General features: G+C 59.2%; 62 protein-coding genes (1 of these 62 only partly in view). 14 read left to right on the forward strand and 48 right to left on the reverse strand.

Going from position 1 to position 90,007, the window contains the following annotated elements:
• From ACFFSY_RS09340 to ACFFSY_RS09410, 15 genes are all read right to left on the reverse strand, one after another.
• Window positions 1-629, reverse strand: partial view of a metallophosphoesterase gene (locus ACFFSY_RS09340; protein WP_377493100.1) — the 5' portion only. It extends 472 nt beyond the left edge of the window; the window shows 629 of its 1,101 coding nt (coding positions 1-629); its start codon is at window positions 627-629; its stop codon lies off the left edge, out of view.
• Between the two features lie 180 nt (window positions 630-809).
• Window positions 810-1,826 (reverse strand): NADP-dependent oxidoreductase, encoded by a 1,017-nt coding sequence (locus ACFFSY_RS09345; RefSeq protein ID WP_377493102.1) that lies wholly within the window; start codon window positions 1,824-1,826, stop codon window positions 810-812.
• 81 nt (window positions 1,827-1,907) lie between these two features.
• Complete coding sequence (locus tag ACFFSY_RS09350; RefSeq protein ID WP_377493104.1) at window positions 1,908-2,201, reverse strand: ArsR/SmtB family transcription factor; 294 nt, start codon at window positions 2,199-2,201, stop codon at window positions 1,908-1,910.
• Window positions 2,202-2,337: 136 nt separating this feature from the next.
• A complete protein-coding gene (locus tag ACFFSY_RS09355) occupies window positions 2,338-3,306 on the reverse strand; it encodes a proline dehydrogenase family protein (RefSeq protein WP_377493106.1) in 969 nt (322 codons plus the stop codon).
• A 75-nt stretch (window positions 3,307-3,381) separates the two neighbouring features.
• On the reverse strand, window positions 3,382-4,188 hold the full coding sequence (locus ACFFSY_RS09360) for an AraC family transcriptional regulator (RefSeq protein WP_377493108.1): 807 nt from the start codon (window positions 4,186-4,188) through the stop codon (window positions 3,382-3,384).
• 102 nt (window positions 4,189-4,290) lie between these two features.
• A complete protein-coding gene (locus ACFFSY_RS09365; RefSeq protein WP_377493110.1) occupies window positions 4,291-5,913 on the reverse strand; it encodes an extracellular solute-binding protein in 1,623 nt (540 codons plus the stop codon).
• An 18-nt stretch (window positions 5,914-5,931) separates the two neighbouring features.
• Window positions 5,932-8,277: a helix-turn-helix domain-containing protein gene (locus tag ACFFSY_RS09370; RefSeq protein WP_377493112.1), complete on the reverse strand. Its 2,346-nt coding sequence runs from the start codon at window positions 8,275-8,277 to the stop codon at window positions 5,932-5,934.
• A 327-nt stretch (window positions 8,278-8,604) separates the two neighbouring features.
• Window positions 8,605-9,492: a carbohydrate ABC transporter permease gene (locus tag ACFFSY_RS09375; protein WP_377493114.1), complete on the reverse strand. Its 888-nt coding sequence runs from the start codon at window positions 9,490-9,492 to the stop codon at window positions 8,605-8,607.
• A gap of 10 nt (window positions 9,493-9,502) precedes the next feature.
• Complete coding sequence (locus ACFFSY_RS09380; RefSeq protein ID WP_377493116.1) at window positions 9,503-10,426, reverse strand: ABC transporter permease; 924 nt, start codon at window positions 10,424-10,426, stop codon at window positions 9,503-9,505.
• 82 nt (window positions 10,427-10,508) lie between these two features.
• Window positions 10,509-12,173 carry an extracellular solute-binding protein gene (locus ACFFSY_RS09385; protein WP_377493118.1) on the reverse strand — a complete coding sequence of 555 codons (1,665 nt, stop codon included), beginning with the start codon at window positions 12,171-12,173 and terminating at the stop codon, window positions 10,509-10,511.
• A gap of 1,177 nt (window positions 12,174-13,350) precedes the next feature.
• Window positions 13,351-16,026, reverse strand: a complete 2,676-nt coding sequence (locus ACFFSY_RS09390) for a discoidin domain-containing protein (protein ID WP_377493120.1) — start codon at window positions 16,024-16,026, stop codon at window positions 13,351-13,353.
• Window positions 16,027-16,367: 341 nt separating this feature from the next.
• Complete coding sequence (locus ACFFSY_RS09395) at window positions 16,368-17,081, reverse strand: glycosyltransferase family 2 protein (RefSeq protein ID WP_377493122.1); 714 nt, start codon at window positions 17,079-17,081, stop codon at window positions 16,368-16,370.
• A gap of 185 nt (window positions 17,082-17,266) precedes the next feature.
• Complete coding sequence (locus ACFFSY_RS09400; protein WP_377493672.1) at window positions 17,267-20,581, reverse strand: discoidin domain-containing protein; 3,315 nt, start codon at window positions 20,579-20,581, stop codon at window positions 17,267-17,269.
• 313 nt (window positions 20,582-20,894) lie between these two features.
• Window positions 20,895-21,299 carry a hypothetical protein gene (locus ACFFSY_RS09405; RefSeq protein WP_377493124.1) on the reverse strand — a complete coding sequence of 135 codons (405 nt, stop codon included), beginning with the start codon at window positions 21,297-21,299 and terminating at the stop codon, window positions 20,895-20,897.
• Window positions 21,300-21,509: 210 nt separating this feature from the next.
• Complete coding sequence (locus ACFFSY_RS09410) at window positions 21,510-22,142, reverse strand: LysE family translocator (protein ID WP_377493126.1); 633 nt, start codon at window positions 22,140-22,142, stop codon at window positions 21,510-21,512.
• A gap of 178 nt (window positions 22,143-22,320) precedes the next feature.
• Here ACFFSY_RS09410 and ACFFSY_RS09415 point away from each other — a divergent pair, with 178 nt between their 5' ends.
• Complete coding sequence (locus tag ACFFSY_RS09415; protein WP_377493128.1) at window positions 22,321-22,884, forward strand: DUF420 domain-containing protein; 564 nt, start codon at window positions 22,321-22,323, stop codon at window positions 22,882-22,884.
• A gap of 94 nt (window positions 22,885-22,978) precedes the next feature.
• On the opposite strand, the gene ACFFSY_RS09420 is transcribed toward ACFFSY_RS09415, so the two are convergent.
• The 4 genes from ACFFSY_RS09420 to ACFFSY_RS09435 form a co-directional block, all read right to left on the reverse strand.
• Window positions 22,979-29,608: an S-layer homology domain-containing protein gene (locus ACFFSY_RS09420; protein ID WP_377493130.1), complete on the reverse strand. Its 6,630-nt coding sequence runs from the start codon at window positions 29,606-29,608 to the stop codon at window positions 22,979-22,981.
• 200 nt (window positions 29,609-29,808) lie between these two features.
• Window positions 29,809-31,437 (reverse strand): extracellular solute-binding protein, encoded by a 1,629-nt coding sequence (locus ACFFSY_RS09425; protein WP_377493132.1) that lies wholly within the window; start codon window positions 31,435-31,437, stop codon window positions 29,809-29,811.
• 120 nt (window positions 31,438-31,557) lie between these two features.
• Window positions 31,558-32,469, reverse strand: coding sequence for a carbohydrate ABC transporter permease (locus tag ACFFSY_RS09430; RefSeq protein ID WP_377493134.1), 912 nt, complete (start codon window positions 32,467-32,469; stop codon window positions 31,558-31,560).
• Between the two features lie 18 nt (window positions 32,470-32,487).
• Window positions 32,488-33,396, reverse strand: a complete 909-nt coding sequence (locus tag ACFFSY_RS09435; RefSeq protein ID WP_377493674.1) for an ABC transporter permease — start codon at window positions 33,394-33,396, stop codon at window positions 32,488-32,490.
• A 364-nt stretch (window positions 33,397-33,760) separates the two neighbouring features.
• Here ACFFSY_RS09435 and ACFFSY_RS09440 point away from each other — a divergent pair, with 364 nt between their 5' ends.
• Window positions 33,761-35,509 (forward strand): sensor histidine kinase, encoded by a 1,749-nt coding sequence (locus tag ACFFSY_RS09440; RefSeq protein ID WP_377493136.1) that lies wholly within the window; start codon window positions 33,761-33,763, stop codon window positions 35,507-35,509.
• Window positions 35,510-35,511: 2 nt separating this feature from the next.
• On the forward strand, window positions 35,512-37,107 hold the full coding sequence (locus ACFFSY_RS09445) for a response regulator transcription factor (RefSeq protein ID WP_377493138.1): 1,596 nt from the start codon (window positions 35,512-35,514) through the stop codon (window positions 37,105-37,107).
• Window positions 37,108-37,213: 106 nt separating this feature from the next.
• Here the strand turns inward: ACFFSY_RS09445 and ACFFSY_RS09450 are convergent, their stop codons facing one another.
• Together ACFFSY_RS09450 and ACFFSY_RS09455 are read right to left on the reverse strand one after the other, a co-directional pair.
• Window positions 37,214-38,185 (reverse strand): LacI family DNA-binding transcriptional regulator, encoded by a 972-nt coding sequence (locus ACFFSY_RS09450; protein ID WP_377493140.1) that lies wholly within the window; start codon window positions 38,183-38,185, stop codon window positions 37,214-37,216.
• Window positions 38,186-38,282: 97 nt separating this feature from the next.
• Window positions 38,283-41,675, reverse strand: a complete 3,393-nt coding sequence (locus tag ACFFSY_RS09455) for a GH36-type glycosyl hydrolase domain-containing protein (RefSeq protein WP_377493676.1) — start codon at window positions 41,673-41,675, stop codon at window positions 38,283-38,285.
• Between the two features lie 325 nt (window positions 41,676-42,000).
• On the opposite strand from ACFFSY_RS09455, the gene ACFFSY_RS09460 reads away from it, so the two are divergent.
• The 5 genes from ACFFSY_RS09460 to ACFFSY_RS09480 all read left to right on the forward strand — a co-directional run bounded on the left by ACFFSY_RS09460 (window position 42,001) and on the right by ACFFSY_RS09480 (window position 48,026).
• Entirely contained in the window at window positions 42,001-43,236 is a 1,236-nt protein-coding gene (locus ACFFSY_RS09460; protein WP_377493142.1) for a sugar ABC transporter substrate-binding protein, read from the forward strand.
• Window positions 43,237-43,335: 99 nt separating this feature from the next.
• Entirely contained in the window at window positions 43,336-44,220 is an 885-nt protein-coding gene (locus ACFFSY_RS09465) for a carbohydrate ABC transporter permease (RefSeq protein WP_377493144.1), read from the forward strand.
• 76 nt (window positions 44,221-44,296) lie between these two features.
• Window positions 44,297-45,088 carry a carbohydrate ABC transporter permease gene (locus ACFFSY_RS09470; protein WP_377493678.1) on the forward strand — a complete coding sequence of 264 codons (792 nt, stop codon included), beginning with the start codon at window positions 44,297-44,299 and terminating at the stop codon, window positions 45,086-45,088.
• 167 nt (window positions 45,089-45,255) lie between these two features.
• Complete coding sequence (locus tag ACFFSY_RS09475) at window positions 45,256-46,113, forward strand: class II fructose-bisphosphate aldolase (protein ID WP_148928628.1); 858 nt, start codon at window positions 45,256-45,258, stop codon at window positions 46,111-46,113.
• Between the two features lie 191 nt (window positions 46,114-46,304).
• Window positions 46,305-48,026 carry a cellulase family glycosylhydrolase gene (locus ACFFSY_RS09480; protein ID WP_377493147.1) on the forward strand — a complete coding sequence of 574 codons (1,722 nt, stop codon included), beginning with the start codon at window positions 46,305-46,307 and terminating at the stop codon, window positions 48,024-48,026.
• 87 nt (window positions 48,027-48,113) lie between these two features.
• On the opposite strand, the gene ACFFSY_RS09485 is transcribed toward ACFFSY_RS09480, so the two are convergent.
• From ACFFSY_RS09485 to ACFFSY_RS09530, 10 genes are all read right to left on the reverse strand, one after another.
• Window positions 48,114-49,379, reverse strand: a complete 1,266-nt coding sequence (locus ACFFSY_RS09485) for an extracellular solute-binding protein (RefSeq protein ID WP_377493149.1) — start codon at window positions 49,377-49,379, stop codon at window positions 48,114-48,116.
• Complete coding sequence (locus tag ACFFSY_RS09490; RefSeq protein ID WP_377493151.1) at window positions 49,345-50,679, reverse strand: GGDEF domain-containing protein; 1,335 nt, start codon at window positions 50,677-50,679, stop codon at window positions 49,345-49,347. The genes ACFFSY_RS09485 and ACFFSY_RS09490 overlap by 35 nt, the downstream gene beginning before the upstream one ends.
• A 160-nt stretch (window positions 50,680-50,839) precedes the next feature.
• On the reverse strand, window positions 50,840-51,664 hold the full coding sequence (locus tag ACFFSY_RS09495; protein ID WP_377493153.1) for a carbohydrate ABC transporter permease: 825 nt from the start codon (window positions 51,662-51,664) through the stop codon (window positions 50,840-50,842).
• Window positions 51,657-52,553: a carbohydrate ABC transporter permease gene (locus ACFFSY_RS09500; protein ID WP_377493155.1), complete on the reverse strand. Its 897-nt coding sequence runs from the start codon at window positions 52,551-52,553 to the stop codon at window positions 51,657-51,659. Before ACFFSY_RS09500 ends, ACFFSY_RS09495 begins: the two co-directional genes overlap by 8 nt.
• Before the next feature lie 105 nt (window positions 52,554-52,658).
• Window positions 52,659-53,978 carry an ABC transporter substrate-binding protein gene (locus ACFFSY_RS09505; RefSeq protein WP_377493157.1) on the reverse strand — a complete coding sequence of 440 codons (1,320 nt, stop codon included), beginning with the start codon at window positions 53,976-53,978 and terminating at the stop codon, window positions 52,659-52,661.
• A gap of 153 nt (window positions 53,979-54,131) precedes the next feature.
• Entirely contained in the window at window positions 54,132-55,937 is a 1,806-nt protein-coding gene (locus ACFFSY_RS09510; RefSeq protein ID WP_377493159.1) for a cache domain-containing sensor histidine kinase, read from the reverse strand.
• 13 nt (window positions 55,938-55,950) lie between these two features.
• Window positions 55,951-57,546, reverse strand: a complete 1,596-nt coding sequence (locus ACFFSY_RS09515) for a response regulator (protein ID WP_377493161.1) — start codon at window positions 57,544-57,546, stop codon at window positions 55,951-55,953.
• Window positions 57,547-57,738: 192 nt separating this feature from the next.
• Window positions 57,739-59,079 (reverse strand): hypothetical protein, encoded by a 1,341-nt coding sequence (locus ACFFSY_RS09520; RefSeq protein WP_377493163.1) that lies wholly within the window; start codon window positions 59,077-59,079, stop codon window positions 57,739-57,741.
• Between the two features lie 155 nt (window positions 59,080-59,234).
• Window positions 59,235-59,915: a response regulator gene (locus tag ACFFSY_RS09525; RefSeq protein WP_377493165.1), complete on the reverse strand. Its 681-nt coding sequence runs from the start codon at window positions 59,913-59,915 to the stop codon at window positions 59,235-59,237.
• The gene (locus ACFFSY_RS09530; RefSeq protein WP_377493167.1) at window positions 59,912-62,050 is read right to left on the reverse strand and encodes a GAF domain-containing sensor histidine kinase; all 2,139 of its coding nucleotides are present in this window, start codon (window positions 62,048-62,050) and stop codon (window positions 59,912-59,914) included. The genes ACFFSY_RS09525 and ACFFSY_RS09530 overlap by 4 nt, the downstream gene beginning before the upstream one ends.
• 191 nt (window positions 62,051-62,241) lie before the next feature.
• On the opposite strand from ACFFSY_RS09530, the gene ACFFSY_RS09535 reads away from it, so the two are divergent.
• On the forward strand, window positions 62,242-62,811 hold the full coding sequence (locus tag ACFFSY_RS09535) for a hypothetical protein (protein ID WP_377493169.1): 570 nt from the start codon (window positions 62,242-62,244) through the stop codon (window positions 62,809-62,811).
• 940 nt (window positions 62,812-63,751) lie between these two features.
• On the opposite strand, the gene ACFFSY_RS09540 is transcribed toward ACFFSY_RS09535, so the two are convergent.
• Entirely contained in the window at window positions 63,752-65,101 is a 1,350-nt protein-coding gene (locus ACFFSY_RS09540) for an APC family permease (RefSeq protein WP_377493171.1), read from the reverse strand.
• Window positions 65,102-65,250: 149 nt separating this feature from the next.
• On the reverse strand, window positions 65,251-66,021 hold the full coding sequence (locus ACFFSY_RS09545) for an isocitrate lyase/PEP mutase family protein (protein WP_377493173.1): 771 nt from the start codon (window positions 66,019-66,021) through the stop codon (window positions 65,251-65,253).
• 136 nt (window positions 66,022-66,157) lie between these two features.
• Between ACFFSY_RS09545 and ACFFSY_RS09550 the strand changes: the two genes are divergently transcribed.
• Window positions 66,158-68,017: an ABC transporter substrate-binding protein gene (locus tag ACFFSY_RS09550; RefSeq protein ID WP_377493175.1), complete on the forward strand. Its 1,860-nt coding sequence runs from the start codon at window positions 66,158-66,160 to the stop codon at window positions 68,015-68,017.
• A gap of 78 nt (window positions 68,018-68,095) precedes the next feature.
• On the opposite strand, the gene ACFFSY_RS09555 is transcribed toward ACFFSY_RS09550, so the two are convergent.
• The 6 genes from ACFFSY_RS09555 to ACFFSY_RS09580 all read right to left on the reverse strand — a co-directional run bounded on the left by ACFFSY_RS09555 (window position 68,096) and on the right by ACFFSY_RS09580 (window position 71,813).
• The gene (locus tag ACFFSY_RS09555; protein ID WP_377493177.1) at window positions 68,096-68,470 is read right to left on the reverse strand and encodes a DUF6463 family protein; all 375 of its coding nucleotides are present in this window, start codon (window positions 68,468-68,470) and stop codon (window positions 68,096-68,098) included.
• On the reverse strand, window positions 68,467-68,793 hold the full coding sequence (locus tag ACFFSY_RS09560; protein WP_377493179.1) for a hypothetical protein: 327 nt from the start codon (window positions 68,791-68,793) through the stop codon (window positions 68,467-68,469). Before ACFFSY_RS09560 ends, ACFFSY_RS09555 begins: the two co-directional genes overlap by 4 nt.
• Window positions 68,794-68,799: 6 nt before the next feature.
• A complete protein-coding gene (locus tag ACFFSY_RS09565) occupies window positions 68,800-69,984 on the reverse strand; it encodes an ArsA family ATPase (RefSeq protein WP_377493181.1) in 1,185 nt (394 codons plus the stop codon).
• A gap of 64 nt (window positions 69,985-70,048) precedes the next feature.
• On the reverse strand, window positions 70,049-70,522 hold the full coding sequence (locus ACFFSY_RS09570; RefSeq protein ID WP_377493183.1) for a MarR family winged helix-turn-helix transcriptional regulator: 474 nt from the start codon (window positions 70,520-70,522) through the stop codon (window positions 70,049-70,051).
• Window positions 70,523-70,833: 311 nt separating this feature from the next.
• Window positions 70,834-71,127 carry a hypothetical protein gene (locus ACFFSY_RS09575; RefSeq protein ID WP_377493185.1) on the reverse strand — a complete coding sequence of 98 codons (294 nt, stop codon included), beginning with the start codon at window positions 71,125-71,127 and terminating at the stop codon, window positions 70,834-70,836.
• A gap of 152 nt (window positions 71,128-71,279) precedes the next feature.
• On the reverse strand, window positions 71,280-71,813 hold the full coding sequence (locus ACFFSY_RS09580) for a hypothetical protein (RefSeq protein ID WP_377493187.1): 534 nt from the start codon (window positions 71,811-71,813) through the stop codon (window positions 71,280-71,282).
• Window positions 71,814-72,123: 310 nt separating this feature from the next.
• Between ACFFSY_RS09580 and ACFFSY_RS09585 the strand changes: the two genes are divergently transcribed.
• From ACFFSY_RS09585 to ACFFSY_RS09595, 3 genes are all read left to right on the forward strand, one after another.
• The gene (locus ACFFSY_RS09585; RefSeq protein WP_377493189.1) at window positions 72,124-73,116 is read left to right on the forward strand and encodes an iron-hydroxamate ABC transporter substrate-binding protein; all 993 of its coding nucleotides are present in this window, start codon (window positions 72,124-72,126) and stop codon (window positions 73,114-73,116) included.
• Window positions 73,117-73,196: 80 nt separating this feature from the next.
• Window positions 73,197-74,204, forward strand: a complete 1,008-nt coding sequence (locus ACFFSY_RS09590) for a FecCD family ABC transporter permease (protein ID WP_377493191.1) — start codon at window positions 73,197-73,199, stop codon at window positions 74,202-74,204.
• Entirely contained in the window at window positions 74,201-75,220 is a 1,020-nt protein-coding gene (locus ACFFSY_RS09595; RefSeq protein WP_377493193.1) for a FecCD family ABC transporter permease, read from the forward strand. The genes ACFFSY_RS09590 and ACFFSY_RS09595 overlap by 4 nt, the downstream gene beginning before the upstream one ends.
• A gap of 58 nt (window positions 75,221-75,278) precedes the next feature.
• On the opposite strand, the gene ACFFSY_RS09600 is transcribed toward ACFFSY_RS09595, so the two are convergent.
• The 8 genes from ACFFSY_RS09600 to ACFFSY_RS09635 all read right to left on the reverse strand — a co-directional run bounded on the left by ACFFSY_RS09600 (window position 75,279) and on the right by ACFFSY_RS09635 (window position 85,676).
• The gene (locus tag ACFFSY_RS09600) at window positions 75,279-75,881 is read right to left on the reverse strand and encodes a hypothetical protein (RefSeq protein WP_377493195.1); all 603 of its coding nucleotides are present in this window, start codon (window positions 75,879-75,881) and stop codon (window positions 75,279-75,281) included.
• Between the two features lie 93 nt (window positions 75,882-75,974).
• Window positions 75,975-76,394, reverse strand: a complete 420-nt coding sequence (locus ACFFSY_RS09605) for a GNAT family N-acetyltransferase (RefSeq protein WP_377493197.1) — start codon at window positions 76,392-76,394, stop codon at window positions 75,975-75,977.
• A 264-nt stretch (window positions 76,395-76,658) separates the two neighbouring features.
• Window positions 76,659-78,419, reverse strand: a complete 1,761-nt coding sequence (locus ACFFSY_RS09610; protein WP_377493199.1) for a glycoside hydrolase family 2 protein — start codon at window positions 78,417-78,419, stop codon at window positions 76,659-76,661.
• Window positions 78,420-78,491: 72 nt separating this feature from the next.
• Window positions 78,492-80,933 (reverse strand): family 43 glycosylhydrolase, encoded by a 2,442-nt coding sequence (locus ACFFSY_RS09615; RefSeq protein ID WP_377493201.1) that lies wholly within the window; start codon window positions 80,931-80,933, stop codon window positions 78,492-78,494.
• A gap of 3 nt (window positions 80,934-80,936) precedes the next feature.
• Window positions 80,937-81,776, reverse strand: coding sequence for a carbohydrate ABC transporter permease (locus tag ACFFSY_RS09620; RefSeq protein ID WP_377493203.1), 840 nt, complete (start codon window positions 81,774-81,776; stop codon window positions 80,937-80,939).
• Window positions 81,777-81,810: 34 nt separating this feature from the next.
• Entirely contained in the window at window positions 81,811-82,704 is an 894-nt protein-coding gene (locus ACFFSY_RS09625; protein WP_377493205.1) for a carbohydrate ABC transporter permease, read from the reverse strand.
• An 87-nt stretch (window positions 82,705-82,791) separates the two neighbouring features.
• Window positions 82,792-84,222: an ABC transporter substrate-binding protein gene (locus tag ACFFSY_RS09630; protein WP_377493207.1), complete on the reverse strand. Its 1,431-nt coding sequence runs from the start codon at window positions 84,220-84,222 to the stop codon at window positions 82,792-82,794.
• 530 nt (window positions 84,223-84,752) lie between these two features.
• The gene (locus ACFFSY_RS09635) at window positions 84,753-85,676 is read right to left on the reverse strand and encodes an ArsR/SmtB family transcription factor (RefSeq protein WP_377493209.1); all 924 of its coding nucleotides are present in this window, start codon (window positions 85,674-85,676) and stop codon (window positions 84,753-84,755) included.
• A 463-nt stretch (window positions 85,677-86,139) separates the two neighbouring features.
• On the opposite strand from ACFFSY_RS09635, the gene ACFFSY_RS09640 reads away from it, so the two are divergent.
• A complete protein-coding gene (locus tag ACFFSY_RS09640; protein WP_377493211.1) occupies window positions 86,140-88,623 on the forward strand; it encodes a family 43 glycosylhydrolase in 2,484 nt (827 codons plus the stop codon).
• A 155-nt stretch (window positions 88,624-88,778) separates the two neighbouring features.
• On the opposite strand, the gene ACFFSY_RS09645 is transcribed toward ACFFSY_RS09640, so the two are convergent.
• Window positions 88,779-89,906, reverse strand: a complete 1,128-nt coding sequence (locus ACFFSY_RS09645) for a GntR family transcriptional regulator (RefSeq protein ID WP_377493213.1) — start codon at window positions 89,904-89,906, stop codon at window positions 88,779-88,781.
• Window positions 89,907-90,007: the final 101 nt, after the last annotated feature.

Raw genomic sequence — 90,007 nt, forward strand, 5'->3', positions numbered from 1 at the left:
TAAGGCGCTTTCAAGCCGGCCAGCACGTCGCCGATCTTCTGATCGATGAACGGCTGGATATCGTCGTCGAACATGTCCCCGGGAAGCAGAACGAGGTCCGGTTCGAGCGCGTTCATCTCTTCCACCAGCCGCCGCGCGTGATCCTTCCCCGACAGCAAGCCGAAATGCGTATCCGCCGCCATCGCGATATGCAGCTTCGCAAGCGTTGAAGCCCCTCTCTCCATCCGAATATCGTACGTCCGAACGACGGGACTGTAGGCGTTGAAGGAACCATAACCCAGCAAGGCCAGCATTAGCGTCAGCGTGATAAAGCCGGCCCACACCTGCGTCCCCCGCCTTGGCAGCCGGGTTAACCGCAGCACGATGACGGTCAAATGCGCAAGAGGCACGAGCAGGAGCAGCAAATAGAACACCGCCATCCAATAAGCGCCGATAATCCCCAATATGCGCGCCTCCGAAATCCGTCCCACGATAAGCGAGCTCGCGGCCAGCGCGACAACGGCGCCGTACAGCAGCTTGAATCGGCGCGTCGACGCGCCAGGGCGCATCCATCGATACCCTCGCCATCCAATATAATAGACCAGCCCGCCATAGAGCAGCATCGCGACAAGTCCGATTATGATAAACATGCGCATTCTCCTGACTTTCGAAAATCGTTTCGTTACAGACCATTCTACACGAACGGCAGGCCAAGAAGACAGGCATGCTCTGACGGTTATGTGAAATGCGCGCTGAACCGGGATGCGCAAGCCGACGGTCGTATGCGAAAAGGAGGCCTCCGCTGCTATCGGCGGCTGCCTCCCCCTTCGTTATTCCCCGATCTTCACCAGCTGCTTGCCGACGTTATCGCCTTTGAACAAGCCAAGGAATGCCCTCGGCACGTTCTCGAGACCTTCGATGACCGTCTCCTCGTACTTCAACTGGCCGGCGGCCAGCCATTTCGCCAGATCAGCCGCGCCTTCCCGCATGCGGGCAGCGTAATCGCTGAGCACGAATCCTTTCATCAGCGATCTCGTCTTAATCAGCTTCGTCTGCACGCGTGGCCCCAAGTCTCCGTCAGTGCTATTATACGAGGAGATGGCGCCGCATACCGGAATGCGCGCGTGGTCGTTCAGCAGCGTCATGACCGCGTCCGAGATGGCGCCGCCGACGTTGTCGAAGTACACATCAACCCCGTTTGGACATGCTTCCGCAAGCGCGGCCTGCAAATCCGATACCGTCTTGTAGTTAATCGCCGCGTCGAACCCGAGCTTATCCGTCAGCAGCGCCGTTTTCTCGTCCGTGCCCGCAATGCCGACGACGCGCGCGCCATGAATCTTCGCGATCTGGCCGACCATCATGCCGACCGCGCCGGCGGCGCCGGAGACGACGACCGTCTCCCCGGCCTTCGGCTGCCCGATGTCGAGCAGGCCGAAATACGCAGTCAGGCCGGTCAAGCCTAGCACGCTCAAGTAAGCGGACAACGGCGCGATCGAACCGTCGATCTTGCGCACGGCGGAAGCATCCGCGACGTTATACGTCTGCCAGCCGAGCATGCCGAGCACGTGATCGCCCGCCTTAAGCCCATCCGCCTTGGAAGCGACGACTTCGCCGACCACGCCGCCGACGATGACCTCGTGCAGGCCGTACGGCGCGATGTACGATTTGGCGTCGCTCATTCGTCCCCGCATATAAGGATCGACCGACAAGTAAATGGAACGCACGACGATTTGTCCTTCACCCGGCTCGGCGACCGGCACCTCCCGGAACGCGAAGTTCGCGTCCGTCGGCAGCCCGACCGGGCGGCTCGCCAGCAGAATTTGTTTGCTCGTCAATGGTTGCGTCATGATGAATGCAGCTCCTCGTTGTCAATTTAGATAGTTATAAAACATTCAAACTATTAAGCGATAAGAAAGGGCTCCGGTCAGCTATAGGCTGTCCAGGAACCCCGGCAGGAAGGTCTCGAACGTATCCTCCCGCAAATAAGAGTATTTGTTCTGTCCGCTTCGGCTGAGGCGAATTAAATCCGCTTCGTATAATATTTTGAGATGATACGAGACGTTGGATTTATCCATGCCCATCACGTCGCCCAGCTCGCCGCAAGTCGTGTCCCGATCATGTTGACGGAGAAATCGAATCATCTCGATGCGTTTGGTTTCCGCCAGCGCTTTGAATACCTTGACCCGTCTTTCGTCGTCGGCTTTGAATAGTTTGATTGTCATCGAACTATCATACTCTTCTTGCTCTCATGCGTCAAATGAACCGTCCACTTTTCTTATCCTGACTCGGGTCGGGAACAAGATTTCCGCGGTAAGCGCCCGGTTCGAACATGGCCGACACTCCCTCAGCGTTGGACATTCAATCATACGCCGACACCGAGTCGACAGCAGCTTCTCCAACGACATCCGCCAACGCGCGGTACAAGTTCGGCGGGAACTCCGCGATGCGGTGACACAGGTACAAATACCACTCCTCGCCGTACGTGACATAGACGCGGACCGGGTAACCGGATGCCTTCAGCTTCCCGGCCAGATCGGGGCGAATGCCGTACAGCAGCTCGAACTCGACGCCATGACTTGCCCACCCTCGCGCAATGACCGCCTCAATGAGCGCTTCGTCGTGCGTGGCGACCGATACGCGACGCCCCTGGGCAAGCGCGGCCTCGACAAGCTGCAAGTACCGCTCGTTCAACGCCTCCGAGCGGCCGATCGCAACTTCAGCCGGCTCCTGATAGGCGCCTTTGACGATGCGAATGGGTCCGCCTATCCCTTCCAATCCCGCCAAGTCGCCCGGCGTCCGGTTCAAGTGGGCCTGCAGCGTAATACCGATGCCCGAATCCGAGATCGCCGCGCGCTTATACACGTCCAGAATACGGCCTGTCTTGGCGGACTCCTCCATGCTGACGAAAGGCTCGATCCCCAACTCCCGCGCGTGCCTGGTTAACCGAAGCAGCTGCTCATACGCCAATCCGTCGTCCGCCGCCAAGCCGATATGCGACAGGTCGAACGAGACGCGCGCAGTAATGCCGAGCTCGCCCAATTCCCCGACGAGCGCTGCCATCTCCCCCGCGGCCGCTTCGCACTCCGCGGCATCCGTCGTGTTCTCGCCGATATATTCGAGCGAGACGGCATACCCTTTGGCAAGCAGCCTTCGTGCGGCTTCGATACCTTCCTCGCGGGTGGCGCCCGCGACGTAACGCGCGGCTGCGCGCCGCAGCAGCCCGTTCAACGCTGGCGTTCGCTCGACATGCGCCTTCAGATCCTGCCTTCGCGCAATAGACTTCAACGCTTCCGTTGCTTGACGTTCCCAATCGATTATCTGAATCATAGCAACCCCTCCTCTGCCTCAATACCATTCAAGGTACAGGAAGAGGGATTGCGGCGTATTGTATAAAATTGCGCTCTAACGGGAGCCCGCGTATTTCCCGGGCGTAGCGCCGACGATCCGGGCGAACGCCCGGGAGAAGTGGCTTTGGTCATGATAGCCCGCCTCGACCGCGATGTCCGCGATCGGACGCCGCTTCGCAAGCTCCGCCTTGGCGTGGTTGATCCGCAGCAAATTCTGATACGCGTGCGGCGGCAGATGACTCTCCCGCTTGAATAGCCGAATCAAGTGAAACCGGCTAACACCTGTCGCCTGCTCCAGCTGCTCCAGCGTGACACGGTCCAAGTAATGGGCCTGCAAGTAGTCTCTCACCCGCTTCGCGTGCTTGCGTTCACCGAGCAGGCGGCGGGCATGGCCGCGATCGTCGCCGCCGGGTCCGGCAAGCGTCTGAACAAGCTCGGCTAGCGCCGTCTCGGCCGCCAGCGGAGTGACGCCTTCGGCCAAGGCGTCCGTCACGGCCCGGATCAACGCCGCGCACGCTTCGTTCTTCCCGTCGCCCGGCAAGTACGGCATGTCGAGCCGCTTCGCCTCGCCGCCCTCCAGCAGCTTCAGCCATTCTGTGCGAATAAACAGCATACTGTACGACCAGTCCGTATCCGACTCGGGCTGGCAGGCATGCAGCATAAGCGGTGGAAAACTGATGACTCGCCCCTGCTCAACTTGGTGAACAGCCCCGTCGCACCAAGCGCGGGTCCGGCCCAAGTGGATCAAGCCAACCGAATACTCCTCGTGAAAATGCTTCTGGTACGCCAGATCGCTGCGGGTGCAGCGCTTGGCCTCCAGGAAAGGCAGCGCCTCGTCGCGATAAAAAGCGACCTCCGCCATGCGAGAGCCCCCTTCTTCGTAATTTGAGCGGCGCCTGCGCATAGGCAGGCAACCTTTTTTGTACCTTTTCGGCCAGCCTGCCTCGATTTCCTGCTTGCCCGCTTAATCCGGCTGCTTATAACGATCCAGCGCCTGCTGGTGAATCTCGATCGCCCGCCCGATGTTCAGCGCGCGCAGTTCCTGCGCGAATGCGTCGAACCGCGCGAGCGGCTCGATGCCGAGAATAACCTTCAGCGAGAACTCGTCCACAAGCGTAGACGCCTCCTGCATGATCTCCGCCAGCTCCGCGCTCTCCTTCTCCGTCTTCGGCGCCTGGGGAAGGGTATGCTCCGCCGCCCCGGTGTCCGCCCACACCTGGATCGCCTCCTGCTGCTCCGGCATCGCGTAATATTGCTCCATGTACCGGACGTCTTGCACGAACGGGCCGAAATAACTCGCTCGCGTGTACATCGCCAGCGCCTGGGACGGGGCCAGCCCATCGGGGTTGCGCAGAATCAGATCCGTATAGGCCGGGTATCCGTCCTTCATCTCGTACGTCAGTCCTTCGGTGCCGAAATTGAACAGCATGTGTCCCTCCGGTCCGTATCCGTAATCGAGCAGACGGACGGACGCCTCGGCGTTCTTGCTCGTCGCCGCGATCGCGACACCGCCGCTTGCGCCGACGGAAGGCGCGCGCTGGCCGAATTTCGGCCGCTCCCCCTTGCGCAGTACGGGATACGGAGCGGCCGCCAGCTTCGCGTCCGGCTCAAGCTGCCGCAGCGCCGGCAGCCAGGTGCCGATGCCCGCGCCAGCGTTCCAGATACTCGCCCCGCTGCGCCCCGTCTGCATGCTGACGTCCTGCGTCACGGAATCGACGGCCGCGATATTGCGATCGATCAGCCCTTCGGCGTACCAGTCCCGGAAGAGTGCGAGGAAGTCTTGGTACCCTGGTTCGAGCGGCCCGTATTTCACCTTGCCTTCATCGACGTAGAACCCTTTCTTGACGCCGAACGCGCCAACGAAGCCGCCGTTCTCGATGCCATTCAGCGGGTTCGGCACGCCAAGGAAGGTCAGCGGCGCTTCTACGCCCTTACGCTTCTTGAACGCCTTCAGCGTCTCGTGCCATTCGTCGATCGTCTCCGGCACCGGCAATCCCAGCTCGTCGAGCCAGTCTTTGCGGATGATCGGCCCTTGATAGGTGCGAAGACGTTCGTCGCGCTGCACGAACGGGAACGCGTAGTAGCTGCCGTCCGCCGTCCGAATCTGCTTGTCGATGTCGGGATGCTCGGCCAAATAGCGGCGCAGATTCGGCGCGTAACGCTCGATCAGATCGTTCAGCCGCATAATATGTCCGTCCCGAAGCGCCTTCTCCGGACCGCCGGGGAAGTTGATCCACTCGTATTCGATCATGTCCGGCAGCTGGCCCGAGGCGAGCAGCACGTTGATCGCTTCCTTCGATTGGTTGCCGGGCGGGCGGAGGAACGTGATCGCAGCGCCGGTCTGCTTCTGCCACTCCTGGAAGAACGGCACGTCCCGAAAGTCGGACCGGATACCGGCCGCGTTGCCGTTCATCTCCGCCCAATACGTCAGCGCGGCGCCTCTCTCGCCGCCGTCCGCGACGTCACCCGTGCTGGGCGCCGCCCCGCCGGCGCATGACGCAAGCAGAGCAAGCAGTAGACATGCCGCCAGCAGCCGCGCCGTCAGCGGCCACGCGCCAAGCGCGCCCTTGCTTCTCCTTCCTCGCATAGCAGATCGGCTCCTTCCCTAGTAGATCTCCTTGTATTTGCCCGGCGTGACGCCCTCGTATTTCTTGAACACCCGGATGAACGTCGCGGCGTCGTTGTAGCCGACCATGCGCGAAATTTCGGTAATCGACTCCCGCTTGGCGCGGATCATCGCCTTCGCCTTGGCGATCCGGGTTTTGTGAATATAGTCGAGCAGCCCTTCGCCGGTCTGGTTCTTGAACAGCCGCGAGAGGTAGCTGCCCTTCAAATCGAACACGTCCCCGATGCCATTCACGTTCAGATTCGCGTCCGTGTAATTATTCTCGATATAGCAAACCACTTGCGCCGTCAGATCGCGCAGCGTGTCGTCCCGCTCTTGCGATACGTTAGCCGCGCGCTTCGCCTCCGCGAAAGCGCATACATCTTGCAGCAGCGCTTGGAGCTCCTCGCGCATCTCCTGGATCGTATCGCACGCGAGAATCCGATCCATCCAGCGCGGATCGTCCGCCAGCGGCCCGCCTCCGGCTTCGCCCAGCTCGTTGACCGCCTTGACCATCGTGCCGACAAGATTGAACAACAGACAGCGGGCCAGCGTCAGCGACAGGTACGGCTGACCGAAGTTGCGGCTCGTAATCTCGTCCATGTAGGCGGAAGCTTGGCCCAAATCGCCGACCTTGATGAAATTGATGAGCTGCTGCTCGACCGCGAGCGGATAATAGTAGCCCGTCTGCCCGCCGCCCGCAGGGCTCACCCGGATATTCTCGTAGGCGATGATGCCTTTCTTGCCGAGCACCATCTTGTACTCCATCGCGTCGACCGCCTCCCGATAAGCCTCCGCGATGCCCGCAAGTCCGCTGTGAACGCCACCGAGCGAGATCGTCAGCTCCATCTCGTACCGCCGCAGGAAGCTCTGCGCTTCGGCCGCGATGCTGCTCAGATCCGCGCTAGCATCAACAGCGTCCGGACGGAGATTGACGAGGCAGACCAGCATTTCGTCCGCCTCCGCCATATAGCCCGCGTGGCCGAACCGTCCGGCCAGCTCCTCGACGACGTTGGCGATAATGAACGGGATGAGCCTTCTCCGCTCGCTGACGTCGATGCCCGGCAGCTTCGCGTCCAGCTCCGCCTCGTTCTCGAGCACGAACAACAGCACCGCGTAATCGTCCGACAGCACCGTCATGCGGAAGGATCGGAACGCCTCCTCGTACGGCACCGGCGTGTCCGGCCGGCCCTTGAGCAGCCGGTTGATCATGTTGGAACGCAGCGCATGCTGATGCTTCTGCAGCTGACTGGCGATCTCGTCCTTCTCGCTTCTTGCGTGCACAATCGCGCGCTGGATCATCCGCAGCTCGTTGCCGTCTTCCCGCTCCGGACCGGCGCTGCGCCCGCCTAGCAAGCGGATCAGCTCCTGGATCGGGGAATAGTTGCGGCGCATGAAGAACCAGGTCAGAATGCCTGCTCCGATGACGCTGATCAGCATGCTGACATAGGTGAACCGGCGGACATACTCGGCTTTCTCCCAATAGAGGGCGGTCGGCAGAATAAGCGCGTATTTCAAGTCCGACACATCCGATTCGATGTAGAACAGCTCGGACTCTCCCGTTCGCGGCGAAGCAAGTTTCACCTGGCTGCCGTCCATGAACGTCGCCAGCTCGGGCGCGTCCGGACGGCTCTGGAGCAGGATGTTATTATCTTCGTTCAAGATCAGCAGCAGTCCGCCGCTAAAGCCCGAGATGCTCTCGATCGCGCCGAGGAATCGCGCGGCATCCGCCATGACGACGACCGTCCCGGTTCCTCGTCCGCTTAAATCGTTCGGCAGCGGCGCAATATAGGCGATCGAGGACTGCGCGGGCTTCGCGTATAGATGAGGGAGCACGGCGAAGCGGCTTCCGCCGCGCTGGCCGACCGCCTGCGACCATTGCTCGAACGTCATCGCCCCGGTAGCGTGCACCGTCCGGAAGGCGGTCCGCATGTCCCGGATACTGCCCGGCCGCAGTACGGAAGCGCCTTCATTCCACACGACGTAAAATTCGTCGATCGTCGCGTACGACGTCTTGTAGAATCGCAGCGCCTTGGCGACCTCGTAAGCGCCGAAGGGCATCTCCTTCGCCGGCATATTCGTATACATGAGCTGACGCACCTTCTCGTTCCACGTCATCTCCATGCTCAGCCGCTTCATCAGATCCATCTGGTTGTCGATCGTGTACCGCATCTGTTTGAGCAAGGAATCGTTGGCGCGGTGAATTTCGCTCTTGAGGGCGCCGCTCGCCTGGCCGTAAATGACGAGGCTGATGAGGATCGGGACGAACAGCACCGCGCTGTACGATAGCAGCCAGGCGACGACGATGCTTTTTCGTTTGTGCCATAACGATCGGATTGTCGGCAAGCGCTCATTCCTCCCGATTGCGAAAAGTTGGTCGTCGGTCATTGACGCGCCTCGACATGTCCAGCCTCGGACGATGGACGGCCGTTAGCGCGTGAGACCTTCATTATAACGGGTTGCGTCTCGCTCCCGGAATGGCTAAAAGTCGCAAATCGATTGATCAAATCTCCACTTTTTCCGGAAACCATTCCCTTTTTGCGAACACAGCAAGCCCGAGGGAGCCGCTTGGGGCGGCCGATCGGGCTGGGGCTGGAGCGTATGGGGAGCGACGTGGAGGACTTCTCAGCAACGTGCCGAAAACCCCGCCGGGCATCTTGCCATGTGACCTGCTTACCCTTTCAGCGAGCCGACCATGACGCCCTTCACGAAGAAGCGCTGCACGAACGGGTAGACGCACAGTATCGGCACGGTGGCAACCATGATCGTCGCGTATTTGATCGTCTCGCCGATCTGGAATCGGTCGCTCGCGGTCGCGCCCGCGCCCGCCGCCATGCCGTCGGTCGAGTTGGCGATCAGAATTTCGCGCAGCACGAGCTGCAGCGGGAACAGCTCCCGGCTCTTGATGAAGATCGACGCGTAGAACCAGCCGTTCCACTTGTCCACCGCGTAATAGAGAATCATGACGGCGATGACCGGCATCGACAGCGGGATGATGATGCGGAACAAAATGGTGAAATGGTTCGCCCCGTCGATTTTGGCCGATTCCTCCAGACTGTCCGGGATGCCCATGAACGCGGTGCGCATAATGATCAGGTTGAACGTGCTGACGGCGAACGGGATGATCGTCGACCAGAGCGAGTCGAGCAGGCCGACGCCCTTCACGACGAGATACAGCGGGATGAGACCGCCGCCGAAGAACATCGTGAACACGATGAAAAACATGAAGACGTTGTTCCACATGACGTTCTTGCGGGACAGCACGTATGCGCCAAGCGACGTCATGAACAGGTTGACGAGCACGCCGGCGACCAGGATGAACAGCGTGTTGCGGTAGCCATTAGCGATGCCCGGGTTCGCGAGCACGCTCTTGTACGCCTCCAAGCTGAAGCCGAGCGGCTTCCAGAGGATGCCTTTGTTCACGATGAGCTGCCCGGCGTCGCTGAACGAGGCGAACAGCACGTAGAGCAGCGGATACAGCGTCGCCACGACGAGCAGCGTGAGCAGCGTATAAATGACGACGTCGAAGGCGCGATCAAAGAAACCTGATTGCGTATGCATCATTTCACCCCTACCATAGACTGCTTTTGCTCACCCGTCGGCTGATGGCGTTCGCGGTGACGAGCAGCATAAGATTGATTACGGAATTGAACAGGCCGACCGCGGAGCTATAGCTCCAGCCGAACTCGAGCAGCCCCTTGCGGTAGACGAAAGAGGAGATAACGTCGGCCGTCTCGTAGGTGATCGGATTGTAGAGCAGGATGATTTTCTCGAAGCCGACGTTCAGCAGGTTGCCCATCCGCAAAATAAGCATGATCGAGATCGTAGGCATGATACCCGGCAGCGTGATATAGATTATTTGCTTGAGCCGGCTCGCCCCGTCCATCCGCGCCGCCTCGTATTGCTCCTGATCGATGCTCATCAGCGCGGCGATGTAAATGATCGATTCCCAGCCGATTCGCTGCCAAATTTCCGAGAGAATATAGATCGGCCGGAATAACCCCGGCTTCTGCAGCATCGCCTGCCCGTCGTAGCCGAGCCAGACGAAGATTTGGTTGATCAGGCCGTCGGCGTTCGTAAAATCCGTAATGATGCCGCAAATGACGACGAGCGAGATGAAATAGGGCATGTACGTGATCGTCTGCACGGTGCGCTTGAATGTCCGGTTACGCACCTCGTTGATGAGCAGCGCGAGGATGATCGGCGCCGGGAATTCGAACAGCAGCGAGTACAGACTGATGAGCAGCGTGTTCTTGAGAATGCGCCAGAAGTAGTAGCTGTTGAAGAAATCGGCGAAGTGCTTCAGCCCGACCCAGTCGCTGCCGAGAATGCCTTTCATCGGCGAGTAGTTCTTGAACGCGATGACCGCCCCGTACATCGGCACGTAGTGGAATATGATGTAATAGGCGATGACCGGGAGCATCATGAGATACAAATACTTGTTCAGCAGGAAATCCCGGACGAAGCGGCGCTTGAACGAATGCGGATTTGCCATGGACTAGTGTTCACCTCGTTTCGTATCAAGGAGGGCGGCGGACCGGGCTGCTTACTGCCTGTCCGCCGCTCCTTCCGCTGCCTTACCGGCTGTTGTACCGCTCGAGCGCCGCGGTCTGGATTTCGATGGCGCGCGCCAGGTTGAGCGACTTCATCTTCTCCAGGTAGCTCTCGTAGGCGTCGACCGGCTCGGTGCCGAGGATGATTTTGAGCGTCATCTCGTCTACTAGCGTGTCGATGTCGTTCATGATGGCCGCATACTCGGAGCTTTCCTCCGGCGTCGGGGTAATCGGCGGCAGCTGGTATTTCGCCGCGTCCGTCTTCGCCCAGACGTTGATGGCGTCGCGCTGCGTCTGCAAGGCGAAGAACTGCTCAGCGTATCGTTTGTCCTGGATGAACGGGCCGTTGTAGCTGCCGCGCGCGTACGTCGAGATCATTTGCGCAGGGGCGAGGTTGTCCGGATTTTTCAGAATCATATCCGTATACGTCGGGTAGCCATCTACCATGTTGTAGCTGACGCCCTCGGTGCCGAAGTTGAAGAACAGCCGCCCTTCCTCGCTGTAGCCGTAGTCCAGCATGCGCACCGCCAGTTCGGGATCCTTCGCGGTCGACGTGATGGCGACCGTGCCCTCGGACGAATACGCCTGGTTGCGCTGGCCGAACTTCGGCGTCTCGCCCTTATTCAGCACCGGATACGGCGCGGCGATGAGCACGGCCTTCGGATCGTTCGCCGCCACTAGCGGCTGCCACTTGCCGATGCCCGCGCCCGCATTGCCGATCGTGGCGCCGGTTGCGCCGGAAGCGATGCTGCCGTCGAGCGCCTTCGTATCGACCGTGGCCGCGTTTTTGTCGATCAACCCTTCCTTGTACCAGCCTTGGAACAGGCGTAGATACTCCTTGAAGCCCGGTTCGGCCGGACCGAACTTGACCTTGCCGTCCTCTTGATAGAAACCGCGGTTGACGCCGAACGCGCCGATGAACGCCCCATTGCCGGACTCGTTGAAGAATCGCGGCTTGCTGGCGAAGGATAGCGGAGCGGCGGCGCCTTTCTTCTCCTTGAACGCCCGCAGCATCGTCGTCCAGTCGTCGATCGTCTCCGGCACCGGCAGACCGAGCTCGTCGAGCCAGTCTTTGCGGAGGATGGGCCCTTGGAAGACGCGCAAATATTCGTCCCCCCGGATGAACGGGAAGGCGTAGTAGCTGCCGCTGTCGGTCTTGACCATCTTGTCGATGTCGGGGTTGTCCTGCAAGAACTTCTTCAGGTTCGGCGCATACTTATCGATCAGGTCGTTCAACTTGATAATGTAGCCGTCGCCGATTGCCTTCTCCGGCCCGCCCGGGAACGAGAGGAAGTTGAATTCCAGCATGTCCGGCAGGTCGCCCGAGGCGAGCAGCACGTTCAGCGCTTCCTTCGCCTGCCCGGTCGGCGGCGCGGTGAAGCTGAGCTTCACGCCCGTCTTCTTCTGCCAATCCTGGAAGAACGGGACTTCGTCGTGCGTGGCTTTGAGGCCGATCAGGTTGGCGCTGATTTCGCCCCAATAGGTGAGCGTCTTGTCGGTCTGGATCGGATACTTCGTCGCTTCAGGCGCCGTCTGATTATGAACTGCGGATGCGTCGTTCGCGGGCTTGTTGGTATTATCGCTGCCGTTTGCGCCGCCGTTGTTGCCGCCGTTCCCGCCGTTCGAGCACGCCGCGAGCAGCGAGCCGGCCATCATGAGGAGGACGCCGGTTTTCAGCACGTGTTTCATCTGTATTCAACCCTCTCCGTTATAGTCTGTCGTGAGCCATTCCCCACGCCTTCAGACTAACGGCTCCGGCCGCGCTTCCGATATGCGCAAAAACGCCAATGACATGCCGATTTCGCGCGACGGGAAGTGACGAAATCGACAATCGGATTGATCGGGAGGAGAAAAGCGGGCCGTATAGTGGGGCTGGACGCCACTATTGCGGCTCGACTGGACGCTGCAGGCTCCGATAGTGAGCTGGACGTCACTATTGCGCCTCGACCGGACGCCGCGGGCTCCAATAGTGAGCCGAGCATCACTATTGCGGCTCGACCGGACGCAACGTGCTCCAATAGCGAGCTGGACGTCACTATTGCGGCTCGACCGGACGCTGCGGGCTCCGATAGTGAGCTGGACGCCACTATTGCGGCTCGACTGGACGCTGCGGACTCCGATAGTGAGCTGAGCATCACTATTGCGCCTCGGCCGGACGCTGCGGACTCCAATAGTGAGCTGGGCGTCACTATTGCGGATCGACCGGACGCAACGTGCTCCGATAGTGAGCTGAGCATCACTATTGCGCATCGACTGGACGCTGCAGGCTCCGATAGTGAGCTGAGCATCACTATTGCGCCTCGACCGGACGCTGCGGGCTCCAATAGTGAGCTGAGCATCACTATTGCGCCTCGGCCGGACGCTGCAGGCTCCGATAGTGAGCTGAGCATCACTATTGCGCATCGACCGGACGCTGCGGGCTCCAATAGTGAGCTGAGCATCACTATTGCACCTCGACCGGACGCAACGTGCTCCAATAGTGAGCTGAGCATCACTATTGCACCTCGACCGGACGCTGCGGACTCCAATAGTGAGCCGGGCGTCACTATTGCGCCTCGACCGGACGCAACGTGCTCCGATAGTGAGCTGAGCATCACTATTGCGCCTCGGCCGGACGCTGCGGACTCCAATAGTGAGCCGAGCATCACTATTGCGCCTCGATCGGCCGCTGCAGGCTCCGATAGTGAGCTGAGCATCACTATTGCGCCTCGACCGGCCGCAACGTGCTCCAATAGCGAGCTGGACGTCACTATTGCGGCTCGACCGGACGCTGCGGGCTCCGACAATCGCCCAACCGCCTCCTCTCCCGAACATAACAAAAATGCCGAGGCCAACTTAGCCCCGGCATTCCGCCACCCCCTCCCTCCTACTTCGCCTCGTGCGCCCAGATCTCCACGATGCTGTTCCACCCGTTCAGCTCGTTGCCGTAGCCGACGAACTTGATGTACTTCGCCTTCACCGGCGCGGCGAAGTCGAACCGCTCCGCCGCGTTCGGATTCGGCTTGCCGCTCGCCGCGCCAACCAGCGCCTTCACGTAATGCACGCCGTCCTCCGACACTTCCACGTCGAACGTGCTGGATCGCTGATGGCCGTTATAGAACAACAGGCTGACGCCCCCGATCGCCCGCGTCTTCTCGAGCTCGAGCAGCAGGAACTGCCCATCGCCCTCCGCCGACCATCTGGACGCCGGGTCCCGGTCAATGGCGTTCGCCGGCACGTTGCCGTCGTCCGCGCTTGCCGAGACGCCGCGAATGGCCGCCAGCTTCCCTTCCGGCTCCGGCATCGGCTCCACGACCTGCACGGTCAATTTCCCGCTCACTGTAACGCCGTTCATCTTCGCGGTCGCCGTAATCGTCGCCGTTCCCGTCCGCTTCGCCTTGAAGACGTCGCCATGCCCGATGCCGCCAAGCCGCTTGTCGTCGACCTCGAATTTCACGTGAACGCCCGACTGCGCCGGATCGACGATGTCCCCGTTGTGCAACGTGATCCGCGCCTGCAGCTTACCCTCGTTCCCAGCGCTGATCGCGTCGCTGGCCGCTCGCCAGCTCCGCTCCGACCGGTCCGGCGAGACGGACAAACTCTTCGGCAGCACGGGATTGGCGGCGACCACGAACGCGACCGTATACACCTGCGTCGCGCTGCCGTTCGTCACGCGAATCGTGCCCGTGCCGCCGGGCCCTGCCGGCTGCTCGATCTGAACGGAAGCTCCCACGGCAAGCGGCGACGCCGCGATCACCGGCGCCGTCTTCGTCCCATAGGGGAGCGTCACCGCATACGACGTCTTCAGGAACTGCATCCCATCCACCGGCTCGCCGTCCACCAGTAGCGAAGACAGCCCTAGCCGCAGCCCCTGCGCCTTCCGCGCAAATTGATCGGCGAACAGACTCGCCGGCGACAGCCGGTCGCCTTCGCCGACGCCCTCGGTCATATCGAACGGCTTTGTGTCCGCCTCCGGAATCGAACCCGCGATCTGCGTGTTGACCCCGTTCACGGGCCCTCTCGTACCGATGATGTAGCCGTTGCCGAACTGCTCGGATTCCACGATCAGACCTGGCTTGCTCTTGTGCGCCGCCAATCCGTTCGTGTTCCAGAACACGCTCTCGGTCGTGACGACGCCGTGCCGGTTCGTCGGCGAGGAACCGTAGTCCCGCGTAATTGCAGAGATGGCGTCGCCGCTGAGCGTCATGTTGTCGATGAGGTTCGCCATGCTGAGGTACATATGGAAGTCGGTCAGCAGCGACGAATTCTCGGAATAGACGTCGTGCATGACATTGCCATTGGCCGAGAAATTCGCGAACGTGAAGCTGTGCCGCGCCCCCTCCGCCCTGCTGCGCGCGATGAGATTGTCGTTGCCGATGAACTGGTACAAATATCCGTTACCGTTCGCGCCGCGGTACTGCGGATACGCCATGGAGACGTTATCGACGGTGACGTTCTTCGTCCGGTCGAGAATGATCCCTTTGGATAAAATGTGGTACGTCTCGTTCCCCGCCGGCTTGTACGTGCTCACGTTGCGAATCCAGCTGTCGGCCGCAGCGATGACGTTGATCGCTTTCGCATTGTCCGTTTCGTAGCCGGCCGTCCCTTCGACTTTGAAGTCGTCTTCGCCGAGGCCGCTCTTCGGATTTTGCGCGTTCGCGATGGAGAAGTCCTCGAGCCCCACCTCGGACACCGGGGGCTGCGCCTTCGTGATCGTAACGTTATCCCGCGTCTTCAGCGGATACCGGGTCGGAATATCGACGGTAATGGTGCGATGGGCGGGATCGACCGCGACGACCTGACGGTAGAAGATCGGCTCGACCTTGCCCAGGCGCGACGCCCACTTATTCTGCATCCCCAGCTCCGCCAGCAAGTCCGCCGTCGTCTCGAACGTGACCACCACGTAATCGCCGGCCGCGAAGCCCGCCGCGTCCTCCACCGGCAGGAGCGCCGACGGCTCCAGGACGGAGCGGCGAAGCTTCGTGCTCACCCCGGTTTTGACCCAATCGCCGCCGCCGACGCGGATCATGTCTTTCTGCTTCATGAAAGTCGCCGCGTTATAAAGGAACGTCTTGCCCACGCCGGCTCCCTTCAACACAACGCCGCTTGTCCGTATGCCCAGCGCGTACGCCTGCCCCTCCGGAGGACGTAGATGATACGTTCCTTCCGGCAAATAGACGACCCCGCCCCCGCGTGCGGCCGCCTCGTCGATCGCGCGCTGAATCGCGGCCGTCGCTTCCGTCTGTCCGCTCGGATCGGCGTTATACGGCGCCTTCGTCACATCGAGCCCAGCCGCCGGATCGACGGTCGGCAGCGCCTTCTCTCCCCGATGGTAGCCGGCATAAGAGAAATCGTGCACGAACCGTCCTTCCCCATCTTTCCAGCCCGGATACCAATCCGCCGGATAAAGCCGGCTTCTCCCGTCATCGCCAAGGGGCACATCGCCGACGGCCATGACGCTCGCCTCCTCCGCGGCATGAGCCGCCTTCTCTCCGGCAGCAGGCACCATCGCGCCGAATCCCAGACAAATCGCGGCCAACAATGGCAGCAACCTTCCCTTCATATCAGCTTCCTCCTTATATTGTGATCAGCAACTCCGAACGCCATTGGCGAGCGGTACGGTCCCCCTTTCCCATTGCAAGTGGCCGGCCCCATTAGTATGGAACGATATGGAAGCGTTTGGGTATGGGCAAAACATGCGTTGCGATTGACGGAAACGTCCGCGGATGGATCAAAATTGAAACCGGATCGACGATACGCTCAATAAAGCGCGTTGATCGGTATTTGCACCGTTCATCATCACTTCCATGCGTTCGGTCGCCACGACGCAGGCTTGTCCAGGCTTGGATAGTTCGCCGAGTCAAAAAAGAAAGCCCCCGAGCATGCTCGAACGGCTTTCTATGCCTACGCCTTGCGATTCGCAATCTTGCGGTAATCCCGCGTAACGCCGAGCACGACGCTGCCCTCGAGATAGAACTGGTCGCTCGCCCGCCACGTATGCGTCTTCTTGTCTCCACGTCGCATGTAGACGTAATTGAACGGCGACGTCGCATACGCCCGGAAGCCTCTCTTGCGGCATTGATAGAGGAAGGTGGTATCCTCGCCTACCGACTTGTCGGGAAACCTCACCTTCTCGAGAACGCGCCGCTTGAACAGAATCGTTCCGCCCTGTACGTATACGGTGCGCTTGTCTCGCTCCCTTGGCGAACGGATGAGCAGTTTGCCGCTAGCCGACAAGTGCACCAGACACGAATGTTTGCCGACGATGTCGCTGTTCGTCCGCGCCAGCGCCTTCACTTGCTCCGTCAAGTAGAAAGGGGAGTAGTAATCGTCGTCATCGAACTTTGCGATGAGGGGGAATTTCGCCTTCGTAATGCCGCAGTTCAACGCTTGGCCCAGCGAGATGCGCTCGGGCACCTGGTACACGCGAATGTCGGCATAGACGCTCGCCCGGCTCCGGTAATGAGCGAGATCCATGCTGTCCTTGTTCAGAATGATGATCAATTCTTTGTTTCGATAGCGCTGGGACAGGAAATTGCGAATCAGGTTATTGAAAAATTGCGGCCGATTCGTGCAGACGATAATCGAGACACCGGTCCCCTCCGCCCTTTTGCCCAAGCGATCACCCCTTCCTCCAGTGGTAGGTACTTTAGCATATGGGACATCTTCCATTCCGTGTCGGCGGACGCATAGCGGTGCGTGCCATGATTCGCGCGAGAAGCGGGTTCACGCGAGCCCTGTCGGTGAACAAGCAAAAGAGACGTTCCGAAGAACGCCTCTCTCGCTGACCGTTAAGCCATCTGCTATTGGATCGTCAAATTAAATCCGCTTTGAATGTAATACAGCGTCGGGTACGCGATATTGCGCGTCACCAGATTATTGAACGTGGCGGAGCCGTTGCCGGTATACGTGTAGATGGCCGCGCCTTTATGCGGTCCCGAGAACCGGGAGGTCGTCACGCCGTCGAGCCCCGTGCCGTCGATCGTGATATTGTTGAACACGATGTTCTGGAAGCCGCCGCCGTAGCCGAATTGCACCCCGTCGCGCTGCGTGTTGATCAGATCGATGTTCGTGAACGTGACGTTCTTGATCGCGTCGTTGGACGCTTCCAAATCGATCGCGCCGCGCTCGCCGTTATATAGATCCTGGCTCGTGCCGCAGGCGATGATCGTCGTGTCGGAGAACGTGATGCCCGTATTATTCTGGAAGTGGTAGCCTGGGAACACGGTGTTCATCCGGATGCCGGACCCGCCTACGCAGTCGATGATGTAGTTATGGTCCGCCTTGTGGCCGCCGCCGCCGAAGAAGGCAATGCCGCCCGCGCGCCAGTTGTTCTCGATCGTGTTGTAGGAGAAGGTGTTGTTCACGCCAGCCGGCGCGCCGTTCGTGTTGCTGGTCCAGACGGCCAGCGCGTCGTCGCCGTTATTCCGCAGGTTGCTGTTGCGAACCGTCGAGTTGCTCGTGCCTTGGGCGAAGTTGACGCCGTCGGCCAGGTTGTTGCGAATCCGGCTGTTCTCAATGACAAGACCGGTTGCGTAAATAGCAGGCGTATGCGCGTAATCCCCGACCCAGAAGCCGCACTCGAAGTGTTCGACCCAGACGTCGTGAATGACCGAGTTCGTGCCGAAGTTATCCATGAAGCCTTTGTAGATCGCCTGTTGACCATAACGGGAACGCAGGTTGGAGTTCATGTAAATGTTGCTGAAATCCAGCTTGCCCGTGATGCGCAGCGAGATGCCGCCCCCTGCCGCGTTCGGATTCGTGAACTGAATGTTCGTATGCCAGATGCCGGCGCCCGTCACGGTCAGGTTGTTGATCTTATTGCTGACGGAGCCGATCTCCCACATGCCGCCCAGGTTGAACGTGCCCGCCGGGATATAGAGCGTCTTGCCGCCGGCGACCGCCGCGTTAACCGCCGCTTTAAAAGCCGGCAGATCGTCTTGCCCATCGTTCGCGATTGCGCCGTGATCCGTCACGGACACCGCGCCGGCAGGCTTGGCGATGGCCGTTGGGACTGGCTCGATCTCGATGAAGTCGACGCCGTATTCCAGGCTGTCCCCGTTGTTCTTCTGAATGCGGATCGTATCGCCAGGTTGAAGCGGCGCGTCCAGTTTCCAGTGTACCTCATCAAAGCGGAACAACGGACGGCCCGAGCCTGACGTATCGCCCGGCATGTCGCCGGAGAAATACTGCCAGCTGTAGTAAGAAGACAGCGAGATCGTCTTCGCCTTCGTGCCATTGACGTAAACGTCCAGCGCGCCGGTGAGGCCCATGCCGTCCGCCGAGTCCGGCAGCGTGAAGCGCATCGTCACGCCCGCCCCGCCTTGGCCGGGACGAACCGTCCACTGCGCGTAAGAACCGTTCGAGGGCAGCGCGATATAGCGCTGGCCGGATGCCTCGGATGCAATCTGCGACTGATCGAACGTCGGCGCCGTCTTCAAGGCGGCCGCCCCGCCGCGCGTCGCGTCGTCGGTATCGTATCGGAAATAAGGCATGCTCGCGCCTCGCGCGGAATAGACCGTGAGCGTGGAGCTGCTCGTATTGTTCGCTTGCTTCGCCGCGATCTCGTTGGCGTCGACGGCAACCGTCGTCGTCACCGAGTAGCTGCCGTTCGCCGCCGTCCACGTGCCCGGAATCGCGACATTAACCGATGCGCCTGCCGCGAGCGCGCCGCTGTACGAGCCGGTGAGCGTCTGGAGCGTCGTGCCCGCGCCGTTCTTGAGCACGACCGTGATGCCGTGCGCGCCGCTCGCTGCCGCGACCGTGCCTTCGTTCTTCAGATTGACGTTGAAGGCGACCGCGTTGCCAGCCACCGGAGTTGCCGGGGTCCAAGAGGTCGTCGCGACCAAATCGGAGCTTGGCGTGGCGCCGACGACGAGCGAGGACGAATTCGTGAAGCTGTTGTTCGATTCGTTCTGCTCGACGACCGCGTTATTCTCGTCGACTTTGGCCACGACCGTATACGTGCCTGCCGGCTTGGCGCCAACGTTCGCCGATACGGTCGTCGTAGTGCCGGCAGCGAGCGCGCCGACCTGCGCCGAGCCCGCAAGCGTATTGTTCAGGTAGAAGTTCACGGTTGTCGCCGCCGCGCCAGCCGTGCCGTTGTTCTTCACATCCGCGCTCAGCGTAATCGCGCTGCTCTCGGACGGGGATGCCGGCGCCCAGGTCACGTTCGCGACGGTGAGGTCCGGATTCGCCGCCGCTGCGCCGTACACTTGGAACTCGGCCACTTGACCGGCCGGCGCGCCCGTGTTGCCGGTGAAGTTCAGCTGCAGACGCTTGACCGTCGCCGTCACCGGAATCGTGACCGTGTTACCGGTCGCCGGATCGAAGGCGTAAGACTTGGACGCGACGAGGCTGGTGAACGTCGTCGTGTCCTGATTATGGCCGAGCACCTGGATCGTCTGGCTGCGCGGCCCCCAGACCGAATCCGGGTTCAGCTTCAGCACGACCGACGTGATGCTGTGATTGGAGCCGAGATCCAGCGTAAGCTGGCTTGGATTGCCGGCGCCTTCCCAATAAGTCGTCGTGTTGTTATCGTTGGCATTCGCCGCGACGAACGTCCCCGTGCTGCCGGAAGCCGAGATTGCCTTGCCTACCGCAACGTTCGTGCCCTGCGGCGGATCGACGGGCGGCGTCGTGCCGCCAGCGCCGTAGATCTCGAACTCGGAGAGCTGGGCCGCCGGCCATGCCGTGTTCGCCGTGAAATTCAGGCGTACATACCGCGTGCTCACCGCCGTGAAATTGACCGTCACCGCGTTGCCGGCGACCGACGGATTGAAGACGTAGTTCGCCGAACCGACGATATTGGTGAACGTCGAGCCGTTCGTGCTGCCTTGGACGCTCAGCGTCTGCGTCCGCGTCTCCCAGCCGGCAGGGAGCTTCAGCACCACTTGATCGATGCTGGCCGATGCGCCAAGATCGACTTGAACCCATTGCGGGAAGGCGTTGTTGACGCTCTCCCAATACGTGCCCTGGTTGCCGTCCTTGACGTTATTGGCGTTATAGACGTCCGCGTAGCCGCTGGCCGTCACGGTTTTGCCGAGCGCAAGGTTCGTGCCCCCCGCCGCGAGCGACGTCGTCGGCTGCAGCAGCGGGAACACTTGGCTGATGATCATGGCGAAGAGGCACAGCCACATGCTTCTTTTCTTCATTATTCGAGTCTCCTTTATTTGAGGTTGTATCGTGTGTCTGACCGTCGGGTCGTTGTCCGCCATCAACTCCTTTCGTTCATGTAAGCGCTATTCATTGTGCGATGACAAAACCTATCGTAACAGCAAACCTCTGCTGGAAAAATGTGCGTTATTACGATCAAGAGGTGGAATTTTATGCGAAATTTCATTCTTTGCCCTAGCATAAATTTCGAAACACAAAAAGAAACCACATGGAGTAGATGCTCACATGTGGTCATAGTTCCATGCCAATCTTCAATTACTTAAACAACAAAGCGTAGAAAACAATTAAGAAGAATGGAATGGCAAAAACGAAGACTAAGTAAATCCCCAACTTCATCATTCTTTCCAATTCTGCATTCCCATTGGCCATACGATAGCCCGACAAAGAAACCATAATAATAAATATGAATAGCCCCAAAGAGGGCAACATCAACAACCAGCCACCACGCTCAACAATTCTCTGTTTCTCTAAGGTGAGAATAATTCCGAAACCAATCATGGATAACCCTAATGTTACAAAGCTGCCGACAAATAGTTTTTGAAATTTTCGCAAGAGAAAGCAGAGGACTAAAATTAGCCCACCGCAACCAAAGGTAAACAGCATGTCTTGTGAATAAGTTAAAGCGCCAAAGAAAGTAAGCAAACCGAATCGATCCCCCAAAAAACTTATCTCTTGCAAAGTCTGTAAACCATCCTACAGCGGAGAAAACACCGGCTCCTCCGATAACAATAACGCGCCTATCCACTATCAATTCAAAAACAGAGGTTTCCGCCGTAACAGAGCCAGCACCAATGCCTCTCACTGCCACACCAGCTACCCTATTCGTACCAGTACCCACCGCAGTTTCGCTCCTGTAGCGACCGCTGTCTCCTATTGCGGCGACTTTGTCCGCAGCAAGTTCAAGCCGAGCCCGATGAACATGACGCCGGTCACCTTGTTCATGAGCGCGACGGCGCGCGGGCTGCCTTTGAGCCAGCCGCTCATGTACGAGGAGCAATAGGCCACGAATAGGCACCACAATAGGCCGGTCGTGCAGAACGTCAGCCCCAGAAGCAGGAACGGAATCGGTCCGGAAGCGCCGGGTGCGATGAATTGCGGCAGGAACGCCAGGAAGAACAGCGACACCTTCGGATTCATGAGACTCGTCAGGATGCCCTGCACGAAGACGCCTCGGATATTGCCGTGCTGTCCACCTTCTTCGATCGAGGCCGGTTTCGTTCGGTCCAGCAGCATGCGGATACCCAAATAAACGAGGTAGACGACGCCCGCGATTTTGATCACGTTGAACACGAGCAACGATTTCATTAAAATGACGGACAAGCCGCACGCGACGAGCAGGGTGTGGATGACCGAGCCGCTGATGATGCCGAACACCGAATAGACGCCGGCCTTCCGGCCTTGGGAGACGCTCCTTCCCAGCACGTACATCGTATCGGCGCCTGGGATGAGATTGAGCAGGATGCACGAGACGAGGAATACTTCGTAGTTCAAAATGCCGAACATGGCGCTAGACTCCTTCCAGTTGGTGGATAATGAGCCATCATAGCGGAGCGTCCGCGTTTTTGTCAATCCGGTGACGCCACAAATCTGTTAGAACTGGCGGCCCGATCCGGTTGCGAGGCATAGACGCGATCGACTACTGTAGAGGGGTAGGACAATCTTGGAGAAGGAGTACCTGCCCATGTCTTCGAAAAAGCCATTGCATCCGAACGCCACGACCGGACGGACGCGCAATTACGCCCCGCTCATCGTCGGGCTGTCGATCGGCATCAACGTGCTGGTCGCGATTTTGTTTTTCCTTCCAGGCTACGACGGGGAAGTCGGCTTCGACATTTACCTGCTGCCGATGCTGAACGCGATCTTCAACAGCTTCACGTTCGTCTTCCTGCTTGCGGCGCTGTATTTCATTATGAAGAAAAACGTCACGCTGCATAAACGATTCATCTTCGCCGCGTTCACGTCGACCGCGCTGTTCCTGATCTCGTACGTCACCTACCACGGGCTGTCGGAATCGACGCCATATGGCGGAACGGGCATCCTGCGCGGCATCTACTTCTTCATCCTGATTACGCATATCCTGCTGGCGATTGTCATCGTGCCGCTAGCGCTCATCTCGACGGCGCGCGGCCTCAACATGCAGGTGGAGAAGCACCGCCGGATCGTCCGCTGGACGATGCCGCTCTGGCTGTACGTCTCGCTGACGGGTGTTATCGTGTACGTGATGATCTCGCCTTATTATGGATAAGTCCCCTTGGCGATGAACGACAAGAGGTCGTGGTCAACCGCTCCCCGCGGCAGACCACGACCTCTTTTTTTCACTTCACGCTTAACGGCCTCGCTTAACGTTCATTCCACAATCCCGATACAGTCAGCAGCCGATCGAGCAGAACAGCCGCTTCGCCGCGCGTAACCGTACCGGCCGGCGCGAAGGTGCCGGATGCGGTGCCTTTCATAAGCCCCGCTGCGGTCGCCTGGGCGACAGCTTCCGCTGCCCAGACATGGATCGCCGCAGCGTCGGCGTAGCCGTTCGCCGAGGCGGCCGGCTTGCGGCCGGATACGAATGCCAGCGCTTGAACGGCCATGACGGCCAGCTGCTCGCGCGACAGGCGGTCGTCCGGACCGAAATTCCCGTTCGCGTAGCCTTTGATCAGCCCCGCTCCGGCCGCAGCTTGGACCGGATCCTCATACCAGCTGCCGGATGCGACGTCCGGGAAGGTAATCGGCTTGCCGCTCTGGCGAAGTCCGAGCGCGCGGACCAGCATCGCCGCGAATTCGGCCCTCGTCACGGCACGGCCAGGTTCGAACGTCTGGATGGATACGCCGTTTAGAATGCCTTTGGAGGCCAGCAGCGCGATTTCGCGCTCCGCCCAATGACCGGCGGTGTCCGCGAACGTACGGGCAAGCTTCGCGACGGTGTAGATGCTGTTGCCCGTGCTTTTGATCGTGACAACGCTCACGCCGTCCGCGAACGTGAAGGTTGCCGGTACGAATCGGAAGCGCCCGCTTGCCGAGTCATACGTCAATACGGTTGTTTGCGCGCTATCCAGCTTGTCTTCAATCGTAAGCGTGCGCTCGATGTACTTGCCGCCGAAGCTTACGACTTCAGTCGTACGTCCGCCTGCCTGAATCGTCACGCCGAACTCAGTCGGCTTGCCGACAAGCTCTATGCCCTGCTTCGCCGCATCGCCTTGAAGCTTGACGGCCAGATCGGACGCTGCGGCATGGATCGCGAAAGTCATGACTGCCTCTTCCGCATTCGTAATCCCATGATCCCGCAGCACCTGCTCCACGAGGCTCAGCGGGAAGCGATAGCTCGCCCCTGGCGCTGTAATCACGAGCACCGCTGCCTGTTCGGCTTGCGCCGCGCTGCGCAGTGCCTTCACGCCGAATGCTGCCTGACCGCTGGAGGACGAGGAATCCAAACGGAACATGACGGATGTATGTCCGCCTTTGACCGCGCTCTCCAACGCTTGATCGTTCGTCCGATGGTCGGCCGAGACGGAAATGCCGTCGCCGCTGCCTCCGGATTGCCCCGGCGTAACGACCGAACCCGAACCATTGCCATTGCCGTTACCGTTACCATTACCATTGCCGTTATCCTCTTGAACGGATGTCACGCGCAGCGTAAACCGGCGAATGTGCGAGTCATGGATGACTTTCAGTTCCGTATCGCCCGGCTTGAGACCTTTCAACTTCCCGTCCGCATACGCGGCAACGGCGCCGTCGGCAATTGTAATTTGCGCATCTGCCGTCACCTCGGTCCCGTCGCCGGCGAAGACGCCGAGCGACGCCTCATGATCCGCCGCCAGCTCGAACGGTCCTGCTGCGGCATCGCCCAGCCGGACGCCGAATGGCTTGCGAATACTGGCGAGCCCCTCATTGCGCTCCACGAACTCGAACTGCGGATTGACGTCGTTCACGACGGCGATCCGCTCGCCGCGCACGATGATATTGTCGGCCGCGACCGATCCTTTCACATTCGGCGTGACATCGATACCATTGGTGCCGACGCCATCCAGCACGATATTCTCGAGAACCACGCCGTTCATCGCGAAATCGCCATGGACGATCAGCCCCGCGTACGTGCTGTCGAGGGCCGTGTTGTCGCGGATGCGAATATCCGCGTTCATATCCTTGTCGCTTGCGAACAGCCAGATCGCGCCCAGGTTCACCCCGTAGCCGTTATCCTTGCTGCCGGTACGGATCAGCGTATTACGCTCCACGATCGTCGTGCCGCTGAACGGCACCGGATTGAACCGGGTCGAGACCGCCAAGCCCGCGCCGTTCACGATCGTGTCTTTGGCGATATTATCCGTCATCTTGTTGTCCTTGCCGCCGAAGATGACCAGATTATCCGCCAGCCATGGCAGCGAGACGGTATTGAACCTCGCCGTGTTATTCGTGCTGGCCAGACCGCCGGTCGACCACATCGCGATGCCGTCGTCGCCCGGATAACGGATATCGCTTTGCTCGATCATGCTGTTGCTTGTGCCTACGCAGAAGTTGATGCCATCAGCCATGAGATTCCGCATCCGAAGGCCGACCATATGCAAGCCGTCCGTGAAGCCATCGCTGCCTTTCATGCGGGTCAGCCACAGCCCCGTCTTCGCATGCTCGATCCATACGTTCTGCAGGAGCGACCCCGGACCGAATTCGCCCTCGAAGCCGTGCGTGCTCGCCTCGTCGTCGCGGACGTTCAGATCGCCGTCGACGAGCAGGTCGTACACCTCGATGCGCCCGCCACGTCCGGCGAATTTGGCGCCGAGCAGCGTCGTATGCCACATGCCCGCGCCCCGGATGACGATATCGCCCAGATCGAGAAGACCGTCGCGCAGTTCGAAGGTGCCTGCCGGGAACCAGACGCCCTTGCCTTCTTCCTTGGCGGCTGCCATGGCGGCCTTGAACGCCGCCGTATCGTCGATGCCGTCGTCTGCCTTCGCGCCGAAGCCGGTGACGTCAAGGAATCCTTGCGGCATGCTCAGCGGACCGTCCGCCTGCTCCATATCGGCCAGATCGATGACGTAATAATCTGCCGTGCTGTCCGCATCCTTCTCTAGCCGGATCGTGGCGCCCTGCGGCACATCGCCGATCAGCGCGTGAATCTCGTCGAAGAAGCGGTGCGCGCTGCCCTGCTTAGGATCGTTCGACCATGGATAACTGCCGTACTCCCACGCATATTTAGAGGTCAAATGCAGCTTCTGACGGAACGTGCCGTTCACGTACAATCCGAGCGTCGCCTCGATGCCGCTGCCGTCCGCGCTGTCCGGCATGGCGTAACGGAGCACGATCGCGTTCGCCGGCTTGGCCAGCGTGAATTCCACGTATTCGCCCGTCGCATCCAGCTGCACCGCCTGCCGGCCGGAAGCTTCGGAAGCCATCTCGCGATAGACGCGCGACGGTCCGATCAGCGTCGCGTTCGTATCGGCGTGTTCAGCCTCATAGGAGACGTACGGCACGGTAGCCCCCCTGTAGGCTTTGTTGATGCTATTGCGCACGGTCAGCGCATCAAGCGCGATGGAGCCGCCCGCCCCGCGCGCCTTGCGCACGGTGACCGTATTGATGCCGGCGCGCAGATCAAGACTCAGGGTCGCGCTCCTCCAGCTGCCTGCCGCCGGAATGGCCAGCGTGCCGGCCGGCTGGCCGTTAACCGCGATGCCAAGCTCGGATGAGTCGTCCGACAGATATCGAATGGAAGCCTGGTAAGCTCCGGCTGCTCCCGCGTTGACGGTGAAGCGCACCAAATCCGACTCGCTTGCCATGCCGGCGATATATCCGGTTCCGGAGAAACCTTTCGCTTGAGAAACAACCGCCAGCGTGCTGCTGTGGAACGCCTCCTCCGCTTCGTACACAGGATCTCCGGCTACCGGCGTCAGTTCCCATGCAGCGCCTGCGGCTAGACCAGCCTCGCCGTACGCTAGCCCTGAGTCTCCGAGATATAGCGCCCCGGACTGCTTGGCATTCACGATGACGACACGCCCTAGTCGCTCCTCCAGCAGCCACTGCTCGGCATCCGTCGGACGCGCCCCGTCCTTCAGCGCAAGATCCAGCGACAGCAGCTTGCCGGACATCCGGTTGCGGATCAGCTTCCGGCCGTTATAGTCCTGGAGCAGCCATCGTGCGGACACGTCTCCCTCCGCATTCCCGTTCCATGCGACGGCGCTGCCGTTAATCTCCTTAAGCGTCCTGCCTCCCGATGTAATCACAATGTCGTTCGAATCGCTGAAGACCGGCGTGCCGGTCGCTTCGTTGCGCGCCTCGCCCATCTCCGGCGTCACGAACGCTTCCGGCGCGGCTTCGAATGTCCACTGCAGCGTACCGTACGAGGTTGGGTACAGCCCCCGTTCCGCATAGCCAGCCCCGCCCTGAGCATGGACGTACTCGTCCTCGAAGCCCGCGGCCGTGCTGCGAATGAGATAGCTCGCGCCCTGCTCCTCGATGGACCATTGCCCAGCCGCTTCGCCGCCTTGGGCAAGCTCCCGGCCCGCGATATACGAATAATCGCCGAGGACAGTCATGTAATGTCCGGTCGCGCGGTTGCGGATGCGGCTGATTCCGTTCTCCGTCTCCAGCTGCCAATGGGCGTAGCCGTTGTCTTCGCCGACTTGACCGTACAGCACGATCCCGCCCCGATTCTCGTACAGATATTGACCGTTCGCCGCATTCTTGATGCGTACCGGCGCCGTAGGCAGCGGCGTCTTCGGCGGCGTCACGCGTTCGACCGCGAATTGCCCCTCGTCGGTATCCGCCGCCAGCTTGCTGACCTTCGCATAGCCCGCATCCTCGCCGCTCGCCGTATAGACGAAGTGGCCCGCCCATGCGCTCTTGATGTTGACGTAGCCGTCGTTCGCGCTATTTTGCAAATACCATTTGGCGCTGCCCCATTGCGGATAAATCGTCTCCGCCAAGAGCTTAAAAGCCGGCGCATCCTGCTCGACGTTACCGCCGACGCCTTCCATTGAGATATAGTGGCCGGTGCGAAGATTCTTCAGCCGGACGGAACCGACGCCGTCTCCCGCATCCTCCGGAAACCAGATGGAGGACGTGTCGGACGCCGGCACAGCGGCCGATTTCACCTTACCCAGATCATCGCCGGCTTCGGTCACTTCGACCAAATATTGGCCCGTAGCCTTGCCCTTAAGCCGGATATAACCCGGCGCTTCCTTCGGAACAGGGACGAACCGCCAGCGCGGACTGCCCCAATTCGGATTGATGATGCCGTACTCCGCGAATTTCGTTAAATTCTGCAGATGCAAATATTTCTGCTGGCCTTCCTGATCATTGGCATCCAGCACGCTGTGGATGAGTCTGGAACCGCCGCCGGTATCCTCGATAACCCATACGGCCGACTTCCACCCGTCCTCCACGTCGGTCACGCCGATATGGCCGTCGGTTACCTGTTCAAGGTTGATATAGTGATTCGTCTCGCGGTTCTTGATTCGCTTGCGGCCCTGGAACACCTCGATGAGCCATTGGTCCCGTTGGTCGCCGCTCCGCGTATTGCCGTATTTGAGCAGCCCGTTCGCATCCTCGTACAAGACCATCGACTGCCACTCGTTCATGATGCGCACGTATTGCGGGGAGCCGTCGTTGACCGCTGCCGGATCGCCGAGCAGCCATTGCGCGGCATTCGCATTCGGATCGATCGCGCCCGCCTCCGCCGAGCCGGCGGCTGCTTCAATGTTCAAGTACGCGCCCGCTTGCGCGGCGCTCTGGAACGTCTTGTAGTCGTCATATACGGCGGAGGACGCCATCGACCACTGATAAGAAGCTTCCATGGCCGCGATCGGTCCAGCCTGCAGCGGGCCGGCCGATTGGCCGCCGTGGATGTAATGACCGGTGGCTAGATTGCGGATCAGCTTCTTGCCGTCGAAGTCCTCCAGCATCCACCGATAGGCATAGTTGCCGCGGTTCTCGCCCGTGATCGCCCCATACTTGACGATCCCGCCATCTTCGTAGAGATAGAGAGCTGCAGCCGGATTCTCCGCATAGTTGGAGATCCATACCGGCTCGATATCCGCCGCCAGCTCGATTCGCCATTGCGCGCTGCCCCATGCAGGCTGCGCCCAATCATTCGCCCGCACGTTGGCGTCATCCGGGAACTGCGTGTTCAGCACGTAAGTCGGCGCGCTGGCATTGGCGAATGTCACGAACCCTGCAGTTGCCGCCGCTCCCATAATCCATTCGCTCTTAATGCCGTCCATCGCCCCTGCCGCCAAGGGCATCCAGCCTTCGGCGCCCTGCGTGATGTAATGCCCGGTTGCGCGATTGCGCAGCCGCACGCTGGAGGCGTCCTCCCCCAGCTTGACCTTCTCGATGAACCAATGGGTCGTCGTATCCGTCATGCCGCGTTCGCCGCCGAATTTGACCATCCCGTCTTTATCCTCGTAGAGATATTGGCCGGCCTTGAATTGGTTGACGATGCGAACCGGCTCGCCTTCCGGATCGACCGGCTCCAGCATCCACTGCGGACTCTCGAAGGTGATGTTGATATCGCCGCTTACTTCGGCGAAGCCGAGCTGGTCCTCTTGGTGAAGGACGAGGTTCCCCGCCGGATTGGCCGCGTTCTTAATAATGACGTAGCCCGGACGGCTGGCATCCTCGATCAGCCACTGGTCCGACGCCTGGCTTTCTCCCACGGCCTTGCTATAGAGCGGGTCGCGCCGCTGCGGCGTCTGCGCCATCGTAATGTAGTGGCCGGTCGCCCGATTCTTAATCCGCTTGACGCCGCCCGATTCTTCGATCTGCCAGTGCGACGTCTGATCGCCCATCGCGGTCAGTCCGTACCGGACGATCCCATTCGACGATTCATACAAATAATTGCTCTTCCACTTATTCTTGATGCGTACATAAGAGACCGCCCCGTTGTCTCCTTCGCCCGCTGCCGCGTTATCCGATGCGTATACCGGATATGCCATGAACAGCATCAGGAACGCCAGAATGGCCGAAACCATTCGCTTGCCGCTTGCCATTGCCCACTCCTCCTCGATCGTATTCGTGCTTGGCTTACACGTTCCATCATAAAGTGTAAGGGCTTACAATAAGAGTTGGCCTATTAGGATAATGAGGTGTTTTATTATGATCTTTCTCATGCGAATATCCGGCGGCATACGAATGCCCGGCAGCACGCGGCCGCCGGGCATCAATCGCATGCAGCCCGTGCATGCGCCCTTTATTTGACGCTCATGTAGCGATCGTAAGCATCCTCGTAAATCTTGATCAGCTTCGCAAGTCCCATCTCTTCGAGCTTCTTCACGTAAGCGTCCCAATTCTCGTCGATGCCGCCCTTGGTGATCCATTCGGCGCGGGTGCTCGCGATATAACCGTCGATATCGGTCGTCAGCGTCGGCAGCTCCTGGTACTCCTCCGCCGTATACATAACGCTCGGGAACGGCTCGGTGACATCGTCCTTGCCCAGCTTGTCGAGCTGCAGCTTCAAGCCGTCGCCGGTCGTCGGATCCAGCTTGATGTTCTTCTCGAAATCCGGGCTGACGTATTTCGGTCCGAAGTCGCGGAACGAATTATCCCAATACCAGGCGTCGGCGCTGGTGCCTTCCGGCGCTTTCAGGAGGGAATACGTGCCGTCCGTGCCCTTCTCGATGGAGGTGCCGATCGCGCCCCAGAAATTCTGAATGCTCGCCTCGTTCGTATAGAATTGGTCCGCCCAGCGCGCGGCCACCTCCGGGTATTTGCTCGAGCTCGTAATGAGCAGCTGATTGCGTCTGAAGCTGAGACCGCTCGGATCGCCCTCCTGATAGCGCTTCCCATCTGGACCTGCGATCGGCGCGATCGTCTCGTACTGATCGCTCCACTTGCCGAAGACGGCGTCCGGCGTCCATTGATAGGTGAAGCCGATCAGCGGCACGTCTGGATTTTGCCGTTTGGCCGTCAGCATCGTGTTGTCCTGGGTAAAGGATTCCTTGTCGATCAAGCCTTCCTCGTACAGCTTACGGGCCCACTTGAGCCCTTCCTTATACGCCTCGGACGTCGGATAATAGACCGGCTTGCCGTCTTGAATCATCATACGGTTCGCTCGCAGATCGGTAATGCCGAAGGGCGTCAGCAGGAACATGTCGATATCGCCCGCATTACTAGACGGGATTTCGTCCGCTTTGCCGTTGCCGTTCGGGTCCTTTTCCTTGAACGCTTTCAGCACGGTGTACAGCTCGTCGATATTCGTCGGCGCCGCAAGTCCCAATTTGTCCAGCCAGGCTTTGTTGATGACCGGCTGATTCTGGGTTACCGGTCTGGACGGCAGCCGCGCCGGCAGCGAGTAGATTTTCCCGTCGGGGAACGTGCTGATCTTCCGAAGCTCCGGCGATTCTTCCATCGCGGCCTTCAAATTCGGCATATGCTTGTCGATCAATTCATCCAGCGCAAGGAAAGAGCCCGCATTGTTGACGATGTCCGAATCTCCGTAGGCAATGTCCCCCAGAATGACGTCCGGCAGCTTGCCGCTGGCCAGCATGACCGACTTCTGGTCGTTCCAATCGTTGGAGGACATGACCTGCCAATTGATCTTGACGTTCGAGTTCTTCTCCAGCTCCTGCAGCCAGGTGTTCTTGACGAAGCTATCGCCCATATTGCCCCAACGAACGGTCAGCACGTTGAGCGTGACCTGCTCCTTGACGATCGGAAGCCCTTCCGGGTTCATATTCCCGCTCCCGCTGACTGCGGTAGTATTGCCGCCATCGCTATTGTCGCTGCTGCAGCCTGCCAGCACGGCCGCACCTAGCGTCGTGACGATTGCAAGCAGAGCGAGCCTTCTGCTTATTGTCTTCTTCGCCGATCTGTTCTCCATGTCCAATCCCCCTGAACGTTCATAGTGAATGGTTCGTTGCCTTATCGCGCGATTCGTTGTCCGGTTACAACAGCGAGTGTAAGCCCATACCGGCTCTCCGGCCACTTTATCACCGGACTTCTAGGACTTCACGGCGCCGATCATCACCCCCTGATTGAAGTGCTTCTGCACGAGCGGGTAGAAGCACATGATCGGAATGGTCGACACCACGATGACGGAATACCGGAGCATATTGGCCAGACGCATCGCGATTTGGGCGGCCTCGCCGGTCCCCATGCCGGACTGCATCTGGTTCGTGATCAGAATATCCCGCAGGACGAGCTGCAGCGGATATAGATTTTTATTTTGCAAATAGATAAGCGCATTGAAATACGAGTTCCAGTGGCCGACCGCGATCCACAGCGCCAGCACGGCGACGACCGCCTTCGACAGCGGCAGGACGACCCCCACATAGTAACGGAGGTTGCCGCAGCCGTCAATTTGCGCCGCCTCCCACAAGTCCCCCGGGATGCTCGTCTGGAAGAACGTCCGCGCCACGATGATATCGAACACCCCGACGGCGAACGGCAGCACCATGACCAGGAACGTGTCGTACAGATGGAAGTCGCGGATCGTCAGGAACGTGGGGATCAGCCCCCCGTTGAAAAACATCGTGAAGATAAAGAACAGCGTCAGCACCTTCCGTCCAAACAAGTCCTTCCTCGACAGCGCATAGGCCGCGGATAGATTGACGGCCAGTCCGATCGCCGTGCCGACGACGGTGTATAGAATCGTATTCCGGTACCCGATCCAAATGTTGGCGTGCTTCAGCAGTTCCAGATACCCGTCGAACGTAAAGCCCTTCGGATACAGCCATACCTGTCCATTGCCGACCGCGGCCGGATCGCTGAAGGACGCAATGACGATAAAATAAATGGGATACAACACGACGATCAGCGTAACCGCCGCCCAAACGTAAAGCAACATCTCCGTGATCTTGTCGGACGAGCTGCCTTTCCTTGCCGGCCAGGCTTGCTTTGCCGTTGCTGCCATATTCCCTCCCTCCTCCATTTACCAAAGACTTTGCCCGCTGTATCGTCGCGACACCCAATTGACCAGAATGAGCAGGATGAAATTGATGATCGTATTGAACAGATTGATCGCCGAGGAGAAGCTGTACTGCGCGCTTAACAGCCCGATTTTGTACACGTAGGTCGAGATGACCTCGCTGCCGGATAGATTCAGGTTGTTCTGCATCAAATACGCCTTCTCGAAGCCGACGCCGAGCAGTCCGCCCACGCGCAGAATGAGCAGCGTAATCGCCGTCGGGATGAGCATCGGAATGTCGATGTAGCGGATTTTCTGCCATCGGCTCGCCCCGTCTACCGTGGCGGCCTCGTATAAGCTCGGATCCACCGCCGATAACGCCGCAATGTAGATGATGCTGTCCCAGCCGGTGTGCTGCCAGACATCCGACCACACGTATACGCTGCTGAACAAGCCCGCGGATCCCATGACATTCGGAGCTTCCGCGCCGAACAAGCCGTAGAGGTGCCCGATCAGCCCGTTGCCCGGGGAGAGCAGGATCATCATAAGTCCGACCATAACGACGGTCGAGATGAAGTGCGGCATGTACGTGACGGTCTGGAAGAGGCGCTTGAAGTAGTTCTGCCGCATCTGATTCACGAGCAGCGCGAACATGATCGGAATCGGGAATAGCACGAAGCTGTACAGACTGATGATCAGCGTATTCTTGATCGTGACCGAGAATTGATAGGAATGAAAATACTTCTCGAAGTACTTCAATCCCGCCCATGGACTCCCGGATATGCCGAGCGCGGGGCTGAAATCCTTGAAGGCGATCACGACGCCGTACATCGGCTTGTAAGTAAAACAAAGCAGCAGCACCACGGCCGGCAGCAGCAGCAGATACAAGCCCCAGTTCCGGCCGATCCGAGTCAGCGTGCGCTGCAGGCTCATATTCGGTTGGCTGGCTCTCAAAGCAATCCCCCTTCTCTATTGGCGCAGGCTCCGCCCGTTGATTACGCCCTTGCGGCGGGCGGAGCCTGTTGATAGTTCAAGTATAGAACGCCGCTTTCGCTGTTATTTGGACTTCATGCTCGCATTTTCCGGACCTTTGCGGCCGGCGCATCCAACAACAAGCCCGCAGCCGCTTCCGCGCCTGACGGAATTCGGACTTCTCCTGCCACTATCCGGACTTTTCCGGATGCGAGCGGCAATTCGCGATTTGTTTTTCGATAGGCCGGCTTTATAATAGTCCCTATCTAAATGAAACCGCTTTATTGGAAATAAGGAAGCACCGGAGAGGAGCGTTCGGCGGCATATGGCTACCCATGCGACAAACAAAGCAGGCAAAACCTACCCGATCCAGCACTACGTGAAGATCATGCTCTTCATTTCGTTCTCTGCCCTCATTCTGGATTTCGCGATCAGCTTCGCCACGATCACCATCGTCAAGCAGCAGTCCTCGCGTTATGTTCGGGACACCGCGGAGTTGTATATCAACCGGATTAACAAGGACTTCAATTATATGAATCACTTCATGGGCTGGACGCTCGCCAACGACGAGAACGTGGAGAAGATGTCGGCGCTTGCGGTAAGCGACTATGCGTTTATAAAGGCCAACCGGAATTTATACAAGCGGTTCGCCGAGCTTCAGAAGTTCTACGGGGAGGATTACAATTTCTTCCTCTACCTGAATCAACCGAATGCGCTGCTGAACAGCGCGCCCATGAACTTGTCCTATCCGCAATACCAGTCGCTCAAGCGGCAGATCGAATTGTATGTTCAGGATAAAAATCTCTACGAGAAGTTCTACTCCCGCTGGTCCACCCTCAATCTGAACGGCACGTATTACGTCCTGAATATCGTGCCTTATCATGATAGCTACATGATCTGTCTGATCGCGGCCGACGACCTGATCGAGCCGCTGCGGCAGATTAATCTAGGCGAGCACGGGCTGGCCTCGCTCGTCGGCGAGGATGGCGTCACCGTGACGAGTCCGAATCCAACTCGCGGGGACGAGGGGAGCTCCGATTCGAAGCTGTCCCTCCTGCTCGATCTCCTGCAGACCCGGACGACGGTCGACGCCCCGTTCACGAACGCCTCGTTCCACGTGAACCTGGTCATTCAATTCGGCGCTTTCGAGAAAATCATGATCGCCCAGCTGCTGGTCGTGCTGCTCGCCGTCATCATCGCCTGCAACCTTTGCTTTATCCTTCTGTACTTCAAGAAGAAGGTGCTGGCACCGATCAAGAACTTCTCCTACAACCTCACCTGCTGGACGGAAGAGGGAGAGCCGATCGATATGGAGCACAGCAAGATCATCGAGCTGGAGAAGGCCAATAAGCAGTTTCTTCATCTAGTTCGGCAGATCAAAGCGTACAAAATCGACATCTACGAGCGCGAGCTGGAGAAGCAGCGTATTGCGCTGAACTATATGAAGCTGCAGATCAAGCCGCATTTCTTCCTGAACTGCCTGACCAACATCTACAGCATGGCGCAAATGCAGATGCATGCGGAAATCGAGCAGATGGCGTTATCGACGTCCCGTTATTTCCGTTATATCTTCCAACATGAACAGGATTTCGTCCGGCTGGCCGACGAGCTCGAGCATGTCCGCATCTACCTCGATATCCAGAAGCACCGTTACCGGGATGCCTTCGTCTACCGGATCGAGCAGGACGACCTTGCAGCCGGCGCCAGAATTCCGCCGCTCGTGCTGCAGACGTTCATCGAGAATGCGATCAAGTACGCGGTATCAAGGGAGCAGGAGGTGCAAATCCGGGTACGGGTCGAACGCGGCCATGCGGAAGGCGAACCGTGCACGGTCATCCGGATTACGGATACGGGACCAGGCTTCTCGCCGGAGGTACTCGAGAGACTCAATGAAGGTCGGCCGCTCGATCAAACGCTGGGCACGCAGATCGGCATCATGAACACCGTCCACAGGCTGGAATACCTGTATCGCAAACAAGCATCCGTCCAATTCTGCAATATAGCGGGCGGCGGCGCGAGCGTCACCTTGACGATCCCCGATCCACCGCACGAAACCTACGAAAGGAGTGCCTAACCATGAATGTGCTTCTTGTCGACGACGACTACTTCGTGGTGACCGCGCTCGAGAAGAAAATCGACTGGCGGTCGCTGCAGATCGACGAGGTATACACCGCGAACAACGTCGCCCAAGCACGGGATATCATCAAACAGCATGCGGTGCACATTTTGATTTCGGATATCGAAATGCCACAGGGGAGCGGCTTGGAGCTGCTTGCGTGGATTCGGGAGGAGAAATACAGCGTGCAAACCATCTTCCTGACCAATTACGCCGATTTCAATTACGCCCAGAAGGCGATCGAGCTGCAAAGCTTCGAATATTTCCTCAAGCCGATCGAGTTCGACAAGCTGATGCTGATCATTCAGAAGGCCGTGGTCAAGGCGAGCGAGCAGCAGCATGCCGAGAAAGTGCTGCAGGAAGGTTACTTCTGGCAGCAGAATCAGGGCAAAATGGTGGAGCACTTCTGGCGCAAATTGGCCAACAGCAGTATCTCAGCCCCGGTGAAGCCGGCCGCGATCGCAAGTTCGGTTCAAGAACAGCACCTCGCCTATCGTATGACCGACACGTTCCAGCCGCTGCTGCTCACGCTGTTCCCTTACGACGGAAGCATGGGGAAGGAAGAGAAGGAGCTGTTCGATTTCGCGCTGCTCAACGTACTGGGCGAGCTGCTGCAGCATCCGTCCTTCTCTGTCGAAACGATGCTGGAGCACACGCCCCGCAACTGGATCGCCGTCTTGAAATGGACGCAGCCGCCGGATACTCTCTTGATCGAGGAGTTGTGCGCGTCCTTCATCCACAAGGCTAACCATTATCTGAAATGCGACGCCTGCTGCAGCATCGCGCCTGCCGGCGAGCTGAACGGAGTCGGCGGCGTGCTGCAGCAGCTGCTCGACATGAACGTTGCGGTCGCCAAATCCCGCAATCGAATCGTGCACGTCTCTTGCAGCGATCATGCGGACGACGCGGATTACGTTCCGCCGAATTTGACGCTATTGGATGAACTGCTGAACGAGAACCAACCTGAAGCCTTCCTGGACGAAACGAGCAGGTACATGAGCACGATGTGCCGCGATGCGACGCTGCGCACATCGGTCCTGAGCCGGTTCCGGCTGGATATCGTACAGCTCGTCTACGCCTTCCTGAAGAATAAGGGCATCGTCGCCCACCAATTGTATACCGAGAAGACGCATGATCTGCTCCACATGCAATCGCTTAACTCGCTGGAGGATATGGAGGAATACCTGCGCTATCTGGTGGACACCGCCATGCAGCATCGGAATCATGCCGCCGAGCCGACGTCCGTGGTCGAAGCCGTCAAGCAGTTCATCCAGGCTCACTATGGCCATGACCTCACCCGCAACGCGCTGGCCGAGACCGTGTACCTGCATCCGGATTATCTGGCGCGCCTGTTCAAGAAAGAGACCGGCGTGTCGCTCGGCAGCTACGTCATCCAGACACGCATATCGGCGGCCAAGCAATTGCTCGAGACGAGCAAGCACTCCGTCTACGCGATCGCAAGCAAAGTCGGGTATGACAACTATTCGTATTTCTCCAAGCTGTTCAAGCAGGAGGTCGGCTGTACGCCGAACGAGTATAAGAAGGTGAGGCAGTAACGAAGGCACCAACGAACACGCTGCCCTGACATCTCGCATGCATCGCATTCGTCCATTAGACGACAAGAGCGCATCCCCGCAATAATCCGCGGGAATGCGCTCTTCGCTATTCTATGATGTTACTCACCGACTCGCCCTCGACGAGCGAGACGTAAATACGCTCGTGCTCGACCGACTCGCCATTGATGAGCCGCAGCAGCTGCTCCGACGCCATCGCGCCCCAACGGTGCTTCGAATAATGGATCGTCGAGAGCTGCGGCTGGAGATAACGCGTCAGGTCGATGTTGTCGAACCCGACTACCGAGATTTGCTCCCCGATCCGGAAGCCCTGGGCGGTCGCATAATTATGCAGTCCGATCGCCATCTCGTCGTTCAGGCAGAAGACGCCGACCGGACCGTCGTACGCGTCGATAATGACGCGCGCCGCCGCTTCGCCGGAGCCTTTGTTGAAGTCGCCGTCCAGCACGACCGCCGTGACCTCCGGATGGCGGTCGAGCGTCTGCCGCACCGCGATCATCCGCTGGCGGGAGTCGAACGTGTCCTTCGGCCCTGTCACGATGTACAACTTCCGGTGCCCGTTCTGGATGAGGTAGTCCATCGCGAGGTTCGCGCCGGCCTTATTGTCGAGCAGCACCTCGTTGACGGCCGGGTGATTCAGCTCCCGGTCGAGGACGACGAGCTTATGCCCGCGGTCGGCGAAATCGAGCAATTCCTCATCGGAGAACGTCAGATCCAGAATAATCGCCCCGTCGATCATCCGCTCCGGCAGCAGCCGGTGCGACTGGAGACCGCTGCACACGATGAGGTCGTATCCTTTGCGGTTCAGCACTTCCTTCATCCCCTGCAGCAGATCGCCGTAGAAGGCGCCGGTGAAATCGGTCAGGAAAGCGCCGATAATGCGCGATTCCTGCTTCTTCAGCTGCCGGGCGGCGGCGTTCGGAATATAATTCAGCTCCTTGGCGATCGCCAGGATGCGCGAAGTCGTTTCGGGCGTAACTTTAGGACTGCCGTTCAGCGCGTACGAGACAGTCGAAATCGACACGCCCGCATGCTTGGCGATATCCTTGATGCTAACCACCGCGATCCCTCCTGTAGCTTGCTTGCTCCTCAACTATACCACAACTTTCCATTAATAATCTGTCATCAAACTGCCATCCTTACCTGACAATCGATCCTTAGGCTTGAATGAGCAATTCGTTGAGAAGTTCGCCTTCGCGTCGCCATAGCGGATCAAGCTGTTCAAGCGCAATGCATGCGCCAGTGTCGCGATAGGTTCCCGTCAACCGGCGCGCCTCGATTGCCGTGCCGTTGAAAGCGACGCCGGAAACGTAACTGCCGCTAAGCCGATACGTGATCCGTACGGGCCGTCCGCCGATCGCGAAGCGGACCGTCATACCATCCAGCTCGTTCGGGAGCACCGGGTCGAGCACGAGTTCGTCCGCCGTTAACCGGATGCCAAGGACGTTCGAGATCAGCTGATTCATATAGATGCCGGGACCGCTGGAGTAGATTCGCCAGCCCCCCTTCACCCCGACGCTGCCGCTGCGCAGCTCGTCGAAGCGCGCCGCCGCCTCGTACCGGTTCGCGAATCGGCCGTCCGAGCTGCTGAAATAGGCATTGCTCTGGCGGAGCTCCGCGTTCGGCACCGACTCTCGCAATCCCACCGGATTAATAACGTGGAGCGCGCGCCAAGCTTCGTCCGCCTTGCCCAGCTTGGCCATCGCTTCGATGAAGCGAATATGGGCGTGCACATATTGCAGCCCGATCTCGCGGCCGAAGTTGGCGGCCTGCTCCGCCCGTTTGAACCGCTTGCTTACGCCGCCGTCATAGGCCGCCGGCCGATCCATCAGCCTCACTCCATCCGGGAAATGCAACTCCCGCTTGATCAGCTCGTAATGCTGCTCGGCCTGCGCCGGTGTAAGCAGCTCCGCGATCATGCTCCGGGTCATGGGCAGCAGCCGGTAGCGGATGCCGGTCCCGGCATCGTCCGGGTGGAGCAGCTTCTGTGGCCGGTCCCGCTGCTCCATGTAGAGGAAGCCGGGAATGACCGCATCCGGCTCCATATAGGTGCCGAAGTCCCGGCGAATGCCGGCCGCAAGCGACTCCGCTTCTCGGCCGAACGCAGCGCGTTCGGGCGACTGTTCATCCGCCGCCAGCAGCCGGCCGAACACGCGCAGCGTCTGATACGTCAGCGCCACCGTCCAGCTGCTCGCCATATAGGCGCGAAGCGACGCGCTCGCAGGCTGCAGCGTATCGTCCCAATCGCCGTCCCCGTACGCCGACAGATGCGTATCGTGCAGGAAATGCGAGCGGATGTACGCCACCTGCTTCTTCACGTGGGCGAGCAGCGATTCGCGGCTCTCGGTAAATTCATGCGAAGCGCGGCTCGTGTAAGGCAGCGTCTCCTCCAGCATGGCCAGATCGCCGGTCGCGGCGATATAGTCGCCGAGCAGCTTGAGCGGCCAGACGATAATATCCCCGTGACTCTCCTCCTGCTGAATCCGGTGGTAGCGGTCGAACATGAACCATTGCGGCCATCCGCCGTCCTCCGCGTACTGATGCGAATAGACGATCCGGAGAATATCCCCGACGGCGTCGTAATGCTGCATCGCAAGGAAATATTCTGCCGGCCCCTGGCAGACGTCCCGCGTCCCCCAAGCCGCCCCGCCGTATTGCTCCAGCCCGTGCGGCACCGCAAAATGAACGCGCATATTGTGCGTGTACCACCATGCGAGAATGTTCAATCGTTCGATGACGCCTATGGCATGCTGACCCGGATGGGCCAGATGAAAGCCGTTCATGAGCTCGGCCATGCCAAGCCGGTATTGTTCGGCCGCCTGCTCCAAGGCAGGGATGGCTGCTGTCGCGCTCGCCAATCCTTCCAGCCGTCCTTCGATCCGCAGCTGCCATGTAGAAGACGCCTCCGTCTCCAGCACGAACAGCGGCGCGCTCCCCGGCGAGAGCGCCGGAACGAGCCGGCGCTCGTCGGCCGCCGTCGCCTCCGCCCCTTCGAGCGTCAGCCGGTAACCAAGCGCCGGGTAGACGTCCGCGGCCGGCGTTCCGGCGGCGGCCCGGAAGACGTACGACTCCCCTTGTCGTTCCGTCTTGTACGGAGTCTCATACTCTCGCTCGTACATCGTCATCTGGCTCGTCAGCACATACCGCCGCGGACGGTCCTGTTCTGAGCGAACGGCGAGCGCGGCAATCGGCGAATCGGCGGCCGTGTAGCTCGTCACTTCAACCACATCGTCGTCCAGCACGTACAGCCAGCGCGCATAGTTGAAGCCCATCTCGAAGAGCGACGGCATAGCCAGCAGCCGGAATCGACCGTCAACCTCCGCATACAGCCGCATGCCGGAGACATGGAGCACATTAAGCGCATTGCGCGCGTTGCCGATCAGCTTATTGAAGGACGTATTGCCGACGACGAGCTGCGAGTGGAAGATGCCGTACATATAAGCGGTGGAGGTCAGCATCTCCGCGCCTGCCCGGTCTGGCGCCCCGCTCATGAGAATATGGCCGTGCGGCCGCTCCGTCAGCAGCTCCTTCGCCTTGAGCACGACATGCTCGTACGTCGGCGTGAAGAAGCTGAGCAGCTCGCCATGGTCCCATTCTTCCTGGAGACGATGCGGATAACGGCGCTCGATCTCCTCCCGGGTTAGCGGCCGCGAACGCAGCGGCTCGCCGATGTCCGCCGCGCGGGCAGGCACCGGTTCGAACCGCTCGAAGACAGGCGGCGTAGACCGCACTTCCTCCCAAGCCGCGAGCAGCCGTTCCTCGAAGCCCGCCTCGCGCACCGCTTCGGGATGATCGGCTTCGAACAGACCGTAGAAGACGGCTCGGCCGCCTTCGGCCGCGTTCATCCGCCTAGATTGCAGCGCCGTATACGCGAATTCGTATTGATAGTTCTCGCTAGGCAGATCGCCGCGCGTAAGCGCCTCGGGCCGATGCGTATTCTTGAACGATAGGCCGAAAAACTGAAAACCGTCCGTCGCGTACGCCGTGGCGTAGCTTAGGCACCCCTGCTGCAAATACGGGAAGCGCCCGTCCTGCGGCTGATTTTGCCGGGTGCACACGATCCATCCCCGCTTCGCATCCTCATACGCGGAATGGTCCAGATATTGAGACAAATACGCTTCGTTGCTTCGCACGGCGCCGGGGGCGGCCAGGCCGATATCTTGGCCGTAGACGACGTCCGCCATCACGGATGCCCCGCTAGCAGCGGCAATCGACACATCCCAAAACCAGACGCCCTTATCGCTCAGCAGGAAGCTTACCGCGTAATCGATGCCGCCCGCGTTCCCCCGCCATTGCACGCCTCGCTTGCCGAGTGCGACCTCGCTGCGGGAACGTATTCCGATCAGCGGATATGCCGTGGATACGTTCCCGTCCTCGTCGTACACGCGCAAATATACATTGTTCATCGCCCCGTCGACAGGACTGGCCAGCACCTGATTCAGCATAATTCCGTCATGCGCCATCGCTTCGTGCAAATCCCCGGAGGGATGGAATGTAAACCGCAGACCGCCTGCTTCCACTGCCCAGACGGATGTTTCAATTGATGTCATGCGAACCGTCAAAACCGGTTCCTCCTCTCGATGAATCCCGTAATGTCGAGCTTTTCAACTAGGAATGCCTACGACCTGTCAACGCAATAGAAACGTTTCTACAACAGTTAAAAAGAGTATAAACATAGGTTTGGAATGAAGTCAAACGTTTCGTTCAATTCTTCATAGCCAAAAAGAAAGCGAATACAACCCGATTTAAAGCCATTAATGAAGGGAAATCCGCTCTCAAAAAACGCTTGTATGCGATTTCAAAATGATCTATAATCGAAATCGAAACGTTTCAACGATCAGTTATCCAGAACCATAAAGGGGAGGAATTACCGAAATGAGAAAAAGAAGCGTAAGCACCATCGCCGCGGTTGCAGTGCTTGGAGGGCTGCTGGCAGGCTGTTCCGGCGGGAACGATTCCGGCAATGGCGACATCACCCTGTCCGTTTGGGCGATGGGCGACAGCAGCAAGCCGATGGAGCAGATGGCCGCCGATTTTACGAAAGAGAACCCGAACATCAAGGTCAAGGTGCAGGCGATCCCTTGGGGCAGCGCCCATGATAAGCTTCTGACCGCCGTCGCCTCCAAGAAAGGGCCGGACGTACTGCAGATGGGCACGACCTGGATGCCGGAGTTCGCTTCCGCCGGCGCGATCGCCGATCTCACGAACGATATTCCGAACTACCCGGAGCTTGCGCCGGACAACTTCTTCAAGGGAACCATCACCTCCACGCAGTTCGACGGCAAGACGGTCGGCGTGCCTTGGCTTGCCGAGACGCGCATCCTCTTCTACCGCACGGACGTGCTGAAGTCCGTCGGCTACGACAAGGCGCCGGCGACGTGGGATGAGCTGCTCGACGCGTCCGCGAAGCTAACCGCGCGCGGCAAGGACCAGTATGGCATCGGACTCGATCCGAAGGAGCCGACGCTCAGCTTCATGTTCGCCCGCCAGAACGGCGCCAAGCTGATCGATGGCGGCAAGGCGCAGTTCGAAGAGCCGGCATTCGCCGAAGCGGTCTCCTATTTGGATACCTACTTCAAGAAGGGCTACGCGCCGGTCGATCTCGGCTTGGACACGTCGCAGAGCTTCGGAGGCGACGGCATGGTGCCGATGTTCATCAGCGGACCGTGGATGATCAAGACGATTAAGGACCAAATTCCGGATATCGACGGCAAATGGGCGACGGCGGTGCTGCCATCCAAGCAAAACAACATGAGCTCGCTCGGCGGCTCCAACCTGACCGTCTTCAACTACACGGAGCAGAAGGACGCGGCGCTGAAGTTCATATCCTTCCTCAGCAAGCCCGAGAAGCAGCTGGAGTGGATGAAGCTCACCGGCGAGCTGCCGGCGACGATGAAGGCGTGGGAAGATCCGCAGCTGAGCGATGACGCGAACATGGCCGTCGTCGGGGAGCAGCTCAAGAACGCCGAGCCGATGCCGCTCGTCAAGGCTTGGGACAACATCTCGCAGAACTTCCTGAAGACGTTCGAGCAAATTTATCGCGCCGACGCCGATCTGAACGAACAGTTGAAGGCGTTCAACGCGCAGTCGCAGCAGCTGCTGGACAAATAGCCGCAACGCGGGCATCCGAACGGGCGCCGGCTTTCGCCATCGCGCGAAAGCCGGCGCTGCCCGCACCACTGGCGAATGACTTGATAAGGAAGTGATGCCATGAAAGGAACATCCAAGTACGCCCCTTACGTCTTCATCGGTCCCACCCTGATTTTGTTGACCGTGTTCTCCCTGCTGCCGATCCTGGTCGCCGTCTACATTAGCTTGACCGACATGGATTTGGCCGGACTGGCCGATTATTCGAATATATCGTTCGTCGGATTCCGGAATTACGTCGACATTCTGTCCGATCCGGTTTTCCTCGTCTCCCTGCGCAATACGTTATTCTACGTGATCATCGGCGTGCCGCTGGTCATCGTCTGCTCGCTCGCCGTCGCGCTGATGATCAACTTCGGCCGCAATCGTGTGTTCAAAATTTTCCGCGTCGTCTACTATCTGCCCTCGGTGACCAACGTCGTCGCCGTCGCCGTCGTGTGGAGCTATCTCTACAATCCGGGCATCGGGCTGTTCAACTATATGCTGACGTCGCTCGGGTTCGACCGCGTTCCGTGGCTGACCGAGCCGACGATCGCCAAGCTCTCCCTCATTCTGCTCGCCCTATGGAGAGGGATCGGCCTGAACATGATCATCTTCATCGCGGCGCTGCAGGGCATCAGCCGCTCGTACTATGAAGCCGCGCAGCTGGACGGGGCCAGCAACTGGCAGCAGCTGACGCGCATCACGATTCCGATGCTCCGGTACGCGATCGTCTTCGTCTCGATCACGACGATGATCGGCTGGCTGCAGTTCTTCGAGGAACCGTTCGTCATGACCCAAGGCGGACCGCTGAACGGAACCGTCTCGGCTTCGCTATTCATCTACCAGAACGGCTTCCAATACAGCCATTTCGGCTATGCGGCCGCCGGCTCGTTCATTCTCTTCTTCATTATTATCGCGATCACGCTGCTCCAGCTGAGACTTCAGCGGAAGCAAGCCGAAGAATAGGAGGCGTTACGAAGTGACTCATTCCAAGCAGACTGCCGCGCGTACCGCTTCGTCCAGCGACCGGCTTCAACAGTGGCTGGTCGGATTGACGCTCACCGTCTTCGGCGTGGCGATGATCGTGCCGTTCGTCTGGATGATGCTGTCCTCCTTCAAGACCGAGGGCGAAATCAAGCAGATCCCGCCAACCCTCTGGCCGGAGACGTTCACCTTCGACAACTTTCACCGGTTGTTCACGGAGATGGACTTCAGCACCTATTTGATCAACACGCTGCTCATCACGCTGTTCAGCTTCGTCGGCCTGCTGCTCAACGCCATGGCCGGCTTCGGCTTCGCCAAATACCGGTTCAAGGGCCGCGACAAGCTGTTCCTGCTCGTGCTGGCCACGATGATGATCCCCGGTCAGGTGACGATGATTCCCGTCTACCTGATCTTGAACAGCGTCAGCCTTACCAATACGATGATCGGCATCGTGCTGCCGGGCTTCATCAGCGCGTTCGGCATCTTCCTGTTCCGCCAGTTCATGTCCGCGCTGCCGGACGAGATCATGGAGGCGACGCGGCTGGACGGCGCGAGCGAATACAAGCTGTTCCTGCAAATCATCCTCCCGATGTCCAAGCCGATCCTCGCCGTTCAAGCGATTCTGACGTTCATTGGCGGCTGGAACAGCTTCCTGTGGCCGCTCATCATCGCCAACGACGAGAAGCTGTACACGCTCTCGGTCGGCTTGCAGCTGTTGAAAGGCCAGCATGGCACCAACTATGCGCTCCAGATGGCCGGCGCGGCGTTCATGGTCGTGCCGATCATGATTCTCTTCGTCTTCGCGCAGAAGCATATCATCGAGAACTACAACATTTCCGGCATCAAATAAAAGCATGTCGCCGCCGAAAAGCAGCCATCCGGGCTGTTTTTTCGCTTTTTCTTAACATTCGGCCGCATTTCTCGCTAGAATGATTCGATTTTTGACAAATAAATGAGTATAATAAACTGGGATAGGACAAGAATTCGTCTTTAAGTATCTTGAGGGAGGACTAGAAAATGGCATTGGTTTCGATGAAAGACATGCTGAACAAAGGTTTGAAGGAAGGTTATGCGGTTGGCCAGTTCAACATCAATAACCTGGAATGGACGCAAGCGATCCTCGCGGCGGCCGAAGAAGAGAAGTCCCCGGTTATCCTGGGCGTCTCCGAAGGCGCTGCTCGCTATATGGGCGGCTTTACGGTTGTAACCGCAATCGTTAAATCCCTGGTCGAAGAAATGAAAATCACGGTACCGGTTGCGATCCACCTGGACCACGGTTCCAGCTTCGAGAAATGTAAAGCGGCGATCGACGCGGGCTTCACGTCCGTCATGATCGATGCTTCGCACGGTCCTTTCGAAGACAACGTCCGCATCACGAAGCAAGTCGTTGAATACGCGCACGAGCGCGGCGTTTCCGTTGAAGCCGAGCTGGGTACGGTTGGCGGCCAAGAAGACGACGTAGTCGCTGACGGCGTTATCTACGCAGATCCGAAAGAGTGCAAAGAGCTCGTCGAGCGCACGGGCATCGACTGCCTCGCGCCAGCGCTTGGCTCCGTTCACGGCCCTTACAAAGGCGAGCCGAAACTGGGCTTCAAAGAGATGGAAGAGATCTGTCAAACGATCAACCTGCCGCTCGTTCTTCACGGCGGAACAGGCATCCCGACGGAGCACATCAAACGCGCCGTATCCCTGGGTACAGCGAAAATCAACGTGAACACCGAGAACCAAATGTCCTTCACGAAAGTCGCGCGCGAAATCCTGACGAAAGACCTGGAAGTTTACGATCCGCGTAAATTCCTGGCACCAGGCCGCGATGCGATCAAAGCAACGGTTATCGGCAAAATGCGCGAGTTCGGTTCGTCCGGCAAAGCGTAAAACACATAGAAGACCCGAAGACCGGACACGCGTTGTCCGGTCTTTTTTATGTGAACGCAAGCCCACTAATTTCCTCATGAAATACGCCGTAATTGTCCGGGTGTCGTCCTTCTTGAGCGTTATGCTATAGTTTCACTTGACAACGCTTACATACCAGATGACGACATTATTTCAAGGAGGTTTATCGAAACATGACTTTGCTTCGCAGACCTAGACACATGCTCGTCCTCACCCTTCTTCTTCTTGTCGCCATGCTCACCCCGGCCGTCGCGTCCGCCTCGGACGGCGCCGAGCGGGAGAAAGAGAAAGAGCGCGCCACCAGCATTCAGTCCTACGTGAAGAAAATGCAGCCGGGCTGGAATCTCGGCAATACGTTCGACGCCACCGGCGCGGACGAGACGTCCTGGGGCAACCCGCGCGTAACCAAAGCGCAGATCAAAGCCATTGCCAAACAAGGCTTCAACAGCATCCGCATTCCGGTCACCTGGCAGCAGCACATGGGCGGCGCGCCGGATTATAAGATCGATCCCGCCTTCTTGGACCGCGTCGCCGAAGTCGTCGACTGGTCGCTCGACGAAGGGCTGTACGTCATGATCAACCTGCACCACGATTCCTGGCTGTGGGTGACGAATATGGGGACCGAGCATGACGCGGTGCTCGCCCGCTATAATGCGGCGTGGACCCAAATCGCCGACCGGTTCAAAAACTACTCGACCAAGCTGTCATTCGAGAGCATCAACGAGCCGCGCTTCAGCAGCGGCTGGGGCGAAGATGCCGACGCATTCTTCGCGCATCTCGCCGAGCTGAACACGTCCTTCCACAGCATCGTCCGCGCGTCCGGCGGTAAGAACGACGTCCGTCCGCTCGTGCTGCCGACGCTCGAGACGAACGCGAGCCAAGACCGGCTTGACCAGCTGTACGGCACGATCCAAAGCTTGAACGACCCGAATCTGATCGCGACCGTCCACTATTACGGCTTCTGGCCATTCAGCGTGAATATCGCCGGCTTTACCCGCTTCGAGGAGCAGACGCAGAAGGATATCACCGACACGTTCGACCGCGTCTACAACACGCTCGTGGCAAAAGGCGTTCCGGTCATCCTCGGCGAGTTCGGCCTGCTCGGCTTCGATAAGAACACCGGCACGATCGAACAAGGCGAGAAGCTGAAATTTTTCGAATTCCTGATCGACTACCTGAACCAGAAGAACATTACCCACATGCTGTGGGATAACGGCCAGCACTTCGACCGGTTGAACTATACGTGGAAAGATCCGCAGCTATTCGATCTGATGCAAGCAAGCTGGAAAGGCCGTTCCGCGACCGCCGCGAGCGATCTGATCTACCTGAAGCAAGGCGCGGACATCCAAGACGCGGCCGTGACGCTGAACTTGAACGGCAACAAGCTGTCCGCGATCCGCGCGGGCAAGGATAAGCTGAAGAAAGGCAAAGACTACGAGCTGTCCGGCGATACGCTGACGTTCAAGGCCGCCCTCCTGAAGAAGCTGACCGCCTCCGGCCAACTGGGCGAGAACGCCGAGCTCGTCGCCGAATTCAACAAAGGCGCGGATTGGACGTTCGACGTGATCACCTACAAGACGCCGACGCTCGCAAACGCCGAAGGCACGACCGAGAGCTTCGCGATCCCGACGGCATTTAACGGCGACAGGCTTGCCACGATGGAAGCCGTCTACGCAGCCGGCGGCAATGCCGGGCCGCAGAATTGGACCCCTTTCAAAGAATTCGGCTACGCGTTCTCGCCGGACTACGCAGCTGGCACTGTAGTCCTGCCCGCGAATTTCTTCAACGAAGTGAATGACGGAGTCGTGAACTTGAAGCTCCACTTCTGGAGCGGCGAGATCGTGAGCTATACGATTACGAAGCAGGGCGCGACCGTGACGGGAACCGCATCTTAGTCCACGCCCAACGCGCAATGCACGAATAAGGAAAGCCAGCCGACCTTGGGTAGCGCCCCTCGGGAGACTGGCTTTCTCTCGTTATGCTTAATCCAGCAAATCCTTCCAATCGGCTTCGATATTTCGCGTCCCCTCTTCGACCGATACCTTCCCTAACAGAATCGCGCTCAGATTGTGCGTGAAATCTCTGAACAGCGCGGAGCCTTCGGGAAGCGCCGGCCTGGCTTTTGCCGTATCCAGCTGCTTTTTGAAGCCCTGCACGATTTTGTCCTGCGCCAGACGCTTGTCCGCATACGCGGCGGTTTGGGTCGGCAGCGTCTTGAAGGCCAGACTTTGACGCACCTGCGTCTCGCTGTCCGTCAGATATGCGATCAGCTCCAGGCTTTCATTGGGATGCGCGCTGTATTTATTAATGACCAGACTGTGACCGCCGATCGGCGAACCTTGCCCTTTGGGTCCCTTCGGCATCGGGGCGATGCCGAGGTAGTCGTTGTTTCGAAATTGGCCGCCCGTCGACCGGATATCGCCGATCGCCCATGGACCGTTCATGATCATGGCGGATCGGCCATCTGCAAAGTCGCCGACCATCCGGTTATACCAATCCGTGAAATCGGCGTAGGGCTGGGTTACCCCCTCCTCGCGCAGACGAACCATGAAGGCCAGCGCACGCCGCGAGTCCTCGGACGCGATCTCGATCTTGCCCTCTTCCGTGATCATGCCGCCCCCGAAAGCCCAGAGGTAAGGAAGCGCATAGTACGAATCCTCGGTGACGAACATTCCGTATCGGCTGCTCCCGGTCAACTTCTTCGCCATCGCCAGCAGCTCGTCCATCGTGGCCGGCGGCGCCTGGAAGCCCGCTTCGCTCAGCATCCGCTTATTGTACAGCAAGGCGGGCACCTCCAAGACCGAGGGCAATCCGTATAACCGGTTCCGGTACCGAAGGGGTTCCATCGCGGAAGGGACGTAGCCGCCGAAGCGGGACGCGGGCGAGAGCTCATCGAGCGGATACAAAATTTCAAGCTCCGCATACTCGGGAATCCACGTGTTGTCCGCGCGAAAGACGTCTACGCTTTGATCGCCCAGCACCGCCGTCTTGAATTCGTTCGTGGCGAACGGGAATTCGTGCTGCTCGATCCGAACCTGGATCCCGGGATGGTCCTCCATGAACGCGTCGATGCGATTGCGGAAGAAGGTCGTCTCCGCCGGCGATGTAGTCGTCCAGAACGTTAATTGGACGGGTTCGCCCGACTCGCCCGCGCCTGAGCATGAAGCCAGCGGCAGCAGCGACAGCAGCCAAGCTGACAGAATAGCGTTGCGTTTAATCCTGATGGGGCTCCACTCCTTTGCCGGCAATCGCAGGATCGTAGAAGCAGATCCGGTTTCTGCCGCTTTCTTTGGCCGCATACAGCGCTTGATCGGCTTCGAGCAGCAGCCTTCGCGGATGGTCCAGTTCCCGTGCGGACGCGGACGCAATGCCGATGCTCACCGTTACATACTCGCTCACCTCGGAGCGGATATGCGGTATAGCGCGTTCCGCCAGCGCCGATTGAAACCGCGTCGCCATGCCGCTCGCATCCGACCTGTCTTGATTCGGGAGCAGCACCACGAACTCCTCCCCTCCATACCGGGCGGCCAAGTCCGCGGGTCCGACCTGCTCCTGCAAGATTGCCGCGACCAGCTTCAAACATTCGTCGCCGGCCTGATGGCCGTAGTGGTCGTTATAGCGTTTGAAATAATCGATATCGAACAAGATCAGCGAGATCGGCTTCGCCTCCTTCACGAGCCGCCGCCATTCCCGCTCCAGCGTATCGTCATAGCATCTGCGGTTCGCAATGCCGGTCAGCGCGTCCCTTCTGGAGATCTGCATCAAGAACGCGTTCGAGTCGATCACGGTGCGAAGCGAATGCGTCATCCGATTGAACGCCTCCGCCAGTTCGAACAGCTCATCGCGTCCTTTGAAGTGCAAATCGGCCACCTGCAGATCACCCTCCGCCACCTTCTGCGCAGATGATTTGAGCAGTCGGATGCGCCGAAGGAGGTGGTTCGATAGCGTGATGGCAATCAGCAGCGACAGCGCGATGCCGGAGCCGGCCATCGTATAGTTGACCCGAACAATCAGATTGCCGATGCCGCGGATCTCGTTGTTATTCCGATCCACCCGCGCCTGCTCGTTCTTGAAGAAGGCGTGAAGCGCGAACGCGATCGGGTCGAAGCTGTCTTTGGCATACGCTTCCCGCGCCTTCTCGGCTTCCCCCTGCTGCTTGAGCGCCATCGTCCTGCGTTTGTGCGTCAGATAGTCCGCCCATTTTTGCTTGAAGCGATCGATCTGGGCAAGGGCTTGCGCATCGCTTGTCATCTCCACCAAGCGCCTCATCTCCGCGTTCACGTACCGCACGTTCGAATTGAATCGCGATTCGTAGTCCGCCTCGACGTAGAGCGGCGCAAGCAGATAATGCGCGCCGTTGTCGTTGGCGGTGCGGGCGAACAAATTCAATCGCTGCAGCACCTCCATCCGTTTGCCCGAGACGCTGCTTTCGTTCGTCAGCTCCACCATCCGTTCGGATAGAAACGCCGACACGACAACCGTTATGACGAAGAGCGCGATAATGGCGCTATAGCTCAAAAACATTTTTTTGCGAAGCGTGAGTATCAACCTGCCAACCTCCGGTCGTCGATCGCACCTGTTCATCTGTAACTTTATTAGTGTGTATTCAAGTCCCTTCGCTCATTCCCAAAAGGTGGATTTTTATCGGGAGCCGGAACGCCAAGAGCCGCTTCCCGGGATGGAAAGCGGCTTGGCGCGTATGCTGGCTTTATTTGACCGATCCGATCATCCCCGCCACGAAATGCTTCTGCATCAGGAAGAACACGAGCGCCGTCGGCAAAGTCGCGATGACGATCGCGGTCATGATGACGCCGTAGTCCGGGGAGTAACCCGAGCCGAGATTGGAGATCAGGAGCGGAATCGTCTTGTTCTCCTCCGACTGCAGCACGATGAGCGGCCACAGATAGTTGTTCCAGCTCGACATGAACGTAATGATCGCCGCGGCCGCGTAGGTCGTCTTCATCGTCGGCACGTAGATGCGAAAGAAGACGCCCAGCTCGCTGAGTCCATCCATGCGCCCCGCTTCCAGCATATCCTTCGGGAACATCTTCGTGCTCTGACGAAAGAAGAAAATGAGGAACGCGGTCGTCATCGTCGGCAGCACGACGGATGCGGCCGTGTCGATCCCGATGCCCGGCGCATGCTGCGATAGCGTCGCGAACATCCGATACAGCGGCACCATGAGCGCGGCGAACGGGATCATCATCGACAGCAGCAAAATGTTAAAGACGATATCCTTCGCGCGGCTCCGATAAATCTCGAAGCCGTACCCGGCCAGCGAACCGATCAAGAGCGCCAGCGCCGTCGTCGTGATCGAGATCTTCGCCGAATTCAGCAGGGCGGGCACCAGATCGACCGTATCGAGCAGCCGCTTCACGTTGCCGGCCAGCTCCCCGCCGGGCAGCAGCCTGCCCTTCGTCACGTCGACCGACTTGTTCGTCGTGCTGACGAGCATCCACAGGAAGGGGAAAATCGAGACCACGGCGGCGATGATCAAGAACGCGTAGGCGAAAGCCCGTTTCAGCTTAGGCATGCTTATCACCTGCCGCTTTGAATTGGAGGAACGAGAAGACGACGATCAGCGCCACGATCGAATACGAGACGGTTGCCGCGTAGCCGAAGTCCGGCGTGTATTTGAACGAAAGGTTGTAAATGTACTGGGAGATCGTCGTCGTCGCGCTCCCGGGTCCGCCCTTCGTAATGTTCATGACCTCGTCGAACAGCTGCAGCGTGCCGATCGTCGACGTGATGGAGGTGAACAGAATGATCGGCTTGAGCATCGGGATCGTAATGCGGAAGAACTGGGCCATGGACGAAGCGCCGTCGATGCGGGCCGCCTCGTAGATCGCATGGTCGATATTTTGCAGCGCGGATAAGTAGAAAATCATGTTGTAGCCCGTCCAACGCCACGTAATCGCGACGATGATCGTGATTTTCGCCCAGAAGGGGTCGGTGATCCAGCCGATCGGCTCCGAGATGAGCGCAAGCTTCATCAGCATGACGTTGACGAGGCCGTCCTGGCCGAACAAATATTTGAACACGACGGAGTAAGCGACGAGCGACGTGACGCAGGGCAGGAAGATCGCCGTCCGGAAGAACCCTTTGAATTTCAGCTGCCTGTCGTTCAGCAGGACGGAGATGATCAGCGCGAGCATGATCATGACCGGAACCTGGACGATGAGATAGACGAACGTATTCTTGACCGCGGTGATGAAGGTCGAATCCTCGAACAATCGCTTGTAGTTCGCAAGTCCGGCGAAGCTCAGGTTCGTTCCCTTCCCGCTCTGGAGCGATAGCAGGAAAGCCTGGATCATCGGATAAAAGTAGAAGGCGGCGATCAGCACGACGGGCACGATAACGAACGCCCAGCCGACCGCGCTCGCCTTTCGCTGCATGCTCATGGCGGGTCTGGCAGCTCTCATTGGATCCTCTCCTCTTTCGGCCGGCGACGGCGAGCCTTGCCGGGACGTTAGCCCCGGGCGCGGCTCGCCCATGCCGGTCGTGCTAGCGGGGATGGCCGGCGCGTCTTATTGCAACTGCGCCTCCGCCTGCTGCTGCGCGTCCTTTAGCACGTCGTCGATCGCCTTGCCGCTCAAGAAATTTTGCATTTCGACGACGAGAATGTCTTCGATCGCATACGTGCTGGAGCCGTAGTTGACGCGCGGGATCGAATCGGTCCATTTCGCGAAGTCCGCGATCGTCTTCTGATCGGCGTAATAGGGATCGGCCGCCTCGTACGCCGCGCCGCTCGATGCCGGCGAATACGTGCCGATCGCGCCGATGTCGGTGACGAGCTGCTGATAGAAGTCGATGTTGGAACCGAACGTCTTGGCGAGGAAGTCGGCCGCCGTCTCCTTGCCGTCCACGTTGAGCACGTACCAGGAGCTGCCGCCGAGGTTGGACGCATTCACCGTATTCGGCTGGCCGGCTAGTCTCGGAATCGGCACGACCGCCCATTTGCCGGACTGCGACGCTTCGGCCTTGATCGAGGCGTTGATCCAGTTGCCGGTCGGCACGGACGCCACTTCGCCGCTGTTGAAATTCGCCAGGAACTGGCTCCAGTCGGAATGCGGCTTCACGATGTCGGCTTCCATGATTCGCTTGTAGACGTCGAACGCTTCCTTCAACGCCTCGTTGCCTACTAGATAAGGCACCTTCCCGTCTTTGTCCATATACCAGGAGCCCGCCGTCTGAATCATGATGCGGATAATGCCGAGGTCGTTCGGGTCCAGGCTGATCATCGGCTTGCCGGTTGCTTCCTTTACCTTCTTGCCGATCTCGATGAAATCGTCCCACGTCAGATTTTGCAGGTCGGCGACTTTGTACCCCGCTTGCTCGAGGTAGTCGGTTCGCACGAACAGCCCCGTGACGCCGGAATCGAACGGAAGACCGTAGTTTTTGCCGTCCAGGCTCGTCGGCCCGATCTTGTACTGCGCGAAATCGTCGGCCTTGAACGTACCGGTCAGCTCGTGGAACATGTCCGGGAACGCCTGCAGGAAGCTCTGCGACCGGTAATCCTCGATAAGCACGATGTTCGGCAGCCCCTTGGTCGTGCCCGAGCCGAGGCTGGTGTTCAGCTTCTGCACGATATCATCCTGCGCGTTCTCGACGATGTTCAGCTTAAAATCCGGATGGTCCTTCTTGTATAGATCGGCCGCGATGTTGAGCGCCTTGATGTTGAAGTTCTTGTCCCATGCCCAGACGGTCACCTCCGAGCCGCCCGCAGCCGCGTTCCCTCCGCCGGCCGCTTCCTCGTTCGCGCCTCCCGCGCCGTTGTTCGAATTCGATGCGCATGCGCTGAGCAGCAGCATCCCGGATAACAGCACCGTCGCCAACTTCTTCTTCATCCTTCTTCCCCCTGTCGAAAGCATAATGAAAGCGGTTACTTAATGACAACGTCATCGTACCATTCCGCTTTCGGCGACCGTTAGGAATATCTTTGAACGGAATTGGACTTTTATCGCTTCCTCGTCTGTCGCTTTTCTAATGCCGCCCTCTTATTAGGAAGATTGTTGGAAACTGGCATTATCTTCAGGTCCGCTACGGAAAGGAAGCCGAATGCGCACCTGGGTGCCCTGCCCCGGCTCGCTGGCAATGGTGATGCCGTATGGCTCGCCGTACAGCAGCTTCAGCCGGTCGTTCACGTTGTTCACGCCGATGCCGGTAAACAGCTGCCTGCTGCTGGACGGCTTCGGAAGCAGGCTTCCGTCCATGCGGTCCATACCGTCGCCATTGTCGGCGATTTCGCAGACGAGGTCGCCGCCTTCCCGGGCGATAAGCACATAGATGTACCCCTCCTGCTTCGCGTTGAACGCATGGAAGAACGAGTTCTCGATGAACGGCTGAATGATCAGCTTGGGCACGTGAGCCTCCATGCAATCCGGCGCGACGAAATAGTTCACCTTGATCCGCTCGCCGTACCGGACCTGATTGATGAAGACGTAGCTCTTCAAATTGTCCAGCTCCTGCTCGATGCTCACCGTCTCGCTGACGTTGCCGATCGCGTTCTGCAGCAGCGAGATGAGCGCGTTGATCGTCTCCGCCGCCTTCTCCCGGCTGCCCTGCTGCACCATGATTTTGATCGAGGCGAGGGTATTGTACAGGAAATGCGGGTTAATCTGGCGCTGCAGCGCCGCAAGCTCCGCATTGCGCTGCTTCTTCTGCGTCTTCATCAGCTCTTCGACGTAGACATGCAGCTCGTCGAGCATGAAATTGAACGCATGCGCCAGCTGCCGCGTCTCGAAGCTGCCGCTCACCGCGACGTAGTGATGGAAGTCGTACTTGGAGATGTTCGAGATTTGTTTGACGAGCCGCGTCAGCGACCGGGTCAGCCGGCGGAAAATAAGAAACACGATGATGAGCGCGACGCCGACGATCGCGATACAGATGAGGACGATCGACTTCGTATCGATCAGCTGCCCGAGCGCCCACTGCTTATCGATCAGATTGACGACATGCATATCGTAGAAGGACAGATAATCGGCCAGCATGATATTGTCCTTGTCCATAAACCGCGCATCCTTGTAATCGATGTTCCGCTCTTCGATGTCCAGCGCATGGCCGAGCAGTTCCGGCGCCTGCTGTCCGATCAGCTCCTCGCGGTCGCTTGAGACGATGACGCCGTCTTTGCTCAGCACGACCACATGGTTGCCCTCGCTCGTATAGCTTTCATAATAGCGCTTGAACCGGCTCTCCTTCATAACAAGGTACATGACGCCGTATAGCTTCCCGCTCGAGCGCTCCGTCAGCGCCTTCGTCGCGGCGATGACCGGCTCCCGCTCGCCGTTCTCGTTCTCCAGCCCGTCGCTGTATTGATAGAGCAGCCTCCTCGGCTGCGCTTTGGCGGCGGCCGTCATCGGCTCGCGCTTCAGCGCCTCGTCGGCGATCGGCCAGTTCTCCCGCTTCGTCGCATAGACGCGGCCGTTGGCGCCGATGATGCTGATGTCGATCTCGAACGCGTCCACGTTATAGGCGATCTGATTCATCTGCTTGTTCATGTTGTAGTAGGTTTTGGACATCGCCAGCGAACTGCCGCCCCCTTCGGTCAGAAACTGCTTCACCGTGCCGCTCTGCTGAATGTTGTTGACGGCCGTGACGACAGCGGTGTTCAGCGATTCGAAGCCGGATTTGATCTGGCCGATGACTTTCGCGTTCGTAATGCTGAATGTATTGATGAACAGCCGCTCGGAAATCCGGATCGTCGTCCACGAGACCGACACGGACACCGCAATGATGCTGACGACGAGGATGATGAACATTTTCAGGAAGAGGCCGTGGTATTTGAGCCGCGCAAGGTATCGTTTCATCCGCACCGCTCCCCTAAGACAGAAGCTCGCGTCTATAGCTGCTCGGCGACCGTCCCGTCAGTTTCTTGAATACTTTGCAGAAATAACTGTGGTCCGAATAGCCGACAAGACCGCTGATCTCGTTGATCGCAAGCTCCCCTTCGCGCAGCAGAGCCGCCGCTTTGCCGATGCGGATTTTGTTCAGGTGCCCGGCGAACCCGTCGGGATTATGGGCGCTGAAATAGCTCGACAAATACGACGCGTTGAAGTGAAAATGCTTCGCCATCTCCTTTAGCGTCAACGGCTCGGCGTAATGCGCTTCCATGTAATCGAGCAGCCGCTTCATGTTCGCGCCGCCCGTTCCGCCATCGGACGCCGCCGAGCCGGCATCCGCGCAGCGGATGGCCTCCTCTACGAACGCGAACAACCGGTCCGCCGCATCGCTCGCGCGGCGTGCTTCGTTGATCGCGTTGAACGACGCGAACTTGATGCGCTCGAGCGGCTTCACGTCGTAGCCCGCGTTGCCGAGCAGCACGATAATGTTGAAGATGATGTTGCTGAGGAACGACTTGTACTCGAACGCGTCCATCGTATAGGAGACGCTGATCGCATCGACATGTTTGCGCAGCTGGCCGAACGCGGCCTCGAATTGCCGGCGGGCCAAGTCCGCGGCGAACCGGTCCAAAGGGAACGAAGGGGCAGTCGCCATGGAAGCAGGAAGTTTGCCCGATTCGAGCAGGCGCAGCTCCGGGAAATAAAACCCGGCCTCCAGCAAGCGGCGCAGCTCGCCGCGGTATGCTTCGCCCAGGACCCGAAAATCATGGAATGGCTCCGTGAGCGCGACGAAGACTAGCGGCACGGCGGCCCGTATGGCGGCCGCGACCGAATCCGCCAAGGCCGCCGCCTCTCGCCCCGCCTGCGCGGCATCGTAGTTCAGCACGACGAGCGCGACGTTCGGTCCTGCTTGAACCGCGCACATCCGGATATTGGCCAATTCGAATGCCGAAGCTTCGGACGTGCGCGCGGCCGCCTCCGCGAACGCCTTCAGCGCCGCCTCGCTCCCGCTCTGCTGTCCGTGCGCCGGCCACTCCGCGCCGAGCAGGCGGAAGGCGCCGTGCGGGAACGCCAGGCGGATAACGTCTTGCTCCAATTCCGTCTCATACCCGGCGACCATGCGCTCGATCTCCCGCCGAATATCCGGACTGTCTTCCCGCTGCTCGGCGTCGGTCGAAGCAAGCGATCCGATTCGGCCCGCGGTCTTGCGCAGCACGCCCAGCAGCTCCTCCGTCGCAAGCTTCGGCTTGAGAATATAGTCGGCCACGCCGCTCTGGAACGTTGCCCGCACGTAATCGAAATCGCCGAAGCTGCTCAGCACGACAACCTCGATGCCGGGATACGACGCTTTGACCGCCTTCGTCAGCTCGTTGCCGTCCATGACCGGCATGACGATGTCGGTCAGCACGATATGCGGCCGCACCTGCTCGATCAGCTCCAGCGCTTCCTTGCCGTTGCCCGCCTCGCCCGCGATGCAGAAGCCCTCCTGCTCCCAATTCATATAATGCTTAATGCCTTGCCGGATCAAGATCTCGTCGTCCACGATCAATACTTTGCACAGCTCTCTCGCCGCCATCGCTATCTCCTCCGTATCGGAACCTGCCTCGTTTATCGTTTAAGGGTTGTAACCGCATACATACTGTACTACAGGCCGGCCCGGATTGGATAGCTTGGCCCATTGTTCGAGATGGCAAAAAGGGCGCTCTTAGGCGCCCAGGAAATCCGAAACCTCAATTCCTCCGAGGCGCTTCGAATCATGACTTTACCGTCATTTCAGACGCTTCAAGCGTCCTAATCCGTCAAATTCATAGGTAACCCAAGTATCGATCGCGGTTGTCTGGATCGTACGGTCGTTCGCTTCGAACAGCACGCCGTGATAGGGTGACGCGCCGAACGTCTCGTTCACGAACGCTTCGCTAAGTTTGCCCTTCTCCTCCCGGATGACGCGCATTTCCGGGACCGGCGAGCCGTAGCCGGTCACGATCTCGCTGCGGCCGTCTCCGTCGAGGTCCACTTCGAAGGCTGCGTAATCGACGGCCAGCCCGGGCCGGATCTCGCCGTCCTTCTCGACTATCGCATAGTCGCTATGCTGGCAGTTCGAACCGCATGGCCATGTGACGCGCAGATGCTCGCGGCCGAAGACTTCAACCGTTTTGGCGAAGGCCTCTTCGAGATAGACGTTGTTCTCGATCTCGCCAATTCGCGTGATCGTCGAATCGCTCTCGCCCCGGTATCCGACGAATCCGCCCTCCGTCTGTCCCTCCGCCCGGTAGAGGATAACCTCGCCGGCGTCCAACTCAGCGAGCGACCGGATCGTCTCCAGCCCTTGCGACGCCTCGACCAGCTTGTACCGCACGGCTGCCGGCTGCATCGGAGCATAGCGCAGCGGCATGCGATCCGGCAGCGTCCGTACAACGACCTCGCCGCCCTGCAGCCACCCCTCTTTGCTCGCATAATGGACGATGGTTGAACCGATTAGCTTGTTCGCCTTGTCGTGAACGGACAATTCCCCGACCAGCGTGCCGTTCTCCAACCGAAAAATCCGCCGTTTGCCAATCGCCGCATCGGCGTACCATGGTTCCTGTCCCAGCTTCGCGTCCGCGGCAACGGACGCATCCTGGATGTTGATTTCCTTCAAATCGTTCGTCCGAAAAGCCCGAATCTCATCCACCCTCTCGTCTTCCCCGATCTTGGCCGTCACGACGATCGCGAGGTCCTCTTGCTTGTCTCCGTCGAAATCTCCAAAAAACATGCGCGGCTCATAGCCGGGGGTCAATACGTTAAAGAAGGCCAGATTGGCCTTTTGGCCATCGAGCTTGAGCGCCAGCTCATTATATTGTCCGTTCTTCATATCCGCCGCGGCCTCGAGCACGGCACGGCCATCCAGCTCCGCGATCCGTTTCCGCGCGACGCCGATTTCGTCCTCCGTGGCGGCTCTCGACTCGAAGACCGCCGTTTCGCGGGCCGGTGGCGATCCCGTCTGAATGCCGTCGTTCGACGCCAAATTGTCGCCGCAGCTCGTGGTAGCCGCTAACGCGCATACCAGCAACGCTATCGGCAGCTTTCGATCCCGCATCATTGCCATCACAACCTTTTCTTCGACCTCCATGCCATCATCCTTAACGAAGCCGGACGCTAAAATGTTCCGTCCCCTTACCTACGATAGCCGGCAGCCCGATCGTTACGGCGAAAAAGGAGAAAAAGCCGCTCCGCGGCGGCTCTTTCTCCTTTTCTATTCTTTCCGTTCGTCGCTCCCGCTTGCGCTTACCCAAGCCGTCCCGGCTGCGGCATCGTTCTCGACTGCTCGACCAGCTTGCGCGCCTCGTGGCGGTCGAGCACCTGCAGCTTGTTCAAGATGTTCGAGACGTTGTTCGCGACCGTCTTGGCGCTAATGTGCAGACGGGCCGCGATCTGCGCGTTCGTCTCGCCGCCGGCGATGCACTGCAGAATATCCGCTTCGCGGCGCGTCAGCTCGGCGAACAGCGGATTGGCGGACAAGCCGCCGATCCCGGCCGGCTCCGGCGCGGACGGCGCCGCGAAATAATGCATCATCCGCTCGGCGATCTCCGTGCTGAACACGGCGCAGCCGCTGCCGACCATCCGGATCGCCTGCAGCAGCTCCTCCTCGTCGGCGTCCTTCAGCACGTAGCCTTTGGCCCCGACGCGCATCGCGGTGAAGACCGACTGGTCGTCCCGGTACATGGTCAGGATCAGAATATTGATCGACGGGAATTTCTCCTTGATCACTTGCGTCGCTTCAATCCCGTTCATCCCCGGCATCCGAATATCCATTAGGATCAGATCCGGCAGCAGCTTCTCCGCCTGCGCGACCGCCTCCTCGCCTGTGGCCGCTTCCCCGACGACCTCCATGCCATCGATCGTCGCCAGCAGGCTGCGCACCCCGTTCCGAAACATCGGGTGATCCTCCGCTATCATGATTCTCATGCCAGCTTCTCTCCTTTATCCTTGCTCTCCATATCGAGCGGCAGCAGCGCCCATACGCGCACGCCGCCCGTCTCCATGCGTTCGAAGCCGCATTCGCCGCCGATCTCGGCCGCGCGCTCCCGCATCGACATGAGCCCGATGCCGCTCGACATCCCCGACCAGACCGGATGCTGCGGGCTGCTTGCGCCGTCGTCCCGAATCTCCACGAACAGCCGGCCCCGCTCCGTGACGGCCAGCTGCACCCGGCATAACGATGCGTGGGCGTGCTTGACCGTGTTCACCATCGATTCGGTCACGATGCGATAGACGGCAACCTCTACCGCCGCGCGCAGCGCCGGCAGCGTCCCTTCCACGTCCAGCTCGAAGCGCAGCGGCTTCGCGTTCTCCTCTCCGGCCAGCAGCACGGCGGGCTTGCTCAGCTCGTCCATGCGGGTGCGGATCGCCCCGATGAGCCCTAGTTCGTCGAGCGCCGGCGGGCGCAGATCGTTGACGAGCGTGCGAATATCGCCGACTGTGGAGCGAATCGTCGACCTCAGCTCATCCAGCATCGCGATCGCCGCGGCGGGGTCTCGCTCGACGAATTTGCGGGCGGTAGCCGCGTTCAGCGCGAGCGCCGCCAGCTTGGGAGCCAGATCGTCGTGCAGATTGTTGCGAAGCTGCCGCCGCTCTTCTTCCCGGGCGAGCACCAGCTTCTCGCGCGATTCCTGCAGATCCTCGGCCAGCTTGCGCATGGCGTGAAGCATGTCGGCATTATTGACCAGCGGCCCCGCGTGGCGCAGCAGCACTTCCAGGAACAGATTGTCCTCAGCGGTGAACGATTCGCCTGGCGACCGGCTCGCGGTATAGACCGTCCCAAGCGTACGTCCGCGATGAATGACGGGGAACGCTTGGAGCTCATGCTGCCCGCGCCCTTCGCCCGCTTCCGCGATGACCGTCTCCTGCCCCTCGACGCCAATCGTGATGCCGACATACGGCAGACGCAGCGCTTCCTTGACTTTGCCCGCGATTACCGCGAGCATCGCCTCGGGCGCCAGCGGCTCCGCCATTTGGACCCCCAGCTCGAGCAGGACGGCGTATGGATCGTCGTGCCGGCCTTTGAGCATCCGGTTTACCTGCCGCTGGAGCCATTCCTTGATCGGCGCGAACACGACCGCCACGAGCGCGGTGACGATGAACGAGACGATGAGCGGATTCCAGTTATTCAGCACCTTGCCCAAGTACAGCACCGCCGCCGCATACACCAGCACGATGGTGAGCGTGAGCGCACCGTACACGATCGTCCGATTCACGAGCGGGTTGATATCCCACAGCCGCCGTCTGAGCAGCGCGAGCGTCAGCGTAATCGGCAGCGTGGCCAGCGTCATGTGCAGCGCGGCGTTCAACCAGATGAACATGGTCGCCGAGCCGTCGTTCACAGCCGGGCTGAACATGAGGCTAATGATGCCAAAGCCGATGAAGGTGACCGTAACGCCGTAAACGACCCACTTCGTCTGCTGACGCTGAGCAGGCGTGGAAACATTGCGGAACCGATGCACCTGCGAATAGATAAGCAGCGACACTGTGGACAAGAACCAGACGAATTGGAAAATGACCGGCAAACGATAGTGCTCCCACATGCTTCCGCCGGCAAAAAGGTTGATAAGGTTCTGAATCGCGATCAGCACGAACGCGTAGCGGCTCCAGCGCGGCACGAACGAGCCGTTCGGGAAGAGCAGACAGAACAACGAAATCGCCGTCCATGCGACCGTCGAGACGCTCAGGAACCATATTTTCAGCATCGGCGATCCTTCCGATCCGACGAATGTCAGCGAAGGGAACGTCGTACCGAAGGCGATGAGCGCGAGCGCGCCCAGCAGCCCCATCGGCTCGCGGCCGCCTTTCCATAGAATGATGGCCGCCGACGCGTAGAAGAGCATCGTGAAGGAGACGTCGATCACGACGAGCCCTAGCGCCGTCTGCTGGACCGACATACCGCCGGGCTCCATCTCGAGCGCGGGCACCGACAAGCCGCAGCCCGATAGAATGCATCGGTTGATTAATGCATGGTAATAATCCGGTATGCAATTGATGTAGAGCGCCGCCGTCGCGATGAAGAAGACGGTGACGAGCAGCATATAGATTCGCGTCGTTTTCATGCCTTCATTATAGCGTGCCGGGCAAAGGGTGAATATGCCAAAATCGCGTTTTCCCGGGTCATGCCCGATCTTCCCGGTTTCCGGGCGCCGCATCTTCCTGGAAAAACGAGGATGACCTACCCTGCCGTCCGTGATTGCCCCGGAGGTATGATGAGAACAGATCGAAACCATCCTTAGGAGGCAATGAACAAATGAATGTAAATCGCGTAATTCAATGGCTCGGCATGATTTGTTTGATCGCGGGGATCGCGAGAATGGGGATGACCCCGACGTCGTTAATATGGGGGACGGACAGCGTGCAGGAGCTGACGTTCGGCTTTATTGCCTGCATCCTCATGTCCGTCGGCTCGATTGCCTTGTATATGGTGCAGTCCCGCGAGACCGGCATCCTCGGCTTTATTAGCACGCTCGCCATTATTATTGGCAACGTCGCGACGACGGCGCTCGTGTTCACCGCGTTCCTGCCCGGCGTCCGCGAAATCGCCGAAGGCAGCGCCGTAGCGGGCATTACCCAAATGATCGGCATGATCGGCATGACCGGCGGCACGCTGCTGTACGCCATCGTCACTTTCCGCGCCAAAGTCTTCCCTCGTTGGGTCGCTGTTCTTCACCTGGTTATGCTGCTAAGCCTCTTCCTGCCGATTGAAGACAACAAGTACTTCGCGTTCTTCTGGGGATTGGCCTACGTCGGCGCCGGCCTGTGCATCTGGATCGGCAAGCTGTCGCCGCGTTCGGCGCAGGGCAGCACGAACGCGGGGTAACCGTCGCACTTGAAATCACAAGACCGCCTCGCCGTAATTCTCCCTCTTCATTTTCAGGTAACAGCGCAATCTCTAAGGGTCCTCTTAAAGGCAAATGGCATCGCGCCTCCTCGCTCCCTCGCTGCTTCACTCATGCATGCCGGCAGCTCCCTTAAACCTGCCGACTCCTTCAACTGCACGAAGTAATAATTCCCCACAGCCAAACCTCAAGCCTCTCAGCTGTACCAGCCCTACCACCATCCCCGTTTCATCTCCCCGTCAAAAAAAACCGCTCGCATCGTAAGGCAGCCCGTCTGCCAAGGTGCGAGCGGCTTCTCGTATAGGGACCGGGGCCATAGTCGTTGCTGCGCCACTATTGCGCCACCATGCGCTTATTCGCCCGCCAATAGTCAGGTCCACGCCACTATTGCGCCACCATACGCAAGTTCGCCCGACAATAGTGGGTTCCACGTCACTATTGCGCCACCATACGCTCATTCGCCCGCCAATAGTCGGGTCCACGCCACTATTGCGCCACCATACGCGCGTTCGCCCGCTAATAGTGGGTTCCGCACCATTATTGCGCTTCCACACGCTCATTCGCCCGCTAATAGTCGGGTCCACGTCACTATTGCGCCACCATACGCTCATTCGCCCGCCAATAGTCGGGTCCACGCCACTATTTCGCCACCATACGCGCGTTCGCCCGCCAATAGTCGGGTCCACGCCACTATTGCGCTACTTTACGCGCGTTCGCCCGCTAATAGTGAGTTCCGCACCATTATTGCGCTTCAATGCGCTCATTCGCCCACCAATAGTGGGTTCCGCGCCATTATTTCGCTTCCATGCACTCGCTCGCCAGCAGTCGGTTCCACACTACTCCTACCCTAACGGATACGCATCGCTTTCGCGGGACTTCCACTGACGAGCCTCTTTGCTAACCGCGACAATAGCCGCAGCCTCACGGCCGCGGCTCATTCTCTGTTCGATTGACGGCAATCTGCCGCCTTCCCTCCAATACTCCCCTGCTCGTTATCGCGCGTCTCTCTCGCACGCGTCCCGCGATGAGCAGCAGCGCGACGACCGCTGCCGGGTAGAGCGCCGGCCAGCCGAGGAACGGATAGATGGCCAGCGTCGCCACGCACGATATCCAGGACACCGCATAGCCGAGCCGATGCCCCCGCAGCAGTTTGACCCCCGCCAGACAACCGGCGATATACGTGGCGATGAACGTCGCATTGGGCAGCACGATCAGCCCCGCGAGCGTGATCCAACCGCTGCATAGCGCGGCCAGTCCGATCGCATTGCCAGCTGCGACGAAGGCCAGTCCGCCGACCGGCGTCCGATAGGAACGATGCAGCCGTCCGAGCCAAGCAGGCGCCGCCCCCGCCTGCGCCAAGCTGTAGGCAACCCGCGAAGCCGCGCTGGAATAGGCGTTGTGGGCCGCGAAGCAAATAAACAACGCCGCGACGGCGACCATCCAGCCGCCCGTCTTGCCCAAGCTTAGCTGCACCATCAGACTAAGCGATGCCGCCGAACCGGCCCCGCCATAACTGCGCGTGGCAACCGCCAGGAAGGCGACCGCGAAATAAAGAGCCGCAACGACCCCGGCGCTCCAGAGCACGCCGTGTACAGCGTCCCGCCGCGGATTCCGGAATTCGGACGACAGATGCGTCACCGCCTCCCACCCGATGAAGCACCAGAACATCAAGCAAGCCGCGCGAGCGACGCTGCCCCATCCATGCGGCGCGAAAGGCGTGAAGTTCGCGGCTTCGTAGTGCGGAACAGCCGCCCCGATAGCCAGCAGCAGGATGGCGAGAATGACGGCGACGACGACCGTCTGAATGCGGCCCGCCAAGCGCAGGCCGAAGACGTTCATCGCAAGCGGCACGATCAGGATGAGCGCCGCCAGCGTATACGTCTGGAGCGCTCCCCAGCCGAGCAGCACCGATACATACCGCGCGCCGGTCACTGCGAGCACCGGTCCGCCAAGCGGGACGGACAGCAGGAACAGCCAGCCGGCAATATTGCCGGCGCGGTTCCCATACGCCTCGCGCACGAAGGTCGACACGCCGCCGGCGCTCGGGTATCGGGATGCAAGCAGTCCCATGGTGAGCGCGAGCGGCACGACAAGCACGGACATCAATAGCCAGGCTACGATGGAGGCAGGCCCGGCGAGATCAGCCGCAAGCCCCGGTACCATCAAAATACCGGAGCCCACGACGGAGCCGACGTAGAGCGCAACGATATGCGGAAGAGACAGCGAAGCGGTTAGCCGCGCCTCGCGTACGGACGGTATTGGTTTGTTCATGATGCCAACCTCGATTCGGATAGAATAGCTAAAGACTCGCGAATGGCCGATTTCAGCCATGTGCGGATAGCTATACGATAAGGCTTATCTGACTTGCCGCAAACGGTCAAAATTAATATCATTCAGAAGACAGTTTAACCAATCCTTGCTTATGTCCCATACAAAATGGATGTATCTCTCAGACGTGCCAGCTCCGCCGCCTTCGTCTCCACGTAAGCCGTCGCCGCATCCGAGAACGCATTCCCGAAGCTGAACCGCTTCACGCCGAGCGCATGCAGCCGCGCCGCGTCCGTCACCCCCGGCAGCGACATCACGTTCAGCGGCAACCGGATGCTCGCAACAACTTCCACGATATCTGCCTCCTCCCGAAGGCCGGGAACGAAGAGGCCGCTGGCGCCGCTCTCGGCATAGGCTTTCCCTCTTGCGATCGTCTCTGCGAGCGGCTGCTTCATCAGGAGATACGTATCGGTACGCGCATTAATGAAGAAGCCGCCATATCCGTTGGCATCAAGAGCCGCGCGGATCGCCGCCAGCAGCGCGGCCTGCTTGCCCACCAGCTTCAGTTCCCTCGGCGACTTCGCCGAATCCTCGATATTAATGCCCGCTGCCCCGGCCTCCGCGATGCGCAGCACGTTGTCCACGACCGTCTCCACATCGGCGCCGTAACCCGATTCGATATCGGCGGATACCGGCACGCTCACCTGGCTTGCGATAGCCCGGATCAGCTCCAGATGCACCGCGAATCCGATTCGCTCGCCATCGGTGTACCCCCGCGTGCTCGCCACGCCCCAGCTGGTCGTGCCGATCGCCTGGAAACCCGCCTTCGCAAGCGCAAGCGCGGACATCACATCCCACGCGTTACCCAGAAACAACAGCTCCTCCCCATGGTGCAAATCTTGAAATTGTCGAATTCGGCTCATGCTCCTCATCCTTTGCTCCATATTCTACTGCGCGAAAAGCGCCCGTGGTCTTCAGTATGGCGTATCCGCAGAACCGCAAAAAGTGTATCATTTGCATAGAACCGTTCACCTTTTGACGAAGAGAGGATTCTCACCCATGCATAACGCGCAGCACTTCTTCGAGCTTCGGGCCCATTACCGGGAGCAGCCCGACCGCATACCATTCCCCGTTACCGTCGAGAAGCTGGCCGAAGTGTGGTACTGCACGCCGCGCTATGTCAAAAAAATCGTCCGCGACTTGACCGAGCAAGGCTGGATCGAATGGCGCGCCGGCAGAGGACGCGGACATACGTCGCAGCTGGCGTTCACGACGGACGAGAACGAACTGCTCGCCACGGCGATCATGCGCAAAATGGAGCAAGGTCAGATCAAGGAAGCGATGGACTGGATGAACCGCTTCGGCACGCCTGCCGTTCAGGAGCGGCTCATGGACTGGCTGTCCGGCGAGATGGGCTTCTCCCGCCGGCACGTCGCGGACGATGCCAAGGATACGCTGCGCTTCCCGGTCCACCGGGCGCTGGAGACGCTCGATCCGGCGCTTGCCTACTACGCGTTCGACTCGCACATCATAAGCCAGGTGTTCAATACCTTGGTCGAATATGATCCAGATACCCGCGAAATCAAGCCTTGTCTTGCCCATGCGTGGAGCTGCAGCCCGGATGCGTCGGCATGGACTTTCCATTTGGGCAAGCATATTCTATTTCATCACGGCCGTGAGCTGACCGCTGCGGACGCCGCATTCTCGCTGAACCGGATCCGGCTGAACGCAGAACGATACGCGGCAGCTTGGATGCTCCAGGATGTAGACGCGATCGACGCGGTCGATTCGCGCACCGTGCGGCTGACGCTGGCGCGTCCGAACGTCTTGCTGCCTCGCTTCCTGAGCACGGTGGCGATGAGCATCGTCCCCGAAGAGCTCGCGCGCGCCTCGGGCGACGCGTTCGCCCGCCAGCCGGTCGGCACCGGGCCGTTCCGCATCGCGCAGCTTGACGAAGGCATATGCGCGCTAGAGTCGTTTCCGCGCCATTTTCGCGGAAGCCCGCTGCTCGACCGCGTCGAAGTGTATATCCTGCCCGGCATCGAGGAAGGCCGAATCCGGCAGCCGGATTGGAACGCCGTCCTTCCCTCGGACGGCCGCTCGCTACAGCAGCCTTCGACCGCGGGTATCGATGCTTCCCAAGATTGGCACGATCTGGAGGCCAGATGCATCTGCTGCAGCGTACTCGCGTTCAACCTCCGCAAGGACGGGCCCCAGCGGCACCGATCGTTCCGGCGCGCGATGAACCGCCTGCTCGATCGGGAGCGGATGATCGCCGAGCTGGGCGATAGCCTTATTATGCCGGCAGAAGGATTCCAGCCTGCCGTGATGGCGGAACGAATGGCGGCGACGGATCGGCGACCAGCAGAGGAGGCAGGGACGATCCGACGCCTGCTTCACGAAAGCGGGTATACCGGCGAGACGCTTCGGTTATCCTCCAATGCCTACCATGAAGCGGAAGCCCGCTGGATTATCGCGCGCTGCCGCGAGCATGGCATACGGGTCGAGCTGACGATTACGAATGAAGTGCCAAGGCTGGCGGATCACGAGGCATCGGATGCAAGCTTCGATTGCCGCCTGTTCGGTTACGTGCCGATTCATCCGGAGATTACGGAACTGGGCGCCTATATGCAGCATAATTACTTCGCGTCTGCCATTGACGAGACGATGCTGCCGCACGTGCGCGATGGCGTGCGGGCGGTATGCGCCGAGCCGGATCCCCACGCCAGGGCACGGCATCTGGGCAAGCTGGAATCGCTCCTCCAAGATAACGCATCCGTGCTGTTCCTCGTGCACAAGAAGAACAATACGCAGTACCATCAAGCGGTGCGGGGCGTGCAGATCAATTCATACGGCTGGGTAGATTTTCGGCAAATTTGGTTTCCGTCCCAAGCGCTTGCCGCAAGCTTCTTGCCATAACGACGAAAGGCTGTTTCCGCGTCATCCGAAGATGACGGAAACAGCCTTCCTTCCTTGCCTGCCATGCCATTCGCGCGCTTATCTCCTTGCCAGAATCCAGGCCTGCGGCAGTCCCAGCCAAAATCCTGATACCGGCATGATGACCGCGCCGAGGAGGCATGTCGCCAGCAGCAGCCACCCAAGCGCCGCGGGAGGAGCGGCCCCGAGTTTCTTCAGCATCCAATCCACCGCATAACCGAGCAGCATGAGGACAAAGCCGAACATCATGAACCAGAAGGCGTTCTCGCGATTTAGGAGACGCGTTTCCCCGACCACCGTATCCCATAAGCCGTCTGTTACGATCGGGATCAAATCCTCCGCGAATAGGACCAAGCCGACAATCGAATGCAGCAGACCCGTCAACACGATACATAACCCGATCTGGCGCTTGATTGCGCTCATTTGGTTCGTCATCCTCTCTCGCTCCCTTTCTCCGGTTGCTCTTCTGCGATCTCGATCTTGCGCGCGCCTTTCGGCTTGTTCACGTAAGCCTTGCCAGAGGTGTCCTGCCTGAATGGCCCGCGGCCTTCCGGTGCCGCATCCGGCTCCGGCTCCGTCTGCCGCTCCTCCAAGACGTCGATCAAACTATCCAGCACCGTGCGGGATGCGAGCAGCCACTCCTTGGCGGCCGACCGCGCATGCCGGAACGCGCCGCGTTCCTCCATCCGCTCGAACAGCTCCGCCGCGAGGGACGCCCTACCGGCCAGCCGGACGAGTCGCGCTTTTCTTCTTCGCATGGCCGATCAGCTCCTTCCCGCCGAATCTCGCCGTCCGAACCGGATGACGAGCCGGTCCTCCGCATAACGGGCCCCAAGCACGGCGCGCCCCATGAGCGGCCTTGGGAGCACCACCTTCCGTTTGTACGCGCCGGCGTTCACCGTCAGCTCGTCGCCGTTCTGCGTCAGATCGAGCTCCTGCTTGCTGACGAACGGGATGCTCAGCGTAAGCAGCATCTCGCCATCTTCCTCCCGGATCTCCTCGGTCCGGCCCGCGAACAGCATCGCCGATGGATCCAGCTCACCGAAGACGAGCTCCGCCAGCTCCCCGAGCACCTCGGTTCCGATCGCCTCCCGCTGCAGGAGCGGCGCCTTCAGGATGGGCAGCGGCTCGAAGTTCTCGCGTATCTCCGCTTCGTACTGCTTCTGCAGGGCGCGCCAATGCGCGAAGAACCCTTCGCCCGCTTCATCCGGCAGCACCCGGTTCACGATGACCGCGTCGGTGTGGAAGCCGAACAAATTCAAATACGTGAACGAGCGCTTCGCCTCCGCCAGCACCATCTTCTCCGGATTGATGACGATGCGCACCGACGTGATCACAGGGTCGAGGATGATCCGCTGCATGTCCTCGAGTCCTCGCGCGAACCGCTCGATCGTATCGAGCACATCGTCCGACGGCAGCTCGACGCCGCCTACGAGTTTCGATACCGGGCGGACAAGCTTGATGAGCCGCCGCTCGTGCGGGAAAATTTTATCCAGCCACCAGTTCAGCACATTCGGATAGCTGAGCAGCCGCAGCGTCTCCCCCGTCGGCGCGCAGTCCACCACGAGCGCGTCGAATTGGCCGCTCTGCGCATGTTTCTTGATTTGGAGCAGACTGAACAGCTCCTCCAGACCCGGGAAGACGAGCATCTCCTCCGTCGTCACGTCGCGCAGCTGCGCTTTGTCGAGCATCGCGGTCAGCCATCCTTGCACCGCGCCCCAGTTGTTCTCCGTCTCGCGCAGACTGCTGACCTCTTGGCCCCAGAGATTAGGTCCTAGCCGGGCCGGGTCCGGCCCGATCGGCATCGCGAGGGAATCCGCCAAGCTGTGCGCCGCATCCGTGCTCAATATCAGTGTTCGCTGTCCATCCTTCGCCAGCTTCACTGCCGTTGCCGCTGCAATACTAGTCTTGCCGACGCCACCTTTACCCGTATAGATGATGATCCGCATGCCAACCGCTCCCTTTAGTACGATTTCGTAGTAATTACTCAAAAAAGAAACCGGTTCGACCCGGTTACTCTTCGATTCGAATCTTGACCGCCGCCGCGCGCGTCTCCGCCGACCGCGCCGGTCCTTCCTGCTGCAGCACCTTCGCCGCCTTCAGCAGCAGCACGGTGAACTGCTCCATCTCCTCGGGCGTGAACGCCTTCGCAAGCTTGCCCAGCACCGCCATCATCATCTGCTCCGACTCCTTGGCGATCGCGCGTCCTTCCTGCGTAAGAGCGACTAGCTTCACGCGCTGATCCTGCGCGGACGTCGCGCGGGCGATGTAACCCTTGCGCTCCAGACGCTTGGCGATGCTTGTCATGGAGCTGAGCGGCGCGCCCATCTCGGACGCCAGCTCCGACATCGTCGAGTCGCCGCGGAACAGCAGAATGAGCAGCGTGGACAAGTCCGAGCGCGTCACCTTTTGTTCCAACGGATGAGAATCGAGAAAGGCGAACGGGCGCAGTCCGGTTCGGAGGAAGAGATCGTATAGCTGGTGCATGCCGGAAACTCCTTTGAGAAGTTGTTCAAAAAGTCGCCTATTGCTCACGAAGCAGATCAATATGTAGTTCGGCCCCGAATCCGGCGTTTCAAGCTTAAAGTCCGGCGCTCTTTTAGGCTCGCCTAAACGCCGCTCCTCCTTCTTCGCCTTCCCGCCACGCTCTCGGTGCTGCATCGACGACTTTTTGAACACACATTTTTAGTACGAATTCGTAGTTGTTATGGATTCAATTTACTACGAGATCGTATTATCGTCAATGAGAAAAATGGAAGCCCGTCCCACAAGAGGCGCGCTTCCATTCATAAGTTTGACTAGCACTTCATCCAGAACGTGTTCAAGTATGCCGTCTTGAAGCCTGCCTTTAGCATATTGCCGTGGCTAACGGTTCCGAACTCTACGTCCGTCGCCACGAAGTCCAGACCAAGCATCCGCGCATCCGACAACCGGCGGCTAATGAGCGATGTCTGGCAGCCTCTCCCCCGGAAAGCTTCGAATGTAAAGTCGTTCGCCAAATATCCGGACTGTCCGTGAATGAACATCGAACCCATGGAAGCCGCGCTGCCATTAATACGGAGCATATAATTCGCGAAGTCGGCTACCCGCATGCCGCACTTCAAGACGCCTTGGCACGGCCCTCAGCGAGCGGGCCGCGTTTAGCTTCGTCAGTTCCAGCTCCAGCTTTTCGATGCGTTCAAGAATTTCCTGCGGTTTGTTCATGTTCACGCCATGCTTCTCTCCAGTCCCCCTGCCTTGTCGCCTATTGGGTCAGACTTCCCACGACAAACAGTGCGATCGCGGCACCGAAAGCGGCGGCAAGCGGCTTCCACTTTTTCGTGTCGTTCGTTTTGAAGTACCAAGAAGCGGTTTCCCGGCACAAGTATGCGATCAAGAATGCATTCCACGCTACCCGGATGCCGTATTTAATATAATACGTCATTGTGGAACCCAACTCATCCGCAAGCGAGAAGATGGTAATCATGACGTTGACGTTGCGGCAAATCGCATAAGCGAAATAGAATAAGGCGAGCCACCATCCCCATCTGAGGCCAAACCACATGCCTGCCGCAGCCGCAATGCCTAGCCCGCCGATGAAGGCGACCGAGATCTGGAGGAACGTGCTCGACACGCCGAGCACGTCGGATGCCTCGTTCAGCGCATTAAAGTTCATGACCTGCGTAATCGCCATTGCCCCTCCGCTGACCAGCAGCAGAATCGCGAGCAGCGTCACCCCCATCGGTCTATCGTACGACGCCTCCGCCGTCTCTTGCCATTTGTCCTGGTTGCTTACCATTCGAATTCCCCCGTTATCTACTATTATGATTCACTCATGCCAAAGAAGCTGCTTTAAGCAGCCGCCTTCCACATTCTCGTAGATAGGTAGAATAATGTCAACAATTGTCGTAAACCCTTTCATTTCCTTTAATGATCGTTTTTCCGAAAAATGGACAAACTAATGGCTTGAATTGTCCGAAAAACCGACAATACCCGTTGACACCGCATAGGAATCGCGATATATTTGTTTTCGTTGGAAATGATAATCATTATCATCGAAACCCTGTGAGCAAGGAAACAACCTATAAACAATAAAGGGGACATCCGCAATGAAGAAGTTACTCGTACCATTCGTCCTGATCCTTGTGCTCGTTCTGAGTGCATGCGGCAGCAAGGACAACACCGCGAACAACGCCAATTCGGCAGCCGGCAATAACGCTGCGACCGAGGGCAACGCTCCAGAAGGCAATGCAACCGGAAGCAACGAGGGAGCAAGCGCAACGAGCTCCGACACGTTTACATACCAATCCGAGACGGGACCGGTTGAAGTACCGGCTAACCCGCAGCGCGTCGTCATGCTGTCCGGCTTCACGGGCAACGTGATCAAACTCGGCGTCAACGTCGTGGGCGCGGACGTATGGTCCAAGACCAACCCGACGTTCGCGGAAGAGATGAAGGACGTCACGGAAGTATCGGATGAGAATCTCGAGAAGATCATCGAGTTGAATCCGGATCTGATCATCGGCCTCTCCAATATCAAGAACATCGACAAGCTGAAGGAAATCGCGCCGGTCGTAACGTACACATGGGGCAAACTCGACTACCTGGCGCAGCACGTCGAAATCGGCAAGCTGCTGAACAAAGAACAAGAAGCGCAAGCATGGGTCGACGATTTCAAATCCCGCGTCGAGCAAGCCGGCAACGAGATCCGCGCGAAGATCGGCGAAGACGCTACCGTATCCGTCATTGAAGCATGGGGCAAGGATCTGTACGTCTACGGCGCGAACTGGGCGCGCGGCACCGAGATCCTGTACCAAGGCATGAAGCTGAAGATGCCGGAGAAAGTCAAAGCCGACGCGCTGGAAGCCGGCTACTACACGCTCTCTTCGGAAGTGCTTCCCGATTACATGGGCGACTACGTCGTGCTGAGCAAATACTCCGATGCAGACGCTTCCTTCCAACAAACCGAGACGTACAAGAACATCCCGGCCGTGAAGAACAACCACGTCTTCGAAATGCAAGGCGAAGGCGCTTCGTTCAGCGACCCTGTCACGCTGGAGAAGCAGTTCGAGTTCTTCAAAAAATCTTTCCTCGGCAACTAATACCCTTTACGGGAGGAATTCTTAAAGCTACTTTAGGAATTCCTTTTTCCCTATTCTATGAAGGAAAAGATGAGTGATAAATGGCGAAGATTAATCCGCGTTCGATAACGTTCACATTCAAATTCATCGGCTCGCTCCTTCTGCTCGCGGCCATGTTCGTCGTCGCCATGGCCTTCGGCGCGGCCGACATCGCGGTCCGGGACGTATGGGCGGCGCTTACCTCGAGCGAGAGCAGTCAGTCGATTAACATCATCCGGGAGATGCGGCTGCCGCGGGAGATCGCCGCGATCGTCGTCGGCGCGGCGCTGGCCGTAGCCGGCGCGATTATGCAGGGCATTACCCGCAATCCGCTGGCGGATCCCGGCCTGCTCGGACTGACGTCCGGCGCTAACGCGGCGCTGGCGGTAACGATCGCCTTCGGCGCGGGCGGCATGTTCTCCACGATGATCGCCTGTTTCGTCGGCTCGGCCGTCGGCGCCGGGCTCGTCTTCGGCATCGGCGCGCTCAAGAAAGGCGGCTTCTCGCCGGTGCGGCTCGTGCTGGCCGGCTCGGCGGTGTCCGCTTTCTTATTAGCGCTCTCGCAATGGATCGGCATTCATTATAAGATTTCCAAGTTCGTCTCCTCGTGGACCGCAGGCGGCATGGTCGGCACGTCCTGGAGCCAACTGCAAATCATCGTGCCGATCGTCGCCATCGGCATCCTCGTCGCGATCATCCTATCGCGGCAGCTGACGATTCTCAGCTTGAACGAAGAGGTCGCGCTCGGTCTAGGCCAGAATATTGCCAAAATCAAAATGGTGCTCTTCCTCGTCATCATCCTGCTCTCCGGCGCGGCGGTCGCCCTTGTCGGCAATCTTGTCTTCGTCGGTCTAATGATTCCGCATCTCGTGCGGGCGTTTGCCGGAACGGACTACCGTTATATCCTGCCGCTCGCCGCGGTCATCGGCGCGACGTTCATGCTGCTCGCCGATACGGTCGGCCGCACGCTGAACGCGCCGTATGAGACGCCGGTCGTCGCGATCGTGGCGATTATCGGCCTGCCCTTCTTCCTGTACGTCGCCCGTAAAGGAGGGAAAGCGTTCGCATGAGACCGACCGTAGTCGCAAAACAACGCTTGATTCTCGTCATCCTGGCCGCGCTCATCCTCGCGACGATCGTGATCAGCATGGGGCTTGGCGCCGCGAAGGTCTCGTATGACCGGATCCTCCCGACGCTGTTCGGGTACGGCACGTTCAAGGAAGAGTTCGTCCTTCGCTCCATCCGCATGCCGCGCATCGTCATTACGCTGCTCGCCGGCATGGCGCTCGCGCTCTCCGGCTCGCTCCTGCAAGGGGTGACGCGCAACGAGCTGGCGGATCCCGGCGTCATCGGCATCAACGCCGGGGCCGGCGTGGGCGTAGCCGTGTTCTTCCTGTTCTTCCCGATCGAGCCCGGCTCGTTCGTCTACATGATTCCGGTCGTTGCCTTCCTGGGCGCGATGATCACGACGCTGCTTATTTATCTGTTCTCGTACAGCCGCAAGAACGGCCTTCAGCCGATCGCCATCGTGCTGAACGGCATCGGCTTCGCCTTCGCCCTCTCGGGTCTCATGTACGTGCTCATCTCCTCCGCTGAACGGGAGAAGGTCGACTTCATCTCGAAATGGCTGGCGGGCAACATTTGGGGGACGGATTGGCCGTTCGTGTACGCGCTGCTCCCTTGGCTGGTCGTGCTCGTGCCGTTCGCGCTGTACAAAGCGAACCGGCTTAACATTCTCGGTCTGAGCGATCCCGTCGTCATCGGCGTCGGCGTCTCGATGAACAGAGAACGCACGTGGCTGCTGCTCGCCGCGGTCGCGCTGGCCGCGGCCGCCGTCTCCGTCGCGGGCGGCATTACGTTCATCGGGCTGATGGCGCCGCATATCGCCCGGGCGCTCGTCGGTCCGCGCTTCCAGCTGTTCATGCCGGTTTCGATCCTCATCGGCGGCTTCCTGCTGCTCGTGGCGGACACGATCGGACGCAACATCGGCAGCGCGGAAGGCGTGGCGGCCGGCATTATCGTCGCCTTGATCGGCGGACCGTATTTCGTGTATTTGCTGATGCGCAAAGACAAAGCGGCAGGTTAACGGCGCTGCAGACAGACTGCGCTGCTTGCAAGTGCAGTCTGCTTCATGGATCGGAGCGTCAACTTATCGTTGTCGTCCTAATCGCAAAGGCAGCTATTTCGCGTTCTAAACGCATAGCGAATCCGTTCTCGATCCCATCCTCGATCACAGCAAAGTACCGGTCCATCATCGACACGTTCATATCGAACGGCAGCCCTTCCTCCTCGTCCATGCGGACAAGCACGATCCAAGCCCCATTCTCGCCCGTGAAGGACAAACGAACAAGATCGTCCGTCAGCCGTTCGTACGCAAGTCCCATACCTTTGAAGGCGAGCTCGGCCGTATCGCTTAGCGAGGGTACGGATGGAGGCGGCGCGCTCGGCCGGTCTTGGCGCTCGGCCCACATCGTGCGATATCCCCGCTTCAGCGAACCGCCCGCAAGCTCTTCGGCTTCCTGCGGCTCGCGTCCGGCGCTCGCCCGGCGATGCGGATCGTGCCTGACGTTGGATGGATAAGGCCGGCCCGAACGGCAGCGTCCACTTCCCACTCCCGTTCGGGCCGAGAGCCCGACAATGCTGTCTTTCTTGATCTGAAGGTCGATGCCGGTCAAGACGGTCTTAAGCAAATACCGCTTGTGCACGCCTGACAGCTCGATCATGTTCTCCATGACTTCGGTGGACACGCTTGAACTCCCGCTCGGGTTGCTCGAAGCAATAACGGCTTCCTTGTCAGGCTTCACGCTATGGCTAGCTCGGGAGCCATTAAGCGAATGCGCCTAGTACACGCGGTCAAAATGATGCGCGGATATCCGCATCCGCCGCTTCAAGTAGAAGCGGTGCGCGTCATGCCGCTGCACGCCCGAATCGAGATGGATGGACTGGCAGCCGGCGCGAAGCGCCTCCTCGTCGAGCCAATCCATCAATTCGCCGGCGTACCCGCTTGCGCGGCTGTTCTCGTCCGTAATCAGATCATCCACGTACAGGAAGCGGCCCCAAGCAAGATTGGCGCCGATCCGATACCCTGCCGCAGCCTTGGCCTCCCCCTGTTCGACAATGACGGCCAAGCGGTACCCCTGCTCCTGCAGATCCCGGATCATCGGGACGTAGGCGTCCTCCGCCAAATGCGGGCGAAGCTGTCTCATCACGGGATAAGTCGCGCGGATTTGCTCATCGGTCTGTGCAATGGTGACGGTCATCCTGGTTCACTCCTTAGAAGGCTTGTTCCTGCTAACGATAGCGGAAGATCCGACCATAAAAAAGATCCAATTACGCGAAGTTTCGATGAACCAGTCATCCGTTCACTTGTACTCCATCGCCGTCATGCGATGTCATGCGACGCCGCAACTCGCACTGGGAGATGTGCAAGTTGTTAAGCTCCCTGCAGCGTATGTCGCGTCAGGCACGCATTCAACGCGAGAACAGGCCGCCCCGAGGGCAGCCTGTTCGTTGACATATGACAATTAGGACAAATTGATCGCCCGAATAATATCGAGCGGCACCTTCGGCTTGCGGTCCTCGGTCAAGAGGCCGTTCACCTCTTGCTGTACATCGGTAACCTGCGTATAGCAGTAGCCAACGATGTAATCCGTTGCCTTGATCGCCTCGTGGATACCCCGGAAGCGGTTGATGAACGCCTCCTCCGACGACTCTTGGCTGCCATAGCCCCAGCCGGATTCCGACTTGAAGGCGATGCCGCCGAACTCGCTGACGATGATGGGCTGGCCGCCGTAGCGGTAGCCGTCGGCGTAAGCGTATTTCCAATGGTTGAACGACTTTTCGTTGCCTGTAATCTCGCCCTTGTTCGCGTACCGCTTCAGGAATTCGTCCTTCGTCTCCACGTAGTCATGCAGCGTCAGAATGTCCGATACGGTATGCTCCCAGCCGTCGTTGGTAATGACCGGCCGATGCGGATCGAACGCTTTGGTCAAATGATACACCGATTCCGTGAACTGCTGCTGCCGCACATCATGCCGGATGTTCGTGACGCCCCACGATTCATTGAACGGCACCCACGTAATGATCGACGGATGGTTGTACTGCTGGCGGACGATCTCCATCCATTCGTTGGTAAACTTCTGCACCGCATTGTCGTTGAATTCGAATGTCGCCGCCATCTCCGACCAGACGAGCAGCCCTTTCACGTCGCACCAGTACAGGAACCGCGCATCCTCGACTTTCATATGCTTGCGGACGCCGTTGTACCCCATGGCGAGAATATGGTCGATATCCGCGATGAGCGCTTCCTCCGACGGCGGCGTCAGGTGTGATTCCGGCCAGTAGCCCTGATCCAGAATCAGGCGCTGGTAGATCGGGACGTTGTTGAGCAGTACCTTGCCCTTCTCGATCGAAATCTTCCGCATGCCGAAATACGAATACACATGGTCGATCCGCTCCTCGCCCCGGTAGAGCACGAACTCAACGTCGTACAAATTCGGATGGGCCGGCGACCAGTGGCAATGCTTCCATGGGCCATTCGCCTCGTGGACGAGGTCGACGTTCAACTGCAGCCACGGACGATCGATCGTAAGACTAGCCTTCTTCACCTGTTTGCCCTTGAGGCTGATGATCGTCTCCAGCCGGAGATCCGCCGCGGTCAGATCGCCGTTCACCTGATAGTCGAACCGGACGGAACGGGCGTCGAAGTCCGGCGTTATTTTGACGGCATCGACATGGGCGGGCTCGACGAACTCCATCCACACCGTCTGCCAGATGCCGGTCGTCTGCACGTAGAAGCATTCGAAATTGTCCTGTACCCAGCGCTGCTTGCCGCGCGGCTGCGTCGCGTCGAGGCTGTCCTCGACCTTCAGCGTCACTTGGTTCTCTTCGCCGAATGCGATGTACGGAGTGATGTCGAAGTTGAATGCCGCGTAGCCGCCTTGATGGCTGCCGACATAGCTGCCGTTGATCCACAGCTTCGCGATATAATCGACCGCCTGGAAATGAAGCAGCACGCGCTTGCCCGTCGCTTCCGCCGGAATATCGACGTTGCGGTTGTACCAAACATTCGGATGATGAGCCGTTTCGCCGATGCCGCTCGCCTCGGTCTCGTAGGTGAACGGAACGTTGATCGTCCGATCGCCGCCGAATTGCGACGGCCATCCTTTCCGTTCTCCCTCGTTCTCGTCGTCGAATCCAAAGTTCCATGCGCCGTTCAAGTTCGTCCAGTTGTCCCGTACGAACTGCGGTCTCGGGTAATCCTTGATATACATTTTCGTCGTCATATGCTGTCTCCTACTCCTTGATCGCGCACTCGCTTGGTGCGGAGCGCTGTATTTAACCATCAGAATGTGTACTTAGTTGCTGCCGATCGGCGCGACCGTCACCCCGGAGAACGACCAACCGGCCGATCCCGTGCGCAAGCCCGTTCGTCCGTGCAGGAACGCGCTGCCGTCCGTATAGGCAAGGAGCGGCTCGTCGCTGCCCTCCGCATACACCGTCAGCTTCGGTCCATCCAGCTTCACCCGGACGCGGGCCGTCTCGCCGTCGCCGATCTCCAGCAGGGCGGAATCGAGCTCTTCGTTCACTTCATAACTGATTTTGCGCAGCATGACGCGGCCGTTGCGGAACGCCAGCTCGTAGCCGATGAACGCATCGGCGACTTGATCGGGAAAATCCGATTCATTCGTCGTCCGCAGCAGAATCGAAGCTTCCCCGAGCGATTCCGCCGTCTTCGACAATTCGAAGGAGACCTCGTAGTCCGCCCAGCGCGCATCGCCGCCATACATCTTGCTATCCTTGCCGTCGATCGTTAAGGCGTAGCTTCCATCCTTCGCCTGCCAATCGCCGAAGGTCGCCTCCGGATCGAATTCCACCGGCCCAGCTTCGACAACGTCGGCAGTCTCCGCCACTTCGATGTAGCGAATGTCGGCCTCGCCCTTAATTCCTCCCAAGGTGAGCCACTGCGTACCTTTCTTCAAGGTCAACCGCGCGAGCGGCACCTTGGTCCAATCGTCTTCGCCCGCGAAGGACTCGGCCGCCAGCGTGACGCGCTCGCTCGCATCGCCTGCTTGAACCTTGAGCTTCGCTCCGGCCGATGCCTTGGATACCATCGCGGCGATCGCATACGTCCCGTCTTGATTCACGTCGACGGGGAACGACAGCTCGCCGTCCTTAACCAGCTTCGCGGCGCGGCTGCCGTCAGGCGTCTCGGCCGGGGAAAGCGTAACCGACGCGCCATCGCCGGTTACGCCATGCGCCGCTTCCATCGTGCCCGGCACCGGCTTGATCGCCTTGGCGTCGCTGCTGCCGCCCGCATCATTGGAGAAGGCGGTATACTGCAGCTTTGGCTTCAATACTTCCGCATACCGATAACCGATCCGTCCGGCTGCCGCCTGCCATTCCTTGCGTTCGGCCAGCAGCAAGCCGTCCCAATAGATGCGCGTGCCCTCGGCGTCCGACTCGACCCGGACCGCGTGCAGTGCCGCGAAATCCGTGCCGTCCGGCAGCTTCGCCTCCTGCAGCGATGCCGATTGGCCATCTTGCGTCTGGCGCAGCGACAGCGTTCCCGCCGCCGCGTCGATGCCGATGCTGCGGAAGTTCTGCTCGTCCGTAAGCGAGAACACCGTCTCGAACAACGTCCCTGCCGCTGCCTGCGCCTCGGCTTCCGACGGCTGGATGACGGCGTTGAATTCCGCGGTGAAGCGGGCACTCGTCTGATCTTTCGTCACCCATACCGTGCCGCCATCCGCTCCGGATACTTGCTCCCACTTGTCCGCACCAGGCTCACCGCCGAGCGGATCGTGGAAGGCCGGAAGCGCCGGCGCTTCGTTTGGCGAGCCGTGCGTCGGCCCGAGCACCGCCATCTTGTCTCCGTTGAAGGTCAATCGGTCCATGTTCAGCATCCGCACAGGCGGCCCTTCTGCGGAATGACCAATCAGATTGTGATAGACGATGTAATAGGAGTCCATGTCCGGCCCGAGCACCGTCGCGCTGTGGCCGAGCCCGTTGAAATCCTTCGCCGTCGAGATGATGATCGGGTTGTTCGCCGCGATCGTATACATCCCATCCGGCGCCTCATGCCCGACTGCATAGTTGACGCGGTAGCCTTTGCTGAACACATGGTTGCCGGTGTAGGTCAAGAAGTAGCGGCCATTCCGCTTGATGATCATCGACCCTTCCGTCCAATGGCCGAGCGAGCTGTTCAGCTTCGTCCCCGCTTCCATCGTGTATGGATCGCTCATGCGGCTAGCCACGATCCCGCCGGATTCAGCCCGGGTGAACGTCCAGCTCGCGTCGTCGTCGATGAACACGGAGCCGTCGATCGTCTGCCCGAGGTTCTCCGTCTCGATCTTGAACGGCCCGGTCGGGCTGTCGGACCGCAGCACATAGTGCCCTTTGCCGGCCGGGGAGGTGTACATATAGAAGGCGCCGTTCCAATAAACGACCTCCGGGGCGTAAGCGCCTTCGGTCAGCGGCTCCTCGGTTACCAGCCCCGCGTATGTCCAATTCACCAGATCGTCCGAGCTCCACGCCTTGACGCCGATGCGCCAATCCTTCGTGCTGCAGTAGAGATAATACTTGCCGTTATGGCGCAGCACGTACGGGTCGCCGATGCCGTAATCTTCCCATTCATCAGGCAGCGTCATCGGGTTCTCGTAGGTTCTCTCCATCGTTACCGCCACCTTGTCGCTTGCTTCGTTGTCGTCTTCGGACATCCATAGCGCGCCGCCAGCGGCCGCCGCGATGATCACGGCACCAGCGCCGAGCAGCGCCCATTGCTTCGCGGGCCGCTTCATGCGTTACCCTTTGATCCCGCTGATCGCCATCGATTCGATGAAGTAGCGCTGCGCCAGGAAGAAGACGATAATGACCGGCAGCAGAGCGATGATAGACGCCGCCATCATGGACGGATAATTGGAATTGGAGATGTAGTTCGACTGCATGCTCGCGATGAGCACCTGAATCGTCTGCTTCTCCGGCGTATGCAAGTAAATGAGCGGCCCCATGAAGTCGTTCCAGATGTGCATGAACCCGAGTGCCGCTTGCGCCGCGATCGCGGGCTTCGCAATCGGCAAGGCCACCGTCGTGAATGTGCGGAAGTAGCCGCAGCCGTCGATTTTGGCCGCATCGATCAGGTCGTTCGGAATCGCGCCCTGCATGAACTGCCGGAAGAAGAAGATGGTGACGATATTGCCGAATAATCCCGGTACGATGAGCGGCAGCAGCGTATCGACCCATCCCAATTCGGAGAAGCCGATATACTGCGGGATCATGACGACCGAATACGGGATCATCATCGTGCCGAGCAGCGCCATGAAGATCGCTTCCTTGAACGGAAAATCGAATTTCGAGAACGCGTACGCCGCCATGGCCGCGACGAACAGGCCGACGGAGAGCACGACCACGACGATGATCGCGCTGTTCATGAACCCGTGCAGCAGCGGCGCCTTATCCCACACGTCCGAATAGTTGGACCAGGTCAAGGGATTCGGAACCCACTGCGGCGGCACGTCGAACACGTGCTCCTGCGTCTTCAGCGACGTCGATATCGTCCAGATGAGCGGTCCGAGCATGATTACAGAGCCCACGAGCAGTAGAGCATAGATGATTGCATTGATAAGCCGGCGTTCTTTCGCCATTGTCCTTCACGCCTCCTAACGGTCGTGCTTACGTTTAGTCCTGATATACCCATCGCTTGGAGAAGCGGAATTGGATCAGCGTCACGATGAAGATGAGTATGCCGAGCACCCAGGCGACCGCGCTCGCGTAGCCCATGTTGAAGTATTTGAACGCTTCCTGGAAAATGTAGAATACGATCGTGCCCCCGCTATATTCCGGTCCGCCGTCCGGTGTCAAAATGTACATTTGGCTGAACGCCTGGAACGTGCCGATCACGCCCATGACAACGACGAAAAAGTGAATCGGGGAGAGCAGCGGCAGCGTAATATGCCTCAGCTGGTGCCATCTGGTCGCGCCATCCACTTCGGCAGCCTCATAGTATGTGGAGGATATGCCTTGCAGACCGGCCAGATACAGCACCATCGTGCCGCCGACGCCGCCCCACAGGCCGAGCATCAGGAACGATGGCTTCACCCAGTTCGGATCGCCGAGCCAGTTCGGTCCCTGCACGCCGAAGATGCGCCAGATGAATTCATTGATGATGCCGTAGTCGTAGTTGAGCAGCCACTGCCACAGCAGCGAGATCGCGATAATCGGGGAGACGACCGGAATATAATAGATCGTTCTGAAGATCGAGATGCCCTTGAGCGGCCGATTCATCATTACCGCGAGCGCGAGCGCTACGATCATGCCCAGCGGAATGCCGAGCAGCAGATAAAACGTGTTGTACAGCGCCTTGAAAAATTTCTCGTCTTCCACCATCTTGGCGAAGTTATCCACCCCGACGAATTTGGCTGGCGACATCATATCCCATGACATGAAGCTGAGACCGAACGAGGTCAGCAGCGGCGCCAGGCCGAAGATCAGGAAGCCCAGCATGGGCGGCGCCACGAACGCTAAGGACCATAACATCTCCTTGCGCCGGAAGCCGGTTGTTTTCTTCTTCATAACATATCCTCCCCTGCCGCAAGCGCGCAGGAGGGGCGAAGGTGCGGATGCCCGACCTCTTCGCCCCTCCCGTCCGCTATTCGGGCCTTACTTGTTGCCTTCGTCGAACAGCTTCTGAAGCTTCGGCTGCTCTTCCTTCAAGAATTCCGCAGCCGTCTTCTTGCCCGTCCACACTTGGCTGGCGTCCTGATTGAACGTATCCAGCCACTTCAGGTTCTTGGAGCCGACTTCGATCGGCGGTCTGCCGTAGTCTTCGATAATGTCGAGGAACACTTGACGGTTCTCAGGCGATTTGTCCATCTGGAGGAACTCGCCTTTCGCCATGTCGATCAGGTTCGGCACCGCTTGGCCCAGCTCATAGTTCTGCTTCTGGGAATCGCGGTCCAAGCTCAGGTAAGCGGCCAGTTGGAACGCATCTTCCGGATGTTCGGTGTTCTTGCCCACGACGAAGCCGAGCGAGCCGAGCCATGTTGCCGTCTTACCCGTGTTCGGGCTCGCCGGCCATGCCGCGATGTCCCATTTGAACGGCAGTTTCCAGAAGCCCGGCTGATCCCATGGGCCCATCGGGAACATCGCGATTTTGCCGGCTACGAAGCGTGCGTACCCGCCTTGCGCCTTCTCGTCGTCCGGCGAAGGGCTGACTTGGTATTTGTTGCGCAGATCGGCCGCGAACTGCATGGCCTCCGCGAACTCCGGCGTGTCGATCGTAATGGTGCCCGTGCTGTAATCGACCCAGTCGCCGCCGTTGCCCCATACCGCCGATTCCAGCGAGTATCCGCCGATGCCGAACGTGTCAATCTTGCCGCGCGAATTTTTGACCGTCAGCTTCTGCGCGTCAGCCAGCATGTCATCCCATGTATATTCGCCTGCTTTGGCGCTCGGGTAAGGAAGACCGGCTTTGTCGAACAGATCTTTGTTGTACGCCATCGCCCATGGGCCGACGTCCTTCGGCAGGCCGTACAAGCTGCCTGTGCCGACAGACTTGCCGTCGAACCGGTAGCGGTCGAGCGCCGATTTCCACACATTGTTCGGATCAACCGTACCGGCCGATTCGATCAGGGAGTCCAGGTTGAGCAGTTGGTCGCTGCTGACGAGCTTATTGAAGTGAGCGCCGCCCGCGTAGAACACGTCCGGCGTCTTCTTCGCCGCGATGAGCGTATCGAGCTTCTGGTAATACTCGGCCGACGGCACGACCGTATATTTGACCTTCTTGTTCGGATATTTCTTCATGTAGTCGTCGATCAGCTTCTGGAACACCGCTTTCTCGGTGTCGCCGCCCCAGCCCATGAACTCAATCTCGGACTTCGCGTCCGCAGCCGCCGTCGAACCGCCATTGTTCGCGCCCTCTGCAGCCTTGCCATCGTTCTTGCCTTGCTCGGCGTTACTGCCCGCATTCGCCGGCTGATTCGCATTCCCGCCGCCGTTATTGTTGTTCGATGCGCAGCCAGTTACGCCCAGCGAGAGCACCAGCATTGCCGCCACCGACATGTGAGACCATTTCTGCTTCCAAATCACCATTTGGCTTCCCCCTTAAGGATGAATGATTCCGTGTGAAACAAATAAGTCGGCGCATAAAGCGCTACGCCATGATGTTCGACTCCCCCGCTGTTTTGCCCTTGCGGTCGCATCTAGTTTCTTTGTTTTGTTACAACTTATTTGTTTGTATCCAAAATATACATGTGTCTTAAACGTTTTGTCAACGCTTTCTTTCAAAAAAAGTGAATCATTATTGATCCCTCCCCCTTCCCCCTCCGCCGAGGGGAACCATAGGGCTTTGCCCTCTGGACACCCCTCTTCGTGCGGACATGTTTGTTCGCGGTCGGCGGGTTGCTTCGAGCTGGGCACGCTTTTGTCCTGGCGGACAAAGCTCCATACCCTGTGTCATCGTGCTGACCTACGTTATCGTGCGCTTGCGCGAACGCACTTTACGTTTTGATCCACAACAGGAATGGATGCATGATTTACTGAGCAACAAAAAAAGTTTCAGACCCTCGCGCAACCGCGGGATCTGAAACTTAGGGGCCGACCTATATGCGGGCCGTCCGGCGCTATTCATATTGCATGCGCATGATAATGCCTTGCGGATAATCGCCGAATTGCCGGCCGAACAGGTTCATGCCGCCATGATGCTTGGCGTCAGGCTTCAGTCCGATCCGGAACGTAATGTACGGCTTCTCCTCCAGGCGCAGATCCGCAAGCTTCGTAGCGGAGCAGCGTTCGCTGTCGACCGTGCTGCGCGCGGCGTCGACCGCCCATGTCTTGAGCAGGCCGTGCTGCGTGCTGGAGTCGTTCCACCAGGAAGGGTTCAGCTTACCACGGTGATCGCCGAAGTCGCCGGGCGAGATCCAAGAGCCAACCTCGGCATCATTGATCCACACCGTAATCTCGGATGGCCAGTCGTTGTTGTAATTCGGCGCCTCCGAGCATAGCTCCAGCGAGAATTCGAGGGAAGTGACGCGCGCGCCGGACGGCAGCTTCTTCGGGAACCGGTATTCGATCCAGCCCTTGCGCAGCCAGATGATCTCCGCGGTCCGGCTGTCCGGATGGTAGAAGTTGTCCGGCTCGTCCTCTGCGAACAGCATACCCGTCGCGCTCGCCATCCCGCAGGTCGGCTGGATGTCGAAGTCGATGAAATGACCGATCGGCATCTCGACTTCAATCAGCTTGCTCGTATTCTGATAGAACGCGATCGGGTTGAGGATCATGCGCACATCGTCGAAATTACGGCTGCATACCTTCATCGCGCCCCTTGAGGCCGGCTGCAGCTCGGTCAGAATCAGCTCGGCCTCCTCCAGCACTTTCACGTTCGTGGCGGCGGTCGAGACCGGGATGTTCAGCTCTTCCGCGATCTCGATAATATTGACGTTGGGCTTCGTCAGCAGCAGCTTAATGATGCCGATGCGCGTATGCGTGCTCAAGGCATGGGCGACCTTGACCAGGCGGTCCGGCTCTTCGATGGTCAGTTCTAACAACGATAGACCTCCCTTTTATTGTTTTCTTACCGTAATTTAATCACTACCCTTATCATTTGTCCATATATTTTGTAACAAAACGTTAGTTTGTTAACCGATTAATATCTAACAGATGTCAATTCCAATCCAAATACACCGCGGTATCCCAGAATAACCTGATTAATACCCTCATTATTCGATATCGTTTCGTGTTCCTTGCCTTGTTCATAAATAGGAGCGGTGCATCGCCTTTGGATATCTCTTGCAAGAGAAATATTCTTTCCTCTGCCTCAGTGCGGCTCCTGCTTCTAGGCCCCCATATATTCCAAAAAAAATATACCTAATCGGTTATAAGCGGAACTCCGCCCTCTTTGCTATACTCCGAATTGAAAACGCTACCATAATCTCGAGAGGAGGTGCTGCCCGCTCCATAGCATACGCCGAAAGACCATTCTTACTTACGACTTAAAGGAGATGATCGACAATGAAACCTTGGCGAACGCTGCTTCTCGGCGCGGCCGCGCTCATGCTGCTGCCCGTTCAAACCTATGCCTTCAGCAACCCATTCAATCTCACGAGCTCGTGGCGCTGGGCTAATAATGATTTCTACGGCGAGGGCGATCCGTACATCCTGAAGTTCAACGGCACCTATTATCTGTACGTCAGTACGGTCGACGATCAGACGGGCGTGAAGGTATGGTCGTCGACCAACCTGGTCGACTGGACCTACCGCGGGTTATGCACGACCGAGTCGATCACCAAAGCGGCTTATGCGCCCGAAGTCGTCTACTGGAACGGGAAGTTCTATATGTACACGTCGCCGGGCGGCGGCGGCCACTACGTGCTGGCGAGCGACAGTCCGACCGGCCCGTTCACCGTGCAGACCGGCAACTTAGGCATGGGCATCGACGGCAATGTATTCATCGACGACGACGGCAAATGGTACTTCTACGGTACCGGCTCCGATACGATCCTGGCCCGCCCAATGCCGACCCCGACGACGTTCGGCGCGTCTGCCGCGACCGGATTGTCCATGTCGGGCTGGACCGAGGGCTCGACGGTGCTCAAGCGGAATGGCAAGTATTACATGACCTATACCGGCAACCACGTCTGGAGCACGGCCTACCGGGTCAATTACGCGACGAGCTTAAGTCCGACGAGCGGCTTCACTCCGGCCGCCGGCCAGAATCCGGTCCTGATCGATACGGAAGGCGCCAATGTCGGACTCGGCCACAACGGCATGGTGCAAGGCCCGGATCTCGACTCCGATTACATCGTGTACCATTCGCACGCCCACGGCGGCAATGCCGTCTATCCGGGCCGCAAGATGAACATGGACCGCGTCGTCTGGAACGGCGACAAGCTGCTCGTGCTTGGGCCGACGACCGCCGCGCAGCAGAATCCGGAGCTGCCGGATTTCGAGGACCGCTTCAACCGGACCACGATTGGCACCGGCTGGACGAACGTCGGCGGCGGCACGTGGGGGATCTACAATCAGGAGCTCATGTGGCAGGACACGATCGGCAATACGTCGACCTACCGGCAGGTGACCGCTGCCAGCTCTGCCGCCGACTATACGGCGGAATTCAACACCAAGCAGATGAAGCAGGGCACGAGCGCCAATCCGGTCTACGGCGCCGTATTCTCCTACACGAACGAGAGCAATTACGGCACCGCGGTGCTCAATCGCAATCTGAACCGGCTTGAGACGAATTTCGTCGTCGGCGGCGTCAGCCAAGGCTGGCAGTACGCAGCGCTTCCGGCCGGCTACGACTACACGAAGTGGCACAGCATCCGCGTCGAGAAGGCCGGCTCGGCGTTCACCGTGTACGTAGACGGCATGAAGAAGCACGCGCGGACGGTCAGCGGGCTTGGCGGCGGCAAGATCGGCTATACGACGACCGACGCCCACGCCGACTTCGGCTACGCAGCCTTCAGCAACAAAGTGAACGGCAGCAGCGCTTGGAATGCCTACAAGCCGCTGCCTGGCAAGATCGAAGCCGTCCACTACATGAATGGCGGCGAAGGCGCCGCGTATCATGATCTGACGGCGGACAATCTCGGCGGCGCATATCGCAGCGGGTCTGTCGATATTCGCAGCTCCGCTGCCGAAGGCAAAAACATCGTCGGCTGGAATCAGACAGGCGAGTGGCTGAAGTATCGGGTGAATGTCGCCGAGACCGGCTATTATGATCTGGACACGCGGCTGGCCACCACCTTTACGGATGCAAGCTTCCGAGTTTGGGACGGGACGACCGATCTGACCGGCATCGTGACGGTGCCGAGCACGGGCGACTGGGAGAGCTGGCGAACGGTAAGTAAGAAGGGACTCTACTTAACCGCCGGCAACCATGAGCTGCGCTTCGAATTCGTGAAGGGCGAATTCGACTTCAGCGGCATGACGTTCTCGCGAGGCGATGCGGCGACCGCGCTGCAGGACGACTTCAACGACGGCAATGACAACGGCTGGACGCGCTTCGAGGGCAATTGGTCGGTGACAGGCAGCGAGCTCGCTTCGACGGGTGGCGGCGCGTTCGCCAAGACGACGATCGGCAACGAACGGTGGGCGGATTATACGGTAGAATCGGATATCAAGCTGGTCGATACGACGGGCGATGCCGGCCTGCTCGTGCGGGTCAACAATCCGGCCAATGGCACGGTGCTCGCGAACAATCCCGATTACGTACAGGGCTACTATGCCTTCGTGAAGCCAAGCGGCGTCTACTTGGGCAAAATGAATTACGGCTACGAGGCGCTCGCGTCCGCGCCGGTCACGCTGGCTGCGAACGCATGGCATCATATGAAGGTCGTCGCCAGCGGCACGACGATCCAGGTGTTCGTCGGCGACATGAGCACGCCGAAGATTACGTACACCGACAATAGCGCGAATCCGTTCACGCACGGCAAAGTCGGCCTCCGGACGATGAACAACGCCACGCGGTTCGATAACTTCCGCGTCGCACCGTAACCTGCGAGATGCTGTGAGCTCGATTCCGGCGGGATTGCACAACTGCAAATAACTGCAATTCGCATGACAAAGGGGCTAGCCTGGCGCGTCATCCTCCGATGACCGCCAAGGTTAGCCCCTTGCGCGTATGCCTCTCTCGTACTCTCTTGACCTCGTTACGGAGACATGATCAGCCGCGTCGGCACGACATGTCTTCCCTCCGAACGCATTCCCGCCCGAATCTGCTCCGTCAGCAGCGCAACAGCCGACTCGCCGATCGCCGACTCCGCCTGCTGTATATAGGCGATGCCTTCGATCTCCGGGTCATCGAACGTCACGATGCGCTTGCGCCCCGCGCCGTCAGTTCCGAATACGCGGACGAGCGCCCGATAGGCCGCTCGCGCCAGCTCGACGTCGATCGCCACGATTGCCGTGAACGATGCATGGTGAATGCGAATCCATGCCTCCAGCGCATCGGTCGCCTTCTCCTTCGGAACGTTGAACAAATCATAGGACACGATCTTCCGACTAACCGTCTCCTCCGGGATGCCGTGCTCTGCCAGCGCTTCCTCGAAGCCCGCCAGACGGTCAATGACGACGCTGTGCTCCTTCGGCGGCGTCAGCAGCGCAAGGCGGCGGTAACCTTCGCCAGCCAGATGGGCGACGGCCGTCCGGGCTCCCGCCCGATTGTCCGAGCTGACGCTGGCGACGTCCAGATCGGTGTAGTAACGGTCGATCAGAACAAGCGGACAGCCCTGCGCAAGCGCGAAATCGAGGGTCTGGCGCTCCTGCTCCGCCCCGATCGGGAACAGAATAAGCCCTGCGATGCCAAGCGCGCGCAGCTGCGCGATCGATTCGCGCTCCTTCGCGGGGCTGCCTCTGGAGACGCGGATGACGAGCGTATAGCCCCGCTCGTTGACCGCGTTTTCAATCCCGTCCAGCAACCGCTGCTCGACCTTCGTGCGCATGGACGGAATGATCATGCCGATCATTCCGCCCGTTAAGGGCGTCTCCCCGGCGGGCGCCGCAGGTCGCAGGACCTCAGCCGCTATTTTCCCGTCCGGAGGCATGCGAAGCCCGAATGCAGCCTCGCCCGCGACGAAGGTGCCTTTGCCCTTCATTCGCACGACGATGCCTTCGTCGGCCAAGCCGCTTAATGCATTCTTGGTCGTGATGAGACTGACGTGGAACTGCTCGGCCAGCTCCTTCTCGGACGGAATCCGGTCGCCCGGACGAAGGTTGCCGAGCGCGATTTGCGCCTTAATGGCTTGTTGAATTTGTTTGTATAACGGCATGTCCTTCATGGGAATCACCACTACTACTATACTTCGGGCGAAGCCTCTTGGACAATGCCGTCTTGGCGAGGGAAGTGCGTCTTTGCGCCCCCCCCCCCCCCCCCCCCCCC

The organism is Paenibacillus aurantiacus, assembly GCF_042431225.1.
Classification (GTDB): Bacteria; Bacillota; Bacilli; order Paenibacillales; family Paenibacillaceae; genus Paenibacillus_Z; species Paenibacillus_Z aurantiacus.

Bases quoted from the DNA above. Each gene is read 5' to 3' on its own strand.
- ACFFSY_RS09345 (WP_377493102.1), bottom strand. From the start codon at position 1,826: ATGACGCAACCATTGACGAGCAAACAAATTCTGCTGGCGAGCCGCCCG.
- ACFFSY_RS09350 (WP_377493104.1), bottom strand. From the start codon at position 2,201: ATGACAATCAAACTATTCAAAGCCGACGACGAAAGACGGGTCAAGGTA.
- ACFFSY_RS09355 (WP_377493106.1), bottom strand. From the start codon at position 3,306: ATGATTCAGATAATCGATTGGGAACGTCAAGCAACGGAAGCGTTGAAG.
- ACFFSY_RS09360 (WP_377493108.1), bottom strand. From the start codon at position 4,188: ATGGCGGAGGTCGCTTTTTATCGCGACGAGGCGCTGCCTTTCCTGGAG.
- ACFFSY_RS09365 (WP_377493110.1), bottom strand. From the start codon at position 5,913: ATGCGAGGAAGGAGAAGCAAGGGCGCGCTTGGCGCGTGGCCGCTGACG.
- ACFFSY_RS09375 (WP_377493114.1), bottom strand. From the start codon at position 9,492: ATGCATACGCAATCAGGTTTCTTTGATCGCGCCTTCGACGTCGTCATT.
- ACFFSY_RS09380 (WP_377493116.1), bottom strand. From the start codon at position 10,426: ATGGCAAATCCGCATTCGTTCAAGCGCCGCTTCGTCCGGGATTTCCTG.
- ACFFSY_RS09385 (WP_377493118.1), bottom strand. From the start codon at position 12,173: ATGAAACACGTGCTGAAAACCGGCGTCCTCCTCATGATGGCCGGCTCG.
- ACFFSY_RS09390 (WP_377493120.1), bottom strand. From the start codon at position 16,026: ATGAAGGGAAGGTTGCTGCCATTGTTGGCCGCGATTTGTCTGGGATTC.
- ACFFSY_RS09400 (WP_377493672.1), bottom strand. From the start codon at position 20,581: ATGATCATCAGCCAAGTGTTCCCGCTGCTGCAGCCGACGACGTCGCTC.
- ACFFSY_RS09410 (WP_377493126.1), bottom strand. From the start codon at position 22,142: ATGTTCGGCATTTTGAACTACGAAGTATTCCTCGTCTCGTGCATCCTG.
- ACFFSY_RS09415 (WP_377493128.1), top strand. From the start codon at position 22,321: ATGTCTTCGAAAAAGCCATTGCATCCGAACGCCACGACCGGACGGACG.
- ACFFSY_RS09420 (WP_377493130.1), bottom strand. From the start codon at position 29,608: ATGGCAAGCGGCAAGCGAATGGTTTCGGCCATTCTGGCGTTCCTGATG.
- ACFFSY_RS09425 (WP_377493132.1), bottom strand. From the start codon at position 31,437: ATGGAGAACAGATCGGCGAAGAAGACAATAAGCAGAAGGCTCGCTCTG.
- ACFFSY_RS09430 (WP_377493134.1), bottom strand. From the start codon at position 32,469: ATGGCAGCAACGGCAAAGCAAGCCTGGCCGGCAAGGAAAGGCAGCTCG.
- ACFFSY_RS09435 (WP_377493674.1), bottom strand. From the start codon at position 33,396: ATGAGCCTGCAGCGCACGCTGACTCGGATCGGCCGGAACTGGGGCTTG.
- ACFFSY_RS09440 (WP_377493136.1), top strand. From the start codon at position 33,761: ATGGCTACCCATGCGACAAACAAAGCAGGCAAAACCTACCCGATCCAG.
- ACFFSY_RS09445 (WP_377493138.1), top strand. From the start codon at position 35,512: ATGAATGTGCTTCTTGTCGACGACGACTACTTCGTGGTGACCGCGCTC.
- ACFFSY_RS09455 (WP_377493676.1), bottom strand. From the start codon at position 41,675: ATGACATCAATTGAAACATCCGTCTGGGCAGTGGAAGCAGGCGGTCTG.
- ACFFSY_RS09460 (WP_377493142.1), top strand. From the start codon at position 42,001: ATGAGAAAAAGAAGCGTAAGCACCATCGCCGCGGTTGCAGTGCTTGGA.
- ACFFSY_RS09465 (WP_377493144.1), top strand. From the start codon at position 43,336: ATGAAAGGAACATCCAAGTACGCCCCTTACGTCTTCATCGGTCCCACC.
- ACFFSY_RS09475 (WP_148928628.1), top strand. From the start codon at position 45,256: ATGGCATTGGTTTCGATGAAAGACATGCTGAACAAAGGTTTGAAGGAA.
- ACFFSY_RS09480 (WP_377493147.1), top strand. From the start codon at position 46,305: ATGACTTTGCTTCGCAGACCTAGACACATGCTCGTCCTCACCCTTCTT.
- ACFFSY_RS09495 (WP_377493153.1), bottom strand. From the start codon at position 51,664: ATGCCTAAGCTGAAACGGGCTTTCGCCTACGCGTTCTTGATCATCGCC.
- ACFFSY_RS09500 (WP_377493155.1), bottom strand. From the start codon at position 52,553: ATGAGAGCTGCCAGACCCGCCATGAGCATGCAGCGAAAGGCGAGCGCG.
- ACFFSY_RS09505 (WP_377493157.1), bottom strand. From the start codon at position 53,978: ATGAAGAAGAAGTTGGCGACGGTGCTGTTATCCGGGATGCTGCTGCTC.
- ACFFSY_RS09510 (WP_377493159.1), bottom strand. From the start codon at position 55,937: ATGAAACGATACCTTGCGCGGCTCAAATACCACGGCCTCTTCCTGAAA.
- ACFFSY_RS09515 (WP_377493161.1), bottom strand. From the start codon at position 57,546: ATGGCGGCGAGAGAGCTGTGCAAAGTATTGATCGTGGACGACGAGATC.
- ACFFSY_RS09520 (WP_377493163.1), bottom strand. From the start codon at position 59,079: ATGGAGGTCGAAGAAAAGGTTGTGATGGCAATGATGCGGGATCGAAAG.
- ACFFSY_RS09525 (WP_377493165.1), bottom strand. From the start codon at position 59,915: ATGAGAATCATGATAGCGGAGGATCACCCGATGTTTCGGAACGGGGTG.
- ACFFSY_RS09530 (WP_377493167.1), bottom strand. From the start codon at position 62,050: ATGAAAACGACGCGAATCTATATGCTGCTCGTCACCGTCTTCTTCATC.
- ACFFSY_RS09535 (WP_377493169.1), top strand. From the start codon at position 62,242: ATGAATGTAAATCGCGTAATTCAATGGCTCGGCATGATTTGTTTGATC.
- ACFFSY_RS09540 (WP_377493171.1), bottom strand. From the start codon at position 65,101: ATGAACAAACCAATACCGTCCGTACGCGAGGCGCGGCTAACCGCTTCG.
- ACFFSY_RS09545 (WP_377493173.1), bottom strand. From the start codon at position 66,021: ATGAGCCGAATTCGACAATTTCAAGATTTGCACCATGGGGAGGAGCTG.
- ACFFSY_RS09550 (WP_377493175.1), top strand. From the start codon at position 66,158: ATGCATAACGCGCAGCACTTCTTCGAGCTTCGGGCCCATTACCGGGAG.
- ACFFSY_RS09555 (WP_377493177.1), bottom strand. From the start codon at position 68,470: ATGACGAACCAAATGAGCGCAATCAAGCGCCAGATCGGGTTATGTATC.
- ACFFSY_RS09560 (WP_377493179.1), bottom strand. From the start codon at position 68,793: ATGCGAAGAAGAAAAGCGCGACTCGTCCGGCTGGCCGGTAGGGCGTCC.
- ACFFSY_RS09565 (WP_377493181.1), bottom strand. From the start codon at position 69,984: ATGCGGATCATCATCTATACGGGTAAAGGTGGCGTCGGCAAGACTAGT.
- ACFFSY_RS09570 (WP_377493183.1), bottom strand. From the start codon at position 70,522: ATGCACCAGCTATACGATCTCTTCCTCCGAACCGGACTGCGCCCGTTC.
- ACFFSY_RS09575 (WP_377493185.1), bottom strand. From the start codon at position 71,127: ATGCGGGTAGCCGACTTCGCGAATTATATGCTCCGTATTAATGGCAGC.
- ACFFSY_RS09580 (WP_377493187.1), bottom strand. From the start codon at position 71,813: ATGGTAAGCAACCAGGACAAATGGCAAGAGACGGCGGAGGCGTCGTAC.
- ACFFSY_RS09585 (WP_377493189.1), top strand. From the start codon at position 72,124: ATGAAGAAGTTACTCGTACCATTCGTCCTGATCCTTGTGCTCGTTCTG.
- ACFFSY_RS09590 (WP_377493191.1), top strand. From the start codon at position 73,197: ATGGCGAAGATTAATCCGCGTTCGATAACGTTCACATTCAAATTCATC.
- ACFFSY_RS09595 (WP_377493193.1), top strand. From the start codon at position 74,201: ATGAGACCGACCGTAGTCGCAAAACAACGCTTGATTCTCGTCATCCTG.
- ACFFSY_RS09605 (WP_377493197.1), bottom strand. From the start codon at position 76,394: ATGACCGTCACCATTGCACAGACCGATGAGCAAATCCGCGCGACTTAT.
- ACFFSY_RS09610 (WP_377493199.1), bottom strand. From the start codon at position 78,419: ATGACGACGAAAATGTATATCAAGGATTACCCGAGACCGCAGTTCGTA.
- ACFFSY_RS09615 (WP_377493201.1), bottom strand. From the start codon at position 80,933: ATGAAGCGGCCCGCGAAGCAATGGGCGCTGCTCGGCGCTGGTGCCGTG.
- ACFFSY_RS09620 (WP_377493203.1), bottom strand. From the start codon at position 81,776: ATGGCGAAAGAACGCCGGCTTATCAATGCAATCATCTATGCTCTACTG.
- ACFFSY_RS09625 (WP_377493205.1), bottom strand. From the start codon at position 82,704: ATGAAGAAGAAAACAACCGGCTTCCGGCGCAAGGAGATGTTATGGTCC.
- ACFFSY_RS09630 (WP_377493207.1), bottom strand. From the start codon at position 84,222: ATGGTGATTTGGAAGCAGAAATGGTCTCACATGTCGGTGGCGGCAATG.
- ACFFSY_RS09640 (WP_377493211.1), top strand. From the start codon at position 86,140: ATGAAACCTTGGCGAACGCTGCTTCTCGGCGCGGCCGCGCTCATGCTG.
- ACFFSY_RS09645 (WP_377493213.1), bottom strand. From the start codon at position 89,906: ATGAAGGACATGCCGTTATACAAACAAATTCAACAAGCCATTAAGGCG.